The sequence below is a fragment of the Haloarcula sp. H-hyl6 genome, assembly GCF_056934455.1.
The window spans coordinates 280,767-389,711 of record NZ_JBRIIK010000001.1; the positions used below are offsets into that span (position 1 = coordinate 280,767).

At 66.9% G+C, this 108,945-nt stretch carries 118 protein-coding genes and 3 tRNA genes (2 of these 121 running past the window's edge); 56 read left to right on the forward strand and 65 right to left on the reverse strand.

Annotation, left to right across the window (positions count from 1 at the left end; genetic code table 11):
• Window positions 1-337, reverse strand: the 5' portion of a protein-coding gene (locus tag Hhyl6_RS01330; protein WP_483737420.1) for a metal-dependent hydrolase. Its footprint begins 164 nt before the window's first position; 337 of the gene's 501 nt are visible here — the first part of the coding sequence; it begins with the start codon at window positions 335-337; its stop codon lies beyond the left edge, outside the window.
• 85 nt (window positions 338-422) lie between these two features.
• Between Hhyl6_RS01330 and Hhyl6_RS01335 the strand changes: the two genes are divergently transcribed.
• The 8 genes from Hhyl6_RS01335 to Hhyl6_RS01370 all read left to right on the forward strand — a co-directional run bounded on the left by Hhyl6_RS01335 (window position 423) and on the right by Hhyl6_RS01370 (window position 7,152).
• Window positions 423-575: a hypothetical protein gene (locus Hhyl6_RS01335; protein ID WP_483737421.1), complete on the forward strand. Its 153-nt coding sequence runs from the start codon at window positions 423-425 to the stop codon at window positions 573-575.
• Between the two features lie 63 nt (window positions 576-638).
• On the forward strand, window positions 639-1,331 hold the full coding sequence (locus Hhyl6_RS01340; RefSeq protein WP_483737422.1) for a metal-dependent transcriptional regulator: 693 nt from the start codon (window positions 639-641) through the stop codon (window positions 1,329-1,331).
• Window positions 1,328-2,035: a TMEM165/GDT1 family protein gene (locus Hhyl6_RS01345; protein WP_483737423.1), complete on the forward strand. Its 708-nt coding sequence runs from the start codon at window positions 1,328-1,330 to the stop codon at window positions 2,033-2,035. Before Hhyl6_RS01340 ends, Hhyl6_RS01345 begins: the two co-directional genes overlap by 4 nt.
• A gap of 41 nt (window positions 2,036-2,076) precedes the next feature.
• A complete protein-coding gene (locus Hhyl6_RS01350) occupies window positions 2,077-2,667 on the forward strand; it encodes an AsnC family transcriptional regulator (RefSeq protein ID WP_483737424.1) in 591 nt (196 codons plus the stop codon).
• A gap of 44 nt (window positions 2,668-2,711) precedes the next feature.
• The gene (locus tag Hhyl6_RS01355) at window positions 2,712-4,454 is read left to right on the forward strand and encodes an ABC1 kinase family protein (RefSeq protein ID WP_483737425.1); all 1,743 of its coding nucleotides are present in this window, start codon (window positions 2,712-2,714) and stop codon (window positions 4,452-4,454) included.
• Window positions 4,455-4,723: 269 nt separating this feature from the next.
• Window positions 4,724-5,914 (forward strand): MBL fold metallo-hydrolase, encoded by a 1,191-nt coding sequence (locus tag Hhyl6_RS01360; protein WP_483737426.1) that lies wholly within the window; start codon window positions 4,724-4,726, stop codon window positions 5,912-5,914.
• 153 nt (window positions 5,915-6,067) lie between these two features.
• Window positions 6,068-6,451, forward strand: coding sequence for a helix-turn-helix domain-containing protein (locus tag Hhyl6_RS01365; protein WP_483737427.1), 384 nt, complete (start codon window positions 6,068-6,070; stop codon window positions 6,449-6,451).
• On the forward strand, window positions 6,448-7,152 hold the full coding sequence (locus Hhyl6_RS01370) for a DUF2270 domain-containing protein (protein ID WP_483737428.1): 705 nt from the start codon (window positions 6,448-6,450) through the stop codon (window positions 7,150-7,152). The genes Hhyl6_RS01365 and Hhyl6_RS01370 overlap by 4 nt, the downstream gene beginning before the upstream one ends.
• Here the strand turns inward: Hhyl6_RS01370 and Hhyl6_RS01375 are convergent, their stop codons facing one another.
• A complete protein-coding gene (locus Hhyl6_RS01375) occupies window positions 7,153-8,655 on the reverse strand; it encodes a cryptochrome/photolyase family protein (protein ID WP_483739656.1) in 1,503 nt (500 codons plus the stop codon).
• A gap of 261 nt (window positions 8,656-8,916) precedes the next feature.
• On the opposite strand from Hhyl6_RS01375, the gene Hhyl6_RS01380 reads away from it, so the two are divergent.
• Window positions 8,917-9,465, forward strand: a complete 549-nt coding sequence (locus tag Hhyl6_RS01380; protein ID WP_483737429.1) for a halocyanin domain-containing protein — start codon at window positions 8,917-8,919, stop codon at window positions 9,463-9,465.
• A gap of 22 nt (window positions 9,466-9,487) precedes the next feature.
• Here Hhyl6_RS01380 and Hhyl6_RS01385 read toward each other — a convergent pair whose 3' ends face one another.
• Together Hhyl6_RS01385 and Hhyl6_RS01390 are read right to left on the reverse strand one after the other, a co-directional pair.
• Window positions 9,488-9,790, reverse strand: a complete 303-nt coding sequence (locus Hhyl6_RS01385) for a DUF7521 family protein (protein ID WP_483737430.1) — start codon at window positions 9,788-9,790, stop codon at window positions 9,488-9,490.
• Window positions 9,787-10,149, reverse strand: coding sequence for a winged helix-turn-helix domain-containing protein (locus tag Hhyl6_RS01390; protein ID WP_483737431.1), 363 nt, complete (start codon window positions 10,147-10,149; stop codon window positions 9,787-9,789). The genes Hhyl6_RS01385 and Hhyl6_RS01390 overlap by 4 nt, the downstream gene beginning before the upstream one ends.
• A 234-nt stretch (window positions 10,150-10,383) precedes the next feature.
• Between Hhyl6_RS01390 and Hhyl6_RS01395 the strand changes: the two genes are divergently transcribed.
• On the forward strand, window positions 10,384-11,265 hold the full coding sequence (locus Hhyl6_RS01395; protein WP_483737432.1) for a halocyanin domain-containing protein: 882 nt from the start codon (window positions 10,384-10,386) through the stop codon (window positions 11,263-11,265).
• 286 nt (window positions 11,266-11,551) lie between these two features.
• On the opposite strand, the gene Hhyl6_RS01400 is transcribed toward Hhyl6_RS01395, so the two are convergent.
• The 3 genes from Hhyl6_RS01400 to Hhyl6_RS01410 all read right to left on the reverse strand — a co-directional run bounded on the left by Hhyl6_RS01400 (window position 11,552) and on the right by Hhyl6_RS01410 (window position 12,372).
• Window positions 11,552-11,625: transfer RNA gene (locus tag Hhyl6_RS01400), tRNA-Arg, on the reverse strand.
• 68 nt (window positions 11,626-11,693) lie between these two features.
• A complete protein-coding gene (locus tag Hhyl6_RS01405; protein ID WP_483739657.1) occupies window positions 11,694-11,954 on the reverse strand; it encodes a Sec-independent protein translocase subunit TatA/TatB in 261 nt (86 codons plus the stop codon).
• Window positions 11,955-12,135: 181 nt separating this feature from the next.
• On the reverse strand, window positions 12,136-12,372 hold the full coding sequence (locus Hhyl6_RS01410) for a hypothetical protein (RefSeq protein WP_483737433.1): 237 nt from the start codon (window positions 12,370-12,372) through the stop codon (window positions 12,136-12,138).
• Between the two features lie 137 nt (window positions 12,373-12,509).
• Between Hhyl6_RS01410 and Hhyl6_RS01415 the strand changes: the two genes are divergently transcribed.
• From Hhyl6_RS01415 to Hhyl6_RS01425, 3 genes are read left to right on the forward strand one after another with little or no spacing between them, the layout of a single operon-like run.
• Window positions 12,510-12,983 (forward strand): redoxin domain-containing protein, encoded by a 474-nt coding sequence (locus Hhyl6_RS01415; protein WP_483737434.1) that lies wholly within the window; start codon window positions 12,510-12,512, stop codon window positions 12,981-12,983.
• Between the two features lie 51 nt (window positions 12,984-13,034).
• Window positions 13,035-13,847, forward strand: a complete 813-nt coding sequence (locus Hhyl6_RS01420) for an HD domain-containing protein (protein ID WP_483737435.1) — start codon at window positions 13,035-13,037, stop codon at window positions 13,845-13,847.
• A gap of 57 nt (window positions 13,848-13,904) precedes the next feature.
• Window positions 13,905-14,318, forward strand: a complete 414-nt coding sequence (locus Hhyl6_RS01425) for a hypothetical protein (RefSeq protein WP_483737436.1) — start codon at window positions 13,905-13,907, stop codon at window positions 14,316-14,318.
• 88 nt (window positions 14,319-14,406) lie between these two features.
• On the opposite strand, the gene Hhyl6_RS01430 is transcribed toward Hhyl6_RS01425, so the two are convergent.
• From Hhyl6_RS01430 to Hhyl6_RS01450, 5 genes are all read right to left on the reverse strand, one after another.
• Window positions 14,407-14,922, reverse strand: coding sequence for an NUDIX hydrolase (locus Hhyl6_RS01430; RefSeq protein WP_483737437.1), 516 nt, complete (start codon window positions 14,920-14,922; stop codon window positions 14,407-14,409).
• Between the two features lie 381 nt (window positions 14,923-15,303).
• Window positions 15,304-15,374: transfer RNA gene (locus tag Hhyl6_RS01435), tRNA-Gly, on the reverse strand.
• Window positions 15,375-15,409: 35 nt separating this feature from the next.
• Window positions 15,410-16,066 carry a class I SAM-dependent methyltransferase gene (locus Hhyl6_RS01440; RefSeq protein ID WP_483737438.1) on the reverse strand — a complete coding sequence of 219 codons (657 nt, stop codon included), beginning with the start codon at window positions 16,064-16,066 and terminating at the stop codon, window positions 15,410-15,412.
• Between the two features lie 20 nt (window positions 16,067-16,086).
• Window positions 16,087-17,127, reverse strand: a complete 1,041-nt coding sequence (locus tag Hhyl6_RS01445) for a tyrosine--tRNA ligase (protein WP_483737439.1) — start codon at window positions 17,125-17,127, stop codon at window positions 16,087-16,089.
• 60 nt (window positions 17,128-17,187) lie between these two features.
• A complete protein-coding gene (locus Hhyl6_RS01450) occupies window positions 17,188-17,841 on the reverse strand; it encodes a DUF4013 domain-containing protein (protein WP_483737440.1) in 654 nt (217 codons plus the stop codon).
• Between the two features lie 97 nt (window positions 17,842-17,938).
• Between Hhyl6_RS01450 and Hhyl6_RS01455 the strand changes: the two genes are divergently transcribed.
• From Hhyl6_RS01455 to Hhyl6_RS01495, 9 genes are all read left to right on the forward strand, one after another.
• Complete coding sequence (locus tag Hhyl6_RS01455) at window positions 17,939-18,376, forward strand: DUF7960 family protein (RefSeq protein ID WP_483737441.1); 438 nt, start codon at window positions 17,939-17,941, stop codon at window positions 18,374-18,376.
• Window positions 18,377-18,445: 69 nt separating this feature from the next.
• On the forward strand, window positions 18,446-19,483 hold the full coding sequence (gene asd / locus Hhyl6_RS01460) for an aspartate-semialdehyde dehydrogenase (protein ID WP_483737442.1): 1,038 nt from the start codon (window positions 18,446-18,448) through the stop codon (window positions 19,481-19,483).
• 226 nt (window positions 19,484-19,709) lie between these two features.
• Entirely contained in the window at window positions 19,710-20,303 is a 594-nt protein-coding gene (locus Hhyl6_RS01465; protein ID WP_483737443.1) for a response regulator transcription factor, read from the forward strand.
• A 48-nt stretch (window positions 20,304-20,351) separates the two neighbouring features.
• Window positions 20,352-21,710, forward strand: coding sequence for an NAD(P)/FAD-dependent oxidoreductase (locus Hhyl6_RS01470; protein ID WP_483737444.1), 1,359 nt, complete (start codon window positions 20,352-20,354; stop codon window positions 21,708-21,710).
• 587 nt (window positions 21,711-22,297) lie between these two features.
• The gene (locus Hhyl6_RS01475; RefSeq protein ID WP_483737445.1) at window positions 22,298-22,837 is read left to right on the forward strand and encodes a hypothetical protein; all 540 of its coding nucleotides are present in this window, start codon (window positions 22,298-22,300) and stop codon (window positions 22,835-22,837) included.
• Window positions 22,834-23,523, forward strand: a complete 690-nt coding sequence (locus Hhyl6_RS01480) for an AzlC family ABC transporter permease (RefSeq protein ID WP_483737446.1) — start codon at window positions 22,834-22,836, stop codon at window positions 23,521-23,523. The genes Hhyl6_RS01475 and Hhyl6_RS01480 overlap by 4 nt, the downstream gene beginning before the upstream one ends.
• Window positions 23,520-23,858, forward strand: coding sequence for an AzlD domain-containing protein (locus tag Hhyl6_RS01485; RefSeq protein ID WP_483737447.1), 339 nt, complete (start codon window positions 23,520-23,522; stop codon window positions 23,856-23,858). The genes Hhyl6_RS01480 and Hhyl6_RS01485 overlap by 4 nt, the downstream gene beginning before the upstream one ends.
• Window positions 23,859-23,921: 63 nt before the next feature.
• Window positions 23,922-24,176, forward strand: coding sequence for a hypothetical protein (locus tag Hhyl6_RS01490; protein ID WP_483737448.1), 255 nt, complete (start codon window positions 23,922-23,924; stop codon window positions 24,174-24,176).
• Between the two features lie 48 nt (window positions 24,177-24,224).
• Window positions 24,225-24,527: a hypothetical protein gene (locus Hhyl6_RS01495; protein ID WP_483737449.1), complete on the forward strand. Its 303-nt coding sequence runs from the start codon at window positions 24,225-24,227 to the stop codon at window positions 24,525-24,527.
• A 13-nt stretch (window positions 24,528-24,540) separates the two neighbouring features.
• On the opposite strand, the gene Hhyl6_RS01500 is transcribed toward Hhyl6_RS01495, so the two are convergent.
• The 6 genes from Hhyl6_RS01500 to Hhyl6_RS01525 form a co-directional block, all read right to left on the reverse strand.
• Window positions 24,541-25,455, reverse strand: coding sequence for a TIGR03571 family LLM class oxidoreductase (locus Hhyl6_RS01500; RefSeq protein WP_483737450.1), 915 nt, complete (start codon window positions 25,453-25,455; stop codon window positions 24,541-24,543).
• Between the two features lie 3 nt (window positions 25,456-25,458).
• Window positions 25,459-26,292: a lysostaphin resistance A-like protein gene (locus Hhyl6_RS01505; RefSeq protein ID WP_483737451.1), complete on the reverse strand. Its 834-nt coding sequence runs from the start codon at window positions 26,290-26,292 to the stop codon at window positions 25,459-25,461.
• Window positions 26,293-26,347: 55 nt separating this feature from the next.
• On the reverse strand, window positions 26,348-26,887 hold the full coding sequence (locus tag Hhyl6_RS01510; protein ID WP_483737452.1) for a DUF1684 domain-containing protein: 540 nt from the start codon (window positions 26,885-26,887) through the stop codon (window positions 26,348-26,350).
• 40 nt (window positions 26,888-26,927) lie between these two features.
• The gene (locus Hhyl6_RS01515) at window positions 26,928-29,576 is read right to left on the reverse strand and encodes a PAS domain S-box protein (protein WP_483737453.1); all 2,649 of its coding nucleotides are present in this window, start codon (window positions 29,574-29,576) and stop codon (window positions 26,928-26,930) included.
• 88 nt (window positions 29,577-29,664) lie between these two features.
• Window positions 29,665-31,641 carry an AMP-dependent synthetase/ligase gene (locus Hhyl6_RS01520; protein ID WP_483737454.1) on the reverse strand — a complete coding sequence of 659 codons (1,977 nt, stop codon included), beginning with the start codon at window positions 31,639-31,641 and terminating at the stop codon, window positions 29,665-29,667.
• Window positions 31,642-31,759: 118 nt separating this feature from the next.
• Window positions 31,760-32,185, reverse strand: a complete 426-nt coding sequence (locus tag Hhyl6_RS01525; RefSeq protein ID WP_483737455.1) for an Hsp20/alpha crystallin family protein — start codon at window positions 32,183-32,185, stop codon at window positions 31,760-31,762.
• 164 nt (window positions 32,186-32,349) lie between these two features.
• On the opposite strand from Hhyl6_RS01525, the gene Hhyl6_RS01530 reads away from it, so the two are divergent.
• The 5 genes from Hhyl6_RS01530 to Hhyl6_RS01550 all read left to right on the forward strand — a co-directional run bounded on the left by Hhyl6_RS01530 (window position 32,350) and on the right by Hhyl6_RS01550 (window position 36,496).
• Window positions 32,350-33,186, forward strand: coding sequence for an NOP5/NOP56 family protein (locus Hhyl6_RS01530; protein WP_483737456.1), 837 nt, complete (start codon window positions 32,350-32,352; stop codon window positions 33,184-33,186).
• Window positions 33,183-33,815 carry a fibrillarin-like rRNA/tRNA 2'-O-methyltransferase gene (locus tag Hhyl6_RS01535; protein ID WP_483737457.1) on the forward strand — a complete coding sequence of 211 codons (633 nt, stop codon included), beginning with the start codon at window positions 33,183-33,185 and terminating at the stop codon, window positions 33,813-33,815. Before Hhyl6_RS01530 ends, Hhyl6_RS01535 begins: the two co-directional genes overlap by 4 nt.
• Window positions 33,816-33,871: 56 nt before the next feature.
• Entirely contained in the window at window positions 33,872-34,957 is a 1,086-nt protein-coding gene (locus tag Hhyl6_RS01540; protein ID WP_483737458.1) for a glutamate--cysteine ligase, read from the forward strand.
• A 472-nt stretch (window positions 34,958-35,429) separates the two neighbouring features.
• Window positions 35,430-35,921, forward strand: coding sequence for a helix-turn-helix domain-containing protein (locus tag Hhyl6_RS01545; RefSeq protein WP_483737459.1), 492 nt, complete (start codon window positions 35,430-35,432; stop codon window positions 35,919-35,921).
• Between the two features lie 86 nt (window positions 35,922-36,007).
• Window positions 36,008-36,496 carry a phosphopantetheine adenylyltransferase gene (locus Hhyl6_RS01550; protein ID WP_483737460.1) on the forward strand — a complete coding sequence of 163 codons (489 nt, stop codon included), beginning with the start codon at window positions 36,008-36,010 and terminating at the stop codon, window positions 36,494-36,496.
• Window position 36,497: 1 nt separating this feature from the next.
• Here the strand turns inward: Hhyl6_RS01550 and Hhyl6_RS01555 are convergent, their stop codons facing one another.
• Complete coding sequence (locus Hhyl6_RS01555) at window positions 36,498-36,806, reverse strand: cyclin family protein (RefSeq protein ID WP_483737461.1); 309 nt, start codon at window positions 36,804-36,806, stop codon at window positions 36,498-36,500.
• A gap of 86 nt (window positions 36,807-36,892) precedes the next feature.
• Between Hhyl6_RS01555 and Hhyl6_RS01560 the strand changes: the two genes are divergently transcribed.
• Window positions 36,893-36,976, forward strand: a tRNA-Leu gene (locus tag Hhyl6_RS01560).
• Window positions 36,977-37,026: 50 nt separating this feature from the next.
• The gene (locus Hhyl6_RS01565) at window positions 37,027-38,187 is read left to right on the forward strand and encodes a tyrosine-type recombinase/integrase (RefSeq protein ID WP_483737462.1); all 1,161 of its coding nucleotides are present in this window, start codon (window positions 37,027-37,029) and stop codon (window positions 38,185-38,187) included.
• 90 nt (window positions 38,188-38,277) lie between these two features.
• Here Hhyl6_RS01565 and Hhyl6_RS01570 read toward each other — a convergent pair whose 3' ends face one another.
• Window positions 38,278-38,577: a GIY-YIG nuclease family protein gene (locus tag Hhyl6_RS01570; protein ID WP_483737463.1), complete on the reverse strand. Its 300-nt coding sequence runs from the start codon at window positions 38,575-38,577 to the stop codon at window positions 38,278-38,280.
• Between the two features lie 34 nt (window positions 38,578-38,611).
• Window positions 38,612-38,755 carry a hypothetical protein gene (locus Hhyl6_RS01575; RefSeq protein ID WP_483737464.1) on the reverse strand — a complete coding sequence of 48 codons (144 nt, stop codon included), beginning with the start codon at window positions 38,753-38,755 and terminating at the stop codon, window positions 38,612-38,614.
• Window positions 38,756-40,473: 1,718 nt separating this feature from the next.
• Here Hhyl6_RS01575 and Hhyl6_RS01580 point away from each other — a divergent pair.
• Window positions 40,474-44,373, forward strand: coding sequence for an Eco57I restriction-modification methylase domain-containing protein (locus Hhyl6_RS01580; protein ID WP_483737465.1), 3,900 nt, complete (start codon window positions 40,474-40,476; stop codon window positions 44,371-44,373).
• A 328-nt stretch (window positions 44,374-44,701) separates the two neighbouring features.
• Here Hhyl6_RS01580 and Hhyl6_RS01585 read toward each other — a convergent pair whose 3' ends face one another.
• Window positions 44,702-44,926 (reverse strand): DUF7385 family protein, encoded by a 225-nt coding sequence (locus tag Hhyl6_RS01585; RefSeq protein ID WP_483737466.1) that lies wholly within the window; start codon window positions 44,924-44,926, stop codon window positions 44,702-44,704.
• Window positions 44,927-45,041: 115 nt separating this feature from the next.
• Between Hhyl6_RS01585 and Hhyl6_RS01590 the strand changes: the two genes are divergently transcribed.
• From Hhyl6_RS01590 to Hhyl6_RS01605, 4 genes are all read left to right on the forward strand, one after another.
• Entirely contained in the window at window positions 45,042-46,073 is a 1,032-nt protein-coding gene (locus Hhyl6_RS01590; protein ID WP_483737467.1) for a nicotinate-nucleotide--dimethylbenzimidazole phosphoribosyltransferase, read from the forward strand.
• Between the two features lie 16 nt (window positions 46,074-46,089).
• Window positions 46,090-47,382: a cobyrinic acid a,c-diamide synthase gene (locus Hhyl6_RS01595; RefSeq protein ID WP_483737468.1), complete on the forward strand. Its 1,293-nt coding sequence runs from the start codon at window positions 46,090-46,092 to the stop codon at window positions 47,380-47,382.
• A gap of 97 nt (window positions 47,383-47,479) precedes the next feature.
• Complete coding sequence (dacZ, locus tag Hhyl6_RS01600; protein WP_483737469.1) at window positions 47,480-48,289, forward strand: diadenylate cyclase DacZ; 810 nt, start codon at window positions 47,480-47,482, stop codon at window positions 48,287-48,289.
• Window positions 48,290-48,291: 2 nt separating this feature from the next.
• Entirely contained in the window at window positions 48,292-49,086 is a 795-nt protein-coding gene (locus tag Hhyl6_RS01605) for a mechanosensitive ion channel domain-containing protein (protein ID WP_483737470.1), read from the forward strand.
• Here the strand turns inward: Hhyl6_RS01605 and Hhyl6_RS01610 are convergent.
• The 7 genes from Hhyl6_RS01610 to Hhyl6_RS01640 all read right to left on the reverse strand — a co-directional run bounded on the left by Hhyl6_RS01610 (window position 49,083) and on the right by Hhyl6_RS01640 (window position 56,428).
• Window positions 49,083-49,583, reverse strand: a complete 501-nt coding sequence (locus tag Hhyl6_RS01610) for an acyltransferase (RefSeq protein ID WP_483737471.1) — start codon at window positions 49,581-49,583, stop codon at window positions 49,083-49,085. The two genes, Hhyl6_RS01605 and Hhyl6_RS01610, sit on opposite strands and share 4 nt — an antisense overlap.
• Before the next feature lie 39 nt (window positions 49,584-49,622).
• Window positions 49,623-51,122, reverse strand: coding sequence for a TrkH family potassium uptake protein (locus tag Hhyl6_RS01615; RefSeq protein ID WP_483737472.1), 1,500 nt, complete (start codon window positions 51,120-51,122; stop codon window positions 49,623-49,625).
• Window positions 51,123-51,230: 108 nt separating this feature from the next.
• Window positions 51,231-52,529: a phosphoribosylamine--glycine ligase gene (gene purD, locus Hhyl6_RS01620; RefSeq protein WP_483737473.1), complete on the reverse strand. Its 1,299-nt coding sequence runs from the start codon at window positions 52,527-52,529 to the stop codon at window positions 51,231-51,233.
• A gap of 71 nt (window positions 52,530-52,600) precedes the next feature.
• Complete coding sequence (locus Hhyl6_RS01625) at window positions 52,601-52,978, reverse strand: DUF7344 domain-containing protein (RefSeq protein ID WP_483737474.1); 378 nt, start codon at window positions 52,976-52,978, stop codon at window positions 52,601-52,603.
• Complete coding sequence (locus Hhyl6_RS01630; protein ID WP_483737475.1) at window positions 52,975-53,160, reverse strand: hypothetical protein; 186 nt, start codon at window positions 53,158-53,160, stop codon at window positions 52,975-52,977. Before Hhyl6_RS01630 ends, Hhyl6_RS01625 begins: the two co-directional genes overlap by 4 nt.
• Window positions 53,150-53,755 carry an HTH domain-containing protein gene (locus Hhyl6_RS01635; protein WP_483737476.1) on the reverse strand — a complete coding sequence of 202 codons (606 nt, stop codon included), beginning with the start codon at window positions 53,753-53,755 and terminating at the stop codon, window positions 53,150-53,152. The genes Hhyl6_RS01630 and Hhyl6_RS01635 overlap by 11 nt, the downstream gene beginning before the upstream one ends.
• Window positions 53,756-53,917: 162 nt before the next feature.
• Window positions 53,918-56,428 (reverse strand): bacterio-opsin activator domain-containing protein, encoded by a 2,511-nt coding sequence (locus Hhyl6_RS01640; protein ID WP_483737477.1) that lies wholly within the window; start codon window positions 56,426-56,428, stop codon window positions 53,918-53,920.
• 272 nt (window positions 56,429-56,700) lie between these two features.
• Between Hhyl6_RS01640 and Hhyl6_RS01645 the strand changes: the two genes are divergently transcribed.
• Window positions 56,701-58,839, forward strand: a complete 2,139-nt coding sequence (locus Hhyl6_RS01645) for a thioredoxin domain-containing protein (RefSeq protein WP_483737478.1) — start codon at window positions 56,701-56,703, stop codon at window positions 58,837-58,839.
• On the opposite strand, the gene Hhyl6_RS01650 is transcribed toward Hhyl6_RS01645, so the two are convergent.
• Both Hhyl6_RS01650 and Hhyl6_RS01655 read right to left on the reverse strand, forming a co-directional pair.
• Entirely contained in the window at window positions 58,840-59,235 is a 396-nt protein-coding gene (locus tag Hhyl6_RS01650; protein ID WP_483737479.1) for a thioredoxin family protein, read from the reverse strand.
• A 42-nt stretch (window positions 59,236-59,277) separates the two neighbouring features.
• Entirely contained in the window at window positions 59,278-59,712 is a 435-nt protein-coding gene (locus Hhyl6_RS01655) for a DUF488 domain-containing protein (protein WP_483737480.1), read from the reverse strand.
• Between the two features lie 108 nt (window positions 59,713-59,820).
• Here Hhyl6_RS01655 and Hhyl6_RS01660 point away from each other — a divergent pair, with 108 nt between their 5' ends.
• Window positions 59,821-60,744, forward strand: a complete 924-nt coding sequence (locus tag Hhyl6_RS01660; RefSeq protein WP_483737481.1) for a PLP-dependent cysteine synthase family protein — start codon at window positions 59,821-59,823, stop codon at window positions 60,742-60,744.
• On the opposite strand, the gene Hhyl6_RS01665 is transcribed toward Hhyl6_RS01660, so the two are convergent.
• From Hhyl6_RS01665 to cyaB, 6 genes are all read right to left on the reverse strand, one after another.
• A complete protein-coding gene (locus Hhyl6_RS01665) occupies window positions 60,741-61,505 on the reverse strand; it encodes a helix-turn-helix transcriptional regulator (protein ID WP_483737482.1) in 765 nt (254 codons plus the stop codon). The two genes, Hhyl6_RS01660 and Hhyl6_RS01665, sit on opposite strands and share 4 nt — an antisense overlap.
• A gap of 259 nt (window positions 61,506-61,764) precedes the next feature.
• Window positions 61,765-62,334, reverse strand: a complete 570-nt coding sequence (locus Hhyl6_RS01670; RefSeq protein ID WP_483737483.1) for a DUF5804 family protein — start codon at window positions 62,332-62,334, stop codon at window positions 61,765-61,767.
• A 27-nt stretch (window positions 62,335-62,361) separates the two neighbouring features.
• Window positions 62,362-63,549 (reverse strand): tRNA sulfurtransferase, encoded by a 1,188-nt coding sequence (locus tag Hhyl6_RS01675; protein WP_483737484.1) that lies wholly within the window; start codon window positions 63,547-63,549, stop codon window positions 62,362-62,364.
• Between the two features lie 47 nt (window positions 63,550-63,596).
• Window positions 63,597-64,001: a carboxymuconolactone decarboxylase family protein gene (locus Hhyl6_RS01680; RefSeq protein WP_483737485.1), complete on the reverse strand. Its 405-nt coding sequence runs from the start codon at window positions 63,999-64,001 to the stop codon at window positions 63,597-63,599.
• A 238-nt stretch (window positions 64,002-64,239) separates the two neighbouring features.
• On the reverse strand, window positions 64,240-65,442 hold the full coding sequence (locus tag Hhyl6_RS01685; RefSeq protein ID WP_483737486.1) for a methionine adenosyltransferase: 1,203 nt from the start codon (window positions 65,440-65,442) through the stop codon (window positions 64,240-64,242).
• 60 nt (window positions 65,443-65,502) lie between these two features.
• Complete coding sequence (gene cyaB, locus Hhyl6_RS01690) at window positions 65,503-66,048, reverse strand: class IV adenylate cyclase (RefSeq protein ID WP_483737487.1); 546 nt, start codon at window positions 66,046-66,048, stop codon at window positions 65,503-65,505.
• A 140-nt stretch (window positions 66,049-66,188) separates the two neighbouring features.
• Here cyaB and Hhyl6_RS01695 point away from each other — a divergent pair, with 140 nt between their 5' ends.
• Both Hhyl6_RS01695 and Hhyl6_RS01700 read left to right on the forward strand, forming a co-directional pair.
• Window positions 66,189-67,223, forward strand: coding sequence for a threonine ammonia-lyase (locus Hhyl6_RS01695; protein WP_483737488.1), 1,035 nt, complete (start codon window positions 66,189-66,191; stop codon window positions 67,221-67,223).
• A 50-nt stretch (window positions 67,224-67,273) separates the two neighbouring features.
• Window positions 67,274-68,242: an FKBP-type peptidyl-prolyl cis-trans isomerase gene (locus tag Hhyl6_RS01700; protein WP_483737489.1), complete on the forward strand. Its 969-nt coding sequence runs from the start codon at window positions 67,274-67,276 to the stop codon at window positions 68,240-68,242.
• Between the two features lie 45 nt (window positions 68,243-68,287).
• On the opposite strand, the gene Hhyl6_RS01705 is transcribed toward Hhyl6_RS01700, so the two are convergent.
• The 3 genes from Hhyl6_RS01705 to Hhyl6_RS01715 form a co-directional block, all read right to left on the reverse strand.
• The gene (locus tag Hhyl6_RS01705; protein ID WP_483737490.1) at window positions 68,288-68,428 is read right to left on the reverse strand and encodes a rubrerythrin-like domain-containing protein; all 141 of its coding nucleotides are present in this window, start codon (window positions 68,426-68,428) and stop codon (window positions 68,288-68,290) included.
• A 130-nt stretch (window positions 68,429-68,558) separates the two neighbouring features.
• Window positions 68,559-69,188: an RAD55 family ATPase gene (locus Hhyl6_RS01710; RefSeq protein ID WP_483737491.1), complete on the reverse strand. Its 630-nt coding sequence runs from the start codon at window positions 69,186-69,188 to the stop codon at window positions 68,559-68,561.
• A 29-nt stretch (window positions 69,189-69,217) separates the two neighbouring features.
• Window positions 69,218-69,847, reverse strand: coding sequence for a MinD/ParA family ATP-binding protein (locus Hhyl6_RS01715; RefSeq protein ID WP_483737492.1), 630 nt, complete (start codon window positions 69,845-69,847; stop codon window positions 69,218-69,220).
• Window positions 69,848-69,934: 87 nt separating this feature from the next.
• Between Hhyl6_RS01715 and pyrB the strand changes: the two genes are divergently transcribed.
• Window positions 69,935-70,852 (forward strand): aspartate carbamoyltransferase, encoded by a 918-nt coding sequence (gene pyrB, locus Hhyl6_RS01720; RefSeq protein ID WP_483737493.1) that lies wholly within the window; start codon window positions 69,935-69,937, stop codon window positions 70,850-70,852.
• Complete coding sequence (gene pyrI, locus Hhyl6_RS01725) at window positions 70,849-71,316, forward strand: aspartate carbamoyltransferase regulatory subunit (RefSeq protein ID WP_483737494.1); 468 nt, start codon at window positions 70,849-70,851, stop codon at window positions 71,314-71,316. The genes pyrB and pyrI overlap by 4 nt, the downstream gene beginning before the upstream one ends.
• A gap of 25 nt (window positions 71,317-71,341) precedes the next feature.
• On the opposite strand, the gene Hhyl6_RS01730 is transcribed toward pyrI, so the two are convergent.
• Genes Hhyl6_RS01730 through Hhyl6_RS01780 form a run of 11 tightly spaced genes read right to left on the reverse strand, consistent with a single transcriptional unit; the run spans window position 71,342 to window position 82,680 of the window.
• Window positions 71,342-72,583 carry a P-loop NTPase gene (locus tag Hhyl6_RS01730; protein ID WP_483737495.1) on the reverse strand — a complete coding sequence of 414 codons (1,242 nt, stop codon included), beginning with the start codon at window positions 72,581-72,583 and terminating at the stop codon, window positions 71,342-71,344.
• Between the two features lie 16 nt (window positions 72,584-72,599).
• Complete coding sequence (locus tag Hhyl6_RS01735) at window positions 72,600-73,475, reverse strand: HEAT repeat domain-containing protein (protein ID WP_483737496.1); 876 nt, start codon at window positions 73,473-73,475, stop codon at window positions 72,600-72,602.
• Complete coding sequence (locus Hhyl6_RS01740; protein WP_483737497.1) at window positions 73,472-74,305, reverse strand: DUF8068 family protein; 834 nt, start codon at window positions 74,303-74,305, stop codon at window positions 73,472-73,474. The genes Hhyl6_RS01735 and Hhyl6_RS01740 overlap by 4 nt, the downstream gene beginning before the upstream one ends.
• Entirely contained in the window at window positions 74,302-74,979 is a 678-nt protein-coding gene (locus Hhyl6_RS01745) for a molecular chaperone TorD family protein (RefSeq protein WP_483737498.1), read from the reverse strand. The genes Hhyl6_RS01740 and Hhyl6_RS01745 overlap by 4 nt, the downstream gene beginning before the upstream one ends.
• Window positions 74,979-75,824: an ethylbenzene dehydrogenase-related protein gene (locus tag Hhyl6_RS01750; protein WP_483737499.1), complete on the reverse strand. Its 846-nt coding sequence runs from the start codon at window positions 75,822-75,824 to the stop codon at window positions 74,979-74,981. Before Hhyl6_RS01750 ends, Hhyl6_RS01745 begins: the two co-directional genes overlap by 1 nt.
• Before the next feature lie 53 nt (window positions 75,825-75,877).
• A complete protein-coding gene (gene narH, locus Hhyl6_RS01755; RefSeq protein WP_483737500.1) occupies window positions 75,878-76,954 on the reverse strand; it encodes a nitrate reductase subunit beta in 1,077 nt (358 codons plus the stop codon).
• Window positions 76,947-79,865 (reverse strand): nitrate reductase subunit alpha, encoded by a 2,919-nt coding sequence (gene narG / locus Hhyl6_RS01760; protein ID WP_483737501.1) that lies wholly within the window; start codon window positions 79,863-79,865, stop codon window positions 76,947-76,949. Before narG ends, narH begins: the two co-directional genes overlap by 8 nt.
• The gene (locus Hhyl6_RS01765) at window positions 79,858-80,040 is read right to left on the reverse strand and encodes a DUF8120 family protein (protein ID WP_483737502.1); all 183 of its coding nucleotides are present in this window, start codon (window positions 80,038-80,040) and stop codon (window positions 79,858-79,860) included. Before Hhyl6_RS01765 ends, narG begins: the two co-directional genes overlap by 8 nt.
• Window positions 80,033-81,445 carry a cytochrome b gene (locus Hhyl6_RS01770; protein WP_483737503.1) on the reverse strand — a complete coding sequence of 471 codons (1,413 nt, stop codon included), beginning with the start codon at window positions 81,443-81,445 and terminating at the stop codon, window positions 80,033-80,035. The genes Hhyl6_RS01765 and Hhyl6_RS01770 overlap by 8 nt, the downstream gene beginning before the upstream one ends.
• Window positions 81,446-82,090 (reverse strand): QcrA and Rieske domain-containing protein, encoded by a 645-nt coding sequence (locus tag Hhyl6_RS01775; protein ID WP_483737504.1) that lies wholly within the window; start codon window positions 82,088-82,090, stop codon window positions 81,446-81,448. It abuts the gene before it with no gap.
• 2 nt (window positions 82,091-82,092) lie between these two features.
• Window positions 82,093-82,680, reverse strand: coding sequence for a hypothetical protein (locus Hhyl6_RS01780; RefSeq protein ID WP_483737505.1), 588 nt, complete (start codon window positions 82,678-82,680; stop codon window positions 82,093-82,095).
• 175 nt (window positions 82,681-82,855) lie between these two features.
• On the opposite strand from Hhyl6_RS01780, the gene Hhyl6_RS01785 reads away from it, so the two are divergent.
• The 4 genes from Hhyl6_RS01785 to Hhyl6_RS01800 are packed head-to-tail and all read left to right on the forward strand — an operon-like array spanning window position 82,856 to window position 85,539.
• On the forward strand, window positions 82,856-83,515 hold the full coding sequence (locus Hhyl6_RS01785) for a helix-turn-helix domain-containing protein (protein WP_483737506.1): 660 nt from the start codon (window positions 82,856-82,858) through the stop codon (window positions 83,513-83,515).
• 39 nt (window positions 83,516-83,554) lie between these two features.
• Window positions 83,555-84,133, forward strand: a complete 579-nt coding sequence (locus Hhyl6_RS01790) for a MogA/MoaB family molybdenum cofactor biosynthesis protein (RefSeq protein WP_483737507.1) — start codon at window positions 83,555-83,557, stop codon at window positions 84,131-84,133.
• Window positions 84,134-84,182: 49 nt separating this feature from the next.
• Window positions 84,183-84,680, forward strand: coding sequence for a cyclic pyranopterin monophosphate synthase MoaC (moaC, locus tag Hhyl6_RS01795; protein ID WP_483737508.1), 498 nt, complete (start codon window positions 84,183-84,185; stop codon window positions 84,678-84,680).
• A gap of 25 nt (window positions 84,681-84,705) precedes the next feature.
• Window positions 84,706-85,539: a molybdopterin synthase gene (locus Hhyl6_RS01800; RefSeq protein WP_483737509.1), complete on the forward strand. Its 834-nt coding sequence runs from the start codon at window positions 84,706-84,708 to the stop codon at window positions 85,537-85,539.
• Here Hhyl6_RS01800 and Hhyl6_RS01805 read toward each other — a convergent pair.
• Together Hhyl6_RS01805 and Hhyl6_RS01810 are read right to left on the reverse strand one after the other, a co-directional pair.
• Window positions 85,536-86,336, reverse strand: a complete 801-nt coding sequence (locus tag Hhyl6_RS01805) for a molybdate ABC transporter permease subunit (protein ID WP_483737510.1) — start codon at window positions 86,334-86,336, stop codon at window positions 85,536-85,538. The genes Hhyl6_RS01800 and Hhyl6_RS01805 overlap by 4 nt on opposite strands.
• Window positions 86,311-87,195 carry an extracellular solute-binding protein gene (locus Hhyl6_RS01810; RefSeq protein WP_483737511.1) on the reverse strand — a complete coding sequence of 295 codons (885 nt, stop codon included), beginning with the start codon at window positions 87,193-87,195 and terminating at the stop codon, window positions 86,311-86,313. Before Hhyl6_RS01810 ends, Hhyl6_RS01805 begins: the two co-directional genes overlap by 26 nt.
• Before the next feature lie 109 nt (window positions 87,196-87,304).
• Here Hhyl6_RS01810 and thiC point away from each other — a divergent pair, with 109 nt between their 5' ends.
• The 3 genes from thiC (at window position 87,305) to Hhyl6_RS01825 (ending at window position 90,041) form a co-directional block, all read left to right on the forward strand.
• Window positions 87,305-88,726, forward strand: coding sequence for a phosphomethylpyrimidine synthase ThiC (thiC, locus tag Hhyl6_RS01815; protein ID WP_483737512.1), 1,422 nt, complete (start codon window positions 87,305-87,307; stop codon window positions 88,724-88,726).
• A gap of 192 nt (window positions 88,727-88,918) precedes the next feature.
• Entirely contained in the window at window positions 88,919-89,743 is an 825-nt protein-coding gene (locus Hhyl6_RS01820; RefSeq protein WP_483737513.1) for an alpha-amylase family protein, read from the forward strand.
• Between the two features lie 52 nt (window positions 89,744-89,795).
• Window positions 89,796-90,041, forward strand: a complete 246-nt coding sequence (locus Hhyl6_RS01825; protein WP_483737514.1) for a hypothetical protein — start codon at window positions 89,796-89,798, stop codon at window positions 90,039-90,041.
• 42 nt (window positions 90,042-90,083) lie between these two features.
• On the opposite strand, the gene Hhyl6_RS01830 is transcribed toward Hhyl6_RS01825, so the two are convergent.
• Window positions 90,084-90,644, reverse strand: coding sequence for an NUDIX hydrolase (locus tag Hhyl6_RS01830; protein ID WP_483737515.1), 561 nt, complete (start codon window positions 90,642-90,644; stop codon window positions 90,084-90,086).
• Between the two features lie 210 nt (window positions 90,645-90,854).
• Here Hhyl6_RS01830 and Hhyl6_RS01835 point away from each other — a divergent pair, with 210 nt between their 5' ends.
• The 7 genes from Hhyl6_RS01835 to Hhyl6_RS01865 all read left to right on the forward strand — a co-directional run bounded on the left by Hhyl6_RS01835 (window position 90,855) and on the right by Hhyl6_RS01865 (window position 94,815).
• On the forward strand, window positions 90,855-91,037 hold the full coding sequence (locus Hhyl6_RS01835) for a DUF1918 domain-containing protein (protein ID WP_483737516.1): 183 nt from the start codon (window positions 90,855-90,857) through the stop codon (window positions 91,035-91,037).
• 6 nt (window positions 91,038-91,043) lie between these two features.
• Window positions 91,044-91,469 (forward strand): RNA-binding protein, encoded by a 426-nt coding sequence (locus Hhyl6_RS01840; RefSeq protein ID WP_483737517.1) that lies wholly within the window; start codon window positions 91,044-91,046, stop codon window positions 91,467-91,469.
• A complete protein-coding gene (locus tag Hhyl6_RS01845; protein WP_483737518.1) occupies window positions 91,469-92,167 on the forward strand; it encodes an RNase P subunit p30 family protein in 699 nt (232 codons plus the stop codon). The genes Hhyl6_RS01840 and Hhyl6_RS01845 overlap by 1 nt, the downstream gene beginning before the upstream one ends.
• 60 nt (window positions 92,168-92,227) lie before the next feature.
• A complete protein-coding gene (locus Hhyl6_RS01850) occupies window positions 92,228-92,647 on the forward strand; it encodes a hypothetical protein (protein WP_483737519.1) in 420 nt (139 codons plus the stop codon).
• An 80-nt stretch (window positions 92,648-92,727) separates the two neighbouring features.
• Complete coding sequence (locus tag Hhyl6_RS01855; protein ID WP_483737520.1) at window positions 92,728-93,207, forward strand: Rpp14/Pop5 family protein; 480 nt, start codon at window positions 92,728-92,730, stop codon at window positions 93,205-93,207.
• A gap of 2 nt (window positions 93,208-93,209) precedes the next feature.
• On the forward strand, window positions 93,210-93,983 hold the full coding sequence (gene psmA / locus Hhyl6_RS01860; protein ID WP_483737521.1) for an archaeal proteasome endopeptidase complex subunit alpha: 774 nt from the start codon (window positions 93,210-93,212) through the stop codon (window positions 93,981-93,983).
• 103 nt (window positions 93,984-94,086) lie between these two features.
• Entirely contained in the window at window positions 94,087-94,815 is a 729-nt protein-coding gene (locus Hhyl6_RS01865) for a ribosome assembly factor SBDS (protein WP_483737522.1), read from the forward strand.
• 34 nt (window positions 94,816-94,849) lie between these two features.
• Here Hhyl6_RS01865 and Hhyl6_RS01870 read toward each other — a convergent pair whose 3' ends face one another.
• Window positions 94,850-95,197: an FUN14 domain-containing protein gene (locus Hhyl6_RS01870; protein ID WP_483737523.1), complete on the reverse strand. Its 348-nt coding sequence runs from the start codon at window positions 95,195-95,197 to the stop codon at window positions 94,850-94,852.
• 113 nt (window positions 95,198-95,310) lie between these two features.
• Here Hhyl6_RS01870 and hflX point away from each other — a divergent pair, with 113 nt between their 5' ends.
• Entirely contained in the window at window positions 95,311-96,621 is a 1,311-nt protein-coding gene (gene hflX / locus Hhyl6_RS01875) for a GTPase HflX (RefSeq protein WP_483737524.1), read from the forward strand.
• On the opposite strand, the gene Hhyl6_RS01880 is transcribed toward hflX, so the two are convergent.
• The 10 genes from Hhyl6_RS01880 to Hhyl6_RS01925 all read right to left on the reverse strand — a co-directional run bounded on the left by Hhyl6_RS01880 (window position 96,613) and on the right by Hhyl6_RS01925 (window position 107,808).
• Window positions 96,613-97,584 carry a dienelactone hydrolase family protein gene (locus Hhyl6_RS01880; protein WP_483737525.1) on the reverse strand — a complete coding sequence of 324 codons (972 nt, stop codon included), beginning with the start codon at window positions 97,582-97,584 and terminating at the stop codon, window positions 96,613-96,615. The two genes, hflX and Hhyl6_RS01880, sit on opposite strands and share 9 nt — an antisense overlap.
• A 122-nt stretch (window positions 97,585-97,706) precedes the next feature.
• Entirely contained in the window at window positions 97,707-99,149 is a 1,443-nt protein-coding gene (locus Hhyl6_RS01885) for an NAD(P)H-hydrate dehydratase (RefSeq protein WP_483737526.1), read from the reverse strand.
• Between the two features lie 141 nt (window positions 99,150-99,290).
• Window positions 99,291-99,566: an acylphosphatase gene (locus Hhyl6_RS01890; RefSeq protein WP_483737527.1), complete on the reverse strand. Its 276-nt coding sequence runs from the start codon at window positions 99,564-99,566 to the stop codon at window positions 99,291-99,293.
• Window positions 99,567-99,686: 120 nt separating this feature from the next.
• Window positions 99,687-100,589 carry a DNA-3-methyladenine glycosylase family protein gene (locus Hhyl6_RS01895; protein ID WP_483737528.1) on the reverse strand — a complete coding sequence of 301 codons (903 nt, stop codon included), beginning with the start codon at window positions 100,587-100,589 and terminating at the stop codon, window positions 99,687-99,689.
• A gap of 71 nt (window positions 100,590-100,660) precedes the next feature.
• Window positions 100,661-102,061: a sodium-dependent transporter gene (locus tag Hhyl6_RS01900; RefSeq protein ID WP_483737529.1), complete on the reverse strand. Its 1,401-nt coding sequence runs from the start codon at window positions 102,059-102,061 to the stop codon at window positions 100,661-100,663.
• A 54-nt stretch (window positions 102,062-102,115) separates the two neighbouring features.
• Window positions 102,116-103,459, reverse strand: a complete 1,344-nt coding sequence (locus tag Hhyl6_RS01905) for a sodium-dependent transporter (RefSeq protein WP_483737530.1) — start codon at window positions 103,457-103,459, stop codon at window positions 102,116-102,118.
• A 492-nt stretch (window positions 103,460-103,951) separates the two neighbouring features.
• A complete protein-coding gene (locus tag Hhyl6_RS01910; RefSeq protein ID WP_483737531.1) occupies window positions 103,952-104,662 on the reverse strand; it encodes an SDR family oxidoreductase in 711 nt (236 codons plus the stop codon).
• Between the two features lie 33 nt (window positions 104,663-104,695).
• A complete protein-coding gene (locus Hhyl6_RS01915) occupies window positions 104,696-105,652 on the reverse strand; it encodes an NADPH:quinone reductase (RefSeq protein WP_483737532.1) in 957 nt (318 codons plus the stop codon).
• A 37-nt stretch (window positions 105,653-105,689) separates the two neighbouring features.
• Window positions 105,690-106,418, reverse strand: coding sequence for a hypothetical protein (locus tag Hhyl6_RS01920; RefSeq protein WP_483737533.1), 729 nt, complete (start codon window positions 106,416-106,418; stop codon window positions 105,690-105,692).
• The gene (locus Hhyl6_RS01925) at window positions 106,408-107,808 is read right to left on the reverse strand and encodes a protein kinase domain-containing protein (protein WP_483737534.1); all 1,401 of its coding nucleotides are present in this window, start codon (window positions 107,806-107,808) and stop codon (window positions 106,408-106,410) included. The genes Hhyl6_RS01920 and Hhyl6_RS01925 overlap by 11 nt, the downstream gene beginning before the upstream one ends.
• Before the next feature lie 137 nt (window positions 107,809-107,945).
• Between Hhyl6_RS01925 and Hhyl6_RS01930 the strand changes: the two genes are divergently transcribed.
• A protein-coding gene (locus Hhyl6_RS01930; protein WP_483737535.1) for a methyl-accepting chemotaxis protein crosses the window boundary here: on the forward strand, window positions 107,946-108,945 show its start. 1,322 nt of this gene lie beyond the right edge of the window; the window shows 1,000 of its 2,322 coding nt (coding positions 1-1,000); the start codon lies at window positions 107,946-107,948; its stop codon lies off the right edge, out of view.

The following is a 108,945-nucleotide window of genomic DNA, read 5'->3' on the forward strand; positions in this document are numbered from 1 at the left end:
TGACCACGTCCGCGAGGAGGTGGGCGAGGACCGCGGTCACCCCGACGACGCCGCCGAATGCCGCCAGTCGAACGCCCGTGTCTGGGCCGTTCCCCGTCCCGAGTAGCCACCCCACCCCGGCGAGCGCGACGCCCACTGCGGTGGCGAACAGGAGCGTGTGGGTCACCCCGCGGTGGCTGACGAACGGAATCCGCTGGTCGTAGTCGGGCACGGGTGCGAGCCCGAGCGACACCGCACCGCCGACCACCGCGAGGCCCGGCGCGTCGAGTGCGAGTAGTGCGAGGCCGATGGGTGCGTACACGAGCAGTGCCGCCCCGTAGTGACCGGTCCGATACATACCGTCGAGTGACGGCGCCAGCGGCTTGTAACTGGCGTGTGTCGCTTTCCTTGCAGTTTATGTGGGGCGCTTCCAAAGGCCCACTATGTTCCAGACGCCGGGGTTGGACCTCCTCGTCGAGACGTTCGGACCCTTCCTCATCCCGGCGACGCTGTTCGCCCTCGGCGCCGTCAGCTATCTCTTGTTGTGGCTGTTGACGCGTTCTCGCCGGGAGACGTACACGGCCGACGAGGAGTGAAAACCGCCGAGCCGCCTGTTTTACACCGCCACGCTTTTCCATTAGACACGTCTAATTCGCCGCATGCTGAGCGCGAAGATGGAGGACTACCTCAAGGCGATTTACCGGCTCGAACGGGAGGGCGAGCCGCCGGTCGCCACCTCGACCATCGCCGAGACGCTCGACGTCACGCCGCCGACAGCGACGAGCATGGTCGAGAAACTCGAAGAGCGCGACCTCGTCGAACGGGAGAAGTACAAGGGCGTCACGCTCACGCCGGAGGGGGAGACTGTCGCGCTCGAGGTCATCCGCCATCACCGCCTGTTGGAGACGTTCCTCACCGAGGAACTGGGCTACGACTGGTCGGAGGTCCACGAGGAGGCAGAGATACTGGAACACCACATCAGCGAGGAGTTCGAGCGCCGCGTGGCCGCCGCGCTGGACGAACCGGCCGTCGACCCGCACGGCGACCCGATACCCAACGACGCACTCGAACCCATCGACGACCGGATGGGGTCGGCCCTCTCGGACCACGGTGAGGGCGCGACCCTCGAAGTCGCTCGCGTCCGCGACCGCAACCCGGAGGAACTCACGTACCTCGACGAGGCCGGCATCGTCCCCGGGACGACGCTGGTCGTGGAGGAAGTCGCGCCCATCGGCATGGTGACGGTGCGCCTCGACAGCGGCGAGAGCGTCTCCCTGCCGGACCACATCGCCGACGCCATCCAAGTCCACAACCCCGAGGACGCCGTCGCGGACGGGGTGAGCGAGGTGTGAGCGAGGTCACGTGGCTCACCGTCGTCTTCGTCGCCGCCGGGGCGCAGTTGGCCGTCCTCCCCGGCGAGAAGGTGCAGTTCATCATCGCGGGCCTCTCGACGCGCTTCAACCCATATCTGGTCGTCGCGGCCGCCGGAGCGGCCTTCGCCGGGTGGACCGCGGTCGAGATTTGGCTCGGGCGGACGGTGACGACCATGCTCCCCGGCGTCTACCTCGACGCGATGACCGCCGTGCTGTTCCTCGTCTTCGCGGTCCTGCTGGTCAAGACGGCACCCACCGCCGACGCGCCCGAACGCGAACCGGCCAGCGGCGTCCTGACCGACGGCGGGGAACTGGACGTCCGCGTCCCCGGCACCGACTGGCGAGTCCCGAACAAGATGGGCGGGTTCCTCCCCATCTTCGCCATGATGGCCTTCGGCGAGTTCGGCGACAAGACCCAACTCATCACCATCTCGCTGGCGGCCCAGTACGCCGCGTTCCCGACGGCCATCTGGACCGGCGAGATGCTCGCCATCATCCCGGTCAGCATGGTCAACGCGCTGTTCTTCTATCGGTTCTCCCACGCCTTCGACGTGCGCAAGGCCCACTTCGCCGGCGCGGCGTTGTTCCTCTTTTTCGCCGCCGACTTCGCGGTGAGCGTGGTGTTCGGGTTCTCCGTGTGGGAGACCATCGTCACGACACTCGCCGGACACCTCCCCGTCTGAGCGACGGGAGACTCATTAATCGGGGGCGCGGACTGAGGGGTATGCGCGGACTCGACGACATCGACCGCGAGATAGTCACGCTCTTGCTCGACGACTCGCGCCGTCCGTTCAGCGACATCGCAGACGAGGTCGGTCTCTCGGCCCCGGCCGTGTCCGACCGGGTGGACCGCTTACAGGAGATGGGTATCGTCCGCGGATTCACGCTCGACGTCGACCGCTCGCTTCTCAGGTCGGGAGTCCCCGTCCTCGTCGAGATAGCAGCCGAACCGGGACGTGCGGCGGCCGTCCGGGAGGGTCTCTCCGCGGCCGACGCCGTCGAACACGTCTTCCGGACGGCAGACGGCCGGGTGACGGCGACGGCGACGGTGCCACACGGAGAGGTGGTCGAGATGCTGGACGCGCACCTCGACCTCGACGACGTCGACAGCTACGAGGTGCGTCTCGTCGCCGACAGCGAGTGGCAACCCGGCCTCGGAACCGCGGAGTTCGCCCCGGAGTGCGCCGAGTGCGGGAACACCGTGGACGAGGAAGGCAAGCGAACCGTCCTCGACGGGGACACCTACTACTTCTGCTGTGGGTCCTGCGAGTCGCGGTTCGTGGAGCAGTACGAATCGCTGAAAGAAGGCGTGTAACGTTCCTGCGGCCCGGTGCGAGGGTTCCAGTACACTCATTTGGCGTGAGCCCCGAGGAGACGGTAGTGAGCGATTCGCAGGGACCGGCCTCGACGGCGGACACCAAACCGACGGGACTGAGGGTCCGCCTGCGGGCCCTCTGGCGCGCGCTGGTCGTCGCGTGGCAGTTCGTCCCCTTCGTCCTCGCGTGGGGCCGCGACCGGAAGCGGTTCCTGCTGTTCGGCCGGTCACGGTCCGTGACGAGCGACGACCGTACCCGGCGGGCGCGGCGACTGAAGCAGACGTTTCTGGACCTCGGGCCGGCGTTCATCAAACTCGGGCAGATGCTCTCGACGCGGCCCGACGCGCTCCCGGCGGAGTACGTCGAGGTGCTCTCGGAACTGCAGGACAAAGTGCCGCCGGACCCGTGGGCCGACATCGAACCCCTGCTCGAATCGGAACTCGGCGGTCCCGTCGCGGAGCGCTTCGAGGAGTTCGACACGTCGCCCATCAGCGGCGCGTCGCTCGGACAGGTGTACGAGGCCGAACTGGACGGCCGACGGGTCGCGGTGAAGGTCCTGCGGCCCGGCATCAGGGAACGCGTCGAGTCGGACCTGCGCGTGCTGGCGGCGCTGACGCCGATTCTCGTCTCGGGAGCGGACCCGGGGCAGGCGTTCACGCTGGAGAACCTCACCGAGGAGTTCTCGGCGACGATTCGCCGGGAGATGGACTACGCCCACGAGGCCCGGATGCTTCGGGAGATAGGCGGGAGTTTCGCCGACGACGAGCGAGTGGCGATTCCGGACGTCGTCGAGAGCCACTCCACCGACCGCGTGGTGACGATGACGTACGTCGACGGGGTGAAAATCGACGACGTGGCGCGCCTCGACGAGATGAACGTCGACCGCGAGGCACTGGTCCGCCGCCTCGAAGAAGTCTACATCCAGATGATAGTCGAGGACGGACGCTTCCACGCCGACCCGCACCCCGGGAATCTGGCGGTCCAGCCCGACGGAACGCTCGTCTTCTACGACTTCGGGATGACCGGGCGACTCGGAGCGCGGACGCGCGAGCAGTTGATGGAGTTCTACGTCGGACTGGCGACGGACGACGTGGACCGGGTGATGGACGCCTTCGTCGCGATGGGGGCGCTGGACCCGATGGCCGACCGCGAGGTGATGCGCGAGGCGTTCGAAATCGTCATCGAGCAGTTCCGCGGCGAGGACATCAGCGAGTACCGCGTCGAGCAGTTGGTCGGCCAGTTCGAGAGCCAGTTGTACGAGTTCCCCATGCGACTGCCCCAGGACCTCGCGCTGGTCGTCCGCGTGACCACCGTGCTGGAGGGCGTCTGTCGCACGCTCGACCCCGACTTCGACTTCATCGAGATAATCACGGAGTACGTGATGGAACGGGGCGCGGCCGACGCCGGGGCGGCCGTCCGCGAGGAGGTGCAGGAGACGGTGACCCGGACCGCTCGCTCGGTCGTGACGACGGCCCCGAAAGCGGAAGCGGCGCTCGACACGGCCGTACGGGGCGAGTTAGTGCTGGAGACGGTGCTCCGAGACAGCGGCGGCATCGCTCGCCGCATGGCGTGGCGGCTGCTCCTCGGGTTCCTCGCCGCCGCCGGCATCCCCGTGGCGGCGTTCTTCTACGTCGACGCGACCCTGCCGTCGACCGCACTGGCACTGGGCGGGACGGCCCTCACACTCGGGGCGTTGGCGTGGTCGTTCCGCAGACAGCGCCGTCTCGCGCTCTCGACGCCGCAGTTCACCCGGTACGAGATGCGGCGGCGTGAAGAGGACGGCTAGTCGGCACAGCGGTCGCACGGTCGGTGTCGCGTCGTACGGCCTCGCCACGGGCCGACTCGCCTCACCGAGGCAGGCGGCGTCGGCTCATATTTCGTCGGACCTGCAACATAATTCTGGCTCTTGTTTGCGAACGGTCCGCTTAGCCCCCTCTCTCGCGCAGTTCTGTTCGATGCTATGCGCTACCGTATCTGAATCCGGTGGCAGTAGTTACTGTATTGCACAAAACACACAACACTTTTGTACGGACGACCGACTACGATGGGCACACGATGAGCGACAAACCGTTCACCATCCCCGACGACGTCTCGACGATAGCCCCGAGCGACCTGTACGACCGACTCGCCGCCGGCGAGTCTGTCGGCGTCCTCGACACGCGAGCGCCGGCGGACGTGGACGACTGGCGCATCGACGGCGACAGCGTCGAGTTCGGGAACGTGCCGTACTACGAGTTCCTGGACGACGTGCCCGAGAGCGCACTCGAAGACGTTCCGGACGCCCGGCCTGTCTACACCGTCTGTTCGGAGGGGAAATCGAGCAAGTTCGTCGCCGACGTACTGGACGACGCGGGCGTCGACGACGTGGCCGCCGTCGAAGACGGGATGGAGGGGTGGGAGACCGTCCTCGACGCGACGGAACTCTCCGTAGCGACGGACGCCACCGTCGTCCAGTTCTACCGCCCTTCCTCGGGGTGTCTCTCCTACCTCGTCGCGGACGGCGACGAGGCGCTGGTCGTGGACCCCCTCCACGCCTTCGCCGACCAGTACGCAGAGACGGCCGCAGAGTACGGTGTTGACCTCGTCGCCGCCGCGGACACGCACGTCCACGCCGACCACGTCAGCGGCGTCCGCAAACTGGCGCGGGACCACGACGTGCAGGCCCTCGTCCCCGCGCCGGCCGACGAACGCGGCGTCGACTACGAGCAGTCCTACGAGACGGTCGCAGACGGCGAGACCCTGACGGTCGGCGACGTCGCCGTCGAGGCCGTCCACACGCCGGGCCACACCAGCGGGATGACCTCCTACCTCGTCGACGACGCCGTCATCCTCACGGGCGACGGGTTGTTCGTCGAGAGCGTCGCCCGCCCGGACCTCGAAGACGGCGCCGACGGCGCACCCGAGGCCGCCCGCCAGTTGTACGAGACGCTCCACGAGCGGATTCTCCCGCTCCCGGACGACACCCTCGTCGCGCCGGGGCACGCGAGCGACGCCGCGGACAAGGCCGAGGACGGGACGTACACGGACACGCTCGGAGACATCGCCGACGCGATGGCGGCGCTGGACTACGACAGGGAAGCGTTCGTAGAGTTCGTCCTCTCCGACATGCCACCGCGACCGGACAACTACGAGGACATCATCGCCACGAACCTCGGCGACCGGACCGTCGACGCGGAGACGGCGGCCGAACTCGAACGCGGGCCGAACAACTGCGCGGCGACGACCGACGCGATGACCGAGGACTGAGATGGTCGCGAAGGCGCTGTTTCCCAACCGGTGGCACCACTATGCTCGGCGCATCCGCGCAGGGGTTCGTCCAGCCGAACGTCCCCGCGGTGGACCAACCGACGGCGGACCCGTCACCGGCGGGGCCATCCACGGCACGGTGAGGTGTCGATAATGCCCGAGGCAATCCGCGGGATGCTGGAATCCGACGTGCACTGTGAGTTCGTACTGGACTGTTTCCACGGACTGGCCCCCCTCGACCGACGATGTTTCACCGTCCTCGTCGAGGCCGATGGACCACTGACCGTCGACGAACTGGCAGGGCGAGTCGACCGGGACCGGACGACTGCGTACCGCTCGCTCCAGCGCCTGCTAGACGCCGACCTCGTCTCGCAGGACCAAGAGAGCGGTGAGGAGAGTAGCTACTACCACGTGTACGAACCACGAGGCCCCGACGAAATCGCCGACCGGATGCACCGGGAACTGAACGACTACTACGCGATGCTGGGACGCCTCATCGCGGAGTTCCGCGAACAATACGGTGAGCAAACGAGATGAACAGAGACGACTTCGACCCGAGCGGTGAACGCGAACGCGGCATCGGTGCCGGCCTGTTCGAGCGAGACATGGGCCCGAGTTCCTCGATGGCCCACCTCTACCGTGGCGAGGTCCACCGGATGACCCGGTGGCGCGAGCGACTGGACCGGACGACGAACTGGGCGGTCACCGTCATCGCCGCCATCCTGACGTGGGCGTTCTCGGACCCGTCGAACCCCCACTACCTCGTCCTCGTCGGACTGGTCACGCTCGCCGTCTTCCTCGGCATCGAGGCCCACCGCTACCGCGGGTTCGACGTCTGGCGCTCGCGGGTCCGACTCATCCAGCAGAACGTCTGGTCGCACGGACTGGACCCGACGACGGACGTAGACGACGACGCGTGGCGTCGCAAGTTGAGCGAGGACTACGACAATCCCACCCTGAAAGTCCCCTTCGAGGAGGCGCTCGCCCACCGCCTCCGGCGCGTGTACATCGCGCTGTTCAGCGTCGTCACCGGCGCGTGGCTCATCCGCGTCACCGCCTTCGCACAGGAAGGGAACTGGCCCGAGAGCGCCGCCATCGGCATGGTTCCGGGCGTCGTCGTCACGGGTATCGTCGCACTCGCCTACCTCGCCGCCGTCGGCGTGGCCGTCCGTCCGCGGTGCTGGCACTCCCGGTCGGAGCTCCGCCAGTGCGAAGTCGACGAGTGGCGTGAGACTTGATTAGAGGTCGCCGCTCCGGGCCATCGCCCGTATCTCGTCGGCCCGTGCCCGTATCTCGGCCCACTCATCGTCGTCCTTCTCGTCGACGTGACCGTACATCAGTCCCATCCGGTGGTTCGAGCGTAACTGCTCCTCGTTGCGGTCCAGAAAGTCCCAGTACAGTGCGTTGAACGGACAGGCCCCTTCGCCGGTCGTCTTGGTCTTGTAGTACGGACACCCCGCGCAGTAGTCGCTCATCTTGTCCACGTAGTTCGCCGAGGACGCGTACGGCTTCGTGGCGAAGACGCCAGCGCCGTACAGGCCCATCTCGACGACGTTCGGCGTCGTCACCCAGTGGAAGGCGTCGACGTAGCCCGCGTGGAACCAGCGGTTCAACTGGGCGGGTTCGACGCCGTATATCAGCCCGAAGTTCGAGAGTACCATCAGGCGCTCGATGTGGTGGGAGTACCCCCGCTTTCGGACGCCGTCGACGACGTCCGAGAGACAGGCCATGTCCGTCTCCCCCGTCCAGTAGAGGTCGGGTAACTCCTCGTCGGCACCGAGTTGGTTCGCGTCGGCGAGGGCGGGCATCTCGCGGCGGTAGACGTGTCGGAGGAACTCCCGCCACCCCAGCACCTGCCGGACGAACCCCTCGACGCTGTTGAGCGGCGCGTCGCCGTCCTCGTATGCGGCGATGGCTCGCTCGACGACTTCCTCGGGTAGCAGGAGACCGAGGTTCAACGACGTCGAGAGGAGACTGTGACTCATCGCCCACTCGTCGCGCCGCATCGCGTCCTGATACGGGCCGAAGTCGGCGAGGCGGTGGGTGACGAAGTGGTCGAGCGCCCGCACCGCCTGCCGGCGAGTCACCGGCCAGTCGAACGGTCCGGGGTCGGCCCAGTCCCCGCCGTCGAACGTCTCTCGAACCCACTCCGAGACGGCCTCGGTCGTCTCGTCGTGGTCGAACGTCGGGGGGTCCGCTGGCTCCCAGTCTTCGGGCGGCGTCTCCCGGTTCTGGTCGTCGTAGTTCCACTCGCCGCCGACCGGTTCGCCGTCGTCCATCAGATACCCCGTCTCGCGGCGCACGAACCGATAGAACTCCTCGTGGCGGTAGCGGCCGTCGGTCGCCCACTCGTCGAACTGTTCGGGCGAACAGAGAAACCGTTCGTCGGGGACGAACTCGACGTCACCGCCCGCCTCGGCGACGATACTCTCGATTCGGTCCCGGGAACCGTCGGCCTGCGGACGCGTCGTCACCAGCGTCTCCTCCGGATGCTCGTCGAGGTGGGCGGCGATGCCGTCCGCGAACCTATCGACCCGCCGGTAGTCGACGGTCCGACCGTCCGCGCGGAGTTCGTCCCGGAAGTGTCGCAACGCGGCGAACACCAGCGTCAGTTTGTGCGGGTGGTACGGGCGTTTTCGCGCGAACGACGTCGCCTCGACGAGGAGCACTCGTTCGTCCGGACGTCGGGTCAGTGGTCCCCGCCCTCGCACGAGATGGTCGGCCCTGAGCCACACCGTCACGACGGACACCTCTGTCGCATGGTTCTTCCGAGACCCGCTAGGGGGATGAACCCCCGTCCTAACTACGTGGGTATCCCGTACTTAGGTCGCCAGAAACGAGGGGGTTCGAAGTGACACGCTTCTGCTACGAACGTGTTCGGACACCCAGTTATACAGGTGTTCGAAAGTGCGGAATTCGGCCTCCTCAGACCCGAATGATTGATTATGCTCGCCGTCGGAGAAGCGACTACCTTTAGTGTCTGCGTGGCGAAACTCGACTGCATGACAGACCACCTCAATCGACGGACGTTCATCCGTAGCACCGCGGCCGTGACGGGCGTCGGACTGCTCGCTGGCTGCGGTGGCTCCGACGGCGGCAGCGGTAGCGACGGCGGCGACGGAGGGTCCGGCGGCGACAGCGGTGGGTCGGAGGACACCGAGACGGAGAGCGGCGGTAGCGGCGGTAGCGGCGGCGACGTCCCCTCGGAAGTGAGCGAGTACCTCTCGAACGTCGGCAACTTCGACGGGTCCGTCGCGGACCAGACCGGTTCCGGGACCGTCGAGGTGACGGTCGGTGCCGAGGGCAACGGCGGTGCCTTCGCCTTCGCCCCACCGGCCGTCCGCGTCGACGCCGGTACGACCGTCAACTGGTCCTGGACCGGCGAGGGTGGCTCCCACAACGTCGTCCACGAGGAGGGCGACTTCGAGAGCGACCTCGTCTCCGAGTCGGGCAGCACCTTCGAGCACACCTTCGAGGAGGCCGGGACCTACCTCTACTACTGTGAACCGCACAAGGGCGTCGGCATGAAGGGCGCCGTCATCGTCGAGTAACGTCGCGGCACCCGTTTTGCAGTCAGCGACCGGCCAACGACGAGCGACTCGCGACGTACAGCGAGTACGCGACGACGGCGAATCCGACTGCCGTCAGGCCGTTCTCGAACACGAGCGCCGTCTGTGTGTCGAACCCGAGCAGTTGGTCGGCGACGCCCGCGAGCAGCGACCCCGACGTGACTGCCCCGAACCCGACGGCGAGGTAGGTCAGGCCCCTCGACCGCGTCTTCGCGGCGGCCTTCGCGGCGAAGTAGGTGATGAGACCGCCGAGAAGAAGCGTGACCGTCTTGAGTCCGATGACGACGAGCGACACGTCTCCGTTCATAGTTCCTCGCTGACGCGGGACCAGAGGCGCGCTAGCCGCTCGTCCGGCGTCTCCCGGTCCCGCAGGACGTCGACGCCGAAAGAGTCCTCCCCGTCGAGAGCGACGAAGACGCCGGTGCAGTCCCGGACGTACGTCGTCGCGTGGTGGCCGTCCGACCGTACCTCCGTCTCCTCGGTGACGAGTGCTGCATCGCTCAACTGTTCCAGTTTACGGTAGGTACTCGTCAGCGGCAACTCGCAGACGTCGGCGACGCGCTTTGCCGACATCGGGTCGTCAAGCGTCGCGAGGATGTCGCGACAGTCCGGGTCTGCGAGCGCCTCGAAGACTGCTTGTCGGTCCGACGGTTCTTCTCCTGACACGGGGAGGGACCTCCAGTGGGTCGCGGAGAGTGGGTAGGGCACTACCGATGCTGTGGCGGCAATCGTCGTGGTGCCTCACACGGCGCGGCTCGTACCGTCCCGGTCGGGCCGGACAGCGGAACGACCTCGTATCCTCACAAAAAACCCCGCGTAATAAAGGTAGTCCGTTGATTCCCAGTATCTGGAAACCACACCCCCGTTTTTGCATCCGTCCGGGAAAACCTACAGGCTGCAATGCAACGGCCCTCCACCCGCAGACAGTTCCTCGCGAGCACAGCCCTGACCGGACTCGTCGCCACCGCTGGCTGTCTCTCCACCGGAGAGACGGCGCAGTCCGTCGGGAGTGCGAGCGACAGCAACACCACGGCGTCCACGGGGACGCCAGAACTGACCCCGCCCGACTCGCTGGACGACTGGCTCGCCGACGCGAACGGCTACGACGGCGACCCCACGCGCGTCGGCGCGGGTGCCCAGCCGACGGTTGCGGTCGGCGAACCACTCGACGACGGCCTCGCGTTCGACCCGCCGGTCATCGAGGTGGTCCCCATGACCAACGTCCACTGGGACTGGACGGGCCACGGCGGCCAGCACAACGTCGTCGCGCTGGACGGCACGTTCGACAGCGGCCGGACCAACGCCCAGTCCGGGACTGGCTACCACTACATATTCGACGAACCCGGAACGTACCCGTACGTGTCCGAACCCCACCGCGAGGCGGGGATGAAGGGCGCGGTCATCGTCCGCGAACCACCGACGACTGGCTACGAGGCGGTGGACGACTGGCTGTCCGGCACCGGGAACTTCGACGGGACCGTGGCCGACCGCACCGGCGGTGACACCGAATCCGTCACGGTCGGTGCCGAGGGCAACGGCGGCGCGTTCGCGTTCGACCCGCCCGTGGTCAAAATCGACACCGGGCAGACCGTCCGCTGGGAGTGGACGGGCGACGGCGGCGGCCACAACGTCGCGTTCGAGAACGCCGACGTCAGTTCCGGCGACGTCGCGAGCGAACCGAGTACCACCTTCGAGTACACCTTCGAGGCGTCCGGACAGTACCTCTACTCCTGTCTGCCCCACCGAGCACTCGGTATGAAGGGTGCCGTCGTCGTGGTGTGACTGCGACGGGCGTCGGCACTCGGACTCCGACCCGTCGGTCCGCACGGTAGAGCCGGGTCGGGCGATAGCGAGGCACGAGACGGGCGCGGCGGGAGTGAGCAAAGCCGGAGGCTTTGCGAACTACGCCGCGTCCGTCGAGTGAGTGACACGAACGAGACGGGCGCGGCGGGATTCGAACCACGGTCACTCCCGTTCGCTCGCGACGCTCGTTCACCTCTCGTTCCCTGATTAGAATCCCGCCATGCCGGTTCAGTCACCGATTCGCTTCGCTCATCGGTTCCCTGCACGGGCGCGGCGGGATTCGAACCCGCGCTCTAGGGGTTAGGAACCCCTCGCCCTCGTCCACTAGGCCACACGCCCTGCGCGGAGGGTAGCGGGACTACTGGAAAACGATTTCGTTCGGTCGAGAGAGCGGAGAAGGGGAGTCGTCAGTTGCTCGATTCGGTCGCCGTCTCCTCGCTGGTCGAGGAGTCCGTGGAGGTCGAGGACTCCGTGGCGGTCGACTCCTCGGTGCTGGAGTCGGTGCCACCTTGCTTCATCTCTTCGAGTTCTTGCTCGACTTCGGTCCGCCCCTTCTGGAACTCACCCATGGCTTCACCGGTGGAGCGAGCGAGTTTCGGAATCTTGTTCGCCCCGAACAGGAGGACGGCGATGAGGAGGATGACCATCATCTCCGTCGTGCCCGGCATCCCCGGGAACAGTGGTACGAATGTCCCTGACATTGTAGTCGGAGTTTACGTGGTTGCTATTATAGTCTTTTTGCTCACCGTCGGCGCGTGACGCCGCGTTATGGGCTTTTTCACGCGTCCTACACGGTGTCTGCCGTGAACTGGGATGTGAGTGGGTAGCACGCGTAACCGAATCGGCCGCTCACTGCCGAGCTAACCGGGCCGTAACGTCGTCTAGCCACTCCGGGACGTCGACGTCGGCGAGGGTTCCGTCCCGCCACGTCGTCACGACCTCCGACGCACCGTCGCGAGTGAGGTCGATTCGCCACTTGCGACCGTCCTCGGCCGTGATGTCGAACCGCGCGCCGCCGTTGGGGAGCGAGTCGACGTGTTCGACGGTCACTTCGATGCCGGTGTACACTTCCATCGTGTCTGGCATAGTCGAGACGAGGGGCGAACAGGGATTAAAAGGGTCGCTTACCGGGTGTGAAGTCGCCGTGAGAACCGGAGTCACGGGCGTCGACACGCCCCGAAACGGTCACAAGGGATTTCACCGACGAGACGAAACGGCCGTCCATGCTCACAGCCGGCGACGACGCGCCCGAGTTCACCGCACCGCTCGCCAACGGCCGCGTGGAGGAGGTCACGCTCTCGGACGCGGTCGGCGACGGGCCAGTCGTGCTGGCGTTCTTCCCGGGTGCGTTCACGAGCGTCTGCGGTGACGAGCTAGCGGCGTTCGACGAGCGACTCGACGAACTGGCCGACGCGGACGCGACGGTGTACGGCGTCAGCATCGACACGCCGTTCGCACAGAACGCCTTCCGCGACCAACTCGGACTCGGGTTCGACCTCGTCAGCGACAACGACCGAGAGATAATCGACGCCTACGACGTCTCGATGGACTTCGAGGCGCTCGGCGTCCACGACCTCGCCAAGCGAGCGGTGTTCGTCGTCGACGACGAGGGCACCGTCACGTACGCGTGGGCAAGCGACGACCCCGGGGTCGAACCGAACTACGGGGAGGTTCTCGACGCCGTCCGCGCGGCCTGAGACACGAGCGCCGGGGAGAACTTTTTCTCGCTGGCCACACTCGTAGAGAGCATGAGCGAGAGAGTCACCGACGAGGGCGGTCGAATCTACGACCCCGAGGCGAGCCACGAGTTCCCGGACGAACGGGTCAACGCCGTCCTCGATGTGTTGGCGACCGACGAAGAGGTGCAAGCGTACCTCGGGGCCCAGAACGTCAACCCCGTCACGCGGAAGCGCTACAACGACCACGGGAAGAAACACATCGACATCGTCCGCAACCGGGCGCTGTGTCTCTATGACCTCCTCAAACAGGGCGGTGTCGAGTTCAACGGGGCCGACGACCACGACCTAGACGAGGCCGACGAAGCCGTCATCATCGCTCTCGCCGCGACGCTCCACGACATCGGCCACGTCGTCCACCGTGACGAACACCCCTACTACTCCATCCCGCTCGCGGCGGACCTGCTCGACAGACTACTCGAGGACTTCTACGACGTGAACGAACGGGTCCGAGTGAAAGGCGAGGTGCTCCACGCGATTCTCTGTCACCACACGGAAGAGATTCCACTCACGCTCGAAGCGGGCGTCGTCAGAGTGGCCGACGCGCTGGACATGGAGCGGGGTCGCTCACGCATCCCCTACGAGCGCGGCGGTCGGGGCATCAACACCGTCTCCAGTCAGGCCATCGAGACGGTGACGCTCAGCAGCGGCGACGACTACCCCGTGCTGGTCGAAATCGAGATGAACAACGCGGCAGGCGTCTATCAGGTCGACAACCTCCTGAAGGCGAAGTTGAACGACTCCGGCCTCGAAGAACACATCCGCATCGTCGCGCTGAACTCACGTGACGGCGGCAACCAAATCGTCGAGCGCATCGAACTCTGAGCCGTGGAAACTGTGAGTGACACAACCGTTTTGTAGCCCGCCTCCCTACCCCTGAGTATGAGTCTCACACCCATGGACGAGCAGCGGGGAGACTCCGCCGACGTGCGAGCGGAAGTCCGGGACGCCCCCGGCCTCGTCCAGCGGTTTCGCGACCGTGTGGGGGCGCTGGTCAGGCGACTTCCGGGCGCCGACCGTCTGTTCAGTGGACGCGACGACCGCGGTCGCGACCGCCCCAAGTCTCGCGTCCACACCGATGGCTTCTCCGACAGCACCGTCTCGCCACCCGACTGTCCCCGTATCGACGACCTCCCGGAGCGAAACCGGCCGTTTACGTACCCGACGCGAAACCACGACGAGTCGAACCCGGTCGACCTCGTCTGCGTCGAGACGGGAGACTCGTTGACCGTCTCCCTCCCGGACAACCCCGACGCCACCCTCACGTCGGATACGTGGGAACGCGTCGAACCCTGAGCGAACCGGTTTCTACTCGGCGGGGACTCGGTACCCAAGGTCTATCGGGCCGCCGACGGTGGCAAGCGCGACCGGAGTTCGTCGGCCGTCACTCGAAGAACAGGTCCGTTCCCGGGACGGCGACCGCGTCCTCCGGGAACGCATCGAACCATCCAGTCCCTACTGCATCACCGCCGCCGATGTCCGACTCCTCCCCCACGGGGGACCCGCGGAGGACGACGAAGTACCGCTCTGCCGTTCGGTCGCCGTCCGCCAGGCGCGCCTCGAACCGCCACACGCCCTCGACGGCGTCGACGGTGACGTCGAGCCGCGCGTTCGTCTTGACCCACCGCCGAGCGGTGGCACCGAACGCCTCGTCCGGCCCGACGCTCGCCGACGGTATCTTCCAGTCACACGTCTCGGTGACCTGCATCACCAGCGTCTCACCCGCGTCGTTCGTGACACCGATGGGCGCCATGTCGTCCATCTCGTCGAGACGGTCCAGCGTCTCGGCGTCGACCGTATCGGTGTCCTCGTGGAACGGGACGTCGTCCCGGTCGCGCAGCGATTCTGGGTCGACAATCGAGTCGGGGCCGGCAGTCGCGTCTGTGTCGTGTCCAGTCATGTGTCGTATCGGGCGTCACGTCTCACCTGTCCCGGTCGCGACAGAGGGCGACAGCAGACGGAGGGAGGGACCGAGACGGCGCTGTAACACCCGCTACTGTCGACACGACGAACTGGTAGAAGAGTCTGGCGATTTAATTTCCACTCTTCAGCTTACGTAATAATACGTAGGATGGGGTCATAAATCTTCTCCCGGTCGCGGCATCCACGGAGCGAGTGCACCGGATTCGCCGACGCCGTGAACCGGGTCTGGGCAGTCGCGTCGCTCTCTGGGTGTACTGCGGCCGGGCTTCGAACCGACCGTAATCCCCGGTGGCGCAGTGGTCACCGTGGGTCGAGTCTCCCGATTCAGCAGTGGCTGTTCGGAGAGTCCTCAAGGGGATGCGGCGGCCGGGATTTGAACCCGGGCCATGAGCTTGGAAGGCTCAGGTCCTACCACTAGACCACCGCCGCTCCAACGAACGTACACAGTGATAGAGGGAAGGTGATTAAGGACCTTTCCCTTCCGGTCCGACGACGGCGTAGCAGTTCCCGCTGGAGAGTTCCATCGAGTGCAGGGTCAGTCCGCTCACGTCGATAGCGCGCTCGAACTCCGCCGGCGCGTAGATGTGGTAGAACCGCGCGACAGTCTCGCCGCCGGGGAGCGTCCAGTCGACGGTCGTGTCGAACCCGCGTTCGGCGTCGGCGGGCGCGTCGAACCGGTCGTGGGCCGTGCTCCACGCGCTGACCAGCGCCCGTCCGTCGGGTCGGAGGACCCGGGCGAGTTCGTCCAGACTGGCCCGCCTGTCGTCGGCCGTCGGCAGGTGGTGGAGCGTCGCCACGTACACGGCGAGGTCAACGCAGTCGTCTCTGAGTGGGAGTCGAGCGGCGTCGCCCTGCAGCAACGAGACCCGGTCGCCCACGCGGTCGTCCGCCGCCGAGAGGAGCGCCCTGCTCGCGTCGAGGCCGAGGGTCCGGTCGGCGACGCCGGCCAACAGTTCTGCGTGCCGGCCGTTCCCACACCCGACGTCGAGTGCCGTCCCGACTCGGTCGGCGTCGGCGACGAACTCCTCGACCTCGGGCCACGCGTACTCGCGGGTCTTCGAGAAGTGGTCGCCGATGCGCTCGTACGTGCGGCGGACCGCCTCTCGTGACCGTTCGTCCATCGTCTATCGGGGCCTGCTGATTACTCCTCGCCGTACGTCTCGGGGTACGCCTCGGCCAGCAGTTCCGGGCGGTCGGTCAGGCGCTCCCGGACGGGGTCGATGACCTCGGAGATGGCCTCGCCGACGGCGGGCTTGAGGTCGGCCGGGTGGAGTTCACCGCTGAGGAAGTCCGCTTCGACGGCGTCGTAGCTCTCGTAGGTCAGGTCGCCGCCGTACTCCTCGGGCCGTTCGACGACGAACGGTTCGTCCTCGACCTCCAGAATCGGGAAGACGAGGTGGTCGAGGTACTCCAGCACGCCGTTGTCCTCCACCTCGCCGGCCGGGCAGTACGCCTGTCCGATTTTCTCCGCAACTTCGTCGGGGGAGTCGGTGAGGTTGACCTTCGAGGCGGCGTCGGAGGCGCTCATCTTGCCGCCCGAGAGGCCGGAGAGGAGCGGCGCGAAGATACAGACCGGCGAGTGGCCGCCGTGGTCCGGGAGAATCTCCCGGGAGAGCATGTAGATGCCGCGCTGGTCGACGCCGCCGTAGGCGATGTCGGCGTCTAAGGCCTTCACGTCGAGGCTCTGCATCAGTGGGTAGATGAGGCCGCCGAGGTTCGGGCTCTCGGACTCGCGGACGACTTCGCTGGCCGCGCGCTGGGTGCGCGCGATGGTCGTCTCCGCGGCCATGCGGTACATCTCCAGCGTGTAGTCCTCGTCGAGTTGGAAGTCGGTGCCGCGCACGAACTCCACGTCCGCGGGGTCCGCGCCCGCGGCGTCTATCATCGCCTCGATGGCGACGCGGTAGTACTCCGAGCGGGCGTCCAAGAGGTCGAACGGGCTCTTGTTGTCGTCGAGATGGGCGTGCAGGTCGGCGATGAGCACCGTCACGTCGACGTCGGCCCGCAGGAAGTCCGCGAGCTTTCGCATCGTCGTGAAGTGGCCGATGTGCATCTCGCCGGTCGGCGCGTAGCCGATGTACGCCGAGGGGGTGCCGTCCTCGAACAGTGCCTCCAGTTCCTCGTCCGTGACGACCTCCTGTGTGTGCCTGCTCACGAGGTCGAGTCGTGCGGCGGTATCCATACGCTCCGGTCCCCGCTCCGGCGAGTAAAACGTTCCTGTGTGGGGCCGCCGACGCGACGCTCACTCGGCGGCGGCCTGTCCGCGGCCCATCGGGTCCCGTCCGTCGCCCACAGCGCCCGCGTAGCCGCGTGCGAAGAGGTGGTAGCCGACGACCTGTCCGTAGAAGGCGAACACCGCCCCGACGAGGATGAGGACGAGGACGCCACCGAGGCCCGCGACGACGAGGAGCGCGACGTACCCCTCGACCACGGCGACGACGTAGACGGGACGGCGGGCGGCGTCCGCGACGGCCCGCACGTCGAACGCCGCCGCGAGGCGGTCTGTCGTCGCCAACCGACCCAGCGCGCCCGGCACGAGGTAGGCCACCGCGACGCCGACCACCGCGCCCGCGACCAGCAGGCCGCTCCCGAGGAGCGAAGCGCCCGACGCCTGCGCGAGCACGCCCCCCAGAACGACGAGCACCGGAACGAAGGCGTACGCGACCTGTACGGCGATGACGCGCGCGCCGTCGACGAACAGGTCGCCCCAGTCCTCGAACTTCGGGGGGTTGGGGCGACCCTCGGCCGTCGAACGAACGACGCGAAGGAGGTAGCCGGAGACGGGAATCAGCGGCACGAACAGCACCGTCCCGACCAGCGTCAACAGACTCCCGACGACGACGGTCCAGAGCCATCCCGGCCCGCGCTGTGGGTAGAAGAGCGCGTCGCGCAGCATTGCCGACAACTCCCCCGGCCCAATACTTATACCCCACCACTGCGGCCAGGCCGGGGGGTACCCGAGTACACAAGCCCGTCCGACCCAAGATGGAGACATGTACACCGGGAAGACGGAGAAGGCGTGTTGCCTGTGCGGGAACCCGGACACGAAGACGCGGCTGGACCTCCCCCCGCGGGCGGTGCCCCTGCTGAAACACGCCGAGGCAATCGCGTGGCGGGACATCGTCGGCGAGGTGTCCATCTACTTCTGTCGTTCGGACTGGGAGACGGTGCGTGACCTCGTGCTGGAGACGGGGATGAGTCCGCTGTCGCGCTGTAACGTCGCCCGCGCGTCGTTCGACCTGCGGGAGGACTTCGAGGCCCTGCTCAACGACGTCCGAGAGGAACCCGACCACTCCGACCTCGAAGCGGAGATGCTCGCCGACGCCGAGGGCGTGCTCGAGAACCCCGAGGACCCCTACGTCGAAGAGCGTGACGTGGTCGAAGCCCGCGTCGTGACGTGGGCGCTGGAAGATACGGAAGCCGAGGTGTGACCGCCGGAGGGCGGGCGACACTGCGGCGTATCCAAACTGTTTTGAACACCCACGGCCCTGTGTCAACCGATGACTGTACGCGTAGGCGTGCTCGGCGCCACCGGCGCGGTCGGACAGCGACTCATTCAGCTACTCGACCCCCACCCCGAGTTCGAAATCGCCGCACTGACAGCCAGCGAATCGAGTGCCGGAAAGAGCTACCGCGAGGCCGCCAAGTGGCGCGTCGAGGCTCCCATCCCCGAGGACGTGGCCGACATCACCGTCGGCGCGACCACGCCCGAGGACGTGCCGGACGACGTCGACCTCATCTTCTCCTCGCTCCCCTCCAGCGTCGGCGCGGAGGTCGAACCGGAGTTCTGCGAGGCGGGCTACGTCGTCTCCTCGAACTCCTCGAACGGCCGCATGGACGAGGACGTGCCGCTGACGATTCCCGAGGTCAACGCCGACCACGTCGACCTCATCGAGGTCCAGCGCGACGAACGCGGCTGGGACGGCGCGCTGCTGAAGAACCCCAACTGCTCGACCATCACGATGGTCCCGCCGCTGGCCGCGCTCGACGAGGCCTTCGACGTGACCGACGTGCGCGTCTCGACCCTGCAAGCGGTGTCGGGCGCTGGCTACTCCGGCGTCTCCTCGATGGAGATTATCGACAACGCCATCCCGCACATCGGCGGCGAGGAGCAGAAGATGGAGACCGAGTCCCGGAAACTGCTCGGCACCTTCGACGGCGCCGAAGTCGAACTCAACGACATGGACGTCGCCGCGTCCTGTAACCGCATCGCCACGCTCGACGGCCACTTGGAGAACGTCTGGGCCGACACGGCCGACGACGTCACCGTCGCGGAGGCAGAAGACGCGATGGAAGCGGTCACCGGCGTCGACCTGCCGTCCTCGCCCGAGCGCCTCATCAAAGTGTTCGAGGAACCGGACCGACCCCAGCCACGACTCGACCGGAACGTCGAGGGCGGCATGGGCGTCGCAGTCGGCGGGTTCCGCGAGACCACCGACGGCATCCAGTTCAACTGCCTCGCGCACAACACGATGCGCGGTGCCGCCGGCGCCAGCGTCCTCAACGGCGAACTCCTCCAACAGCGCGGCTACCTCTGAGGTCCGGCCGCGGTCCCGGTTCCCGCAGTTGTCTCGACGGCCGAACCGACGTTCTCGGCGACCTGTGAGCTATACTAGCAGTGCGTCGTGCGGTAGCTAAAGCGGCACCAGAGTGTCTGAAACGCACTATCCGCGGTTATCGGCGCTGATTCCACCGTTGAACGGTCCTGAACGGTCAGAACGGTACGGCCGATATATGGGTCGAGAGTGGCTGGGTAGAGACAGAATGGTGGGGACCGTAGAGACGGTGTTAGTCGTGGACGACGACGAGGACTGTCGGACGCTCTATCGGCTCTGTTTGGAGGGCGAATACGACGTCCGGACCGCCGAGGACGGCGCGGAGGCGCTGGACCGACTCGACGAGGACACCGACGCCGTGATTCTGGACAGAGAGATGCCGCGCAAGCACGGCGACGCCGTGGCGGCGGCCATCGATGCCGGCGACCACGACCCGTTCGTGGTGATGGTCAGCGGCGTCGAACCGGGCACGGACCTGCTGGGAGTTCCGGTGGACGACTACCTGCGGAAACCGGTGGCGGGCGAAACCGTCCGTGCGGCCCTCGAACGGGGTCGCGCCCTCTCGACGTGCCGACCACGGGTCCGGCGGTTCTTCGCGCTCGCGGCCCGGACGGAGACGGTCGAAACCCACGCGCACCCGACGGAACTGGCCGACGACGACTATCGACGCGCGGTCGCGCGCCTCCAACGGGACTGGACGACCGTCGAAGGGCCGCACGACGCCGTCGGGGTGTCACTCGTCCCCGACGTACTGACTGCCTCGGACCGGTCCGACCGGCCCCAAGTGCCGGAGTCCTCCTAGCGCGACGAGACAATAGGTTTTAGCCGTCGGGGTGGCACGGTAGCGCGTATGGAATACGTAGACGTGGCAATCGTCGGCGGCGGCCCGGCCGGGTCGTCCGCCGCCGAGGCTGCTGCCGCCCGCGGCGCCGACGCCGTCGTCTTGGAGAAGGGGGTTCCCCGGGCCGACCGGGAGGGGACGGGCCCGGATTCGACGGACGCTGCCGGACTTTTGGACTACTGGCTCGACATCATGGGCATCCCTTTCGAGGAGTTCCCCGAGGACGTCGTCCTGAGCGAACTGGACGGTGCGAAGTTCTACGGCCCGAACACCGAACTCGCGATGACGGAGACGGGCATCGACGCGAACTACGACGGGTTCGGGTTCACGATGCACCGCGCGAGGTTCGACGACTGGCTACGCGAGCGAGCGACCGAGGCCGGCGCGGACTACCGCGTCGGCGTCAGCGTCACCGGCGTCGAGACGGACCTCGCGTCGAGTCCGCGCCACACCCTCCACCTCGCCAACGGCGAGGACGTCGAGACGGACAACCTCGTGCTCGCCGACGGCCCCCAGCGTACCGTCACGGGCGGGACCCTCGACCAGTTCCTCCCCGACGGGCGGACCATGGGCGAGATTATGCCCTCCAATAGGGTCAATCACATCGCCTATCAGGAACACCGGCGGATGCCCGAGGACCTGTTCGACCCCGACTTCATCGAGTTCTGGTGGGGCATCATGCCGGGTCACACGGCCTACCCGTGGATTTTCCCGAACGACCGACCGGTGGCCCGCATCGGCCTGACGATGCCCATCGGACTGGACATCGCCGACTACGACGTGGCCGAGTGGGAACTCCTCCGCGACGACGACGAGAGCATCCCGCGCGGGAACGAGTACATCCGTCGCCTGCTGAACCGGCAGTTCCCCGAGTACGACGTCGAGGACTTCCCCTTGGTCGAGGACCGCGGGAAATCGAAGGGGACGGAGACGTACCCCATCTCCTCGACGCGACCCATCGAGTCGCCCGTCGGCGCGGGCGTCGCCGTCACCGGCGGCGCGATGGGCGCTACCTCCGCGTTCCACGAGGGCGGCGACCACGTGGCGGTCCGCACAGGGAAGATAGCCGGCCGCCTCGCCGCCGAGGGCTCTCTCGAACGCTACAACGACGAGTGGCACGCCGCAATCGGCGACGAGATTCTGCGGAACGTCACGTTCGCGGACATGGTGCGCGACTGGCGGCCGAAGGACTGGGACCGCGCGTTCACGACGGCCAAGGACCTCATGGACGCCCGCGGCATCAAGGCCGACGCGGCGCTGAAGGGCGGCCTCCACGGCATCGAACTGGTCGTCAAGTACAAGTGGGGCAAGTTCGGCTACCGCAACGGCAAGTACGTCCAGTTGCGCGAGGACGAGTACGCGGTCTGAACGCCACCCTTAGGTACGGGACCCTCCAAGAGCGTGTGCGTGCCTTCAATCCCCGGCCGAGGCCCGTCACAGGGACGATGACGGTCCGGAGAACCCGGGCACGGTACACATCGACGGCTACGCCGTCCGACTGGCGGTCGCAAACCGCCCGGCTCGCGGTCGTAAACCGCCCGCCGAACCGGTCGACGCCGCTTCGGCACCCGTTGCCCTATCGGGCAACCGCCCGGCACGAGGGTTTGCCGGCTGACGTGGCGCGCCGCCGAGGATGACGCCGGTCGTTAGTGTTCCGGGCGCACATTTCGACGTCCGACAGTCGTGTGCGAACTGCTTTCAGCGTGCGACCAGCGCCCGCCTATCCAGGTATAGCTGTGGCTGTGGCACCGATACGCCTGGGGGGCCCCACACTAGCCGGACTCTCACACGAAGGTCGCGAAGCCGAGGAACGCATCTGCTCGGTGGACCTCCTCGGCGTGTAACGGTCGGGCCTAGACGGACCCGTCAGGCCGCGAGGCGGGATAGCGGGTCACAGAGGCGACAACACCTCGTTATTGACTAACATAATGTCGACGGGCACCGTGGGTCCGTTCATGAGCGACGTTCCCGCCGGGAAATCGCCCGTACAGGACTCGTGGCCGGAACTGGCCTGTTACGGCTGTGGGCCCGCGAACGAAACGGGGTTGCAGTTGAAGAGCTTTCTCGACGCGACCGGCGAGACGCTCGTCGCGCACGTCGTCCCGGAGGCCGTGTTCACTTCGGGCGCGCCGAACGTCATGTACGGCGGTCACGTCGCGTCGCTAGTGGACTGTCACTCCATCTGGACGGCGATGACGTTCGCGTACGGTGCGGCTGGTCGACCCCTCGGGAGCGCCCCTCGCATCGTCTACGTGACGGGCCGACTCTGCGTGGATTACCGGGCGCCGACGCCGCTCGACGAACCCGTCACTCTGCGGGCGTGGCCGGACGGAGAGGTCGGGCGGCGGACGAAGATTCGGAGTGAACTCGGTCCGCCGGGAGAGACCACGGCGACGGGCGAGGTGGAGGCAGTCAGGGTCGACCCGTCGCGCTTCGAGGCCCACCATCAGGCCACCGACCGGACGCCGACCGAGGGAGGCGACGCCGACGGATGACGTTCGAAACGGGCTTTCGAGAAGGCGTCGAGGCGATACTGCCGCTCGTTCCAGCGACGGCTACCGTCGGACTCGCGGCCGGCGTGGCGGCGCCGCCCGCGGGGCTGACACCGCTCCAGTCCGTCGGGATGTCCGTCGCGTTCTACTTCCCGTCGGTGATGCTGGCGACGCTGGAACTACTCGGAGCGGGCATTCCGCTTCCAATCGTCGTCTTCACCGCCCTCGTCGTCGGCGTCCGGGTCGTGATACTCAGCCTCTCCATCGCGCCGTACTTCCGGCGCTTCTCGACCGGGTGGAAACTCCTGCTCGCGTACTTCCTCTGGACGCCCGTGTACGCGCTCACCGTCGAGCGGTTCGCCGAGGACCCGACTGCTGACCCGCGTGGGTACTACCTCGGCTTGGCGGTCCCGCTGTGGGTGACCGTACAGAGCGCTGTGGTCGTCGGCGTCGCGTTCAGCGCGACGGTCCCCAGTGGTCTCCAGTTGGGGTTCGTCGTCCCGTTGGCGTTCATCGCACTGCTGGTGCGGTTCGTGACCGACAGGGCCACGGCGACCACCGCGCTCGTCGGTGTGGTCGTCGCCGTTCCGTTGGCCGGCGTTCCGCTGGGTCTCGGCGTCGTCCTCGCTACCGTACTCGCAACCGGCACCGGCGCGGCCGTGGACAGACGGGAGGCTGGGTCGATATGATGCAGACGGCTCCGCCCGTGGGCGACGTGTGGTTCCTCGTGGCCGTCGTCGGCCTCGGGACGTTCGCACTCAGGGTCTCGTTCATCGGACTGTACGCGTGGCTGGACGAGTTCCCGTCCGCGCTCGAACGGACGCTCCGCTTCGTCCCGGTAGCCGTGCTGGCGGCCCTCGTCGGACCCGCCGTCGTGACGGGCGACGGGGCGGCGCTGGCACTCGACGGCCGAGTGCTCGCGGCGGTGACCGCTGCAGTCGTCGCGTGGCGCACCGACAGTATGTCCGCGACCATCGCCGGCGGGATGGCCGTCCTCTGGTCCGTCGGGGTGCTGTTCGGGTGAGCGCCCCGACACCTAACAGAGTAGGTAGTACTGCTTCCCCATCTCCCGTCGTCGTCCGAATCGATGACAGGGAAGCTCCAGATTGCGTGTAAGCGTGGGGACGTTCAGAGCGAACTCAGGCGGGCCACCGACGGCATCCCCGGGGTGGAGATATCGGGCGTGGGGAGCGCAGCGGTGACCATCAGCGGCCCGGAGGACCGCCTCTCGTTGCTGGCCCGAGAGCTCTGGGTGCGGGAGATTTCGGCCCGGGAGTACGGGCAGGACGAACTGGCGGCGGCCGACCGGACGGCGCGCACGAGCGTCCAGAACGCGGTGTGACCGCACCGTCTGGCCACCTTTTTCACCGCCTGCCACCACGTCGGCGATATGACCGACGACGCCGACCCGGAGGCGAACCTCGAACAGTGGAAGAACGCGATGCAGGCCGAACACGCCGAGGCCATCGCCAACCCGGACCCGAGCGAGGACCACCGCATCGAGGGCGTCACGCAGGTCAGCTACCGCGTCACCTTCGAGTACGACGCCGAGGCAGACGCGCTCGAACGTGCGTCCCGCGAACAGGTCGACGAACTCGCGGACCCGGAACTGCTCTCCTGTGCCTGCGGCGTCCGCGGGATGACGCCCGAAGAGGCCCGGGAACACGTCCGGGCCGCCCGCGAGAGCGAGTGACGGCGCGGCCGCCTCAGACCTGCGCGAAGACGTCCTCGGCGAGGCGAGTGAGTTCGCGTTCGGGGTCTTCGCCCGGCGTCGAGACGACGACGTGGTCGACGCCCATCGTGTCCAACTCCTGGAAGTACTCGGCGAACCACTCGCTCCCGGCGCGGTAGCCCTGATGCACCGGGTCCGGGTCGGCCGTCGGGTCGTCCTCGAGGTGGGTCCGGACCACCATCGCGTAGGGTTTCGCACCCGCGGCGTCTCGCCAGTCCGCTAGGTACGACCCCAGCGTCTCCTCCGGGAGGTGGTAGAACAGCCACCCGTCGCCGTGCTCGGCTATCCACTCGACGGACTGACGAGCGTTACCCGTCGGGAGGAGCGGTATCGTCTCGCCCGTCGGTTTCGGCACGACGTCGAGGGCACCGTCGAGCGACCCCCACTCACCGTCGATAGCGGGGAACTCCTCGCGCCAGACCGTGCGAAGCGTGTCCACGGCCTCGCGGAATCTCGCACCACGGCCCTCCGCGTCGACGTCGAACGCCGGGTACTCCGGGTCCCGGTCGCCGGTGGCGACGCCCATCACGAGTCGGCCGTCGGAGAGTCGGTCGACCGTCGCGGCGCTCTTGGCGACGTGGAGCGGGTGTCTGAGTGGCAGGACGACGCTGGCCGTTCCGAGGGCCACCTCGTCGGTGTTCGCGGCGGCGTGACTGAGCCACGGCCACGTGTCGAACGTCTGGCCCGCGTCGCCGAAGCGGGGCCAGTACAGGGGCACGTCCCGCGCCCAGAGCGCGTCGAACCCCAGCGACTCGGCGTGGGCCGCCAGTCGCATCTCCGCCTCGGCGTCCGGGCGGGACTCGCTGGCGTCGGTCAGCGGGAAGCCGACGCCGACCGTGAGGTCGTCGCTCCCGAACAGGCGGTCGTAGCCGGCGTTGAACCGCCCCATGGGTCAGGCGAAGGAGACCAGTAGCGCCTGCTGGGGCAACTGGTCGCTGTAGACGATGGTGGCGTACAGCGCGGTGAACAGCGTCGCGTTGTAGACGCCGTGGATGAGCGCCGGGACCACGATGTTGTCCGTGTACTCGTAGCTGACGCCGAAGACGAGGGCGGGGACTACCAGAACGCCCAGCGCCGCGAGGTTGCCCAGCGGCGACCCGCCGCTGAGTGCGAACCAGTGGAGACCCGCGAACACGACGCTCGGGATGAGGACGCCGGGCACCGGACTGAACACCTCGCGGATGCGGCCCTGCACGACGCCGCGGAACAGCAGTTCCTCGCCGGGGCCGATGAGGAGGACGGACGCCGGAATCAGGAGAAGCAGGGTCCCGGGGTTCTGGAGGCCGATTTCGGCGGCCTGATTCGTCCCGGTGTCGACCTGCAACTGCGAGAGGATGACGGACCCGACGACGGCCCCGCCGAGTGCGGTGACGTACCCGAGGCCGATGGTCAGGGCGTCACGCAGGTCCGGTACCGACGCCGGAATGTCGAACACCCGGGACTGCCCGGAGAGTCCGAGGAGCGAGCGGACGCGAGGGGCGACGCTCGGACGCAGTTTGAGGTAGGTGAAGGCGACGCCCGCACAGCCGATTCCCTGGACGAACACCAGACCGAGGACGATACTCAGGGTGGGCGAAATCTCGAGCCCGACGCCGACGACGAGGAGGCCGCCCACCAGCAAGGTGAGGACGAACCCGAGGAGGAGTCCGCCGGCGCCGAGGCCGAGGGCGGCGACTATCGCGAGGGCCGACTGGAGGATCGGCCGTTCGCGGGTCACTGTTGCCATGCGGGGACGTAGCGTCGACAGCCTGAAAACAGTTCGCTCCGCGGGCACCGACGCGTCAGCGCGCCCGTTCACCGGCCTCGACGGTCGTCTCGAGCCAGTTCTCCTCCGGTGGGAGCGGACAGGAGAAGGTGTCGCTGTACGCGCAGAAGGGCGCGTACGCGAGGTTGAAATCGAGCGTGACGGTGTCGCCGTCGGTCAGTTCGCCGTCGACTTCGAGTTCCATGTAGCGGCCGCGCTCGTAGGTCTGCTGGCCGCTGGTCTTGTCCCGGAACGGGACGAACAGCGCCTCCGGGTCGTCGCCGGCCTGTCTGTACCCCGCGAGTTCGTAGGTCTCCCCGTCCAACTCGAAGGCGAAGGTGACGACTCGGAGGTACCGCACAGTCCGGCCGTCGGTGGTATCCATCTCGACGGGGTCGGGGTCGTCGTGTGGCGTCACCGTCGCCGCCACGCGGTAGTCCGGGTCCGGGTCGAAGTACGCCAGTCCGTCGAAGTCGTCCCGCTCTTCCGGCGGGATAGGTGACTGCGGGTGCTCGGCGAAGAAGTCGTCTTTCTCGGCCCGGTTCTGACGGAGGCGTGCGGCCCAGTCGTCGGTCATACGTCCAGTACCGGGTCGAGCAGTTTGAGTCCGGCGGTCCTCACGACTCCACGCCGGTAATCTCGAACCGCGCGCCGCCCGCCTCGCTCTCGGTCACCCGAATCTCCCAGCCGTGGGCCTCGACTATCTGCTCGACGATTGCCAGACCGAACCCGTTGCCGTCCTCCGAGTGGGTGTACCCGGAGGTGAACACCTCGTCGCGCTCGTCTTCGGGGATGCCCGGGCCGTCGTCGGCGACGTAGATTCCCGACCGGTCCTCGAGGTCACCGACGGCGACGCTCGGTCGGTCGCCCGCGTGCGAGAGGGCGTTGCCGAGGAGGTTCGCGAACACGCGCCGGAGACGGTCACGGTCGGCCTCGACCGTCCGGTCGGTGGTCACGGTGATGTCCGCGCCGTCGTGCTGTAACTCCATCCAGCACTCGGAGACGAGGGTCGGTAGCGACACGGGCGTCGTCTCCTCGACGGTCACGCCTTCTCGCGCCCACGTGAGGACGTCGCTCACGAGGTCGGACATTCGCTCGTGGGCGGCCGAGACGCGGTCCAGATGGGCCTCGTCCACCGGACCGTCTCCCTCCCTCGCCAGTTCGAGGTGGACCGCCGCGAGGTCGAGCGGCGTCCTGAGGTCGTGCGAGACGATGGAGGCGAACTCGTCCAACCGCTCGTTCTGGCGAGCGAGCGCCTGCTCGCGCTCTCGGAGCGTCTGCTCGCGTTCGACCTGCTTGAGCGCCGACTGGATGTTCGCCGCGAGGACGCTCCCCAGCGAGACGTCCGCGTCGTCGAACTCGTCGACCGACGTGGAGGCCGGGAGCAGGATGCCCCGGTCCCCGAGGGGCAACACCATCTCCGACCGGATTGGAGTCTCCTCGTTCAGGACGTTCGGGTCCTCACGGACGTCCGCGTTGACGATTGGTTCGCCCCGCTCGAACGCCTGCCACGCGATGCCGTCGCCCTCGGTGAACGTCGGGACCGCCTCGAACAGTTCGTCGGTGCACTCCGTGGTCGCGGCGGGGACGAGGCCGCCGCTCTCCTCGTCGTAGAGGTGGATGGCGTTGATGTCGTGCCCGAGGATGTCGCGGGCCGCCGACAGTCCGATGTCCAGCACCTCGTCGGTGGACTCGGCGGTCATCAACCGTCGAGCCGTCTCGTGGAGCGCCGTCAACCGTTCCTCGTAGGTCGTCCGCTCGGTGATGTCCGTGTAGACGCCGTAGGCGAGCATCTCGCCGTCCGCGTGTTCGATTGGGACGTTCCGGAACAGGAAGTCCCGGTGGTCCCCGTCGGCCGTCTCGCGCCGGACTTCCCGGGAGACGCGCTCCCCGTTCAGGACCGCCCGGTCGATTTCGGCCGCACCGTCCGCCCGGTCCGCCGGGACGAGGAGGTCGTTGACAGATTGCCCGACGGCCTCCTCGGCGTCGTAGCCGAACACCGCCTCGAAGGCGGCGTTGGCCCGTCGAATGCGGGGTTCGCCGTCCTCGAAGTCGGTGACGACGGTGGGGTCCGGGAGGTTGTCGAACAGCGCACGGTACCGGTCGACGGCGCGGCGGCAGTCGCTGACGTCGCGGACGACGCCGACGTACACCGGTTCCTGTCCGGGTACGGCGCGGAGTCGTCCCTCGACCGGTACACTACCGTCCTCGGCGAGCAACCGCTTCTCGTAGGAGAGGGGGTCGTTCCCGTCGGTTTCGACGAACCGGGCGAACGCGTCGCAGGCGTCGTCGGCGTCCGTGGGTGCTGTCAGGTCCGAGAAGTGACGGCCGACGATGTCCGCGGCGTCGCTCCCGGTCAGTTCGCACAGTCCCTCGTTGACGAAGACGAACTCGCCGTCATCGTCGACGGCGAACACCGGGTCGGCGACGGCCTGTAACAGTCCGTCCGCCGAGAACCGCTCGGACGCGTAGCCGGTGCCGCCCGTCTGTCCCCCGTCGGTGACCGGCGTGTCGTCGTCCAGCCGCCGCAGGATACCCACGGACCCGCGGAACGACTCGCCCTCGTACGGCAAGACGCCCATATGGTCGCGGCACTCGACCACCCCCCCGTCCGCCGTCTCTATCGTGGCGCGGAACCGCGTCGTCTCCGGGCCTTCGCTCGACAGCAGGCGGCCGAGTTCCGCCTCCGCGCGCTCGACGGTAGACTCGGGTTTGACGAACGAGGTTGGCCGACCCATAATCTCTTCCCGTTCGTACCCGGTCATCCGGGCGAACGGTTCGTTGACGAAGCGGAAGGTCCCCGTCTCGTCGACGACGTACACCGGGTAGGCGAGCGCGTCGATGACCGTCTCGTAGCGGTCGGCTTTCACCTGTGCGTGGTACTGCTTGGTCGCGTTTCGGATGCGATTGGCGAGCAGGTCGTACTGCTCGGGACCGCCCTTCTGGAGGTAGCCGGTGACGCCGGCGTTGAGCGCGTCGGCCGCGACGGACTCGCTGCCGCGACCGGTAAAGAGGATGAACGGGAAGTCGGCGTGGTCGAACTGCGGGGACAGGCGGTCGTACAGTTCCAACCCGTCGACCCGCGGCATCTCGTAGTCGCTGACGACGCAGTCGAACTCGTCGGCGTCGAACCGGTCGAGGGCGGCCTCCGGGTCGTTGGTCGCCGAGACGCGGATTCCGTCCTCGCGTTCCAGCATCGTCGCGGCGAGGTCGGTGATGGCCGGGTCGTCGTCGACGTGGAGAACGTGGATATCACCGGCGGGCATTGGGATATATTCGCCGACCAACCACTTCAACGCGAGGGGCCCGTTATCAAATCGGAAAGCCACGGGCCGCGGCCTCGCACAGCGCCCCTCAGTTCTTCGGGTTGTAGTCGTCGCCGTAGATGTCGCGGAGTTTCTGTTCGAACTCCCCGCGGATGTTGCGCCGCTTTTTCTTCATCGACGGGGTGAGCAGGTCGTTCTCTGCCGTCCACTCCTTGGGGACGAGTTCGAACTGCTTGATTCGCTCAATCTTCTCCAGTTCCTCGTTCGTCTCGTCGACGGCCGCCTGCATCCACTCGCGGACCCGGTCGTCTGCACACCGGGCGTAGTCGTCGTCGGGGAGGTCGACCCCTTCCCTGTCGGCCCACCGCTCCAGTTCCTCGAAGTTGGGGACGATGAGTGCGCCGACGAACTTCTGGTCGTCGCCGACCGCCATTATCTGTTCGACCCGGTCGCTGGTCGAGAACAGGTCCTCTATCGGCTGTGGTGCGACGTTCTTCCCGGTCGAGAGCACCAGCAGTTCCTTCAGGCGGTCGTGATAGACGAGGAAGTCGTCGGGGGTCTGTTCGACGATGTCGCCGGTTCGGAACCACCGCTTGCCGTCGACTTCGGTGAACGACCGCTCGGTGGCACCGGGTTCCTCCCAGTACCCGTCGGTGACGTTCGGCCCGACCACGAGGAGTTCGCCGAGGGGGCCGGTCACGTCGTCGAACTCCTCGTCGTCCACCACGTCCGTATCGAGGCGGACGTCGACCTCGTGGACGGGCACGCCGAGCGTCCCCGGGCGGACGTCTTCCGGTGGGTTGACCGTGATGACCGGCGACGTCTCGGTGAGGCCGTACCCCTCGACGATGGTCAGCCCCATGCCGAGGAACGTCTCGCAGAGTTCCTTCGAGAGGCTCCCGCCGCCGCTCACCATGAACTCGACGTTGCCGCCCAGTTTCTCCTTGACGGTGCTGTAGACGAGGCGGTCTGCCAGTCCGTGTTTGAGTTCGAGGACCGTCCCGGGGTCGTCGGCTCGCGCGTAGTCGCGGGCGACGTCGATGGCCCACTCGAAGATGCGGTTCTTCGCCGCCGATTCGCTGGCCTGTTCCCGCATGTTGGCGAAGATGCGCTCGTAGACCCGGGGGACGCTCGCACCCGTGTTCGGTCGAATCTGCTGTATGTCGTCGGCCAGCGTATCCGGGTGTTCGACGTAGCCGACGGCCGCGCCGGACCCGAACATGAAGAAGTGGCCGGCCAGTCGCTCGAAGACGTGCGCCAGCGGCAGGAACGCGATAGAGGTCGTCTCGGGCGTGACGACGGGCAGGTCGGGATGCTTGTCGGGCCGGGGCGCGAGGCGCTTCCGCGTCTGGTTGACGTTGGCCCGGAAGTTCCGGTGTGTCAGTCGGACGCCCTTCGGTTGGCCCGTGGTCCCCGACGTGTAGATGAGGCTGGCGAGGTCGTTCGGGTCGCGGTCGGCCAGCCACGAGCGGTAGGTCTCCTCGTCGAACGCCGCCTCGCCGCGTCGGTGGACCTCGTCGAGCGAGTAGACGTTCTCACGCTCCACGTCGTGGTCGTCGACGACCACGATGAACTCGAGCGAGAGGTCGTCCTCGACTTCGAGTACCCGCTGGAGCAGTTCCTCGTTCTCGACGACGACGGCCTCTGCACCGGGGTCGTCGAGCAGGTAGCGGACCTGCTTGGGCGAAGACTCGGTGTACACCGTCGTGACGACGCCCCCGGCAGAGAGGAGCGCGAAGTCTGTGAGTGCCCACTCCATGCGGGTGTTCGAGAACAGGCCCACCCGCGTGTCGTCGTCGACGCCGAGGTCGCGGAACCCCGCCGCGAGGTGTTTCACGAGGTCGTGCATCTCCCGGTAGGTGATGCTCGCGTACTCCCCGGGGGGCGCCGCGGGTAACGCGTCGTCCGTCAACGACCGGTCGTAGACCCCGCCCTTGTACAGTTGCGCCGTGGTGTCGGCGTTGCGCTCTGCGCTCGCGGCGAACAGTTCCCCCAGCGTATCGTCGCCAATCACCTCGTCGGTGTAGGATGCCTCTGCGTCACGCCAACTCGGTGTCCCTGCCATGGCCCTCCGTTCGGAAGGCGTGGACAAATATATCAGGGAAGTTCACAGGTGACCTGTTTGCAAAAGTTTTCCCAGCAAGGACCACCGCACCCGACGCAACCAGATTCGGCGGGACGAATCACTCGATGTGGATGTCGGACCCGGTGACGTCCTCGTCCTCGTCGACGGTGAACCGGACTTCGAGGACGCCGTTGCGGTACGTCGCGGTGGCGTCTTCGGGGTCCACGTGGGCCGGGAGGGTGATGGACTCGGTCACGGTCCGGCTCCGGTAGCCCATGCCGTCGCCCACCTCGTGTTCGCCGCTGAGGTGGAGTTCGTCGTCGCGGAGGCGGAGCGAGAGTTCGTCGCGCTCGAACCCGGGGAGGTCGGCGAGGACCACGAAGCCGTCGTCCGTCTCCTCGATGGAGATGCCGGCGTCCCAGCCGCGTTCGTCGCCGAACGAGACGTCACCGAACGAGGTGTCGCGCCACGGTGTCGTCATCTCGCTTCGCATCTGGTCGAACAGTCGTTCCATGCTGTCGAAGGGGTATCGTCGTCCTCTCATAACACCTCCTTATACGCCGAGCGAGATGATAAAGGAGTATGGACACGTGATAGCAGACGGCCAGTAGCGCTCCTGTACGGTCACGTATCGGCGCATCTGACGTCGACCCGTCGGCTGGCTCCCCAACCGCGGGGCTTTTTCGCGTCGGGTGCGCACCGGGGAGTATGACAGACGGGTGGTTCGTCGGACTCGACCCCGAAGACGAGTCGGCCGCGGCCGACCGCATCAGGACCGGCCGGGCCGACGCGCCCGAGGCGTGGCCTCAGCAGGCCGTCGATGCCGGGTTCGCGGCCGACGAGGAGGAGTACTACGACCGGTTGCACGCGGCGACGGTGGCTGCGACGCGGGCCGCCGTCCACGAGCGAGAGACGGCCGACGACCAACAACTCGTCCACGCGATTCGGGCGATGGCCGACTGCGAGCGGACCGCCAACGAACTCGCCGAGCGGGTCGCGGAGTGGGCGGGAAGCCGATACGGCGAGAGCGGGACCGGCGTCGAGTTCGCCCGCGAACTGGCAGCGCGCGACGCGACGGACGAGGGCGACGCCGCCCTCCGGTCGCTCGCCGAGCGAACCGCCGGACTCGCCGACGAGGCCGAGGACCTGCGGGCGTACGTAGAGCGGACCGCGCCCGCCGTCGCACCGAACCTCTCGGCGCTCGCGGGCCCGGTGCTCGCGGCCCGACTCGTCTCGCTGGCCGGAGGCCTCGAAGCCCTCGCGAAGCAACCCAGCGGCACCGTGCAAGTGCTCGGCGCGGAGGACGCCTTGTTCGCGCACCTGCGCGGCGGCGCGCCCTCGCCCAAGCACGGCATCATCTTCACCCACGAGTACGTCAGCGGGACGCGTCGGGAGGAGCGCGGGTCTGCCGCCCGGGCGCTGGCCGGGAAGTTGAGCATCGCCGCGCGGGTGGACCACTACAGCGGCGACCTGCGGCCGGACCTGGAACGCGAACTGGACGAGCGCATCGAGCGCATCCGCTCGCGCGGGGGTGACGAGGAGTGACCGTCCCCGACGGCGTCGAGCGTCACGACTTCGACGGGACGACGAGCATCGCCACGCGGGGCCACCCGGAGTACGGCGAACGGACCGACGGCGAGTGGCGTCGCTGGGACCCTCATCGCTCGAAACTCGGCGCGATGCTCGAACTCGGCATGGACACCGGCCTCTCCGCCGACCAGACCACGCTGTACCTCGGGGCCGCCGCGGGGACGACGGTGAGCCACGTCGCCGACTTCGGCGGTCCGACCTACGCCGTCGAGTTCGCCCCGCGCCCAGCGCGAGACTTGCTCGACGTAGCCGAACGGCGGCCCAACCTCTTTCCCCTCCTGAAGGACGCCCGGAAACCCGAGACGTACGCGCACGTCGTCGAACCGGTCGACGTGGTCGTGCAGGACGTGGCGACCCGCGGACAGGGACGCGTCGCAGACCTCAACGGGCGGTTCCTCCGCGACGACGGCTATCTCCTGGCCGCCATCAAGGCCCGGAGCGAGGACGTGACCGCCGACCCAGACGACGTCTTCGAGGACGTCCTCGGGGACATCGAGTCGGCCTACGAGGTGTTGGAGACCCAACGGCTCGAACCGTACCACGACGACCACCTCGGCGTGGTTGCTCGACCCCGGCGGAAGTGAGTGGTCACCGTCCCCGGACAGAAGGCTTTAGCACATCGGTTGCCATGCACCAGTCGATGGATGAAACGGGGTCTCACGAGAACTTCACCCGGATGGGTACGTTGGGTATCGAAGAGGAGTTCTACGTCGTCGACGAGTACGGTCGCCCCACGTCCGGGACGGACGAACTCGTCTACGGGGCAGACCCCCCGGAACTGCTGGACGGACGCCTCGACCACGAACTGTTCAAGTGCGTCATCGAGACGCAGACGCCGCTCATAACGGACCCGAGCGCCGCCCGAGAGCAACTGCTCGCCGTGCGGTCCGCGCTCGCCGACCACGCGGAGCGACACGGGTTCGGAATCGCCGCCGCCGGCCTGCACCCGCTGGCGAAGTGGCGGGAACTCGAACACGCCGAGAAGCCGCGCTACCGTGCCCAACTCGACCGCATTCAGTATCCACAGCACCGGAACACGACGGCGGGCTTCCACGTCCACGTCGGGGTCGACGACCCCGATAAGGCCGTCTGGGTGGCGAACGAACTCCGCTGGTACATGCCTCTCCTGCTGGCGCTGTCGGCGAACTCCCCGTACTGGAACGGGTTCGACACCGGCCTCCAGTCGGCGCGCGCGAAGATTTTCGAGGCGCTACCCAACACGGGCATGCCGACGGCGTTCGAGGACTACGCGGCGTTCGACCGCTACGAGCGACGGATGGTCGAGAGCGGGAGCATCGACGACAGGGGTGAACTCTGGTTCGACGTCCGTCCACACTCCGGACACGGGACCGTCGAGGTCCGCGCGCCGGACGGGCAGGCCGACCCCGACGTCGTGCTCGCGTTCGTGGAGTACGTCCACGCCCTCGTTGACGACCTCGCCGCCCGCTACGAGGACGGCGAGTCCGGGACCGGTCTCCGGCGCGAGTTACTCGACGAGAACAAGTGGCGAGCCATCCGGCACGGACGGTCGACGGAACTGCTCAGCCGCGACGCCAGCGAGACGGTCCCGGTCGAGGACATCGTCGTCCGCGAGTGCGACAGACTGGGCGTCGACGGTCTCCTGACGCTGTTCGACCGGGAGAGCGGTGCGGAACGGCAGCGACGGATTCGGCGGGAAGAGGGCGTCCAAGCGCTCTGCGAGTCGCTGTCGCTCGATTACGCCTGAAACGAGTACCGATACCCGGAGGGCATCGGTGCGAAACGGCTCTGGATACCACCAGAACCCCCGGTGTCCCCACACCGATCTGACATCCCGTCCCCGGGAAAGGGTCGTGTCTCAGTCCCACAGCAGTAACGCCCGGCGGCCCCCACCGGGCCCCGGAACATCCTTCGCCGTCCACCGTCAGTAACGGTTACTCGGTCGTGCCGTGCGACGATGTACCCTATTGATTACTGTAGTAAAATAGTAGTGGGTCGGTCTCAGTGACGATAGCAGGAACCGGATTTCGGAGTCGTTTAAGTTCTACCGGCCAATATCGGCAGAAACGCTCACTGGTCATGCACGTTTCAGTTGGCTAGTGTTTTCTAGTGAATTGGTCGGTGGACATCCCCGGACGGTCCCGACGGCCGAACCCGCTCTGACCCCCCGAGCCAACCTTTTTATCCGGCAATCACTTTCGTCCTCACAGAGACAACGCATGTCTGCAGACGACCCACACGACGACGCGGAAGAGACCGGGGACGTGCGCGAACGAATCGAACAGGAGGCCGACCGTGCGGTCGAACAGTTCGACGAGGGCATCGTGGACCTGCTGGCGTGGCTGCTGGACACGGAGACGCGCGCCCGCATCTACGTCAGCCTGCGACAGAACCCCGAGAGCACGAGCGACGAAATTTCGGAGGCGACCGGACTCTACCCGAGCACGGTCCGGGAGGCGCTCGCGGCGCTCCACGAGGAGGGGACGGTCACGCGCTCGAAGCGCGAGAGCGACGGCGCCGGGAACAACCCCTACGAGTACAGCGCCATCCCGCCGAGCGAACTCGTCAATACCGTCGTCGGCGACATCCAGTCAGAGCTCAACACCGTGTTCAACTTGGACGCCCACCTCGGTGAGACGGGCGACGCGTCGTCGGACGACGAACCGGTCACCATCTCCGTCGAGGACGCCGACGACGAGACCGAAGAGTAGCGAGCGACTGTGCGTGGGGGTGTGACGCTCTCTCGAAGGGTGCTGAAGACGACACCACTAAATCAGGTGGTGCCGTTGCCCGGGATATGAAGGTCGCACTGGGCGGGACGTTCGACCCCATCCACGACGGACACCGCGCGCTGTTCGAGCGCGCGTTCGAACTCGGCGACGTGACGGTCGGACTCACCAGTGACGACCTCGCACCGAAGACTCGGCACGACCAGCGACACGTTCGCTCGTTCGCAGACCGGCGGGCCGACCTCGCGGACGAACTCTCGTCGCTGGCGACGCAGTACGACCGTGAGTGGGAGATCCGGAAACTCTCGGAACCGACCGGCATCGCCACCGAAGCGCAGTTCGACGTCCTCGTCGTCTCACCCGAGACGGAGACGGGCGGTAAGCGAATCAACGAGATTCGGCGGGAGCGCGGCCACGACCCCCTCGAAATCGAAGTCGTCCCGCACGTCCACGCCGACGACGGCGACATCATCTCCTCGACGCGCATCGTCAAGGGCGAAATCGACGAACACGGCAATCTGACGCCGGAGCGCGACGGCCGCGGGCAACCGACGTAGCCTACCAGTCGGGGGCTTCCAGTCCCGCGCTCTCAAGCAGGTCCTTCCACCGCTGTTGGACTGTCAACCGAGAGACGTCGGTGGCGTCGGCGACGGCCGTCTGTGACCGCTCCTCGCCCGCGACCAGCGCGCCGACGTAGACGCTCGCCGCCATCGTCGCTCGCTTCGAGCGGTCCTCGTCCGGGAGCGTCGAGAGGAACAGGTCGACGGCGTGGGACCGCGCCTGCGTCCCGAGGTCCAGCGTCTCCGCGGCCGTCTCTATCTCCGACAGCCACTCGTTCTGTTCGACCCGGTCGCTGGCGCGATACATGGACCGTGGTTGCGCCCGAACCCACCTAAATCTTCGTCGCCGGCAAGCGAAGGGTTCTTGATTACCTCGCAGAAACGAACGACTGCGCGCGGGTTGCCGAGCCAGGAAAAGGCGTAGCGCTTAGGACGCTATCCCGTAGGGGTCCGCCGGTTCAAATCCGGTCCCGCGCACTCTCAACCCCACGCCGTACCCCGATTTTCGCTTCGGCAGGAAACCAACAATGGAAGACCTGCCAATCATGCTCTCGCGCTATCCCTCTTTCACCAACGGGGAAATCGACACCGAGAGAGCCATACCAGTAGTACCGAAATCGCACGACGGCGAGCTAACTGAGAAACAACTCGTAGACTACAAAGACGGTCGAGTGAAATTCCTGTCATGGCTAATTAAAATCGGGAAGAATCCGGAAAAGGCCGAGGGGTACTCGCCGTACACGGTTTTCTCCACAGCGTATCGAACCGCGAGGTTCGACCTGTGGCTTTGGCAACAGAAAGGAGAGTACAAATATCCGCCCGAATCCGAGGACGCCGCCGCATACATGGACTACCTCGCTATCTCCGACAAAAGCCAAACCGCGAAGGGCAAAGCTCAGGAAGGACTCCAGCACTTCTCGAAGTGGCTCCATCACGAGCGAGGTCGAGACCTCTGGGAGTTCGAGTATTCATTTGATGGGTCCGGCGGCAACCACCAACCACAGGACTTTCTGACGCGCGAGGAGCGCCACGCTATCCGACAAGCAGCACTCAACGAGGGGAACATCCCAGCCTACGACTCTCTCACCGCGAACGAGCGAAGGGGGTGGAAGCTCTACATCTCGAATGCGCTGGGGAAGAAGTACGAAGACGTGACGCGAGGTGACTGGGACGAAGTAAACGGATGGGAAATCACCTCGCTCGTATGGACCAGCCTCGACGCTGGACTAAGGCCCAACGAAGTCCGAAACGCAAGGGTGGACTGGGTAGACACCAAAAACGGCATCCTCAGAATCCCCAAAGACGAATCCTCGAAGAACGAGGGCAACTGGACTGTCAGCCTGACCGACCGAACGGCCTCGGCTCTCTCTCGATGGTTGGAGGAGAGGGAACACTACGAACGCTACGATGGGTCCGATAGCCTCTGGTTGACGAGCCACGGGAACCCCTACGGTTCAAAGAGCCTCCGCCGACTCCTTCATCGGCTTTGTGACCGAGCCGGTATCGAGACTGCCAATCGAAAGATGAGCTGGTACACTATTCGTCACTCCGTCGGGACCTACATGACCAAAGAGCGAGACCTTGCCGCCGCGAAGGCTCAACTCCGCCACAAGAATCCGATGACGACTATGAAATACGACCAAGTGCCCGTCGAAGACAGACGAGACGCACTCGATAAGATGGGATAACCGAGGAGGCCACCACAGACTACATCTTGAATATCGAAAAATCAACATTTTGTGCCGCGAGTAGCTGTAACCCCCGCCCCAAACGCTGTGTTAGGCAGAGGCTCGTCGGAGCGGTCTCGGCTTAGAGAGCTTCCGCTGAGTCCACCCACCTCCCCTCACTCGTTGCCAGCCGACCTGCTTCATCAGGTGGAGCGTCCGATACCTCTCGAACTTCTTGCGTTTCTCGGGGTCGTTGACTTCCATTTTTTCGACCACTTCAACCGGGGGGTGAAGCTTGGTCCAAGCACTTCCCCTCCCGTTCATGTGAGATGAGATTCGCCGCTTGATGTCCCCCGAACTGCCGACGTAGTAGTTGTCATCGGCAAGCTTCAGGACGTAGATTCCTCTCATGGTTTTGTCAGTATTGTCATATCTCTGGAATGAACTACGACAGATTGCTGTCGATGCGCTGAGCGCCTTGTAGGAGGAGACCCCTCCAAGTGAGTCCGTGCTGTTGCTTGATTCGCTGGAGTTCTCGGTACTGTTCGCCGTCCGGTACGTCGATGAATATCTGGTGTTCGTTAGTCATGGGTCGAAATCCGGGGAGGCCGCCGATGTGAACGCGGTAGAACGTGCTTCTTCGCGCTTGTCACAGCGCGGGTAGGTTCTGCGCAATGAGAACGAACGCGCAGACGACCGCGATGTCCACCATGCGGGCCTCCCCGGGTCTGAACTCGGTGGGAATTCTTCGATTCACTCTCGGTACTTCCGGGTTGCTACTGGGGTGTACCCCGAGGGGTACATCTGGACTCTCCCCTCAACAGTAGGGGTATCGTCCTCGGTTGCTTGCGCGTTGCCTCGGGCTGTGTCCAAAGGGCTGTCTGTCCCGCGTTGGAAACCAGCGTAGAGTACGCCAGCGTCGCTTGCACGTCGTTGAGCGCCCTGAGGTGCGACTCAGATTGCTCTCCGTGCAAGGCCGCCCACCACCCCACGGCAGAGGCGCTTGAGTCGCACCCAGTAGACACGACTCACCTGCAAACGGACGATTGGCCTTAGCCCCCTGTTCCTCCGGCCAAGGCCGGAGCGGTCGGAAGCTAACCAAATCTCAGCCCGAGCTTTTGACCCGAGCGCCGTCCTAAGGTTACGACCCTCCTCGAAGCAAGACCAATGAATCTTACCTGTCGGAGAGCCGCCCCTTCGTCATCACCTACGTCCTCGTCCTCACTACTATGAAAGGTAAATGGTTTATATAGGGGTGGGGGAGGGGTTCCCCTCAATGAATACAGGCTGCATCTAACGGCTGACCCCACTCCGCGAATCAGCTTCTGTGCATCGTCCACACGGTCGGGATTACTATTCCCCGTAGTCGCCATCATCGGGGGAGCGACTTACCCCAAAATCTGGGAAAATTCGGCCAATAAACGGAGTCGGACTTACCATAACGCGGGCCAATGGGCCCCGATGGTGTGCCAACCCCACCCGCCCAAGATATGTAAGATTTATTTGTATCTCACAGAAACACCAGTCTTGAATAATACTTTCATCCACTACGGTCGAATCTCGCTTGTTGCTCGCTCTTTATATATGGTTCATTCTCCGCCCCGGTGCCGCTCCCTACGGCCTTCCGGGTGTCAAAACGACCAATCCCATTCACCCCCTCACCGGAACGGCACAGCGCCCCTTCTGGTGCCTGTGAGAGGAACGTGGCAGGTCGGCAGTTCCCCCAGTCTGCTCGGTCTCGTTAGAAACCCTAAGAGTGTCCCCTCAGAACGGTGGTTACACGTTCACTCTACCGTGCTGTAGCTCGTTATAACCCGTGGACCCCCCGAAGACTGCTACGCGTAGTCTTCCGAGAGCTACAACACGGGGTCCACAGCTCAACTGTACGAGTCTGAGTGGGAGTCCTCCTCGGGTTGATACCCATCGAGTAGTTACCACGTAGTGTTACACCCCCCTATAGTCCCCCATTGGCTTCCGGCCGCGACACCCTCTGCACCCTCCTGAGAGAAACGACTGTCAGCACCTCGCATGGTACACAGTAAATGCCGGCGACTTGGCCAAATATAACAAAACTCAAAGTATTATTCTTTTCAGATAGTTCAGCGGAAGCCATGGACATCGGCCCCAACCAGATGTAGGGTTCACAGACAAAGCGGGAACTCGCCCGAGAGCCGTATGGAATCCAAGGTAGCTTCGGGACCCCCGCGGCGACCTCCTCGGATAGAGACTCGATGATGAAAGTGGCATTCGTGGCAAAAGCAGTCCGTTTAGTCAACGTTTATCAATCGGTAGTAAAGAAGCAGATACATGCCGAGTCCGACTGAGTTCTTCGACTCTCTCGATTCCATCGGGACACGGACCGATGGGGAAATGAGTGAGCGAGATGTCGAAAATTTGTTCCTCGAAACAGGATTCTATACTGCTCTGGGGTACGAGGGGACCGGGACAGACATTCGAAGTGAGTTCACCCTTCCCGACGACCGCCGTCCGGACTATATCACGCTGGACACCAACGAAGCCGTCACGGCGGTCTACGAGTTCAAGACGACCGACCGCGACCTCCCGCCCAACGAGGACCAGTTGTTCCACTACATGGACAACCTCCGGGCGGAGTACGGAGTACTGACGAACGGCGAGGAACTCCGCTTGTACAGTCAGAGCCAGTCAAGGCCCATACTCGTCGTTTCGCTCGGTTCCGTTTCCGACAGCGACGCGCGAGACCTGTTTAGCGCTCTCCAGAAACGCGAGTTCGACCTCACCGACCCCGAGGACGTGAATCAGTTCCTCGGAAGCCTCGACCCCATCCCGCTCGACCAGCAGGCCGAACTTGGGCAGGAACACTTCTTCGACACCTTCCGACTCGAAGAAGACAGCCCGTTCGCCGACCTCGTCACCGGGATGATGGACCTGCTCCACGAACTGCGCGACGACCGGGAGGCCAAGTTTGTAAAGGGAGCATACGACTTCTGGGAAGCGACGTACGCCGACGAGCCGGACGAGGTTCCCGACTCGTGGGAGCCGTTCATCGACGGCAATCAGTCGCTCCGGGACTTTATGTTCTGTCTGGAGAGCGGCCACGCACTCCTTGCCCGGCTCCTGCTGGCGAAGGCAACCGAAGACCACGACTTCTTCGCGGGAACGGGCTACAACGGGATGGACGACTACTTCCGAGGACTTCAGGGCTTCAACCAGACCATCAATCTCGACGCCTTCCCCGTCGCCGCCGACAACCTCATCGACGACATGCAGGACCAGTTGGTTGAGGGCCTGTTCCAAGACGACATCTTCGTGTGGTGGACTGACGGCTACGCGGAGCAACTGGCCCGAGGGCACGAAACCGGAGCGAGCCAGTTCAGAGAAGTCGCCGAAGGTACGGGGTCCGTTGAGCGCATTAGTGAAGCCACCCGTGACCGATTCAGCCGCGCCGTCGCCGAGGTCTTCTTCAATGTCCTTCGATTCGACTTCTCGGACGTTCAGGGTGACCTGCTCGGCGACCTCTACCAACGGTACTTCGACCCGGAGACCCGCAAAGCGCTCGGGGAGTTCTACACGCCACAGCCGGTCATCGACTACATCATGGACGGCGTCGGCTACGAGCGCGGCGTCTCGAACCAACGGCTCATCGACCCCGCATGCGGCTCTGGGACGTTTCTCGTCGAGGCCGTCCGGCGGTACATCGGCGACGTGGAACGCTACGAAGACAGTCCCGACTGGGAGGACCACCTTCGAGACCTCTGTACCCGCCCGCGTGTTGTCGGCCTCGACATCCACCCTTTCGCCGTACTGATGGCGCAAATCCGCTTTGTGGTGGCGATTCTCCCCGCGTACCGGAAGGCGAAGGAGATGAATCCGGGTTTCACGATTCGCCGCCTTCCCATCTACCGCACCGACACCCTACGCAACGAGCGTGAACTCACCGGGGCGGACATCGGCGAGGATGGTAGTCGGCAGATGACCTTCGACGCGATGACCGAGGACGAGCAGGACGTTCGGATTCCCGTTCCGCTCCCAGTCGAAGTAGACGAGGATGAAGTTCCGGAGGCGGAGGACGGGTTCCTCGTTCGCCGCGTCCGGATGCCGCTGTTTGACACGATTCAGTTGGAGACAGGGGTGAGCAATTTCGGCGAATACTTCGCGGCACTACAGGGCGTGCTGGACACGGTCAAAGACCACATGGCCTACGCCGAGGAAGTCGGTGGGGCCTTCGACTGGACGTACCAGAGCGGGCTTGAGGAGAACATCAACAACTATACCGACCAAGACTACTCCGGCGTCGAAGAGTTCTTCACGCCCTACGTGGACGACATGCTGGAGAACGTCCGCTACTTGAAGGATGAACACAATGACGGGCGGCTGTTCAAAATGTTCGAGGACACGGTGTTGGCTCTCGTTGTCAAGAATTACATGGAGTACGATTACGTCGTCGGAAATCCGCCGTATGTGAGCAGCCAGAACATCCCTGACGAGCAAAAGGAGATGTTGGACACGTTGTATCCTGACTCTACTACGGACCAGTATGACCTGTACTGTCCCTTCTTCGACCGTGGCTTAGAGTGGCTTGGTGAGGGAGACCGGTTAGGATTCATCACTCCGAATCAGTTCATGGTCGCCAACTACGGTGAAGGCGTTCGTAAACTGATTCAAGAAAATACGGTTGTTGAGCAGATTCAAGACTTCCGAGATTCGGGGGTTTTCAAAGATGCGACGAACTATCCAGTAATTACCGTTCTCCAAACCGAGGACGACGAAGAAGCCCGTTCCAGTAATACTGTGCGATGTGGACGGGTGAAATCAAACATAGATGAAGATAGCGGCAGGGAACTGGATGAACAAATCGTTGAGACAATCCGGACAGAATACGACAACCCCGGATACACCGATGAATATGTAGACATCTTTGACTATCCTCAGTCACGACTATCCACGGATAGATGGCCAGTCATGCCCGAATCTGAGTGGGAGGTGTTCAAGAAGATTGAATCGGAGTCCGACCACATAGTAGATGACGTGACTGAAGCGGTGTTTCAGGGCATCATGACTGGGAAAAAGGGAGTCTACATCGTAGACGTACTTGATGCTGAGATGGTGGCTGCCAGCGACTCTGGTGATACTGTTACTATCTTGCCTACTGGTAGTGAGCAAGAGTACGAAATTGAAACAGATGTACTTAGACCCTTTATTGATGGTAAGGAGGTAGAGCGCTGGCAAGTAACATGGGGTGGACTCCACATTGTCCATCCCTACCGTATGGAGGGAACGGAGGACGGGGAACTAAATGCCGAACCCATCGAGGAGGACACACTATCTGCCGAACTTCCACTTACGATGAACTACTTTGACGCTCATCGAGAGGAACTTAGTACCCGTTCAAGTCTGGGCAACAAGAAATGGTATGAATACAGCCGACCGCAGAATTTAGAAAGGTTTGAAAGGCCAAAATTAATTCTGTCAAAGATTGCTGACAAGGCAACTTACATGTCCGATACCGAGGGCACGTGGTATTTCACTACGCCTTATTCTGTTCTTCTCGACGATGAGCGGGCCGACTTGGCTAAGGAAATGACGGCTCAACTCAACTCAAATGTGTTGGATTTCTACTTCAAGCACATCTCGGCAGTCAAAGCGGGCGGATTCTACGAGTATCTCAATCAGTATCTCACCCCAGTTCCGTGTATGGTTGGTGGAAGTGATGGGGAGTTTGCGCGGATAGAAGATTCCGTAGATACGATTCTTTCGACCTTACAAACAGAAAACAGGGCTGACCGATTCCCCGAGGCATATCTCGGCGACTACGATGGCGAACTCGATTATATCACCTACGAGTGGCAGACCCGTCGCTATCCGGTGAGTGCCGAAGTGCAAGGCGACGTTGAGGGAGATTTCACCGTGCAAGCCGGACGTTCGGACACCATCAGCGACGCCGCGATGTACTCCGACGACCGAGAGGCACGGAAAGCCCGAGCAGATTACGTGCGGGTGGCTGTGGACGGTCGAAACGTCAAGAGCGGTGAGGAGACGACTATCCCAATTCCTCGAAGTGACGACGGTGTTGAAGAACTGCTTGCCCGACGTGACGAGGACCGCGAGCAGGTAGAGCAGGTGGACATCGAAGAACTTGAAGCCGATATTGACGATGCAGTCTACGACCTGTTCAACCTCACCGGGCAGGAGCAGGAAGTCATTGAGGAGTATTTAGAAGTCTTCTGACTCCTCCCGGCCTCCCCGGATGAATGTTCAAGGTGAGGTCCGGTCAGGAAGGTATCGCCTGCTACAACGGATGGGTTGGCAAGCGAGTGATAAAGTAGTGTGTTTGGAAACAGCGACTGGCGCTACCCCGTAGAAGTGCTTATATTGATTGCCGTTTAATCGGGTGTTGTCGAAGTGGAAATTGGTGGTAGCGGCCCGAGACGCGGCGTAGCCGCGTCTGGTGCTTAGGACGCTATCCCGTAGGGGTCCGCCGGTTCAAATCCGGTCCCGCGCACTTCTCCGCGACCGACTCGTGAGAAGTGTCTGCGTAGTCAGTCCGAGTCCGACCTTACTTGTGCGTGAACAGCACCACGCGACCGTCGTCGATGGTCGTACAGAGGTCCATCTCGAAGTCGAGGTTGAGCGACGTGAACTCCTGTTTGCAGACGACCATGTCGTCGAACGGCTTCTCACAGGCCGGGCAGGCGACGGCCGTCGTGTTCTGGTACGACTTGATGGCTTCGTTGTCCTCGCGGGGCGTCAGCGACGAAATGAGTTCGTCGAAGTCCTCCATACCCCGAGTGACGGCCCCCGTCGCTTAAATCATGCGCCCAGACGAAGGCCGTCCGAGCGAGTGCGCACAGACCGCACCGGAGGGATAAAGTGGGCTTGCACAACTCCAAGCGAGTATGGAACGCTCGCCCGACGGAACTCGGTTCGTCCTCGTCGCGGGGACGACGGCGACGGCGGAGAGAGACGGTATCAGCGCGGCCGGAGCGGACCCGGACCTGATGACGACGACGCCGGCGGCCGACGCGGAACTGCTCACCTACGGCCGGCCCGTGCGGACGGAAACGGTCCCCGTGAGCCCCAGTGGGTGTCCGACCCCGGCGTTGGTCACCCGCGCGGTGCGCGAGGTACTGGGATTCGACGTGGCCGTCGTCGACGGGGGTTTGGCAGAGCCGACGGCCGCACCGACGGTGACCGTCGGCGCCGGAGCGGGTCGGGACATCGCCGAACAGGACCCGGTGCCGACGGCACACGGCGCTTTCGAGGCGGCCCGGCAGTTCGGGCGGAAACTCCCGGCCGACGAACTGTGGCTGGCGGAGACGGTTCCCGGCGGCACGACGACGGCGTTGGGTGTGTTGCGGGCGCTGGGCGAGGACGCGATGGTCTCCTCGTCGCTCCCCGAGAACCCAATCGAGCAGAAAGAGCGGGCCGTCGAAGCGGGCTTGGCGGCGAGTTCGCTGGACCCCGGCGACGCCGCCGACCAACCCAAGCGGGCCGTCCGGCGGATGGGCGACCCGGTGCTGGCGACGGTTGCGGGGCTGGCGGCCGGGGCCGTGGAGTCCGATACGGCGGTGACGCTGGCCGGCGGGACACAGCAACTCGCCGCCGCGGCGCTGGTCCGTCACGGCGGCTACGAGGGGCGACTGGGACTGGCGACGACGGCCTACGTCGACGACGACGAGACGGCGAACCTCCGGGAGAGCGCGGTCCGACTTGACCTCGACCTGACCGTGACCGACCCCGGGTTCGCGTCGGCCGACCACGTGGCGATGGAGCGGTTCGTCGCGGGCGAGGCCAAGGAGGGCGTCGGGATGGGCGGGGCGCTGGCGCTGGCGGACCGGGCCGGCGTTCCCATGGCCGACGTGCGCGAGCGGTTCGCCGCCGTCTACGACGACTTGGTGGACGAAGCCGCCGTCGGAGGCGCGCCGTGAGTTCGGAGGTGGAGCCGTGAAGGGCGTCGTCCTCGCAGGAACGGCCTCGAACGTGGGGAAGACGGTGGCGACGCTGGCGACGCTCTCGGCGCTGGAGTCAGCGGGCTACGACCCCCAACCCGCGAAGGCCGGCCCGGACTTCATCGACCCGAGCCACCACGAGGCGCTCGTCGGCAAGCCCTCGCGCTCGCTGGACCCGTGGCTGGCCGGCGAGGACGGGACGCTGCGGACCTACTGGCGGGGCGAGGGCGACGTCTGCGTCGTCGAGGGGATGATGGGTCTCTACGACGGGACGAAGGCCTCGACGGCCAGCGTCGCCGAGGCGCTCGACCTGCCCGTCGTCCTCGTGGTGGACGCCGAGGCCGGGATGGAGAGCGTCGGTGCGACGGCGCTCGGGTTCCAGCAGTACGCACAGCGCGTGGGCCGCGACATCGACGTGGTCGGCGTCCTCGCGCAACGCGCCCACGGCGGGCGCCACGCGGAGGGCATCCGCGACGCGATACCCGAAGAACTGCGGTATCTCGGTCGGGTTCCGCCGACGCCGGACCTCGAAATCCCGGACCGTCACCTCGGCCTCCAGATGGGGGACGAGGCCGCACTGGACGACACCGCGCTGGCGGCCGCCGCGGAGTCCATCGACGCCGACGGACTGGCGGACGTCGCACGGGAACCGCCGCGCGTCGCCCCTACCGACGTGAACGAGACGGACGCCACCGTGGCCGTGGCACGGGACGCCGCGTTCTGTTTCGTCTACCCGAGCACCGTCGAGCGATTGCGTGAGCGGGGGACGGTGACGACGTTCTCGCCGCTGGCGGCTGACGCCGTCCCCGACGCCGACGCGGTGTACCTGCCCGGCGGCTACCCGGAACTCCACGCGGCGGCCCTCGCCGACTCGGAGACGCTCGACGGACTGGCGGCGCGGGCGGCCGACGGCCTGCCGGTCTACGGCGAGTGCGGCGGCCTGATGGCCCTCTCGGAGTCGCTGACGACCGCCGATGGCGACACCCACGAGATGGCGGGCGTGTTGCCGGCGACGGTCGAGATGCGTGACCGGTATCAGGCGCTGGACCACGTCGAACTGACGGCTTCGCGGGACTCGACGGTCGCGGCGGCGGGAACCCGCCGGAGGGGCCACGAGTTTCACTACTCCTCGGCCACCGTCGATTCCGACGCCCGGTTCGCTTTCGACGTGGTCCGGGGCGACGGCATCGACGGCGACCACGACGGCCTCACAGAGTACCGGACCGTCGTGACGTACTGTCACGCACACGCCGCGAGCGGGGCGTTCGACCGGCTACTATCAAGTTGAGTAGGTTTCGGTGGGGTTGCGAACCCGTCTGCCGAGCGGCGGACGAACGGCTGACTGCCCACAAACTTTTTTCCTGTCTACAATAGTGATACGTACAATGAACGAGTTGCGCGACCTACTGGAAGATGTGGTCGCAGACGCCGACGCGGTGTTCCTCTTCTCTCCGAGTACGGCGGACTTCGAGCGGTTCACAGACACCGAGGAGACGGTGGTCGTCGTCGGCCCGGAGAACGCCGTCGAGGCGGAGACCTTCGTCGAACTCCCCATCGACTTCACGGACTTAGAGGGGCGTATCCGCTTCGGCATCGAGGGCGCCCTCGACAGGGAGTTTGTCGAGGAGGGCGACGAAGTCGTCTGTGTGAGCGGCTTCATGGGCGGAACGGCCAACACCATCGCCCGCATCGAGACCGCCGACTTCTCGCCGTCGGGCGTCTACGACCTGTTCGTCAACTCTCGCGCCGAACCCGGCGTCGTCCGCGACGTCTTCGAGGTGGCCGTCGAACTCGGGAAGAAAGGCCAGAAGGGCAAACCCGTCGGCGCACTGTTCGTCGTCGGCGACGCCGGCAAGGTGATGAACAAGTCCCGGCCGCTCTCGTACAACCCCTTCGAGAAGTCCCACGTCCACGTCGGCGACCCCATCGTCAACGTGATGCTGAAGGAGTTCTCGCGGCTGGACGGCGCGTTCGTCATCTCCGACGCCGGGAAGATAGTCTCGGCGTACCGCTATCTGGAACCGTCCGCCGAGGGCGTGGACATCCCGAAGGGCCTCGGGGCCCGGCACATGGCCGGCGGGGCCATCACCCGTGACACGAACGCGACGGCCATCGTCCTCTCGGAGAGCGACGGACTCGTTCGCGCGTTCAAAGGCGGGGAACTCGTCCTCGAAATCGACCCAGAGGAGTACTGACGATGCAGTTCGGATTCGAGTGGCCGGACCTCATCCGGACGCTGTTCTCGCCGGAGGGAACCTTCGTCGTCTCCCTGTTGGTGCTCGGACTCGGCGTACTGGTCGGCTTCCTCGTCTGGCGGGCCTCCAGAGAGTTCATGCGCGAACTGGGCGTCCCGGAGACGGTTGAGGGGACGCCGTTCGAGCGCACCGCCCGGAGTCTGGGCACCTCGACGGTGGGCATCGTCTCGAACCTCGCGGCGCTGTTCGTCTACGTCATCGCCATCACGGTGGCGCTGAACATCGCTCAACTCGTCAACCCCGAGGCGTACTGGACGCGCTTCACCGCGTTCCTGCCCGACCTGTTCATCGCCGTCTTCGCCATCATCATCGGCCTCATCGCCGGCGACAAGGCGCGACTCGTCGTCTCCGAGCGGTTGCGGAGCGTGAAACTCCCCGAGGCGACGGTCCTGCCGGAACTCGTCAAGTACAGCATCTTCTATCTGGCCATCCTCATCGCGCTGGGCCAGTTGAGCGTCGACACGATGGCGCTGCTCATCTTGCTCGCGGCGTACGCCTTCGGAGTGGTCTTCCTCGCCGGGTTGGCGCTGAAAGACCTCCTCGCGTCCAGTGCGGCCGGTCTCTACCTGCTCCTGACGGAACCGTACAGCATCGGCGACGAGGTCATCATCGGCGACCAACGCGGCATCGTCCAAGAGGTGGACATGTTCGTCACGCACGTCGAGAGCGAGGGCAAAGAGCACATCATCCCGAACCAGCAGGTCATGCAGTCCGGAATCGTCCGGGTCAGGGACTAGTCCTCCGAAGCCATCGGTTCGGCGGGGACGCCGGCGACGGTGGTCCCCGCCGGCACGTCTTCTGTGACCAGCGAGTTCGCCGCCACCTGCGCGTCCGCGCCGATTTCGACGCCCGGGAGGACGATTGCGCCCGCGCCAATCATCGCTCGCTCGCCGACGACCACTTCGCCCGTCCGGTACTCGTCCTGTAGGAACTCGTGACACAGCAGGGTCGCGTCGTAGCCGACGATGGCGTCGTCCCCGACCGTGATGAGTTCGGGCCAGAACACGTCCGGCGTGGCTTCCAGTCCCCACGCGACGCCGGTACCGACCGTCGTGCCGAGGCGGCGCAACAGCCAGTTCTTCAGCCGCAGGCTGGGAGAGACTCTACATATCCAGACGACGGCGTAGTTGAGCGCCACCCGCAGGGGGTGTTTCGCGCTCGGCCACGAGAACAGGGAGTTTCGGGGACCGGGCGTCGGATGGCGGTCGAGGTCGTCGTGTCGTGGGCCGCTCACGCCCGTCGGTTACGTCCGGGTGGTAATCAAACCACGCGGTCAGGTCCGCCGCCAGAACGTCGGCGTCAGGAGCACCATCACGGGGATAATCTCGATGCGGCCGACCCACATCAGCAGGACCATCAGGAGTTTGCTCGACCGGGCGAACCCGTCGTACGTGCCGTAGGGGCCGGCCTGCCCGAACGCCGGCCCGATGTTGAAGAACATCGACGCCGCGGCGCTGAGCGCCTCGAACTCGGTGATAGGGTCGCCCACGCGTTCGGCGTCGGCGACGAGCAGAACGGTCCCGACGATGAAGATGACCAGCGCGACCAACGTGTAGGCGTACACGTCCCGGATGGTGTCCTCGCTGACGACGTCTCGCCCGACTCTGACGGGGCGGACGCTCCGGGGCTGGGCCGAGACGTTCAGGTCCCGCCAGAACGACTTCGTGACGATGAGCCACCGGAGCGTCTTGATGGAACAGGTCGTAGAGCCGGCCATCCCGCCGCTGAACATCGCCACGAACAGGACGTTCTTCGCGGCCGCCGACCACGTGTTGAAGTCCGTCGAGGCGTAGCCCGTCGTCGTCACGATGGAGGCGACCTGAAACGTCGCGTGCCGGAGCGTCGTCTCGGGGTCGGCCGTGAACCGAGGGTCGACGACCAGCAGCCCTCCGACGAGTAGCGTCCCCGCTCCGAGGACACCGAGGTAGAAGCGGAACTCCTCGCTCCGCCGGAGTCTGCCGGTGTTACCGCCGACGAGCGCGTACAGCAACACGAAGTTGGTCGCACCGACTATCATGAACAGGGTGACGGCCCACTGGACCGCCGGCGAGAACGCGCCGACGCTCTCGGCCCGCGGCGAGAACCCGGCGGTGGCGATGGCCGTCAGCGCGTGGGCGACGGCGTCGAAGACGGTCATCTCGGGGGCGAGACCGACGGCGTTCAGCCCGATGAGGACGAGCGACGCCGCCGCGGTCAACAGGAGGTAGACGAGCGCCAGTATCTTCGCCGTGTCCTCGATGCCGGGCGTGAGTTTCGTGACGTCCTTCGTCCGCGTCTCGGTCTCCATCAACTGCGCGCCCGCGACCGAGAGCCGCGACAGCACCGCCGTCGCCAGCAGGAGCACCCCGAGACCGCCGAGCCACTGGAGTACCTGCCGCCACATCAGGAGGGCCTGTGAGTGGGCGTCGAAGTCCCTGATGACCGTCGCCCCCGTCGTCGTGATACCGCTCATCCCCTCGAACAGCGCGTTGACCGGGCTGGCGAACACGCCGGTTCCCTCGACGTACAGGGGGACGGCGCCGACGACGGCGATGCCCAGCCACGCCAGCGAGACGGTGAGGAACGCCTCGCGGTCGTGGATGCGGTGCCGTTCGAACTGCTTGAGCAGCGTGCCGACCACGAGCGTCGCGCCGATGGCGACGAGGTAGGGGACCGGCGACTCGCCGTAGACGAGTGCGACGAGCGCCGGCACCGCCAGCGGGACGACCAGCCACTGGAGAATCCGCCCGAGGACGTTCATCGAGGACCGAACGTCGACGCTCGTCAGCGCCACCTCGGGTCACGCTCCCTCTGGGTGACAGTCTCGACACACACAGGGCCACAGACAGCGGGGACTGGCTTCAATCCTGTGCGGCCAACCGGAGAAATCGGCTCGCGGGCCTCAGTCGGCCCCGCCGCGAATCTCGTTCATGTGGTCGATGCGCTGTTGTACGAGGTCGGCCGTTCCGATGTCGTGGCGGACGCGCAGGCCCTCGGTGCCGGCCCGTTCCAGGGCGCCCTCGGCTATCTCCTCGGCCTCGCCGATGGTGTCCGCGACGCCGACGACGGCGTACGACCGGGAGGTGGTCGTGTAGATACCGTCGTCTCGCTGGTCGACGCTGGCGTAGTAGAGGATGGCATCGCCCGCGTTGTCCTCGTCGATGGTGACCTTCGCGCCGGCCTCGGGTTCGGTCGGGTAGCCGTCGGGGACGGCGTACTTACAGACGGTGGCCTTCGGTCGGAAGGACAGTTGCGGGAGCGAGATGTCGTCGCGGGCCGCGGTCAGCACGTCGAGGAAGTCCGTGTTCAGCACCGGGAGCGTGTTCATCGCTTCGGGGTCGCCGAAGCGGGCGTTGAACTCGACGACGCGCGGCCCCGTCTCGGTCAGCATGAACTGGCCGTAGAGGACGCCCTTGTAGCCCTCCAGCGCGCCCACGGTCGCGCGGAGCACCTCGACGGCGTCGCTGTAGTCGTCCTCGGTCATGAACGGGAGGTGGAGGTCGGCGTCGGAGTAACTCCCCATCCCGCCGGTGTTCGGCCCCTCGTCGCCCTCGTAGGCGCGCTTGTGGTCCTGCACGGCCGGGGTCACGCGCAGTTCCCCGTCGGCGACGAAGGCCTGAACGGTGAACTCCTCGCCGACCAGTCGCTCTTCGAGGACGACGCGGTCGTAGTCGGAGTCGCGGAGGTAGTCTTTGGCCTCCTCGGCGGTACACTGGTCGCCGATGACGCGGACGCCCTTGCCGCCGGTGAGGCCCGCGGGCTTGACCGCGAGGTCGCCGTCGTACTCGTCGATGTACTCGCAGGCGGCCTCCATGTCCTCGAACGTCTCGAAGTCCGGGCAGCCGGGGATGTCGTGTTCCCGCATGAAGCGGCGCTGGAACGCCTTGTCCGTCTCGATGCGGGCCTCCTCGGCCCGCGGACCGAAGGCGTAGATGCCGGCGTCGTCGAGTGCGTCGGCGACGCCCGCCGCGAGCGGTGCCTCGGGGCCGACGACGGCCAGCGTCGCGTCCACTTCGCGTGCGTACGTGGTCACGGCTTGGGGGTTCGTCGTGTCGAGCGTCTCGAACCCGTCGGCCAGCGCGACGATGCCCGGGTTCCGGTTGCCCGCACAGGCGTACAGGTCGGCGTCCGAGTCGGCGAGCGCACGAGCGACGGCGTGTTCGCGGCCGCCGCCGCCCACCAGCAGCACTGTCTCTGTCATACCCGAACGCCGGATTGGGGCGGACGTAAGTATTGCCCTTCCGCGTCCGGACACCGTGAGGTGTGGCGCTCTCAACGGTCGGGAGGCCACACCGGTCCGTCGTCGAACTCCGCTTCCAACGTCCGTCTGAGACGGGACGCCAACTGGGCGAAACGGGGGCCGTCCGCCACCGTGTCGGACGACTGGTCGTAGGTCACGAGGTCCGCCGAACGGAGCGTCGGGACGTGTTCGTGGTACAGACTCAGGTACACCTCCAACCGGACCTTCGGGACGGCCTCTGCCGGACGTCCTCGTTCCATCTCGGTCACTGTGTCCGCGACGCTCGCCAGCGAGACGGGGGTCGTATAGAGCAGGAGGCTGTATAGTGCGTACCGCCGTCGGTCAGCAGAGAGCAGTTCGGAGACGCTCGCCGCCGACGGCCTCTCTCGTCGATTCCCCGACGCCGTCATCTCGCCGGCCGGTTCGATTGCGTTCGAGATGCCGCTTCGAGGACTCGTTCGACGTCGGCACGGATTTCGGCGACGTCGGTCGCCTCGCTCTCGCCAGCCGCATCGAGGCGGTCGTGTGCCGCCTCCAGGTGGACCAGCGCCTCGACGAGCCGCGTTCGTGCGGAGATGCAGTCACCGCCCATCCGTCTCACCTCCGGTCGCGCTGTCGGCGGCCCTCGACGTCGACGTCTCGCGGTACCAGTCGAAGAAATCCTCGACGGTGTAGACGCGGCCGCCGGCACAGTGCGGGAACGCGGCCGCGAGCGTCGAGGCCGCGGCCACCGTCAGACACGTGACCGGCAGCGTGACTTCGACTCGGCGGTCACCCGAAAGCGGTGACCGAACCACGCGACGGTCAAACGCGGGTGCGAGGGTCCGGTGCTCGTCGCTGGCCCAGTCCGCTATCTGCGAGACGGTGCGGTGGACCGGGCCGAACCCCCCGCCGTCCTCGTCCGACCGCCGGAAGAGACGTTTCGGCCACGTCCGGACCGAGACGTCCCGTACGTGTGGCGTCTCCCCGAGTCCGACGGCCCGTTCGCGAGTCCGCTCCTGTAGGTCACGAACGCTGTGTGAGGCCCCCTGCCGTAGCCAGAGCGTCACGTCGAGCGGTTGCTCCAAGTCCTCGCGTGTGAGCCCGATACCGTCCGTCCCGTCGATTTCGTCGCCGTTCGACGACGTCGCTGTGCTCGCCGCGCCCTGTCCGCGATAGTGGTCTATCGACCGTATCCCTTCTCTCATTGTAGTCGTCTCTGCTCACGGCCAGTGGGGACTGCTGTGCCGGCCAGTAGATTCGCCCCCGACTCCGCGAGCGTTCGACTGAGTGGAGTGTGTCGATGGGTAGAAAGATTCGGTTAAAGTGACTAGACCGGCCGAATCCATCGCTCGGTTCTCCGACCGAAATCACGCGGAGTGGACCTGCTCCTCGAAGAACGTCTCCAGAAGCGCCCGGAGTGCGTTCCGGAGGTGAAAGTGGACCGTCGCGGAGGTGACGTCGTACGTCGACGCCAGTTCCTCCGCGGTGCTGTCGCGTGGCCACTCGAAGTACCCGGACAGGAACGCGCTCCGGAGGACGTCCAACTGACGGTCGGTCAACCGCCCTTCGAGTGAGGCGCGGAACTGCTGGACGGTGACGACCGGCCGGTCCAGTTCCCGTTTCCTGACGAGTTCCGTGGCCGGACAGACGCTCTGTAAGTTCGAGACGAGCGTCCGGAGGTCGGCGTTAGAGGCCACTTCGGTGACGACGTGAGCGACTCCGTCTTCGGCCTCCGCGTACCGAATGGTGGCACCGTGTGCCGAGAGGACGTGGATGGCCGTCTGCCCGGTGACGCGGAGTTCGAACAGTCCACCGGCCGCCGTCTCTGTAATCGTCCGTTCGAACTCGACGGTCGCCGATTGCTCCGTTCGGTCGGCGAGTTCCTCGGCGGAAAGCCCGTCGACGGTGACGTAGTAGACGAGGTCGTCGTCGCCCGCTGGCACGAGGCCTTCGAGTTCGAACTGGCAGTCGAACTCCTCGGTGACGTCGAGGAAGAACACGTCCGAACCGACGACCTCGAACTCCAGTTCCATCGCCGTCTCGGTCATGAGCGTCTTTCGCGTCTCGGCGGCCCGAATCGCCTGTCCGATGGTCTGTCCGAGTTCTCGAAGGACCGCGAGCATCTCGTCGTCGAACGCCGACCGGTCCTCGCTGAACAGCACCAGCGCTCCGTAGTGGCCCTCCCCGGAGAGCAGTGGGACCGTCGCCACGCGCCCGCACCGCGACCAGTCGAGGCGGTCGGACCGGTGTTCGAGTGCCGGAAGGTCGTCGACGACCTGTACGTCGCCCGTCTCGATGGCCGCTTCTGTCTGGTCTTCGAAGGGTGTGCAGACGTCGGCCGCTATCTCGACGGCCTCCCCGTCCGACTGCGCCCCCGAGTCGACCCACAGACGCTGGCTGTCGGTCGCCGTCTGTCGGCAGACGGTCGCGCCGAGAATGCCCGCCCCGTCGACGAACCGCTCGCAGACGCCGGACTCGATAGCGTCACGGGTCGTCGCGACAGCGACTTCCGCGTTGATGTCACGGATGACCCTGTTGCGACGTGAGAGTTCCGAGAGTTGGTCGTTACGCTGTTCGAGCGCGCCCTCGCGTTCGGTCCGTCCGAGCGTCGCTTCGGTGGTCGCCGCCAGCAGTTCCGCGAGTTCCGCGACCGGTTCGTCGAGGCCGTCCATCCGGTTCCCGAGCGCCAAGGCCCCGTACTCTCCCAAGGAGAGGACGCGGCCGGAGTCGATGCCGTCGGGAAACAGGTCTCGGCTGGTCGCCCGGCCGCCGAACGTCCACGTCCGGTCGTTTGCGAAGGACTCGCGAACCCGGGCGTCGAGAGCGGTTGCGGAGATGTCATCGCTCACGACAGCATCGCCGGATGCGTGGGCGACCGGGTGGAGTTCGGTTCCGTCGTCGGCGTAGACGCACGCGAAGTCGACGTCGAGCAACTCGACGGCGGTCCCCGCCACCACCTCGGCGACGCCCTCGCTGGTGTCTGCACACAGCGCCTCCCGAACGCCCTCGTGCAGTCTCACTCGACGGCGCTCGCGCCGCTTGCGGTCGGTCACGTCCTCGGCGATGCCGGCCACCCGGTACACCGACCCGTCGTCGTCCGTGATTGGCACGGCCCTGTCGTGTATCCAGCGTACCGACCCGTCCGGCCGCGTTATCCGGTACTCCTCGTCGTACTCGCCCACGGCCTGTCGGTCGAGCGACGAGCGGACGCGGTCCCGGTCTTCGGGGTGAATCGCGTCGAGAAACGCGAGCGGTTCCTCGTACAGACGGTCCCGCGGCCGTCCCCAGACGCCCTCGTAGGCCGGATTGACGTACAGTATCTCGTCTTTGTTCGGGTCGGAGAGCCAGACGACCTCGTCGAGATTCTCCACGATTTGCTGGAACGGCCGGTCGGTCGCCGACTGGGGTGACGGGTCACTCCCCTGCCCGTCGTCGGCCGTGTCCGGGTCGGCGACCCAGTCGAGTCGCGGAGAGAGGTCGCAGGCCCGACAGTCGGCGGCGAAGTCGCGGACGGCCTCCCGGTCGGGACCGCGGAGTCGGAACCACCACTCGTCGTCCTCGGCACCGCCGTCCTCGACGACGAGGCCGTGGTCGGTGACGAGCGAGAAGACGTCGACCTCGGAGAGGTCCCACTCGATGCGGTAGAGGGTCCGCCCGTGTCGCCGCTCGTGGCGGTCCGCTCGTTCGACGAACGGGTCCGAACGCAGTGCGGCCTCGAACGCGTCGAAATCGTCCGTCTCGACCCAGACGTACGGAGCGAACGCTGCCTCGGTGACGACGGCCGGGGTGAGTTCGAGACGGGTGGACTCGCCAGTCGCCAGGGCGTCGGCGCACCCGACGTCGGCCGCCGGGAGTGCGACGTCGACGACCACGCTCATCTATCGACCGGGGTCAGTGAGCGACGCGCCGATGCCGGCGAGTCGGTCGTCGGAGCGCGGCCGTGACTGGCCGACGGGACACACGGGACGGTGCGGGCGGACGTCGGCCGAACCGGAGACGAGAGCGGGAGATAGTTCTCGACGGTGCCCGATTCCGGCACAGCCCACAGAAACCGAGATGACATTGGAAGTGAGGGTCGTAAATAGTCAGCCAATATGAATCTTTACATCGGGTCCACGTCCTTTTCAGCCCGGCCCACCGAGAGTGAACCATGAGCGACAGTTCGGACCCCACGACGCGGAACCGCCTCGACGGGGAGGAGAGCCCCTATCTCCGCCAACACGCCGACAATCCCGTGAACTGGCAGCCGTGGGACGAGGCGGCCCTCGAGGCCGCGAAGGAGCGGGACGTCCCCATCTTCCTCTCCATCGGCTACGCGGCCTGTCACTGGTGTCACGTCATGGAGGAGGAGAGCTTTCAGGACGAGGAGATAGCCGAGACGCTGAACGAGAACTTCGTCCCGGTGAAGGTCGACCGCGAGGAGCGCCCGGACCTCGACTCGGTGTACATGAGCATCTGTCAGCAGGTCACCGGCGGCGGCGGATGGCCGCTGTCGGCGTGGCTCACGCCCGAGGGCAAGCCGTTCTACGTCGGGACGTACTTTCCGCCCGAGGAGAAGCGCGGCCAACCGGGCTTTCACGACCTGCTCCAGCAACTGTCGAACTCGTGGTCGGACCCCGAACAGCGCGCGGAGATGGAGAACCGCGCCCAGCAGTGGACCGACGCCATCGAGAGCGACCTGGAGGCGACGACCGGCGACCCGAGCGACCCGGACGAGAACATCGTCCAGACGGCGGCGACCATCGCCCACCGCGGCGCAGACCGGGACGACGGCGGGTGGGGGTCGGGCGGGCCGAAGTTCCCACAGACGGGACGCCTCCACGCGTTGCTCCGCGCACACGCCGACGGCGGCGGGGAGGACTACCTGAACGTCGTCGAGGAGACGCTGAACGCGATGGCCGACCGCGGCCTGTACGACCACGTCGGCGGCGGGTTCCACCGCTACTCGACGGACCCGCAGTGGGCAGTCCCCCACTTCGAGAAGATGCTGTACGACAACGCCGAGATTCCGCGGGCGTTCCTCGCCGGCTATCAGGCGCTCGGCAACGAGCGCTACGCCGCCGTCGTCCGGGAGACGTTCGAGTTCGTCCAGCGGGAACTCCAGCACGAGGACGGCGGCTTCTTCAGCACGCTCGACGCCGTGAGCGCGCCACCCGCGAACCCCGACGGCGAGACGGAGGAGGGCGCCTTCTACGTCTGGACGCCCGAGCAGGTCCACGACGCCGTCTCGGACGAGACGGCCGCGGACGTCTTCTGTGAGTACTACGGCGTCACCGAACGGGGCAACTTCGAGGGAGCGACCGTACTGGCGGTTCGCAAACCCATCCCCGTCCTCGCCGAGGAGTACGACCTGACCGAGGACGAACTCACCGAGAAGCTTCGGCAGGCACTGAACGAGACGTTCGCGGCCCGCGAGGACCGCCCACGACCGGCCCGCGACGAGAAGGTGTTGGCCGGGTGGAACGGCCTGATGATTTCGGCGCTCGCCGAGGGCGCCGTCGTCCTCGACGACGACTACGCCGACGTGGCCGTCGACGCGCTGGGGTTCGTCCGCGAGCACCTCTGGGACGAGGACGCGGGGCGCCTCCACCGGCGGTACAAGGACGGCGACGTGGCCATCGACGGGTATCTGGAGGACTACGCGTTCCTCGCCCGCGGCGCGTTCGACCTGTTCGGCGCGACGGGCGACGTCGAACACCTCGACTTCGCGCTGGCCCTCGCCGAGGCCATCACCGAGGCGTTCTGGGACGACGAAGCCGAGACGCTGTACTTCACCCCCACCGGCGGCGAGGCGCTGGTCGCCCGGCCGCAGGAACTCACCGACCAGTCGACCCCCTCCAGCACGGGCGTCGCCGTCGAACTCCTGCTGGAACTGACGCACTTCCGGGCCGACGACCGGTTCGGCGACGTGGCCGAGAAGGTGCTGCGGACGCACGCCGACCGCGTCTCCTCGAACCCGCTCCAGCACGCCTCCCTGACGCTGGCGGCCGACACCTACGAGCAGGGGTCGCTGGAACTGACTCTCGTGTGTGACCCGGCAGACCCGCCCGCCGCGTGGACTGAGACGCTGGCCGAGACGTACGTCCCCCGCCGGTTGGTGGCGTGGCGGCCCGACGACGCGACGACGTTCGACGCGTGGCTCGACACGCTGGGTCTAGCGGACGCGCCACCTATCTGGGCCGGTCGGGACGCGGCCGACGGCGACCCGACGGTGTACGCCTGTCGGAACTTCGCTTGCTCGCCGCCCAAACACGACCTCTCGGCGGCCCTGTCGTGGGGCCAGAACTAGTTATTCGAGTTTCGCTTCGATTTCGTTCGCGAGGTAGACGGCGATGGGGACCGGTTCCTCCTCGACGAAGCGGGCCACTTCCTCGCCGTCCCGTTCGACGACGACGGTGGGGATGTACTCGACGCCGTACTCGTCGACTTTCGGGCCGGTCTTCGAGCCGTCGTCTTCCTTCTCGGTCGGGTAGTGGTGAATCCGGGAGGTCGGTATCTCGGCGGCCTCCAGCGCCGCCCCGAAGTCCGGGAGTTGCGCGCGACAGTCCTTACACCAGTCGCCGCCCCAGACGAGGTACTCTAGCTCGTTGGCGTGCCCGGCGAGGACGTCCACAGTGTCGGTGTATGCGTCTTTCACCCAGACCGGATTCGGTTCCATCGTTTCGAGCGTTCCACTCTCACTCATAGCCGTTGCTTTCGTGGCGAGTGGCTTGAACCTCCCGACTGTTCAGGACCGTTCGAGGCGTGAACGGAGGCGTTCGCGGAGGATGGTGCGGTGACAGCGCTTGCTCTCGCCCTCGAAACAGACGAGAACGACCGTCTCACCATCCCGGACCCGCTCACAGAGGTCGGCGACGGCCCGCCGTGCCGCTTCGCTCTCCGCTAGATGCGACCGATAGCGGTCCGCGAAGTCCGTCTCGTCCCACGCCGCGTTGTGCGCGCCCTCCTCACAGAGCCCCTGCATCTTCAGGTCCTCGGCTCGCTGTTTCGTCTCCGCGAGGAGGTCCGGCGGCGGCCCCAGTTCGGGGACGTTTTCGTCGACGGCGGCGTGGAACCACCCGGTCGGTTCGCGGACGACGCCGACTAGCGTCTCGTCGCCCGAGAGGTCGGCGAGGTCGTGTTGAATCGCCGCGACGTAGGTGTCGCTGACAGCCCCGCTCATACCCGTATGTGGCACAGACGGCGGAAAAGCCTGCCGGGAGCGCGCACCACCCACAGTAATCGGGGGCTCCACTAGGGGTTTTAAGCGGGGCTGGCGTACGCGACGCCAATGCACGAGACGCTACACGAGTCTATCACCGAAGCCATCGGGTCCCCGCTGGTGTCGGTTCGCGCCCCGGAGGGGGCGACAGTCGCCGCGAAGGTGGAGTCGTTCAACCCCGGCGGGTCCGCGAAGGACCGGCCGGCGAAGTTCATGATAGAGGCCGCCGAGCGGGACGGCGACCTCGAACCCGGCGACACGCTGGTCGAACCGACCAGCGGCAACACCGGCATCGGCATGGCGATGGTCGGCGCGGCGAAAGGGTACGACGTCGTCCTCGTGATGCCGTCCTCGAAGTCCCCCGAGCGCCGCGAGATCATGCGGGCCTACGGCGCCGACATCGAACTCGTCGAGGGCGACATCTCCGACGCGAAGGACCGCGCGGACGAACTGACCGACCAGAGCGGCTACGTCCAGTTGCGCCAGTTCGAGAACCCGGCGAACCCGCAGGCCCACTACGAGACGACGGGGCCGGAGATTATCGAACAGGTCGGCGACCGGACCGTCGACGCACTGGTGGCCGGCATCGGCACCGGCGGCACCGTCACGGGCACCGGCCGCCGCCTCCGCGAAGCGTTCCCCGACGTCGACGTCGTCGGCGTCGAACCGGCCGACAACGCCGTCCTCTCGGGGATGGAACCCGGCGAGGGAGAGGACAGTTTCCAGGGGATGGGGCCCGGGTTCGTCAGCGAGAACCTCGACGTGGACCTGCTGGACGACGTCTGCACCGTCGAACTCGACGACGCCGAAGAGGAATGTCGCCGCCTCGCCCGCGAGGAGGGCATCCTCGTCGGTCAGTCCTCCGGCGCGTCGAACCTCGCGGCACGCGAGGTGGCCGGAGAACTGGTCGAGGCGGGCGTCGACGACCCTCTCGTCGTCACCGTCTACTGGGACAGCGGCGAGCGATACATGTCCACGGGGATGTTCGACTAGCCCAGGCGCTGGGCGTCAGTCTTGAACTGCTCGTACTGACTCTGCGCCCACTCGTTCATCGCGTCGGTGTCGTTGTTGACGACGCCGACGATGCCGGTGTCGTCGTACACCACGATGCCGCTGACCGTCGCGTTCGGCTTCTCGGCCGTCCAGACGGCGTAGGGCATCTGGTGGTCGGTGACGTAGATAGCGATGTCGTCGGCCCCGCTGAGCGTCGCCAGACCGTCGGGGTACACGTCAGAGAGCGCCTCGACGACTTCCTCGGTGAGGACGAGTTCGGTCTCCGTGCCTCCCTCCTCGACGAGCGACGTGACCACGTCGATGTACCGCGGGACGACTGCGGGGCCGGTGCCGCGGAACGAAGTCGCCCCGCGTACCCGTTCGACGTTGGCCTCGACCGGACGCTCGGGGGCGGCGGCCGTCGACTCGACCACTTGTGCGCCGTCAAGGACTGCCGGGTCGATGTCGACCGTCGGGGGCAGTGCAGAAAGCACCGGTTGGGCGCGACCGAGGGCGTCGAGTCGGTCGAGGAACCCCTCGTACGCCGCGAGGCTCTCACGCCCCGCGTACGTGGTCACGTATCGGCTCTCTCGCCGCTCGACGAGCGAGTGGTCGGTCAGTGCGTCGATTGCCCTGTCGACGGTCGAACGCGACGCCGGCAGTTCCTCGACGAGTTCGGGTTTCGTCGTGGGCGTCGAGAGCGCTTCGAGTACGTCACGTCGTTTCGCAACCACGTCGGCGTTGTCCGGCACGCTGGCCATGACGAGTCGTATACAGTTCCTGACACATGCCTCTTCCGGTCACCCCTTCTCTGTCGGGCGATTGTCCGGGCGTGTTCAGGGTGCGGTAATTCTCCCGGACGGTCGGTATAAGTCACCACCACCTATTACTGTAGGTGCGGACTCGCCGTTACCAGACGGCGAGTCCCCAACGGAGTGTCCGTCCGGTCGCGACGACCACGCCTCTGACAACCAGTCGACCCGACCGTGCCTCTGACATCGGGACACTCCCCCATGCCTTTCAGGCGCCGAACTCCGACTCAGTGACACGCACGACCAGCGTGTCGTCCACCTCGCGGAGGTCGTACTCGGGAATCGTCTCGCCGGTCCGCGTCAGCAACATCGGTTCCACGAGGCGGGGCGGCCGCTCCTGTACCGCCTCTGTGGCCGCGTCGCCACCCGTCTCAGCGGCCGTCGTCTCGACCGTACTGTCGCCCTCTGTCGACCGGTCGCCGCCGTCTCCGTCCTCACCTGTCCCGTCGACGACGCCGTACACTTTCAGGAACCGCCCCGTCTCGTCCGGCGGCACCTCGTCGTCTCTGACGGCGGCGGCGAGGTCTCGCGAGAGCCACTCCGTCTCGCTAATCGACGGTTCCCTGACGAAGGCGGTGTCCACGAACCGGACGAGGTACCAGTTGAGGTCGTTCAGAAGTGCGACGGCGGCCCCGAGGCTCACCGTCTCTAGCCTGAGCGCGTTCTCGAACGGTTCCCGGAGGTCGTAGGTCGCCAGCGCGTTCCGGGCGGTCTCTCGGGAGAGCAGTTCGTACTGGAGGTTCACGTCCTCGCTCCCGACGAGACAGACCTGCGTCATGGCTCGTCCGTGGCCCGCCCCGGAGATTTAGCTTTCGATAGACGCGACGGTCCTCGCCCGTGCGCACGCTCTCGCACGGTCGAACAGGTCGTCCGGTTCGGCCGCCCGAACCGACGCCAGCGACGCGTTCGTCTCCGGGAGTTCGGGGGCGACGCGGTTACATCCCGTGTCGACCGTCGAATCCTCGAAGGTGCCGATGTCACGCGCCAGCGCGGTTATCTCGGTCTTGTCCAGCGTCAGGTTCGGCCGGTGGACCGGTAGGTCCGTCGCCGGGTCGGTGACCGCGACGTTGGCGCTGGTCTGACTCGACTTCTGTCCGATGGCCTCCCCGGTGACGACGCCGACGGCACCCACATCTTCGGCGACTGCCTCGCCCACCGCGAGCATGAACCGACGGAGAGCGAGCATCCGCAGGTCCCCGAGTGCCGCGGTGAGGTCGGCGACCACCTCGCCGGCGTCGACGACGTGCATCGCCATCGACTCGTTGGGGGCGTACGCCGCCAGCGTCTCCACGGTGGCCTCTGCCCGCGCCCGGTGGTCCGGGCCGCCGTACTCCCCCAAGTCGACGTACACCGGGACGACCGGACAGCCACGGCGCATCACCTTCCACGCCGCCACGGGCGAGTCGATGCCGCCGCTGACGAGTGCGACGACTGGCCGCTGGGTGCCGAGAGGCATCCCGCCGGGTCCGGACCGTTTCTCCAGAAAGACGTAGGCTCGGTCCGGTCGACACTCGACGAACAGGCGGAACTCCGGGTCCTCCAGGTCGACGTTCGGGTCCCAGCCGAGCGACTCGATGGCGTCCCACACCGCCGCCCCGCCCTCGGACTCGATGTCGGTGCTGGCGAACGTGTGGGCGTCGCTCGGTCCGGCGCGGCGAGCGTCGACGGCGAAGGAGCCACCGTCGTAGCACGCCTCGGTGGCCCGCCCGAGGGCGTCACGGATGGCGTCGAGCGTCGGGTCGACGGTCACCGCGGCGGAGGCGGAGACGACGCCGAACGTGTCGGTCGCCGCGTCGGTGACCGCCTCCGGGCGGTCGGTGTGGACGAACAGGCGGTTCCGGCGGCGTTCGACGTCGGCGGCGACCCCCCGTGCGTCGAACATCGCGTCGAGGTTGGCGGCGAGTCGGTCCTCCATCTTCCGGCGGACCTGTTCGCTCTTGACGCCCACCTCGCCGTGGCGGACGAGGACGACGTCGGCGTCGGGCGGGTGCATACCCCTGCTTGCCGAATCGCGGATAAATGGGTGTCGGCTTCGCGGACTCAGTCGTCCGCGGCCTGCTCCTCTAGGTACTCGGCCATCTCTGCCGTCTCCGCTTTGAACTCGTCGAGGTCGTACTCCAGCGCGTGTAACATAGCGCTGTACCGCGAGGTGAGACTCGACAGCGAGACGGCCTCTTCGAGTTCCGCGTCCGTCGCCCCGTGCATCCCCGCCGCCTTGCGGTGGAAGTGGATGCAGTACGGACACTTGATGTTAGCCGCGACGGCCAACCCCATCAGTTCCCGATACTTCGGCGGAATCTCGGACTCGCCGACGGTGTACTTGTGGAAGAAGTGCCACTCGCCCGCCATGTCGTCCTCGGGAATCTCGTCCAGTGGTGCCGGTATCTGTCCGAACGTCTCCGTAATCTCTGCCTCTACGTCTGCCGGTTGCTCCTGTGTAGCCATAATCGTGGTGCGTGCGCTGGTCGCCGTTCGATACCACAGTTCGGCGGGTGTCCCGCCCGTACGTATCGGCGTCGCGGCGGGTTAGTTATGCGTTCACACGACACACGCAGTCCTCAGTTGGACCGCCGTACACGACCAGAAGTACCGTGCCGCCATCACGTCTCTCGCGTCCGTGGCGTCGTCGCAGACGGGTAGAAAGGCCGCCGAGTCGGTCGGTACGGTCAGCTAACCGACCCGTTCAGAACGTCGAGACGTCGCCTTCGATGACCTGTCGAGTCACGTCGGTGACGCTCGCCAGTTCCGCGTCGACCGCCTCGCGGACGTCGTCTTCGATGTCGCCGATTGCGACGTCCTCCTCGGTGACGAGCATGGCGTCCGCGACGTGGGGCTGGTCGATGGGTGACCCGATTTGCGAGAGGAGGCGGAGCTGGAGCTGTCGAATGCCGTCCACCTCGTCTACGACGGACTCGGCTATCTCCGTCGAGAGGAGGTTGTATATCTTCCCGATGTGATTGACCGGGTTCTTCCCGGAGGTGGCCTCCATGCTCATCGGGCGGTTCGGGGTGATGAGGCCGTTGGCGCGGTTGCCGCGGCCGACGGAGCCGTCGTCGCCCTGTTCGGCGCTGGTCCCGGTCGTCGTGAGGTAGATGGACTCCTCGTCGTAGTCGTCGGCGGTGTTGACGTGGACGGTCACGTCGCGGTCCGTGTACTCCGTCGCCAACGTCTCGACGTACTCGCGGACGTCCTCGACGGCCTCCTTGTACGCCAACAGGTCCGAGACGTACTCGTCGACCATCGCCACGGCGACGGTGACGTCGATGTGGTCGCCCTCGCGCTTGCCCATCACCTTCACGTCCTGTCCAACGACGGGGTTGTCCGCGGCGTACTCGCCGGTGAGTTTCCGCTCGGTGTTGTAGACGATTTCCTCCGTCTCCGAGAGGGGCGCGTGGCCGACGCCGTAGCTCGTGTCGTTGGCCATCGGGACGGTCCCTTCCTCGCCGAAGACGGTCTGGAGGTCGCCGGACCCCTCGCCCAGTTCTACGTCGACGATGATGTCCGAACCGAGGTCGAGGTGCGGGAAGTGGTCGGCGAGGTACTCGCGGGCGGCCCGGAGCGCGATGCTCTCGGCGGGGATGCGCTGGCCCTCGTACTCCTTGGTCGCGCGGCCGACGATGAGGAGGTAGATGGGTTCGAGCACTTCGCCGCCGCCGTAGGCCGGAGCGGCCGTGCCGGCGACGAGTTGGCTCTCGTCGGTGTTGTAGTGGAGGACTTTGCCCACGCGGTCGAGGTACGCCTGTGCCAGCGCCCGGGAGACGCTCTCCGCGACCCCGTCACAGATGGAGTCGGGATGGCCGATGCCCTTTCGCTCGACGATTTCGACGTTCTGGTCCTCGACGGCCAGCCCGCTCTCTGGCTGGACGTGGATGTTCCGGTCTGTCATTGCTCCGACCTTCGCCGCGCCTGCTTCTATAACTTACGGGAACCGCTCGGCGAAGAAAGATTACTGCTCTGCATCAGCGAGGAGCAAGCCGAGGTACGACGTGCGGGTCTGGTCGTTCGGGTCGAGGTCGAGGTCACGGAGGACGTCGAAGGCCCCTTCGCGGGCCGCCTCGACGCCGCTCTCGTCCGTCTCCGTCTCGACCTCCACGAACTCGCCGACGTCCTCGACGTCGTCCAACGTGACGGTGTAGCCGTCGTAGCGGTAGAAGCGGCGGTCCTTCCGCACGGTCGCGGCGGGTTCGAACCCCAACTGCGTGAAGATGGCGTCGGCCTTCTCCCCGTCGTGGACGCCCGTCTCGACCTCCTCGCGGGTCTTGGACTCGGCCTCGACCAACGGTCCCTTGTAGGTGATTCGAGTCGTGGTCTCTCCGTCGCTCGTCTCCCGTCGGACGCGGAGCGCCTCGTCCGTCTCGGCGAAGTCCCGGTGCGGTGCGTCGTAGTAGGTGTCGACTTGCACGACGGCCCCCGTCCGTTCGGCACCCAGTTCGTCCAATCGGTCGGCGACGGCCGCGAGGTCGGCGGCGACCTTGACTTCGACTTCGTACATGGCTGTGTCGTTCGGTGGGACGGCCAAAAGCAATTGCATCCCGCGTCGCGGCCGGTCGGTAGCCCCCCGCCGACAGTCCTCGGTAATCACCGGCTACCGCGGACCGCGAGTTTTAGTGTCCCCGACCACCCGGTAGGTGTATGGACGGTCGATACGACCCCGTCGAGTCCCCCGACGAGACGACCGTCTTCCCGTATCACGACCTGACGCCGCCGACGACGGCCGACGTGGTCCGCGCGCGGAAGGTCGTTCGACAGCACCTCCCGACGACGCCGCTCGTCAGGAGCGAGACGCTGTCGGCCGACCTCGACGCGGAGGTCTACCTCAAGCGGGAAGACACGCTCCCCACCGGCGCGTTCAAGGTCCGTGGCGGCGTGAACCTCGTCTCCTCGCTCTCCGACGAGTTCCGCGACGCGGGCCTCATCACCGCGAGTTCGGGCAACCACGGTCAGTCCATAGCGTGGGCCGGCCGCGAGTTCGGCGTTCCCGTCACCATCGGCGTGCCCGCGGAGGCCAACGCTGGGAAGGTGGCCGCGATGGAGCGCCTCGGCGCGGAGGTCATCAGACACGGCCCCGACTACGACGCCGCCCGCGAACGCATCGAGCAGTTGGCCGTCGAACGAGGCGCCCGGTACGTCCACTCCGGCAACGAACCGAAACTGGTCGCGGGCGTCGGCACCGCGGGGCTGGAAGTCGTCGACGAACTGCCCGACGTGGACCGCGTGTTCTGTCCCGTGGGCGGGGGCACATCCGCCGCTGGCTACTGTCTCACCGTCGGCGAACTGACCGACGCCGACGTCGTCGGCGTCCAGTCCGAGGCCGCCCCGGCGATGCACCGCGCGTGGAGCGACGGGACGCTCGAACCCCACGACCGGATGGAGACGACGGCCGAGGGTGTGGCGACGCGGGTCCCGTTCGCGCTCACGATGGGGCTCCTCGGCGACCGACTCGCGGACTTCCGACTCGTGAGCGAGGACGCCATCCGCGACGGCGTGGCCCGCCTGTTCGAGCACGAACGCATCGTCATGGAAGGCGCGTGTGCGACTGCCGTCGCCGCCGCGCTCGACGCACGCGAGGAAATCGCCGGCGAAACCGTCGTCATTCCCGTCTCCGGCCGCAACATCGACCGTCGGAAACTCGACCGGATGCTCGAAGAGAGCGATTACTCCGCGTGAGCGCCGACGGGAAACGTTGTTCTTAAGAGTGCCACGGCTGACGAAACGGTATGAGCAACGACGAGGCCGACACCGAAGACGTAGCGGAAGAAGTCGAAGAAGAGACGGCCGAAGACGAGACCGAGAGCGGCCTGCAGGAGGGCGACGTCATCAAACTCGCCTACACCGCTCGCACCGTCGAGGACGGGCAACTCGTGGACACGACGGACGAAGAGGTCGCCGAAGACGAGGGCATCGACACCGAACAGCAGGAGTTCGGTCCCCGCACCATCGTCCTCGGCGAGAACCACATCTTCCCCGACGTCGAGGAAGACATCTACGGCAAGGAGGTCGGCGACGAGGGGAGCGTCAGCATCGCCGCCGCCGACGCCTTCGGCGAGTACGACGAGAGTCAGGTCCGCACCGTCTCGAAGGACAAGATTCCGGAGGACGACCGCTACCCCGGCGCGCACGTCGACGTCGACGGCGAGCACGGCCACGTCGAGACCATCATCGGCGGCCGCGCCCGCGTCGACTTCAACCACCCGCTGGCCGGTGACGACGTCGAGTACGACTACGAAATCGTCGCGGAAGTCACCGACCGCGAGGAGAAGGCGCAGGGCATCATCGAGATGATGCTCGACATGAAGCTCGACCTCTGGTTCGAGACGGACACCGTCGAGGAGGAGCAACTCGTCGAGTCCGACGACGAAGACGAGGACGAGGACGAGGAGAGCGAACCCGAGTACGAGACCGTCGAGGTCGAGAAGGAGACGCTCTACATCGAGGCCACGCCCCAGCTGACCATGAACCAGCAGTGGATGATGGGCAAACAGCAGATTGCCCAGCAGCTCACCCAGCTTCTGGACGTCGACCGAATCATCGTCCAGGAAGAACTCGGCGGCGGCATGGGCATGGGTATGGGCGGCATGATGGGCGGTATGGGCGGCGCTGGCGGTGCCGACATCGAGGAAGCCCTCGAAGACGCCGACGTCGACGCCGAGGAAATCGTCGACGAGATAGAAGGCGCCGAAGAGTAACTCGACCGCCTACTTTCTCCGTTCTTTCGACCCCTGTAGCGACGCTTAGCGGGGGATTGCCCTATCGGTCATTCGGCCGCCACACTTCGGACAGCTGAGGCCCCGGCTGGGCGCAGTCGTCCGGAACGAACAGCTCTCGCACTCGAACTGTTTTTGCTCCTTGGCGAGCGGGTCTCGACCACTCATGTAGCCTATTTAACACCCGGCGTATGTTAAGAGTTGGCAATGAACTATCAGGGTGTCGGAAGCGAAGCGCTGCGGGCACCGGTCGGCGAGAACGCGAGTCGTCCGAGCGGGAGTCTCTGTATGGCCGTCCTCAAGCGATGTCCCGGCTCGTGTCGATGCTGACCTCCTCGACGAGGTCCAGTTTGATGACGTCGTTGGGCGCGCGGCCGCCCCGGAACTTCGGGATGGCCAGTCGGTTCTCCACCTCGTCTGTGTTGGTCTTCGTCTCGAGTTGGAACACCACGTCGGCGAAGTGCTCGGTGGTGTCCCGGAGCGGCGGAACGTCCCGGCCGTCCAGACAGTGGAGGATGGCCAGACTGCCGGTGTTGACGATGTGGTTCTGCAGGTCGTTCATGAACGCGCGGAATCGTGAGTGGGGCTCTTGGGCTTCGAGGACGTCCAGCGGGTCCACGATGAGGTTCGACGTCTCCGGGAGCGCCGAGACGAGTTTGCCCGCGTTGTCCAGCGGTGCCTCCCCGGAGATGTGCCGGACCGTCGGGTCGCCGGTGTTGGCCGGCGTCTGCTCAATGCTGGCGACCACGGACTGGGCGGTCCGGTCGAGCGAGAGCCACAGCGTCCCGCGCGTGGCGGTGAGTTCGTAGAGGAACAGCTCCGCTTGGCTGGCCGGCTGGGCGGTGAGCGCGACGATACTCCCCGCTGGAATCCCCCCGTCGAGTTTCCTGTCGAGGACGTCGATGCCCGTTCGCAGCCGGTTCACCATGCCTCTTTGAGACAAGCATAGCCACCCGATTAAATATTCCGCTTGGTAAGGGTTTTCGCACACTTCAGGTGCCGAGACGCCGATTCCTCGGTTTCGAGTGGAGGTTTCGGCAGTTCGGGCAGGTGAACGACCCGCTGACACTCGACGAGGGGCGACGGGTCCGCCGTGCCGTCGCTCCCGACGAGGACCACGCTCGCAGGCGGGGCGTCGAGGTGGCGGGCCATCGCCGCCGTCTTGGCACCGTCTCGGAGGCTCCGCGGGTCCGGCGTCGAGACGAGTACAGTCCGGTCGGCGGCGCGGAGCGGCGCGACGGCGTCGGGGCCGGCCCCCGCCGGGCAGTCGAGGAAGACCGGCCGGTCACACCGGGTGAGGCGAGCGAACGCCGAGGCGGCGGTCGGCGGGTCTGCGCCGCGACAGGTGAGGACGTCGACGCCGGCGAATCGCGGCGAGCGCTGTGCGACGGCGGACGGTCGTCGTCCCTGGGCGACGGCAGTCACGCCGCCCGTTCTGTCAGTCTCGGCCCGGTGGTGGAGGTCTGGCATGTCGAGGTCGGCGTCCACGACGAGCGGTCGGGAACCGAGCGTGGCGAACGCGCGGGCGAGGCCCAGCGCCGTCGTCGTCTTTCCACAGCCACCTTTCCCGCCGGCGATAGCGAGCATGCCGGGTGTGGTCCGGTCTCCGGATTTGAACCTTCGCCTCCCCGTGTCGGGAGATTCAAGAGCGTCGGGGGCGCGGTACCGAGTAAGATGCGGCACGACCACATCATCAGCGCGAAACAGCTTTCGCGGGCCGACATCGAGGAGGTCCTCGACCACGCGGCCGCCATCGCGGAGGACCCGGGTGCCTACGCGGACCGGCACGCCGACACCTTGCTGGGGATGCTCTTCTTCGAGCCGAGCACGCGGACGAAGATGAGTTTCACGACGGCGATGAAGCGCCTCGGTGGCGACATCGTCGACATGGGGTCGGTCGAATCGTCCAGCGTCAAGAAGGGGGAGTCGCTGGCCGACACCGTTCGCGTCGTCGAGGGGTACGCCGACGCACTCGTGCTCCGGCACCCGATGGAGGGGTCGGCGAAGATGGCCAGCGAGTTCGTCGACGTACCACTCGTGAACGCCGGCGACGGGGCCGGTCAGCATCCGACGCAGACCCTGCTGGACCTCTACACCATCCGGGAGAACGCCGGGTTCGAGGACCTGACCATCGGCATCATGGGCGACCTGAAGTACGGCCGCACCGTCCACTCGCTGGCCCACGCGCTGACCAACGTCGACGCGCGCCAGCACTTCGTCAGCCCCGAGTCCCTGAAGCTTCCCCGCTCGGTCCGCTACGACCTGCATCAGGAGGGCGCAGAGGTCAGAGAGCACACGGACTTAGACGAGATTCTGCCAGAACTGGACGTGCTCTACGTCACGCGCATCCAGCGCGAGCGGTTCCCCGACGAGAGCGAGTACCGCGAAGTCGCCGGCCAGTACCAGATAGACAGCGACACGCTGGAGACTGCGAAGGACGACCTGACGGTGATGCATCCGCTCCCGCGGGTGGACGAAATCGCCCACGATGTCGACGACACCGACCACGCCGAGTACTTCCAGCAAGCGCACAACGGCGTCCCGGTGCGGATGGCGTTGCTGGACCTGATGCTCGGGGGGGACTCACAATGAGCGAAGACGAACAACAACTCCGCGTCTCGAAGATTCGCAACGGCACCGTCATCGACCACATCACCGGCGGACAGGCGCTGAACGTCCTCGCCATCCTCGGTATCGACGGGACCACCGGAGACTCCGTCTCCGTGGCGATGAACGTGCCCTCCGACCGCTTGGGCAAGAAGGACATCGTGAAAGTCGAGGGCCGAGAGCTCTCACAGGACGAAGTCGACGTGCTCTCGCTCATCGCACCCGCCGCCTCCATCAACATCGTCCGGGACTACGAAGTGGTCGAGAAACACCGCGTCGAGCGTCCCTCCGTGGTCGTGGGCGTCTTGGAGTGTCCGAACCACAACTGCATCACGACCGAGGACGAACCCGTCGACTCCCGGTTCGCCGTCGTCGACGACGGCGTCCGCTGTGAGTACTGCGACACCATCATCCGCGACGACCTGCCGGCGCACATCCTCGCGGACTGAGGCTCTTAGCCGTCCCGCGCCGTTCTCAGGGCTTCACGGTCTCGAGCACCCAGTCGTCCGGCGTCGCCCGTCGCACCTCGAACGGGTCGAAGGCTTCGCGCGGGGCCTCGGCGAGACGACCGAGGAAGGGGCCCACCGGGGTCGGGTCCCGGTCGCTCACGAGGACGAACTCCTCGCCACCGTCGAGTGACGTGAACGCGTCTCGGACCCGGTCTTTGCGCTCCTCGGGCGACAGGCCGCGGATGTCGACGGCGTGGTCCGGCACCTCGACTTCTCCGGCCGTCTCGGCGGCCTCGGAAACGGCGTCGCCGAGGGCCACCATCGCCTCGGGCACCGCGCCGGGCGCGGGCGTGCCCTGCAACTCGTGGGTGAACGGGAGTTCCGCCAGCACGGGCGCGTCGAGGTCACCGAGGGCGTCGTCCTCGAAGAGGTCGTTCGGTTCGCCACAGCAGTCACAGACGTACTCGGCCATGTTGACGACCGTTCCGAGGACGGGCACGCCGTTGTCCCGGAACAGTTCGACGGTCCGACTGGTGTCGCTGACGCTGGCGTGGAACGGCGTCGTCACGACGACCACGCCGTCTACGGGCACCTCCTGCAGAGTCGTCAGTACGATGTCGCCGGTTCCCGGCGGGAGGTCGACGACCAATACGTCGTCGTTGCGCCACGCGGTGTTGGTAAAGAGGTCGTCCAGCGCGTCGTGGGCCATCGCGCCACGCCACGCCAGCGGTGCGCCGTCCTCCATCAGGCCGACGCTCATCACGTCCATCCCGTCGGTCCGAATCGGCAGGGGGTCGCCCTCCTCACTGGAGTGGACCGGGCCGGAGATGTCCAGCAGTCCCGGCACGTTCGGGCCGTGGATGTCGGCGTCGAACAGGGCCACGTCGTGGTCGGCCGCCAGCGCACACGCGAGGTGCGTAGCGGTCGTGGACTTCCCGACGCCGCCCTTCGCGCTGGCGACGGCGATTACGTGGTCGAACGACGCGACGCTCGACCGGTCGTCGCTGGACGGCGTCGCGCTCTCGATGTGGACGCTCTCGACGCCGTCGACGTCGTCGACGGCCCGTAACATGGCCTCTACCACCTGACTGCTGGTGTCGCCGTCGAGCGAGGTGAGGTCTGTCTCGACGGTCACCTCGCCGTCCTCGGCGACGACGTTCTCGACGAACCCCGCCTCGAAGACGGAGAGGTCGGCCTTCGGGTCGCGAACCTTGCGTAACTGTGCCTCGACGCGGTCGGTCAGGGTCGTTCGGGCGTTCTCGGTCATGGTCGTGGGGTGGGAGTCATAGGTCGGGCATCCTGTTCAGGCGGTCCTCGCCGGGGAGGAGGCGAGCGTCTGCCTCCAACGCACCGCCGAACTGGCGGCGGAAGCGACCGGGGTCGGCCTCCAGCGAGCGTTCGGCGGTCTGCCGCACGACGGTCGCCGGGTCCTCGGTCAGTTCTCGGAGTCGCTCGCGGGCGGTCTCGCTGTCCACACCGGCGAGCATGTGGGCCGCCCACTCGCGGAGGCGTTCGCTTTCGTCGCGGCTCAGGTCCAGTAGCGTGTCGGCCATCGCCTCCCCGCGGAGTTTGAACAGCGAGATGGCCGCGTTCCGGCGGACCGCGTGGTGGTCGTCGTCGGCGAGCGTCTCGGCGACGTCGTCCTCGTGGGCCTCGCGAGCGAGGTTGTCGAGGGCGACGACTGCCTCCGCGCGGACCCACGGGTCCGGGTCGTCCAGTAGTTCGACGGCGACGGCCGCGGCCCGTTCGTCGCCGTGGGCGGTCAGCGCCTCGACGGCGAACTGCCGCACGTCGCTGTCCTCGTCGGCGGTCGCCGCCTGTGCGAGACCGGCGACCACCGCGTCCTCGGTCGGGACGTCCTGCAACGCGAGGGCGGCACGTCGCCGGTCGACGTGGCTCCCGTCAGAGAGGTCCGCGAGCAGGTCGGCGGCGTCCGAACCCTCGACCGGTTCCGTGTCGGCGGCCGCCAGTTCCTCCGGCGTGGCCTCGCCGATGGTCACGTCCTCGCGACTCACCTCGATGTCTTCCAGCGCGTCGATGTCGGTGTGCATCCCCGGACTTCGCCCGGGGTCGAGTTGCGGGTCCGGGTCCTCCCGGAGGTGTTTCTCGAACTCCTCGTCGCCACAGCCACCGTCGCCACAGCCACAGTCGTCGCTCATCGCGCCACCTCCAGCGAGACCAGCGCCGCGACGCCGAGGGCGAAGGGGACCGCTCGGGCAAGCGTCACTGGAACGCCGGCGAAGGCCAACAGCGCGATGGCGGCCAGTAGCGGCCAGCGTCTCTCCCGTCCGGCCGCGCTGGCCGTCGTGACTGCGCCACCGGCCGCGAGAGCGACGACGGGCAAGGAGGTGCCGACGGCACCCGTCCCGACGAGCGTCACCGCACCGGCGACGAACGGCATCGAGAGACCGACGGCGACGACAGCGCCGAACGCGAGACACCCGCGGACGAGCGAGGCGGAGTCCGTCGCCGCGACGACGGGAGTGACGCCGATACCGGCCAGCGCGAGCGTCGACGCGAGCGGACGGAGCGAGGCGACGCCGCCGATACCGCTCGCGAGGCCGACGGCGAGGGCGAGAACCAACAACCCTGCGACCGCGCCCGTCCCGGCGTTTAACTGGTCGCGGTGGGCGACGCCGAGGACGGCGGTGCCGGCCACCACGGCGACGGCGGCGGGCGTGGCGGCCGCCGGAGAGAGGAGCGAGAGCAGGCCGAACACGCCGACGAACAGGAGGCCGACGCCGGCGACGGGGGTGCGCTCGGTGAGACCGACCACGAGTGCGGCCAGCCCGGCCAGCGCCGTCGCAGTGGGCGTGAGGACGCCGACGGGTGCCGTCGCGGGCGCAGTCGGGACGTTGACGGTGAGCGCCGCGAGGAACCGTCCGGCGAGCGCCGCGGCCGCGAGCGCGGTCAGCGCGAGGGCGGTCCGGCGGTGGTCGAGGCCGGCCACCGCCGGCAGGACCGAACGGAGCGCCGTTCGAGTGCTCATCGCTGGCCCTCCAGTCGGTCCGCGAGGTCGTTCCTGTCGGCCCGGACGAACCCCTCCAGCAAGTCGCCGAGGGCCCCGTACACGTCGGTTCCCGGTTCGTCCGCCAGCCGTTCGGCGACGCCGGCGGCGGCGTGGCCCAGATGCCGGTCGTGGAAGTCCAGGCGGGCTATCGCGGCGTCGCTCTCGACGGCCGCTTCCCGCCGGCAGAGGTAGCCCGCGAACTCCAGTTCGTAAGCCAGCGCGTCGTGGTTGTCCCGCTCACTCTGGTCGATTTCGAGGCCGTAGTGGCGGTACGCGCGAGCCAAGTCGAGGTTCACGTCGTTCCACGACTGGTCGGGCCGGTACTTGGACTCGTACAGCGGGACCGGCGGTCCCTCGGCGTCCAGCGACCCGTCGGTCCGGTCGGTGTACTCGCTGTACCCGAGTTCGAAGACGTCGTTGTACCGGGCCGCGAGCGTCTCGTAGTCGTCGTCGGTGGCAAGTTCGGGCACGGTCACCTCCAGCGGGGTCCGGTCGATACACGCTCGCACGTCCGCATCCAGCGACCCCTCGGCTGCCGCGGCGTGGAACTCCTCGTCGGGGTACCGGAACGCCTGTGCCAACACTCGGTAGACCGTCCCGCGGGCGGCCGCGTCGGGGTCGACGTCGTCGACGCCCTCGCTCGCGGCGGCCATCAACGCATCCCCCCTCTGGCGCGGTGGACGCCGAACGCCGTCACCGCGACGACGCCGACGATGGCGATGCCGGCGACGGCCCACAGCAGCGTCTCGTAGGGTGGCCCCTCTGGCCCCGGACCGAAGGGGAAGTAGTGCCACTCGCTGACGGCCTTCCGACCGGCCCGCTCGCTGTTGGAGCCGTTCCAGACGGCGAAGGCCACGTCCACGTCGCCGTCGTCGACGATGGTGGTCCGGTTCGCGCCGGGCGCGTCCACGTCACGGCTGTAGACGACCGTCCACGTCGCGTTCTCCCCGCTCCCGCGGTGGACGCCGCTCGCGTTCACGGTCGGGTTCTGGAACTGGGTCGTAGAGCCTGCCCCGCCGGCCAGCAGTTCCTCCGTCCCGGTCGCACCGCTCCAGTACCAGACGTTGACGCGGTTGTCCGGCCCGCCCATCGCTATCGGCGGGCGGGAACTGGTGTTGACCGGGAACTGGACGGCGACGGAGTCCGCGAAGCGCCGCGTCTCGTTGGCCGCCACGTCGCGGGTCGCGTCCCGCCACTGGAGCCGAAGGTACAGTCGTCCGTCGCCGCGGGCCGCCTGCACGTGGACGCGTTCGACGCTCGTCTGGTCGGCGTTGGGGACGCTACTCGGCGCACTCGCCAGCGCCACCGTCGCCGCGGGCACGTCCTCCCAGCCGTCGCCCGTCGGACTGTCGAGGTCCCCGGTGGCCGGTGCGACCGGTATCTCGTGTGCTGGTCGTGCGCTGGCCAGCGGCGCCGCCACCGCCGAGAGGGTGACGAGGACGGCGACGACGGCCGCCGCGAGCAGGGTTCGCCGTCGTCTGGTGGTGGTGTCAGGCATCGTCGAACACCTCCAGAGCGAAGCTCTGCCGAGCTCGACGCTGCGTCACGTCGTTACGCATCGTCGAACACCTCCAATCGGTACTGTTTCGCGGGGTTCTTGTGCTGGAGCAGTTCCATCAGTTCGCTCTCGCCGCCCTGCCGGACGCGCTGGCGCTCCCGTTCGATGGTGTCCAGCGCGTCGTGGACGCGCTCGCCGAACAGCTCTTCGAGGTACTGGCGGGGGATGCGCTCGACGTCGACCGTCTCACCCTCGTCGGTGTGCTGTGGCGGCGCGTAGGGCGGGATGTAGTAGACGTTCGGCTGAGTCTGGAACTCCGGATGCAGCGGCAGGGCCACCTCGTACTCCTCGACGAGTTTGTAGATGGGGCCCGCCTCGTCGTCGAGGAAGCCGACCAGTCGAAGTTGGGGCGGGCACTCCTCGGCACAGGCCGGCGCGTACGTCTCGCCGTCCGGCCCCTCGCCCTCCAACCGGGGGTAACAGAAGATGCACTTCTCGGAGTTCTTCGAGACGGTGTTGTAGTACACCTTCTTGTAGGGACACCCCTCGACGCAGTAGCGGTAACCCCGACATCTGTCTTGGTCGACCAGTACGATGCCGTCCTCGGCCCGTTTGTAGATGGCCGAGCGCGGACAGGCCTCGACACACGAGGGGTGCGTACAGTGGTTGCAGATGCGCGGGAGGTAGAAGTAGTAGCTGTTGGGGTACTCCCCGGCCCCCCGGTCCTCGTCCCAGTTGGGGCCCCACTCCGCGCCCTCGCGTGGGCGCAGGGGTTCGTCGCTCCCCTCGTACATGATTTCGGAGTGGTTGAACTCCCACGGGCGGCCGTAGTCCTCCTCGGAGGGAATCTCGCCGGTCTTCCGTTCCTTGTGCTCGCCGGACTCCCACCCGCCGCCGGAGTCCTCCCAGCCACGGGGGTACCCCTCGCCGGGTTTGGTCTCGACGTTGTTCCAGTACATGTACTCGCGGCCGCCGCCCTCCGTCCAGAGGGACTTACAGGCGATGGTGCAGGTCTGACAGCCGATGCACTTGTTGAGGTCCATCACCATCGCGACCTGATGGTCGACGCCGTCGGCGACGTTGACGTGCGTGTCCTCGCTGCCAGTCTGCTGGTCGTTCTGACTACTCATCGGAGTCACCTCCCGCTGGGCGCACACCGGCAGACTCGCGCTGCTCGTCTCCCGAGCCCGACTGCCCGTCGGCCAGTCGGACGTCCACGTTCACGTCGCTGTTGACGCCGGTCGGTCCCCAGTAGTTCGGGAAGAAGTGCAGGTGCTCGCCCGTGTCTTCCGGGTACTGCACCAACTGGGTCGGCTTCATGTACATCGGGACGAGCGTGTTGAAGTTGTCGTCGTCCGGGTACTGGAACTTCTCCCAGGCGAAGTACTGCCGGGCCGTCCCGGGTTCGCCGGACGGGTAGATTTTGGCCTGCACCTCCACGCTCCCGAGGTCGTTGAACACCTCGACGGTGTCGCCGTCCTCGATGCCCCGTTCCTCGGCGTCGTCGGGGTTGAGATAGACGACGGGTTCGCCCCGCTGGAGGCGGAGCATCTTCTCGCTGTCGCGCCACGTCGAGTGGATGGACCACCGGCCGTGGGGCGTGTTGTACGACAGCGGGTAGTCACCGCCGGTGTTCTCCGGTCCCTGCTTGTGGGTCGGTAGTTCCTCGCCGAGTTCGAGGAACCAGTCGTGGTCCACGTAGTACTGCTGGCGACCGGTGAAGGTGGGCCACGGTTCCTTGTCGCGGACGTAGCTCTGCCACGGGACGTACGCCTCGCCGTCCTCGATGTCGGAGGTCCAGTGGTCGCCGGCGGCGAGCAACCGCTGGGGCTGTTCCTCGGTGTCGGCGAAGGTAATCTGCTCGTCGCTGTCGCTGGGGTTGGACTCCTCGGAGTGTTCGAGGATGAACTCGGAGGCCGCACGGCCCTCCTCTAGGGCACCCTCCTCGCCGGTCTCCCAGTCGCGGACGTAGTCGTCGTAGATGGTGGTGAGGTCGATGGTGCGGTCGAACTTGCGGTCCTCGACCGGGTCGACGCCGCGTTCTCTGGCGCGCTCCTGTATCTTCTGAGCGAGCAGGCGGAATATCTCCCAGTCGGTCTTGGCCTCGCCCAGCGGTTCGACGGCGGGCGTGAACGGGTGCACGTAGGTGTGCATGTCCGTCATGTTCAGGTCGTACTTCTCGTAGTGGCTCGCGGCCGGGAGGACGATGTCCGAGTACATCGCCGTCGAGTCCATCCGGAAGTTGACGTCGACGACGAGGTCGAGTTTGGGCCACAACTGCTCCTCGACGGCGACGTTGCCCTTGGCCTGATTGAAGTAGTTGCCCCGCCAGACGAACATCGTCGAGGGGTCGGGCCGACTGCCGTCGTCGCGTTCCGAGGGGTACAGCGGCATCCACCCCTCGTCGATGGACTGCTGTATCTTCTCGGCGGTGTCGGGGTCGGTGTTCTCCAGAATCCCCGCGTGGTAGTAGGTCCACAGCGTCGTCGGCACGCCGCGGACGCTCCCCGTCGGGAACGAGAGGACCTTCCAGCCGTGGAACGTCCATATCTTCTCCTGACCGACGTAGTGGTCCAGTCCGGTGCCCGGTTCGCCGAGGTTGCCCGTCAGCGTCACGAGCAACTGGATGGCGCGGTTGCCGAGGTCGTTGTGGTACCAGTCGTTGACGCCCTTGCCGTGGATTATCTTGGCGGCGTCGGCCTCGGCGAACTCGCGGGCGACCCGCTGGTACGTCGACCGGCCGACGCCGGTCTCCTCGTGGACGAACTCGGGCGTGTACTGGGCGAGTTCGTCCCGCAGGTTCTCCCAGACCGAGCGGACCCGCACTTCGCCGTCGGCCGTGGAGACGGTCCGTTCGACCGAGAGTCGCGGGTCGAAGTCGAGTTCGATGCTCGCCGAGGGGTCGTGCTGGCCGTCGCGTTCGCCCAACGACCCCGGCGCCCGACGCAGGGTGCCGTCGGCGTCGACCATCACGAACACCTTCTCGGGGTCGTCGGCGTCCCCGGCGAGGCCGACATCGCTGGCCCGCAGGAACTTCCCGGTGTCCTCGCGGACGAGCAGGGGCATGTCGGTCTGCTCCTTCAGATGGGCCTCGTCGTACAGCCCTTCGTCGACGATGGCCTGAGCCATCCCCAGCGCGAGGGCGGTGTCGCTCCCGCCGTGGGGCGAGAGCCACTCGTCGGTGTGGATGGCTGTCTGGGAGTAGTCGGTGAAGATACCGACGCGTTTGGTGCCGTCGTAGCCCGCGTCGAGGAAGTACTTCGCGTCGGGGATGCGCGTGACGTTGATGTTCGACCCCCACGCGATGATGTAGTCGGCGTTGTGCCAGTCGGCGGACTCGGCGTTGTCCGTCTGTGTGCCCCACGTGATAGGTTGGCCCGGCGGCAGGTCGGAGTACCAGTCGTAGAAGGAGTGGGAGACGCCGCCGAGCAGGTTGACGAGGCGACTGCCGGAGGCGAAACTCACCGGCGACATCGCCGGAATCGGCGTGAACCCGGAGATGGCGTCGTACCGGCCGGCCTGCACCTCGTCGATGACGTGGTCGGCTATCTCGGTCAGCGCCTCGTCCCAACTGATGCGTTCCCACTGGCCCTCGCCGCGTTCGCCGGTGCGGCGCAGGGGGTGCAGGACGCGCTGGTCCGCGTTGACGTAGTCGGTGTAGCAGGCCCCCTTCTGACAGCCACGCGGGTTCGGGTCTGGCAGGCTCTCGTCGAAGGTCGGGTAGTCGCCGGCCTGCTCCTCGCGCCAGACCTGTCCGTCCTTGACGAAGACGTTCCACGAGCAGGACCCGGTGCAGTTGACGCTGTGGGTCGACCGAGCGATGGAGTCCCAGTCCCACTCCTCGCGGTAGAAGTCCTCCCAGTCGCGGTAGGGGTAGTTGCCGATGGGGTCGTCGACGGCCTCCAGTCCCTGCATGCCGTCGTCGGCGAAGGAGAGGCCGGTCGCCCCCAGCAGCGAGGCGGCACCGAGGCCGCGCACGAAGTCGCGTCTACTGATTCCGGAACTGTCCGTCGCGTCGTCGGTGGGGTCGTGTCTACTCATGGGTCAGGAATACGGTCGAAGTCGCACAGGCGACGCCGGCGAGAGCGAGGGCGAGACCGGTCGGAGTCGACCCGCCGGCCTCCAGTCCGCCGGCGACGAGTGCGACGCCGAGCAGTTTGCTTGTCGCGTCCAGCAGGCGATACTGGCGGGCTGAGAGGGTCGCGAGGTCAGTCATCGGAGTCACCTCTATCGGTCTCTGCGGGCGGGTCGTCGGACGGGCCGCCGTCGGTGGCGACGCCCTCGCCTTGCTCGTCGGCCGGTGACTCCCCGTCGTCGTCCCGGAGCAGGAGGTACGTCAGGCCGCCGAACAGCGGCGGGACCAGCAACAGCGCGGCCTGCAAGACGGGGTTGACGACGCCGGTGGTCGTCCCCAGCACTTGGTCGGCGAGGATGTTGTTCATGCCCGCGATGGAGGCTATCATGACGAAGGCGACGGCGGCGACGCCGACACCGGTCTGCCACGGCCGCCGAAGCGGGTCGGCGGTGAAGTGGGTGGGTTCCGGCGTCCGGTCGATGAACGGCCAGACGGCGAGGACGGCGAACACCAGTCCGGGCAGGACGATGCCGCCGATGAACTCGCCGCTGACGTGGACGGGCCCGACGGTGAAACTCGCCCACGTCGGGAGCAGTTTCAGGAACCCGTACACCCACATCAGGAACCAGTCGGGCATGATGAGTTCCGGCGTGCTCGCCGGGTCGTTCGGGCCGTAGTGGGCGATGTTGTGGACCGGGAGCAGGCCAGCGAGCGCCGACAGCGTCGCCGCCGTCAGGAAGAAGACGACGGCGGAGACGGCGGCCTGGTTCGGGAAGGCGGGTAGGCCGACGATGACGCTGTCGTCGTCCTTGTCCACCGTCTCCCCGCCCATCGTCAGGTCGTCGTCCCGCGGGGCCTCGGTGTGTTTCTGGCGTATCAGGATGGCCATGTGGACGGCCAGACCGACGGCGATGGCCGCGGGGATGACCAGCACGTGCAGGAAGTACAGGCGCGGGATTGTCGCGCTACTCGGGAACTCGCCGCCGAATATCACCTGCCCGAAGAAGTCCCCGACCACCGGCACCGAGATGGTGAGGTTGTAGCCGATGCTGGTCGCGGTGGCGGCGAACTCGTCGAACGGGAGCGCGTACCCCGTGTACGCCGCCCCCATCGCTAGCGCCGCCAGTCCCGTCCCGACTATCCAGTTGGGTTCCCGCGGGTTTCGGTAGGCCCCGGTGAAGAACACCCGCAACATGTGCAACCCGATGGAGGCGACGAACAGGTGGGCCGCCCAGTGGTGGAGGCGGCGGATGAACATCCCGAAGGGGACGTCGTAGGTGATGTGCAGCACCGAGACGAACGCCTCGGGCATCTCCTCCCCTTGGAACTTCTGGACGCTGCCGTCGTACTCCACGTCGGAGGTGGAGGGTTCGAAGAAGAACCCGAGGAAGACGCCCGAGAGGACCAGCAGGAGGAAACAGAACAGTGCCACCTCCCCGAGCAGGAACGAATCCTCGGCCGGGAACGCCTTCCCGAGGAACGTCTGGGCGTTCTCGACGTCGAGTCGCGTGTCGAACCAGTCGTAGAGCCGTTTCGCGCGGGACATTCAGTCGCCTCCCGGGCCGACTGGGCCCTCGAAGTCGCCCGTCGCGACGAGGTAGCCGTCGCTCGTGACGGTGATGGGCAGTTGCGGGAGCGGCCGTCCCGGCGGGCCGTCGGTCACCGCGGCACCCCGGAGCGGGTCGAACTTCCCGTAGTGACACGGGCAGACGAGCAGGTTCCCGTCCTCGTTGGCGACCATGCACCCGGCGTGGGTACACACCTTCGAGAACGCGGCGTAGCCGCTGACGGTGAACCCCATCTCGATGCCGCCGCCGTACTCGGACTCGGGGTGGCGCACGAGTAGCGTCGGCGCGTCCTCGATGCCGGGCCGTGGCTCGGGGAAGACGGTCATCCGCTCGCCTTCGGAGAGTCTGTTCTCGCGGATGCGCTCGCCTTCGCCGTCGACGAGGAACACGCCGTCCGAGTAGACGGGGCCTTCGTAGCTCCGCTCGAAAACCTTCGTAGTGCTCGCCAGCGGTGCCGTGAGGCTTGCGACGGCGGTCAATCCGCCGACGGTTGCGAGGAACTTCGCGAAGTCCCGCCGTCGCAGTTCCGCCCGAGCGTCCCCGTACAGGGTGGGTGATACGTTCGGGGAGTCGCTACACGAACAGTCGTCGTCACTCTCGTCGTCCGGTTTCGGGTAGTCCATGGTCAGTGCCCCCTGATTTCTGCGACTTCGATGTGCGGCATGAACCACGCGTAGTAGGCGACAGTCGAGAGCGCCAGCGAGAGGAACATCCCCGTCGCGTACAGGCCGAAGTACTGAGTGCGGGCCAGCGTGAGGTACTCGCCCGTGAACAGCGTCGCGAAGACGATGGCCAGCACCGTCAGGCCGCCCATCGCCACGAGGCCCTCAATGGCGTCCGACGCGTCGTGGTACTCCACGACCCAGCGCGTCTCGGTGTCGAGCCACGGGAGCGAGACGCTCCCGGCGCGGGCCGTCCCGCCGTCGGTGGCCGCGTCGGCGTGTTCCGGCGGCCGGACGGCCCTGTTCATGAACTGGTGGACGGCCGCCAACACGCCGACGAGGGCGAACAGGGCCACCCAGACGATGACGCCCACCTGACTGGGCGAGAGTTTGTTGGGCGTGTCGACGAACCCTTCGAGGGGACGCTGTTCGGTGACGCTCTCGTCGATAGCTATCTCCTCGGACGGTGGCTCGCCGTGTATCGCGACGTACCACATCGGGAGCAGTACCGCCGCAATCAGCAGGCCGATGAGTATCGTGTTGCGTCTCATGGTTGCGGTCCACGCCCGTCCGGCGTCGGGCCGAACGGGCGGCGCGCGTGTTCGGGCTTTCAGCGACCACCTCCCTCAACCACCAGCCAGACATCTTAGGTGCTTTATTACGCGACTTAAAGAGCGAACATATTCGGGGCCAGCTATAACATGTGTATCGAGCGAACTGTCCCCCATGGCCGACCGCGTGCTCGCCGAAGTCGAGGTGTTCGCTCCGCGGTCGTGTTCCGTCGCTCCCAACGCCGACAACGAGTGGACGGTCTCGGACGTGTCCCGCAGCGCCATCGGCGGCGAGGACGGCGAGGTAGTCGAGGAGTTCACCCTCTCGGGGAGCGACGACGCCCCGCCCCCGGCGGCAGACGCGAGCGACCACGTCGAGAAGGTGTTCGCCTACGACCACGAACAGGTCTATCGGTTCTCCCGGCCCGCGAATCAGGGGTGTGTCTGCGAGCGCATCGAGCGTGCGGGCTGTGTCGTCCAAAGTCTCAGCGCGGACGCGGAGTCGCTCGTCGTGACGTTCCTCGTCGAGGACATCGAGACGCTACGGGGCGTCGTTGCGGACCTCCGAGAGACGGGCGACAGCATCAACCTCCGGCGACTGGTCGAGAGCGCCGGGAGCGACCCCGGCGGACGCCCCGCAATACTCGACCGGAACGCCCTTACCGACCGGCAGAACGAAGTGCTTGAACGGGCCTACGAGATGGGCTACTTCGAGCACCCGCGGGACGCCACCGCCGGGGAGGTGGCGACGGACCTCGACATCGCCACGACGACGTTCACCGAACATCTGGCCGCCGCCCAGCGGAAACTGCTCGACGACCTGCTCGGTGCATGACCCCCGACCGTTTACTGCCGGCGGCCGCGTGGTACGGGTATGGACCACGACGACCACTCTCACGGCGGGGAGGGCCACGACCATCACCACGACCACGGCGACGAAACCGACCACTCGCACGACCACGACGACCACCACGCACACGACGCAGAGACCGTCGCTATCGCGGTGGTGACCGTCTCCTCGTCGCGGACGCTGGAGGACGACCCGGGCGGCGACGCCATCGAGTCGGCGTGCGAGTCCGCCGGTCACGACGTCGTCGCGCGGTCGCTCGTCGCCGACGACGCGGCGGCCATCGCGGACGTCGTCGCCGCGGCGCTGGACGACGGGGCCGACGTAGTGGTGACGACGGGGGGCACCGGCCTCACGGACGACGACGTGACCGTCGCGGCCGTGAGTGCGCTGTTCGACCGCGATATTCCGGGGTTCGGGGAACTGTTCCGCTGGCTGTCGTACGAGGAAGTCGGGGCGATGGCGATGGCCTCGCGGGCGACGGCCGGCGTCGTGGACGACCGTCTCGTCTTCTGTCTGCCGGGGAGCGAGAACGCCGCCCGGATGGGGAGCGAGGAGTTACTCGCACCCGCTGTGGGTCACCTCCTCGGACTCGTCCGGCGCTGACCCGACCCGGACCCGCACGGTTTTGAAGGCCGTGCCGTTACCCTCTGGCATGACCGAGGAGTTCACGCACGTCGACGAGGACGGGGACGCACAGATGGTCGACGTCGGCGAGAAGGCCGACAGCCGACGCCGTGCGGTCGCCCGCGGTGAGATTCGACTCTCCGCGGACACCCTAGACGCCATCGCCGCCGACGAAGTGGAGAAGGGCGACGTACTGACGACGGCCCGCATCGGCGCGGTTCAGGCCGTCAAGCACACGTGGGAGACGATTCCCATGTGTCACCAGATTCCCATCACGAACGTAGAGACGGGGTTCGAGGTAGGCGACGAGGCGGTGGAACTCACCGTCGCCGTCGAGACGGTGGGCAAGACCGGCTGTGAGATGGAGGCGCTGGAGGGCGTGACCACGGGGCTCAACGTCGTCTGGGACATGGTGAAGGCCAACGAAAAAGACGCGGACGGCGAGTACCCGACGGCCGCCATCGACGACGTGCGCGTCGTCGAGAAGTCGGTCGAACGCGGGAGCGACAGCAGCGGAAACACATAGGTACCCGCCCTCACAACGTGGAGCCATGTACGTCCTCGGTATCTCGGGACACTCGGACACGGGGAAGACGACGCTCGTCGAGCGGTTGGTCGAGCGCTGTGCCGACTCCGGGCGAGTCGCCACGGTCAAGCACTGCACGCACTCGCCGGACGTGGACACGGCCGGCAAGGACACACGCCGCCACCGGACGGCGGGCGCGGGCGAGACGGTGGCGCTGACCGACGACGGCGAGTGGTTCGCCACCGGCGAGTCACGGACGCTGACGGAGACGCTCGACGCCCTCGCACCGGACTACGACTACGCCTTCGTAGAGGGGTACAGCGACGCGTCGATTCCGAAAGTCGTCCTCGGCGACCGTGAGGCGGCTGACCCGGTCGTCAACCGCGTTGAGAGCGGCGAGAGCGCCGACGTGGATGGCGTCCTCGACGCCCTCCACGAACGCGACCCGTACGTCACGCTCGAAACGCTCGTCGAGGAGGTCAAGCGCTCGCCCGACGAGGACCGCGCCGGCGCTATCGCCACGTTCACGGGCCGCGTCCGTGCGAAGGAGAGTCCCGACGACCGCCCGACAGAGTATCTCGAGTTCGAGCGGTACGACGAAGTGGCGGCCGAGCGGATGGCCGAGTTACGGGCCGACCTCGAAGCCCGCGACGGCGTCCACGCGGTTCGCCTCCACCACAAGACCGGAGTGGTCGACGCCGGCGAGGACATCGTCTTCGTGGTGATTCTCGCGGGCCACCGCGGCGAGGCCTTCCGCACCGTCGAGGACGGCATCAACCGCCTCAAGGAGGAGGTACCGCTGTTCAAGAAGGAAGTGACCGTGGACGACGAGTTCTGGGCGCACGAGCGGGACAGTTAGCGCCACGGCGTCGCCCGCAGGCCATGGACCACGAGCAGGGTGCCCAGCGCGACGCTCAGGAGGACGACGGCCACCGGCAGCGCCGCGTCCAGCCCTCGGGAGATGAACGACGTCCAAATCTGGACCGGGAGCGTCCGGGGGTAGTACGCGAGCATCATCGTCGCGCCGAACTCGCCCATCGCCCGGGCGAAGGTGAGGACGAGGCCCGCGAGGATGCCGGGCTTGGCGAGCGGAATCGTCACCGACCGCATCGTCTCGGGCCAACTGCGACCCAGCGAGCGGGCGGCCTCCTCGAAGTGGCTGTCGACGCCGTCGAACGCCGCCTTCACCGTGACGACGAAGAACGGCGCGGCGACGAACGTCTGGGCCGCGACGACGCCGAACAGCGACCGGGTCAGGCGGAGGTCGGTCAGACCGCCCAGTCCCTCCGGGCCGACCACGGTGAGCAGGAGCATCCCGCTGACCACCGGGGGCAGCACGAGTGGGAGGACGACCACGCCGAGCGCCACCGTCGCGAGCACGTGGTCGCTGCGCGAGAGCCAGTAGGCCAGCGGGAGGCCGAAGACGAACGCGAGCGAGGTGCTCGAAAGCGCCGCGAGCAGGGAGGTAGTCGCCGCGTCGACGACGTAGCCGGCGGTGAGGTCCGCGAGCGCCGTCGGCGAGTACGTCACCACGAGGACGGCGACGGGAACGACGAAGTACAGCAACAGCACGGCGCCGAGGACGGGGACGAGGGGGCGCAGCGCTACTGACTCGCCCCGAGTCGCCGCCTCAGCCTCCGACGCCGTTCGGGACATCGCCCTCCATGCGGGGATACTGCTCGCGGACGACAAAGCCGTGTTCGCTCAGCCAGTCGCCCGCGAGGAGCGTCTCGAACACTCGACTCGTCGCGTCGCCGTCGGCCCGGCACGTGGCGGCGTACTCTATCGGAGCGCCCCGGGCGACGGTGCCGGCGGGGAGTTCGTACTGGACGGTCGCGTAGGTGTCGGCGTAGGCCGGGTGGCCGAGGTTGACCGCGGGTGGCAGTTCTCGAAACGGGTAGTCTCGCTCGACGGCCATGCTCCGGTAGACGACGGCGGCGTCGACGCCGCCCGTCTCGAACTGCGCCAGGAGTTGGGTCTCGGGGTAGCGTTGGTCCGCCGACACCACCCGCTCCGCGAGTGTGGGGTCGTCGCGTCGACGGGCCGCCAGTTCCAGCGCGAAGAGCGTCCGGTAGCCGAGGGGGTCGAGGTCCGGGTCTGTCCGGCCCAGCGAGACGTCGTCTCTCGTCAGCGGCGCAGTCCACGTCTCGGCCGCGGCGACCCGGCGGCCGCCGGTCGTGTCGGGGTTGTACGCCACGACGAGTTCGTTGCTCGCCACGACGGCGTACCACGGCGCGGTCAGGAGTCGCTCGAACAGCGCCGGGTCCGCCAGCGCGAGGACGTGCGGGTCGCGCTTGCCGTCGGCGACCAGCCGGGCCGCGTGGACAGAGCCGTGTGCCTCGACGGCGAGTTCCGGTCCCGTCGCCCGCTGTAACGTCCCGCTCGCCGCGGCTTGCAGACTCCCGGCGACGAGCGTTCGCACGCGCGTCCGCCCGACGGCCCCGCATCCGGCCAGCGCGGTGGCGGCGGCGCTCCCGGAGACGCGGAGGAAGCGTCGGCGACGCCAGAGGGTCATCGTTCGCTGGTTTAGCGTTCGCCCACTTGCCTGTTCGGGTGGACACCAACAATTGGCGGTGATTTATCCGACGGCAGTTTTATAATCTATTGATATAACTAGGTTATCGATGACGCAACTGGCGTCCGCACGACAGGGAATCGTCACGCCGGCGATGGACCGCGTCGCCGAGCGAGAGAACTGCGACCCAGAGTTCGTCCGACAGCAGGTGGCCGACGGGCAGGCCGTGATTCCGGCCAACGTCGGTCACGACTCACTCGACCCGACGATTATCGGCCGCGAGTTCGGGACGAAGGTCAACGCCAACATCGGCAACAGCGAGGAGACGAGCGACCTGCGAGGGGAACTGGAGAAACTCCACACCGCGGTCCACTACGGCGCGGACACCGTGATGGACCTCTCGACCGGGGCCGACCTCGACGCGATTCGCGAGGCGAACGTCGAGCACTCCCCGGTCCCTATCGGCACCGTCCCCATCTACGAGGCCGTCAAGCGCGCGGGCGACGCGACGGACGTCACGCACGAACTGCTCTTGAACGTCGTCGAGAAGCAGGCCGAACAGGGCGTCGACTACATGACCATCCACGCCGGCGTTCTGATGGAGCACCTGCCGCTGACCGACGGCCGGAAGACGGGCATCGTCTCCCGCGGCGGGTCCATCCTCGCGCAGTGGATGAAGGACAACGGGATGCAGAACCCGCTCTACGCGAAGTTCGAGGAGATTTGCGAGGTTTTCCGCGAACACGACGTGACGTTCAGCCTCGGCGACGGCCTCCGCCCGGGGTGTCTGGCCGACGCCGGCGACGACGCGCAGTTCGCGGAACTGGACACGCTCGGGGAACTCACGCGGACGGCGTGGGACCACGACGTGCAGGTGATGGTCGAAGGCCCGGGTCACGTCCCGATGGACCAGATTGCCGGACAGGTCGAGCGCCAACAGGAGGTCTGTGACGGCGCGCCGTTCTACGTGCTGGGACCGCTGGTGACGGACGTCGCGCCGGGCTACGACCACATCACGAGCTCCATCGGGGCCACCGAGGCGGCCCGGGCCGGCGCGGCGATGCTGTGTTACGTCACGCCCAAGGAGCATCTGGGCCTCCCCGAGCGCGAGGACGTGCGCGAGGGACTCGCGGCCTACCGCATCGCCGCCCACGCCGCCGACGTGGCGAACGGGCGGGAGGGGGCCCGGGACTGGGACGACGCCCTCTCGGAGGCGCGCTACGCCTTCGACTGGCGCGAGCAGTTCGAACTGGCCCTCGACCCCGACCGGGCCCGCGAGTACCACGACCAGACGCTCCCCGGCGACAACTACAAGGACGCCCGATTCTGCTCGATGTGCGGCGTCGACTTCTGTTCGATGCGCATCGACCGAGACGCCAGAGCGGAGGGCGCGATGGAGACCATCGAGGCCGACGAGGGGTCCCGGACCGACGTGTCAGCGGCCCTCGCCGCCGAGGTGAATCGACCGCCGGTCGGGACCCACGAGGGGGCACCGGTCGACGTGGCCGAGACCCTCGCTGACGACGACTGACCGGAGGCGTCGATAGTTCTTTATGAGCCTGCTACGTACCACGTAACGATGTCGAAGAAGGTACTCGCCGTCGTCGCAATCGTCGCCCTCGCACTGGTCTACTTCGCCAAGAAGTAAGCCGGGGCCCCAGCGGTACAGCCCACAACCACCCTTTTCAGAACCCTTACCCGGCCTACCGACCTACGGCCGCGCATGTACGGCGTCGTCACGCGCAACGAGGAGGAGACCCGGTGGTCGGAGTTCGACCGGGCGTTCTACGAAGTCAAGGACGTCACCGGTCGGGCCGTCGAACCAATCGCCGACGCGGTGAACATGGTGTCGTGTTTCGGCGACAACGCCGTCGAGAGCGAGGAAGAGCTACTGGCGTTCGACGAGGAGGGCACCGCCGCCACCCGCAACGAACCGTACTTCGACTGGACGTACGTCTGCCCGACCCACGAGCGCTACCGGGAGGGGCTACTGGACATCATCGAGGAAGCCGCCGGCGTCAACGAGGACGTGCGTCTGGACGACGTGGGGTTCCCCCGCGACGAGTACTGCCACTGCGACCGCTGTGAAACGAAGTTCGCCGAGAGCGAGTACGAGGACTGGGCGGCGTGGCGGACCGACGTCATCACCTCCTTCGTCGCCGACGCGCGCGAACGGGTCCCCGGGGACCTCTACCTCACGCTCTACCCCGACCCCTATCCCGGGCACCTCGAGTCCCGCACCGGCGTCGACGTGGACGCCGTCGACGAGTTCGTCGACGAGTTCGTCGTCCCCATCTACGACATGGCCTACTCGACGACCTACTGGCTGGAGATTCTCGCCAAGGGGTTCGCGGACCGACTCGACACCCGGTTCAGCGTCGAACTGTACGCCGTCGACGTCGACATCGACGACCTCTCGAAGGCCGTCGAAGTGGCCGCCGAGTACGGCCACTCGGTGCTGTTCGGCTACGACGCGAGCAACGCCCGCGCGACGGTCCGTCGTCTCGACGCCGACGCCCGCGAGGGGCAGTCGTTCGGTCCCGAATGACCGACGGTAGGCGGCGGATGCTTTTTTCCGTCCGACGCGCGTCGGGTCAGGTATGAAAGCCAGACTCAAACGGGCCGTCAGTCGCGCAAAGTACGCCGCCATCGGCGGCGCAGTCGGCGGCGCAGTCGGCGGATTACTCAGTCGGAGCGCCGCGAGTACGGCCGCGGGCATCGGTGCCTTCGCCGGCGCTGTCGTCGGCGAGAAGTGGGCGACGGCCGCCCCGATGGTCGAGAAGGCGAAGTCGAGAGTCCCCCAGAAGCGGAAGTCCGGCGCGGCCGAGGACCAGGCCGAGGCGTAACTCCGGCCCGCCGACGGTCGGTTTCTTCTGTCTGCCGACTCGTCAGTCGAATCGCCGCTCGCGCCAGCGCAGAATCTCCTCGCGGTCCCGCGTGTCCTCGGGTAACTCCCGGAACCACCGGGCCGCGCTTATCTCGTGGTCCGGGTCCTCGACGGAGGGCGTCGTGGTCTCGGCCCGGGCCTCGTACACCGGGAGCAGACCCCACGTGCTGTTGCCGTCGCAGTAGAACTCGACGCGGCCCAACATCCCGAGGCCCCCGAGGGTGGCCTCGATGCCGCCCTCCTCGCCGAGTTCGCGGAGCGCCGCCTCGCGGAAGGACTCGTCGCCGTCGAGTTCGCCGCCCGGGAGGACCCACTTGTCGACGCCCTCGTGACGGACCAACAGGAGTTCGCCCGACGGGCGGTAGGCGAGGGTGTGCGCCCCGAAGGGGGCCCCGTGGTCTCGGGCGTCCTCGGCGACGCTCCGGAACCGCGGGCGTGGAACGCGCCGCCGGCGGGTGAACTCCACGAACCCGTCGTGTCGCTCGGTCAGGTCGTGGTAGGTCTGCTCGGCCTGTTGGCTGGCGACGTCGGCGAGATACCACAGGTCGTCGACGGTGGTCATCTGTGGCGTCCGGGCGGGTCGTGGCTACCGCGCGCCGACAGCGACTGGAGAGGCGAAGACGAACCGGTCATGCCGACGGGTACGCGTGAGAATCACTATAAGTCTTCGACACCCGAGCGAGCGGGGTCGGTCACCGGCGGCGTTCCGGGCGGACGACGTGCCTCGGGTCGAATCAGTCCCTTTTTGAGCGGTCATCGAGTACCGCCGGGCATGGCATTCGAAGAAGACGACAGCGTCATTCTCCACGACGAGCACAGCGACTACGACGGGCAAGAGGGGACCATCACGCAGGTGGTCGAGACGATGTTCGGCGACGCCAACTACACCGTCTCCTTCGAGGACGGGCAGGAACAGGGCGTCCCCGAGGACAACCTCGAAGCCGTCGAGGAGTAGGCCCGGATGTCGTCGGTGCCGTTCCACTACGTCGACCTCCGGACGTTCTGTTACGCCACGGAGGACGAGAAACGCGTCGAGCAAGCCCTGCGGACGTTCCTCCCTGACGACTGGGAGATAGAGCGTGCGGAGAGCGAGGGGCACTACGGCGACCGCATCGTCGTCCTCTCTGCGCGCGTCGAGAACGCCGACGACGTGCGCCACGTCCTCTCGCAGGTGGCGACGCTCGACGACATCGACGCGGTGCGTGCGGAACTCGACGACAGGGTCGACGACAACTGCTCGTTCTTCCTCACGTTCGACAAGCAGGTCGCCTTCGGCGGTGACGTCCGTCGGGGCGACGGCATCACGTTGCGGGCGAAAGTGGAGGCCTACCCCGCAAAGCGGGAGAAGGCGGTCGCGAACGCCCGCGAACTGCTGGACGAACTCTGATGTACGAGGCCGTCCACGCGCACCCCGACGGCGACAGCACCGTCGCCAGACACGCGCTGACGGCCGCCGAGTACGGCTTCGACGGCGTCGTCGTCCGCAACCACGGCGACCGGCCCGCCGACTACGACGCCGACGCCGTCGCCGAGGAGTACGGCGTCGACGTGGTGGACGGGGTGGAAGTGCGCGCCGACGCCCCCTCGCAGGCCAGCGGCCTCGTCGGGAACCACCGCTCGAAGCGGACGCTAGTGGTCGTCCACGGCGGCGACCACGCTATCAACCGGTTCGCCGTCGAGAACCCGGCGGTGGACGTCCTCGCACACCCGATGCGGAGCGACGGGGACTTCAACCACGTCCTCGCCAACGCCGCCGCCGACAACGGCGTCCGCGTCGAGTTCTCGTTCCGGTCGGTCCTGCGAGACACCGGGGGGAGTCGCGTCAGAGCGGTGCAGGACCTCCGGAAACTCCGGGAACTCGTCGCGGACGCTGGCACCCCCTACGTCGTCTCCGCGGACCCCCGGAATCACCTCGAACTCCGCGCCCCCCGCGAACTCGTCGCGGTGGGCGAGACGGTCGGCTTCAGTGCCGAGCAGATACGGGACGGACTGGCCGAGTGGGGCGCTCTCGCCGAGCGAAACCGGCGGCTGACCGACGATTCCTTCGTCGAGCCCGGCGTCCGCCTCGACGACGAGGACGAGTGACGCCGTCGGTTGATTGAACCGTCTGGTGGATTTATTTACAGGTCGGTAGAGGCTGGTGACATGACCGAGACGCGTCCGAAGTTCGGGGCACTGGTACTCGCGTCGCTCGCGGGCGTCGTCGGCACGGAATACCTGCTCGGGGGTGCGCTGGCGGTGATAGCGACGTCGGTGAACAGTTCGATGCTCGTCGCCGGGTCCGTCCCCCTGTCGGCGGCGTGTGGCACCTTGCTGGCCGTCGTCGCCGGCGGGTTCGTGGACGGGGCCGTCTGGGCGCGGTACGCCGCGCTCGTCGTGTTCGTCGTCCTCGCCGGCCTCAGCGTCCCCGCGGTGCTCGCACCCGACCCGATAGTCGCCGCCGAGACGGTCGGAGTGGTTCTTGCGAGCGGGTATCTGGCCGTCCGGAACCCTGTCGAACGGGTCGAAGAACCGGACGTCGAATCGGTAGACAGCGCCAGTCGGTTCGGGTCGACGCTCCGCTGAGGGGCGTCCGGACACCGGACCGTTCTTCACCCGGCCACGCCAACGGTCGGTATGGGCCAGTCTCTGACGGAGGGGGTTCGATGAAACACCTCCCCAAGCATCTCCAGCCGCGGTGGCGCTATCTCGCGGTAGCCATCGAGACGTGGCCGGACGCGACCTTCGACCGGCGTGGCTTCCAGCGCGACGTGTGGTACGCCACGCAGAACCTGCTCGGCGACACCGGGAGCGCCGACGCCGACGCGACGGTCCTCCGGTTCCACCACGAGGACGGGCAGGGTCACGCGGTCGTCCGAGTGCGACGGGGCCACACCGACGCGGCGCGGGCCGCGCTGGCCTGTATCGACGACGTCGACGGCCACCCCGTCGGCCTGCGCGTGACGGGCACGAGCGGGACCGTGCGTGCCTGTGAAGAAAAATATATACGCCGCCCGGCGGAACCATCCGAACAGAGACACGTCGTGTTCCAGAACGCCGACAGGCGCGCCGTCGCCCGCGACCAGCGAGTCGACGTGCGCACCGACGATTCGTTCGTGGGCGCGACAGACCTCGATTTCCGATAACTATGCAGGGACAAAACCAACAGCAGGCGTACGACCGCGGGATTACTATCTTCTCTCCGGACGGACGTCTCTATCAGGTAGAGTACGCCCGCGAAGCGGTCAAGCGGGGGACGGCAAGCATCGGCATCCGAACGAAGGACGGCGTGGTCCTCGCCGTCGACAAGCGCATCCGCTCGCCGCTGATGGAGCGGTCCTCGGTCGAGAAGATTCACAAAGCCGACGACCACATCGGCATCGCCTCGGCCGGCCACGTCGCCGACGCGCGACAGCTCATAGACTTCGCCCGCCGGCAGGCGCAGGTCAACCAGCTACGGTACGGCGAGCCAGTAGGCGTCGAGACGCTCACGAAGGAGATTACGGACTACATCCAGCAGTACACGCAGGTCGGCGGGGCCCGACCGTTCGGCGTCGCCCTCATCATCGCCGGTATCGCCGACGGCGAACCCCGCCTGTACGAGACCGACCCCTCGGGGACGCCCTACGAGTGGAAGGCGCTGGCCGTCGGCGCCGACCGAGGCGACATCCGGGACTACCTCGAATCACACTACGACGAGGAGATGGACCTGGACGCCGGCGTCGACCTCGCGCTGGCCGCGCTCGCGTCGGTCAACGACGACGAACTCGCCCCGGAGGGCATCGGCATCGCCGTCATCGACGTCGAAACCGAGCAGTTCCGCGAACTCTCCGACGAGGAGAAAGCCGAACATCTCGCCGAGGCAGACCTGCTCGCAGACGAGGAGGAGGCGTCTGACGACGAACCCGAAGACGAGGAGTGACGCGCCGACCAGACGCGCTTTCTGGCCGCCTGCCGTAGCGTCGGCCGCTCTGTGAGCGCCCCACGCAGTAAGGCCTTTAACCGACCCACCGCTACCGACAGGTATGATATCGCTTGACGAGGCGGTGACGGCGCGCCTCGAGACCCACGGACAGCGGTTCGAGGTACTGGTCGACCCCGACGCCGCTCTCGCCATCAAACGCGGCGAGTTCGACGGCGAGTTAGAGGACGTCATCGCCGCCGAGGACGTCTTCGAGGACGCCTCACGCGGCGACCGGCCGCCGGAGGAGAGTCTGAAAGAGGTGTTCGACACCACCGACCCGATGGAGATTATCCCGGAGGTCATCGAGCGCGGTGAGATACAGATTACGGCCGAGCAGCGCCGGGAGATGCAGGAACAGAAACACAAGCAACTCGTCCAGCGCATCACCCGGAACGCGGTCAACCCACAGATGGACGACGCGCCGCACCCGCCCGAGCGCATCGAGTCGGCGCTGGAGGAGACTGACTTCCGCGTCGACCCGATGGAACCCGTCGAGACGCAGGTCGACGACGCACTCGACGCCCTGCGACCGGTCATCCCTATCCGGTTCGACGAGGTGACCGTCGCCGTGCAGGTGCCCGCCGAGTACGCGGGGAGCGCACAGGCGAAGATTCGGCAGTTCGGCGACCTCGAACGCGAGGAGTGGCAGGCCGACGGGTCGTGGGTCGGGGTCCTTACGTTCCCGGCCGGGATGCAGAACGACTTCTACGACCTCGTCAACGAGAACACCAGCGGCGAGGCAGAGACGCGAATCATCAAGGACGAAGACGACATCAACACCCGCGGGTAGCGGGCGTCGTCTCCGGGAACGGCCCGTTTTCGAGTTATCCCTTCTTGAAGCCGACGAGGAAGCCGCCGGTGAATCCAGCGCTGACCGGGAGGGCGGCCAGTATCGACATCAGCCACGACGGGGGCTGACCCGCCGCCGCTTCGGTAGCGCCACTGGTCGCGTTCTGTGCGGCCCCGCCGATGGCCTGCCAGTTGACCTCCAGAATCCCCCTCGTCTCGAGGAACTTGAACAGCGCCAGTTCGAGGCCGACGATGACCGCGATGAGTTTCGCGACCTTCTTCGCGGCGAACCCGATGATGCCGCCGATGAGGCCGCCGGCCCCGAACTCCAGTCCCATCTGCTGGAGGCCGAAACCGTCCATCTGCAGTGCAAACTCTACCATACAGCATACCTGACTGTCGTATTTTATATCCTTTGTGCTAACGGCGGCGCCGTCTGCCACTACTGCGTAGCCACCCCGCAGATTAAATAATCGGACGGCGTAGTATCCGCCGAGTGACGGCGACACACACGACGGACCGAGCAGTTGTCGCGAAACGAGTCGACAGCGGCACGGCCGATACCGAGGAGATTCGTGACCTCGCGCGGTCGGCGGGCTACGCCGTCGTCGGCGAGATAACCCAGACGCGGACCGAAGACCCCGCCTACCACCTCGGTGAGGGGAAGGTGACGCGACTGGCCAACACCGTCGCCCGCGAGGGGGCGACGGCGGTCATCTTCGACAACCAGTTGGGTCCGTACCAGACGTACAACATCGGGAACGAACTCCCGGAAGGCGTAAAGGTCATCGACCGGTTCCGCCTCATTCTGGAGATATTCGGCCAGCGTGCCCAGACACGCAAGGCGCAGTTACAGGTCGAACTCGCCGAACTGCGCTACGAACTGCCGCGGGCCGAAGCCAAAGCCAGCCTCGCCAAGCGCGACGAGCGCCCCGGGTTCATGGGCCTCGGCGAGTACGACGAGAGCCGCGAGGAGGACATCAAAAAGCAGATTGCCAACATCCGGGACGAACTCGAGTCCATCGAGGAGACCGAGCAACACCGGCGCGAGCAGCGCCGGGAGTCCGGGTTCGACCTCGTGGCGCTGGCGGGCTACACGAACGCCGGTAAGTCGACCCTCCTCCGACGTATGGCCGACGACTTGGAGGTCGACGAGAACGACGACCTCCACCCGGACCTCGATACGACCGCCGAGAGCGAGGACCGCCTGTTCACGACGCTCGGGACCACGACACGGCGTGCCGCGGTGGGCAAGCGAGAGGTGCTGGTCACCGACACCGTCGGCTTCATCCAGAACCTCCCACACTGGCTGGTCGAGTCGTTCAAGTCCACGCTGGACTCGGTGTACCGCGCGGACCTCGTGTTGCTCGTCGTGGACGTCTCCGAGTCCGTCGAGGAGATACGCGAGAAACTCGTGACGAGTCACGACACCCTCTACGAGCGCAACGAAGCGCCCATCGTCACGGTGCTGAACAAGACCGACACCGTCCCCGACGAGGAGGTCGAGCGCAAGCGGGCGGCGCTCTCGAAACTCGCGCCCCATCCCGTGGCCGTCAGCGCGAAAGAGGGGCTGAACATCGACGACCTCGCGGCCCGCATCGACGAGGAACTCCCCGACTACGAACGCGAGCGCCTCGTCCTCCCCATGACGGAGGAGACGATGAGCGTCGTCTCGTGGATTCACGACCACGCCCACGTCGAAGACGTGGACTACGGCGACGAGGTGGTCATCGAGTTCGAGGCCCGGCCGGCAATCGTCGAGCAGTCGCGCGCCAAGGCCGGGGACCTCGTCGGCGCGTCAGCCTGACGTCGCGTTGCGGCCGTTCTCGCGGAGGTGCTCGTCGAGGAAGCGCAGCGTCTTCGACCACGCGTCTCTCGTCGCGTCGGGGTCGAAGCGCTCGCCGCTCGGGTTCGCAAAGGCGTGGTTCGCGCCCTCGTAGACGTAAATCTCCCGCTCGACGCCGAGGTCGGCCAGCGTTCGGTCGAACGCGCGGACGTTCTCGATGCCGACGACTCGGTCCTCGGACCCGAAGATGCCCAGCACCGGCCCGTCGATGCGCTGGAGCGTCGTCTCGTTCGTCGTGAGCGTCCCGTAGTAGATGACCGTCGCGTTCAGGTCCGCGTCGCTCAGACTCAGTTGCAGGCTCTGCCCGCCGCCGAAGCACCACCCGAGGCTGGCGACGCGGTCCGTCGTGTCGGAGCGGTTCCGGAGGCCGGTGGTAGCACGACTCATCTTCGCTACGGCCTCGTCTGGGTTGTCTCGCACTTCGCCAGACAGTTGGGCGGCGTACGAGGAGTTGGTCGCCACCCGACCGTCGTACAGGTCGACGGCGAAGACGACGTAGCCGTGGCCGGCGAGGATGTCGGCCATGTGCCTGATGTTCTCGTTGAGACCCCACCACTCGTGAATCATGACGACGGCGGGGTAGGTGCCGTTGTCGGCCGGTCGAGCCAGATACCCCGGCGTCCCGTCTATCGTCGTGTTCCGCGACGTGATGGCCGAGAGGTTCTCGGCGCCGAATATCTCGGCGTTCGACCCCGACGTGACCGCTCGACAGGTGCCGTTCTTCTCGATGGCACCCGGCTGACAGCCCACGTGTGGCGTCTGGGTGTAGGACGCCTCGGCAGTGGTCGTCCGTGGCGTCGGCGTGTCTGTCTCGGTGGGCGTTCCCGTCTCTGTCGGTGTCTGCCCACCACTCTGAGAGAGGCCGGCACAACCGCTCAGGACGACAAGCAGGGCGACCACTACCGCGAGCGAACTGGAGCGCATGGTCTACCCAGAAGGGGAGTTCGTGTAAATCGGTTGTTACTAGTTGTCTCGCAGATAGATTCGCGCCGCGAGACACAGGGGCGAGCGACCCTACACTGTTGGCCCAGGAATCGAAACTGCCGTCAGTCGTCGGCGTCGCCCGCCCACAGCGCCGGTGGCACCGCGTCGAGGAGGTCCGTCGCGACCAGACCGTACCCCTGGTCTTCGACGACCGCATCGCCAGCTCCGCCGACGGCGTAGGCCGCGATGCTCGCCGCGTGGCGCGGTTCCTGCACGCACGCCAGCGCGCCGGTGACCCCTGCCAGTACGTCGCCGGTACCGCCGACGGTCATCCCGGGGTTGCCGGTTCGGTTGACACGGGTTCGTTCGCCGTCGGAAATCACGTCGTAGGGACCCTTCACGAGGAGCGTGTGGCCAATATCGGCCGCGAACTCTTCGACGAGGTCGGCGCGCTCGCGCCAGTCGTCGCTCGTCTCGCCGCCCATCTTCCGGAGTTCGCCCTGATGGGGAGTACAGACGAGGTCGGCGTCGGTGTCGACGTCCGGGACCACCGAGAGGGCGTCCGCGTCGACGACGGCCGTGCCGTCGAACCGCTCGAGGAGGTCGCCGACGGCCGCCAGCGTCTCGTCGGCGTCGCCCAGTCCCGGCCCGAGGACGAGCGTATCGTGGCCGCTGGCGAGGTCGGTCAGCCAGTCGACGTGACCGGGGGCGAGTTGCTCGCCCTCGTACTCCCGGAGGATGAGGTTCTCGGAGTACCCCTGTATCTCGCGGGCGACAGACTCGGGGGCGGCGACCCGAACGAGGTCGGCGCCGCCCCGGAGCGCGGCCTGTGCCGACAGCGCGGGCGCGCCGGTGTAGGGACCGCCGCCGACGACGAGTACCTCCCCGTTGTCGCCCTTGTGGCTGGACGGGTCGCGCGTCAGTCGCGTCAGGTCGCCCCGTTCGACGAACAGTTCGGCCGCGTCGGGGATACCGATGTCCGCGACGGTGACCGTCGCGTCGAGGGCCGAGAGACCCGGTTTCGTGTCGTGGAACGTGACGACGTGGTCGGCCTCGACGGCGTTGTCGGCGAGGCTGCCGTCCTCGGCGTCGAGGCCCGAAGGCACGTCCACCGAGAGGACCGTCGCGTCGCTCCCGTTCGTCGCCGCCGCGGCGGTGGCTTCGGGTTCGCGGAGCGCCCCGCTGATTCCGGTCCCGAGCATCGCGTCCACCACGAGGGCCGGGTCGTCGAGGTCGAACTGCGAGGCGTCGCGAACCTGTTCGGTCGGGTACTCGGCGGACTGGAGGGCGTCCCAGTTCTCCCGCGAGATGTCGGTCGTGATGGTCTCGGGCCGACCGAGCAAGAGGACTCGGAGGTCGTAGTCGTCGAGGAAGCGGGCGGCGACGAGGGCGTCACCGCCGTTGTTCCCACGGCCAGCGACGATAGTGACGGCCGAACCGGGGTCGGCGTGCTCTCGTACCGCCCGCGCGACGGCGTTGCCCGAAGACTCCATCAACTGCTTGCGCGGCACGCCCAGCGCCGCCGCGTTCTCGTCGACGACGCCCATCTCTGAGCCAGTGAGCATGGGCGAGGGTTCGGCTCCCTCCGTGGTAACGCTACGGGTGAGATTCGAGGCGCGGCGGACGTGTGTGGAGGCGGCGAGTGCCGAAGCGCGCCCAGAGTCGACCGCCGACACGGCGATGTCGCGTCTGTCGGGTCGCGGCGGTCACCAGCGAACCTCGAACCCCTCCATCCCCTCCGGGTCCTCCTCGTGAACCTCGACGTCGGTGACGTTGGCGCGGGTACTCCCCTCGTGACAGTACTCGACCATGGCCTCGACGGCGTCCGGGTCCCCCTCGAAGACGGCCTCGACGCGCCCGTCGTCTAAGTTCTTCACCCAGCCGTCGACCCCCTTCTCACGGGCCGTATCGCGGGTCGTCGCCCTGTAGTAGACTCCCTGGACCCGGCCGGAGACGTACACGTGCACGCGTTCGCGAGCCATGGGCGGGGGTGCGTCGGCGACGACCAAAACTGTGTCCACCGAGTTCGACACCGCCCTCGTTCTCGGCGGACCGGCGACTACGAACTCGAATCGCGTGGGAGTAGCCCGCTTCGAGGCGTCTCACTCGCCGCCCGACCGGAGGTAGTGAAAGAGGTACGTCTGGGTGTAGCCGGCGTACTCGCCGCCCAGCGTCTCCCGAATCGCCCGCGAGGTGTCCGCGTAGTTGCCACGCTCGCACTCGGGGTAGTACTCCTCGATTGTCGTCCGAATCCACGTGTCGAGCGGCACGGCCTCCAGATACCCCAGCGAGAACAGCAGGATGCAGTCGGCCACCTTGTCGCCCACGCCGACGAACTCGGTCAGTTCGTCGCGGGCGTCCTCGTAGGGGAGGCCCGCCGCGTCCGTCGGGTCGGCCTCACCGTCGGCGACCATCTCCGCCGAGCGCTTGACGTAGGGCGCGCGATAGCCGAGGTTCAGGTCCCGCAACTCGGCCTCGCTCGCGGCGGCCAGCGCCGACGGCGTCGGGAAGGCGTGGTAGGTGCGCCCGTCGAACGTGACCGTCTCGCCGAACGCCCGCCGAAGGGACTGTTGCATCCCGTGGATGCGCCCGACCCGCATCTGGGCCGAGCAGATGAAGGAGACGAGCGTGGGGAAGGCGGGGTCGCGGACGATGCGCATCCCCCAATAGGCGTCGTAGGCGTCGTCGACGATGTCGTCGGCCGGGGCCGTCGCCCGAATCGCCGGGAGGTCGTCGTCCAACCCCAACAGGGTCCGGAGGCGCGACTCGGCGTCCATCGAGGACTCCCAGACGAGTTCCCCGTCGGTCTGGCGCACGCGGACGACTTCGGGGTCGCCGTCGACGCGGACCGTCGTCCAGTACCACGCGTCGCCGCCGCTCGCGGCCGCCCGCTCGTACATCGCCCCGTCCTCGCGGTCCCAGAGGTAGGACTGGCCGCTCTCGACGGTCGCTTGCAGGTCGATGCCCCCGGAGAGCGCGCCGACGTCGATGCGTCCGCATTCCATCGTCGTGTGGGACGGCACGGACGCCTTTCCGGGTTTCTATCCGCGCCGCGAAACACGCGAGTCCCCGTCGGTCAGGACGCAGGGGCGGTGCGGGTCCGCAAGAGCGCGACGACCGCACCGACGCCGACGATAGCGACGGCCGCCGCCTGCGGTGCGGTGACCGCCACGCCGAGAACCCCGCCGAGCCCCGAGACCAGCGTGAACGCGAGGAACAGGGGGAGGACGACGGCGACGGCGTAGTACCACGGCAGACCGGCCATCCGGGCGATGGTTCCCGCACCCTTCTCGTACTCGTCGAGGGCGGCTTTCCCGAGGACCCACCCGTCGAACAGCAGGAAGCCGAGCAGACCGGCGGTCAGGACGAGGTTGGCGACGGTGTTCGCCAGAAGCGCGAACAGGGAGGGAGAGACGGCGGTGGCGCTCCCGGTGACGAGGAAGAGGCCGCCGACGCCGGCCGTCGCCCGCGAGCGGGTGCTACCGTGTTCGTCCACGAGGTAGGCCACGAGCACCTCGAAGATGCTGATGGCCGAGGATAGCGCCGCCAACAGGACCACGCCGAAGAAGACGACGCCGACGACGCGACTGTACGGCAGGTCGGCGAACGCCCCGGCGAGGCCGACGAACAGCGCGCCCGGGCCGCCCTCGCCGGGCGAGACGCCCAGCGAGAACAGCAGAGGGAAGATGACCAATCCGGCGAGGACGCCGATGCCGGTGTTCAACACCGCGATGACCGTCCCGTCGGCGGCGAGCGAGCGGTCCTCGTCGACGTACGACGCGTAGGTGAGCATCGCGCCGGCCCCGACGGAGAGCGTGAACAGGGCCTGTCCGGCCGCGGCGACGAGGACGTCGAAGAAGTTCGCCCGGAGGTAGCCCACGTCCAGCGAGAGGTAGAACTCGTACCCGCCGGCGCTCCCCGGTAGGGTGGCGGCCCATACCGCGAGTGCACCGAAGAGGACGACGATACCGGGCACCATCACCGTCGTCGCCACTTCGATGCCTCGGTCGACGCCCGCGTAGACGACGGCCACCGTCGCGAGCAGGAACAGGACGTGAAAGCCGGCCGCGCCGAGGCCGTAGTCGATGGCGGCGAAGTACTGCTGGGGCGCCTGAAAGTACGCGCCCGTCGCGCTGGCGAGGGTGTAGCGAAGAATCCAGCCACCCACGACCGAGTAAAAGGAGAGGACGACGACGGAGGCGAACAACGCCACGCCGCCGAGCGCCCGCCAGCGCCGCCCGCCAAGCGCCCCGAACGCGCCGACGGGGTTCCGACGGCTCCGGCGACCGATGACCATCTCGCCGAGCAGTCCGGGGACGCCGACGAGCACGATTACGAGGACGTACAACAGGAGGAAGGCCGCGCCGCCGTTGGTCGCGGTCAGCCACGGGAACCGCCAGATGTTCCCGAGACCGACCGCGCTCCCGACGGCCGCGAGCAGGAAGCCGAGTCGCGTGCGCCACGTGGCTCTCGTCATCGTCTCAGGGTCCTCCCACGCACCGAAAAACGTGTCGAGAGCGGCCCGAACACGTCAGAACGGCTGGAAGAAATCGGCCTGCTCCACGAGGAACATCTCGTTGATTCCCAGCGCGAGGGTCCCGACGATTGCGACGACGACGACCACGCGGAGCGTCCAGAGCCACACCGGTCCGACCGGACCGAGGCTCTCGGTCCCGCGACTGAGTTCGTCGACGGCGTCGCGGCCGATGACCCACCCGACGAACAGGACCAACAGGAGGACGGAGAACGGGAGGAACACCTGATAGGCGAAGCGGTCGAACCACGTGAGCCACGCGGTGTCCCACGCCGAGGGGAGGCCCAGCAGGAACAGGCCCACGCCGGCCGCGGTGGCGAGGTAGGGCCGCGGAATTCCGTAGTTGTCGTTCGCGTAGGCGACGGTCACCTCCAGCAGACTGATGGCCGATGACAGCGCGGCGATGAGGACGACGCCGAAGAAGACGACGCCGAAGACGCGGCCGAACGGGACCGACCCGAACCCGGCGGCCGTGGCGACGAACAGCGCCCCCGCACCTCCGCTCTCGGAGGTGATTTCGGCACCGATGGTGAGCAGGATGGGGAAGACGACCAGTCCGGCGAGGATGCCGACCAGCGTGTTCGTGACGACGACCATCCCGCCGTCGAAGACGAGGTTGTCGTCGCTCCCGACGTACGAGGAGTACGTAATCATGATTGCCATCCCCAGCGAGAGCGTGAAGAACGCCTGTCCGACGGCGAACGGGATGATGCTCCCGGCGTTGGCGAGCATCGTGTCGACGTTCGGCGAGAGGAAGAACGCGTACCCGTCGGCGGCGCCGGGGAGCGTCGCGACCCACGCGGCGAGTGCGACCATCAGGACGACGATGCTCGGGACCATCACCTTCGTCGCCTTCTCGATGCCGTCCTCGATGCCGAGGGCGACGATGCCGACGACGATTGCGAGGAAGACGGCCTGCGCGAGGACGGCGTCGGGTCCGGAGGCGACGGCGCCGAAGTAGCCGCTGGGGTCGGCGAAGTACGCGCCGGTGACGCTCCCGACGATGTAGCGGATGACCCACCCGCCGACGACGTTGTAGTACGACAGAATCCAGAACCCGGTGAAGACGGCGAGGCCGCCGACGATGCGCCACTGTCGGTGGCCCAGTTCCCCGAACGCGTCGACGGCGTTGACGTTGGTCCGGCGGCCGACGACGAACTCGGCGAGCATCGCAGGGAACCCGACGAGAACGACGGCCGCGAGGTAGAAGACGACGAACGCGGCGCCGCCGTTGGTCGCGGTCTTGAACGGGAACTGCCAGAGGTTCCCGAGACCGACTGCGCTCCCGATGGCCGCGAGGATGAATCCGACTCGCGTGGCCCACGTCTCTCGCTCTGTCATGTCTAAGCACGGCCTAATCCACTCGCCCGCATAACCGCTGTGATTCGGGACCGATACCACGGGGTGGCCGGCGACGGCCCCGTATCAATCGGGCGATAGAGCCCTATATAGCGATAATATCAACGCACTAATGGCAGGATGATAGAGTTGTACCCGTCCACACTCGCTGCCAGCGACCCAACCAGAGACCCCCAACTCATTGTCATGGTGTCCCACCACACCACGTCTACCGCCAGTGTGGACAGTCGGTCGTGCTACCCGGCGGGGTCACTCCCGCCGTCGGGCACGCTTCGATGGCCCTCCAAGCCCGCTCCGCCGCCCGACACTGCTGCGCCCGGCAGCGGAGAGTTTCCCCGCCTCCCCTCGCTCTACGCCTCCCCGTAGACCGGCACGGCGGCGTTACTGGGCATCGGCGCCGCCTCCGCTCGCTCTACGCCTCTCCGTAGACCGGCACGGCGGCGTTACTGGGCATCGGCGCCGCCTCCGCTCGCTCTACGCCTCTCCGTAGACCGGCACGGCGGCGCCACTGGTCACCGACGCCGCGTCGGAACACAGGAACAACATCGTGGCGCCGATGTCGGCCGGGTCGACCCACTCGTCGAAGTCCGCGTCAGGCATCATCTCGCGGTTCATTGGCGTGTCGATGACGCTGGGCATCACGCTGTTGGCCCGCACCGTGCCGAGGTTCTCTTCGGCGATGGTCTCGGTCAGTAGACGGACGCCGGCCTTCGTCGCGCGGTAGATGCCGTCGCCCTCGCCGCCCTCCAGCGAGGAGCGAGCGGAGACGGAGACCATAGCCCCCTCCGTCTCCTGTAGGTGCGGGAGAGCGTGTTTCGAGGCGAGGAACATGGTCTTCAGGTTCACGTCGAACAGGAAGTCGAAGGTGTCGGCATCGGTCTCGTGAATCGGGTCGCCGCCGCGCCACGTGCCCGCGATGTTCAACAGGTAGTCGAGGCGTCCGTGTTCGTCGACGACGTCCTCGACGACGGCCGCCACGTCGTCCTCGTCGGTGAAGTCTCCCTGATGGAAGTCGATGCGGTCGGGGTCGGACAGCTGGAAGTCGTCGCTGTCGGGTTCGATCACGTCGGCCCCGCAGACGGTGGCCCCCGCTTCGAGGAACGCGTTCGCGACGGAACTCCCGAGTGCGCCGCCGACGCCGGTGACCAGTGCGACCTCCCCGTCGAAGTCGAAGGTGACGGACATACCGACAGAGAGGACCGGCGGGCGGGTAAAACTTCAGGGCGTGACGACCAGTTTGCCGAGGAAACTCTCCGAGAGGACGTCCTCCTGTGCGTCCGCAACCTCGCCGAGGTGGTAGGTCTCGGCTACCTCGGCAGTCAGGTCGCCGTCCTCCAGCAACGTGGCGAGTCGGGAGAGTACCGCGCCGAAGTCGGGCGTGTTGAACATCGAGACGTGGTGGACCGACACGGCCTTCGCACGGCACTGCGGGACGTTCTCGAAGGTGGCGTCGGGGTCCGAGTTCCCGATGGCGGCGACGCGAGCGCCCTGTGCGGCGACGTCGACGTCGAACGAGAGGTAGTCGTCGAGGCGATGGTCCAGAACCACGTCCGGCCGGCCCGCTTCGACGACGGCGTCCGCGAGGTCGTCGCGGTGGTAGTCCAGTACGTCGTCGGCCCCCAGTTCCGCCAGTCGGTCGTGGTACTCGGGGGAGGCCGTCGTCGTGACCCGCGCTCCGGTCGCCGCGGCCAACTGGACCGCCACGTGTCCGACGCCGCCGCTGCCGCCGTGAATCAGCGCCCGCTCGCCGGGTTCCAGCGAACAGGCGTCGACGAGCGTCTGCCACGCCGTGACGCCCACCAACGCAATCGCGGCCCCCGTCTCGAAGTCGACGTCCTCGGGCAGGTGCGCGAGGTGGGAGTCGGGGACGACGGCGTACTCGGCGCAGGTCCCCTGCAACCAGTTGCCCAGTCCCGTCGCGAAGACTCGGTCGCCCTCGGCGTAGTCCGCCACGTCGTCGCCGACCTCGGCGACGGTTCCGGCGCAGTCAGAGCCCGGAATCCACGGCAGTTCGCCGGGGTCGTACCCGCCCTCGCGGAAGTACGTGTCGACGGGGTTGACCCCGGCGGCCGCCACCTCGACCAGTACTTCGTCGGCCGCAGGGGTGGGCCGCGGTATCTCCTCGACTGTCAGCACTTCTGGTCCGCCGTGGTCGTGGAACCTGACTGCGCGCATGGGACACCAGTCGTCCGGGGCCAGCAAAAGGGTAGTGCTACAGGCTCGCGAGGTTCTGCCGGAGTTTGATGGTCGCCGTCATCAGCGTCGTGGCCGTCATGATGACGAACACGACCTGCACGTGGAGGACGACGACGCGGTCGAGGCCGGCCAACACCGCCAGTTCGGCGGCCGGCACCAGCGCGCCGAACAGGAGGACGGGGAGGAGGTGGCGCAACAGCGTGTCCACGACGGTCCCCTGCACGCGCGTCTCGGCGGCGCCGCGGCGGCCGAAGGAGACCCCGGCGACGGCGAACGCGAGGGCGCTCCCGCCGAGCGCCGCGAGCAAGGCCGGGTGGCGACCGACCAGCGCCAGTCCGACGAAGACGGCGACGACACCGAGGACGGCGGCCCGGGTGAGCACTCCACCGTCGGCCGTTCCGCCGTCCGTCGCGGCCGGGACGACGCTCCGGTAGAGCACCCGCATCGTCACCGCGAGCAGGAACACGTGTGCGAGGAGGAAGGCGCTCTTGAACGGCAGGACGTAGGTGGTGAGAATCTCGACGAGGCCGAGGACGGCGTACCCGACCGCGAGCAGACCGACCGAGGCGAGGTAATCCCACAGACGGTGTTCGGCCGCGATGTCGCTGGCCCGACGATTCCGGTAGGCGTAGAAACTGAACCGCAGGCCCAACACCACCAGTAGCGTCAGGCCGATGAAGAAGATGAACGTCAGGTTCGGGTTGTTCGGCGCGAACGGCAACCCGACGTCTACGCTACCGACCATCGTCCTCCCGTGGGTCGCTGAGACCACGTAGCTCTTGCGCTAGGTGGGCCGCCGTCTCGTAGCGTCTGAGCTTCTGTCTCGCCATCGCCTTGCCGACGACGTCGTCGACGGCCTCTGGGACGTCCGCGACGTCCGTGGGTTCGGGTGGGGGTGCCTCGAGGACCTGCTCGCGGACACGTTCGAAATCGCCGGTGTAGGGTGGCCGACCGGTGAACAGGCGGTAACAGACCGCCCCGAGTTGGTAGATGTCGGTCGCGTGGTCGACCTGCCCGAACCGCCGCTCGTAGTACTCGGGTGCGGCGTATCGGGGGTCGAGAAACTGCGCGGGGTCGGCGTACTGCCGGTAGACGTGGAGGAGGCCGACGGTGTCGAGCAACGGCGGTTGGCGCGCCCCCTCTCGGAGGACGTTGCCGTAGTAGACGACCGCCGTCGGGTCGATGCCCGCGTGGACGACGCCCCGTTCGTGCACGGTTGCGAGGGCGCTGGCGAGACGCTCGGCGTGCCACGCGGCCTCCTCCGGCGGGAGGCTGTCACGGTCCGCCAACCGTTCTTCGGTGTACTCCGTGGCCGTCCAGACGCGGGGGTCCTCGTGCCAGTCGTACAACGTCACGACGTTGTCCACGTCGTTTACCGCCGCCCACTCCGAGAGGAGGGACCGCAGCGCGGACCGGAACGCTGCGTCCCCCGCCTCGCCGCCGCGGAGCAATCGGAGAGCGACGGCGTACTCCTCGTCGTCGGCGACGCCGAGCGAGCGGTACGTGTCGCCGTACCGGTGACGAGTCCGTGGCGCCAGCACCGTGAGGCGGTCGAAGCGGCTCTCGTACTCGACCAGTGAGAGCCACTCGGCGTCGTTCGCCGCCGGTCGTCTGGCGATGCGTCCGCGCGCCTCACCTTCGTCCTCGCTCTCGGCCGACGCGTCCGCTTCCCTCTCGGTGTCCGTCTCGTCGTCGGTGTAGACGCGCCGAGGACCCGGCGTGCGTCCGACCCCGGCGACGCTCGTCCGTCCGAGGTCACGGTTCCCGAGGCCAGACCGGGTCGGGGACGACTTCTCCACGTCGTGACGGGACTCCTCCTCGCCGGTGAGTGCGTCCAGTTCTCGCTCGACCGTCCTCGGGTGTCGGGCACCGAGGTAGTCGAGGGCGAGCGTCGCCGCGAGGTCGCCGTCGCTCTCCACCCGGTCGTGCAGTCGGCCGGTGAGGTACGCGACCACGTCAGGATGTTCGTCGGCGACGACGCAGAGGGCCGTCGCGGCACCGAGACGGACCTGTCGGTCCCCCACGTCGAGCAACCGCAACAGCGTCGGGAGACGGTCCCTGTCGACCGAGGTGCCGGTCAGCACGTCGGCGACCACGGCGCTGGGCGCCTTTCCCCCACCTGACTCCGGTGCCATTGGCGCGATATCGACACATCGTTCGTGTGAACGTATCACTGTTTTGGTGGTTGTTCGCGAGCCGGGTCAGAATCGTCTTATCAGGTGTGAGAATCGCGGAGGAACGTTTTAACGGCCGTTTCGAGTACGTCTTCTGGATGCCAACTGACAGGGATTCGCCGCTCCCGAGCGTCGTCGGCGATAGCTACGCCGCGCGACTGGGAGTCGCACTCGCGTTCGCTATCGTCGTCATCGTCGCGTTCGGCGCCCTCATCAGCGTCCAGGCTTCGGCCACGCTGGAGGAGGACGTCGCCGCGGACATGACGGCGCTGTCGGACACACAGGCCGGGCAACTCGACGCTTGGCTCTCGACGGCGCGTCGGAGCGTGCGAACGACGTCACGGTTGCCCGTCTTCACCGACGGGTCGGAGGAAGCGATTCAGACCAGACTGGAGGGACTCGTGGAGAACGAGGAGGTCCCGCGCGACGTGGTGGCGGTCCACTACGTCGACACGGGCACGGGAGAGATAGTCGCCAGTTCGAACGAGCAGTTCGTCGGCGTCGACGCCGCCGAACAGGGTGCGCCGTTCGCCACGGACCCGCCCTCGTTCAGTGGCCCCGACGACACTCACGTCACCGACCCGTTCAGCGTCTCGGTCGTCGACCACCCCATCGTCGCCGTCGTCTCGCCCGTGCCGGGCGCGGAGAACCGGGCCATCGTCTACATGACCGACCTCGAATCGAAGGCGAGCGACATCTCGAATCAACGGTCCGGGTCCTACACGACCGTCGTCGACGGTGACGGTGAGTTCGTCTCCCACCCGAACACGTCGAAGATAGGGACGACGGCGCGTATCGCAGACCTCGACGGCGACCCGGTCGGGTCGCTCGAAGCGGGCAACAGCACGTTCGTCGAGACGTCGTCGATGCTGATGGGGCTCTCGCGGCTGGAGGGACACGACTGGGTGGTGATGGTCCACTCGAACCCCGAGTCCGCGTACGCACTCAGCGACCAGATTAACTCGGACCTCGTCGGCCTCATCTTGCTCGCAGTCGTCAACCTCGGACTGGTCGGGGTGACCATCGGCGGGAACACCATCGCGTCGCTCCGCCGCCTCTCCTCGAAGGCCGAGACGATGGCCGCCGGCGAGTTAGACG

Excerpts from the sequence above, each read along its gene's own strand:
- Hhyl6_RS01520 (WP_483737454.1), bottom strand. The coding sequence starts at position 31,641 with ATGGCAGGGACACCGAGTTGGCGTGACGCAGAGGCATCCTACACCGAC.
- Hhyl6_RS01920 (WP_483737533.1), bottom strand. The coding sequence starts at position 106,418 with ATGGTCGGTAGCGTAGACGTCGGGTTGCCGTTCGCGCCGAACAACCCG.
- Hhyl6_RS01585 (WP_483737466.1), bottom strand. The coding sequence starts at position 44,926 with ATGGAGGACTTCGACGAACTCATTTCGTCGCTGACGCCCCGCGAGGAC.
- Hhyl6_RS01410 (WP_483737433.1), bottom strand. The coding sequence starts at position 12,372 with ATGCCAGACACGATGGAAGTGTACACCGGCATCGAAGTGACCGTCGAA.
- Hhyl6_RS01575 (WP_483737464.1), bottom strand. The coding sequence starts at position 38,755 with ATGACTAACGAACACCAGATATTCATCGACGTACCGGACGGCGAACAG.
- Hhyl6_RS01680 (WP_483737485.1), bottom strand. The coding sequence starts at position 64,001 with ATGGCTACACAGGAGCAACCGGCAGACGTAGAGGCAGAGATTACGGAG.
- Hhyl6_RS01895 (WP_483737528.1), bottom strand. The coding sequence starts at position 100,589 with ATGGAATGCGGACGCATCGACGTCGGCGCGCTCTCCGGGGGCATCGAC.
- Hhyl6_RS01480 (WP_483737446.1), top strand. The coding sequence starts at position 22,834 with ATGACGTTCGAAACGGGCTTTCGAGAAGGCGTCGAGGCGATACTGCCG.
- Hhyl6_RS01405 (WP_483739657.1), bottom strand. The coding sequence starts at position 11,954 with ATGCCGGGCACGACGGAGATGATGGTCATCCTCCTCATCGCCGTCCTC.
- pyrI (WP_483737494.1), top strand. The coding sequence starts at position 70,849 with ATGAGCGAAGACGAACAACAACTCCGCGTCTCGAAGATTCGCAACGGC.
- Hhyl6_RS01605 (WP_483737470.1), top strand. The coding sequence starts at position 48,292 with ATGCAGTTCGGATTCGAGTGGCCGGACCTCATCCGGACGCTGTTCTCG.
- pyrB (WP_483737493.1), top strand. The coding sequence starts at position 69,935 with ATGCGGCACGACCACATCATCAGCGCGAAACAGCTTTCGCGGGCCGAC.
- thiC (WP_483737512.1), top strand. The coding sequence starts at position 87,305 with ATGACGCAACTGGCGTCCGCACGACAGGGAATCGTCACGCCGGCGATG.
- Hhyl6_RS01485 (WP_483737447.1), top strand. The coding sequence starts at position 23,520 with ATGATGCAGACGGCTCCGCCCGTGGGCGACGTGTGGTTCCTCGTGGCC.
- narH (WP_483737500.1), bottom strand. The coding sequence starts at position 76,954 with ATGAGTAGTCAGAACGACCAGCAGACTGGCAGCGAGGACACGCACGTC.
- Hhyl6_RS01830 (WP_483737515.1), bottom strand. The coding sequence starts at position 90,644 with ATGACCACCGTCGACGACCTGTGGTATCTCGCCGACGTCGCCAGCCAA.
- Hhyl6_RS01525 (WP_483737455.1), bottom strand. The coding sequence starts at position 32,185 with ATGAGAGGACGACGATACCCCTTCGACAGCATGGAACGACTGTTCGAC.
- Hhyl6_RS01565 (WP_483737462.1), top strand. The coding sequence starts at position 37,027 with ATGGAAGACCTGCCAATCATGCTCTCGCGCTATCCCTCTTTCACCAAC.
- Hhyl6_RS01700 (WP_483737489.1), top strand. The coding sequence starts at position 67,274 with ATGAGCAACGACGAGGCCGACACCGAAGACGTAGCGGAAGAAGTCGAA.
- Hhyl6_RS01885 (WP_483737526.1), bottom strand. The coding sequence starts at position 99,149 with ATGCTCACTGGCTCAGAGATGGGCGTCGTCGACGAGAACGCGGCGGCG.
- Hhyl6_RS01450 (WP_483737440.1), bottom strand. The coding sequence starts at position 17,841 with ATGCTGCGCGACGCGCTCTTCTACCCACAGCGCGGGCCGGGATGGCTC.
- Hhyl6_RS01730 (WP_483737495.1), bottom strand. The coding sequence starts at position 72,583 with ATGACCGAGAACGCCCGAACGACCCTGACCGACCGCGTCGAGGCACAG.
- Hhyl6_RS01555 (WP_483737461.1), bottom strand. The coding sequence starts at position 36,806 with ATGTATCGCGCCAGCGACCGGGTCGAACAGAACGAGTGGCTGTCGGAG.
- Hhyl6_RS01545 (WP_483737459.1), top strand. The coding sequence starts at position 35,430 with ATGTCTGCAGACGACCCACACGACGACGCGGAAGAGACCGGGGACGTG.
- Hhyl6_RS01670 (WP_483737483.1), bottom strand. The coding sequence starts at position 62,334 with ATGACGCAGGTCTGTCTCGTCGGGAGCGAGGACGTGAACCTCCAGTAC.
- Hhyl6_RS01880 (WP_483737525.1), bottom strand. The coding sequence starts at position 97,584 with ATGCGCTCCAGTTCGCTCGCGGTAGTGGTCGCCCTGCTTGTCGTCCTG.
- Hhyl6_RS01540 (WP_483737458.1), top strand. The coding sequence starts at position 33,872 with ATGGATGAAACGGGGTCTCACGAGAACTTCACCCGGATGGGTACGTTG.
- Hhyl6_RS01660 (WP_483737481.1), top strand. The coding sequence starts at position 59,821 with ATGCACGAGACGCTACACGAGTCTATCACCGAAGCCATCGGGTCCCCG.
- moaC (WP_483737508.1), top strand. The coding sequence starts at position 84,183 with ATGACCGAGGAGTTCACGCACGTCGACGAGGACGGGGACGCACAGATG.
- Hhyl6_RS01350 (WP_483737424.1), top strand. The coding sequence starts at position 2,077 with ATGCGCGGACTCGACGACATCGACCGCGAGATAGTCACGCTCTTGCTC.
- Hhyl6_RS01905 (WP_483737530.1), bottom strand. The coding sequence starts at position 103,459 with ATGACAGAGCGAGAGACGTGGGCCACGCGAGTCGGATTCATCCTCGCG.
- Hhyl6_RS01340 (WP_483737422.1), top strand. The coding sequence starts at position 639 with ATGCTGAGCGCGAAGATGGAGGACTACCTCAAGGCGATTTACCGGCTC.
- Hhyl6_RS01655 (WP_483737480.1), bottom strand. The coding sequence starts at position 59,712 with ATGAGCGGGGCTGTCAGCGACACCTACGTCGCGGCGATTCAACACGAC.
- asd (WP_483737442.1), top strand. The coding sequence starts at position 18,446 with ATGACTGTACGCGTAGGCGTGCTCGGCGCCACCGGCGCGGTCGGACAG.
- Hhyl6_RS01445 (WP_483737439.1), bottom strand. The coding sequence starts at position 17,127 with ATGGATACCGCCGCACGACTCGACCTCGTGAGCAGGCACACACAGGAG.
- Hhyl6_RS01470 (WP_483737444.1), top strand. The coding sequence starts at position 20,352 with ATGGAATACGTAGACGTGGCAATCGTCGGCGGCGGCCCGGCCGGGTCG.
- Hhyl6_RS01820 (WP_483737513.1), top strand. The coding sequence starts at position 88,919 with ATGTACGGCGTCGTCACGCGCAACGAGGAGGAGACCCGGTGGTCGGAG.
- Hhyl6_RS01800 (WP_483737509.1), top strand. The coding sequence starts at position 84,706 with ATGTACGTCCTCGGTATCTCGGGACACTCGGACACGGGGAAGACGACG.
- Hhyl6_RS01650 (WP_483737479.1), bottom strand. The coding sequence starts at position 59,235 with ATGAGTGAGAGTGGAACGCTCGAAACGATGGAACCGAATCCGGTCTGG.
- Hhyl6_RS01495 (WP_483737449.1), top strand. The coding sequence starts at position 24,225 with ATGACCGACGACGCCGACCCGGAGGCGAACCTCGAACAGTGGAAGAAC.
- Hhyl6_RS01710 (WP_483737491.1), bottom strand. The coding sequence starts at position 69,188 with ATGGTGAACCGGCTGCGAACGGGCATCGACGTCCTCGACAGGAAACTC.
- Hhyl6_RS01840 (WP_483737517.1), top strand. The coding sequence starts at position 91,044 with ATGTCGTCGGTGCCGTTCCACTACGTCGACCTCCGGACGTTCTGTTAC.
- Hhyl6_RS01385 (WP_483737430.1), bottom strand. The coding sequence starts at position 9,790 with ATGAACGGAGACGTGTCGCTCGTCGTCATCGGACTCAAGACGGTCACG.
- Hhyl6_RS01370 (WP_483737428.1), top strand. The coding sequence starts at position 6,448 with ATGAACAGAGACGACTTCGACCCGAGCGGTGAACGCGAACGCGGCATC.
- Hhyl6_RS01580 (WP_483737465.1), top strand. The coding sequence starts at position 40,474 with ATGCCGAGTCCGACTGAGTTCTTCGACTCTCTCGATTCCATCGGGACA.
- Hhyl6_RS01490 (WP_483737448.1), top strand. The coding sequence starts at position 23,922 with ATGACAGGGAAGCTCCAGATTGCGTGTAAGCGTGGGGACGTTCAGAGC.
- Hhyl6_RS01925 (WP_483737534.1), bottom strand. The coding sequence starts at position 107,808 with ATGGCACCGGAGTCAGGTGGGGGAAAGGCGCCCAGCGCCGTGGTCGCC.
- cyaB (WP_483737487.1), bottom strand. The coding sequence starts at position 66,048 with ATGTACGAAGTCGAAGTCAAGGTCGCCGCCGACCTCGCGGCCGTCGCC.
- Hhyl6_RS01530 (WP_483737456.1), top strand. The coding sequence starts at position 32,350 with ATGACAGACGGGTGGTTCGTCGGACTCGACCCCGAAGACGAGTCGGCC.
- Hhyl6_RS01475 (WP_483737445.1), top strand. The coding sequence starts at position 22,298 with ATGAGCGACGTTCCCGCCGGGAAATCGCCCGTACAGGACTCGTGGCCG.
- Hhyl6_RS01855 (WP_483737520.1), top strand. The coding sequence starts at position 92,728 with ATGAAACACCTCCCCAAGCATCTCCAGCCGCGGTGGCGCTATCTCGCG.
- Hhyl6_RS01705 (WP_483737490.1), bottom strand. The coding sequence starts at position 68,428 with ATGAGTGGTCGAGACCCGCTCGCCAAGGAGCAAAAACAGTTCGAGTGC.
- Hhyl6_RS01335 (WP_483737421.1), top strand. The coding sequence starts at position 423 with ATGTTCCAGACGCCGGGGTTGGACCTCCTCGTCGAGACGTTCGGACCC.
- Hhyl6_RS01630 (WP_483737475.1), bottom strand. The coding sequence starts at position 53,160 with ATGGGCGGTGACTGCATCTCCGCACGAACGCGGCTCGTCGAGGCGCTG.
- Hhyl6_RS01910 (WP_483737531.1), bottom strand. The coding sequence starts at position 104,662 with ATGTCCGTCACCTTCGACTTCGACGGGGAGGTCGCACTGGTCACCGGC.
- Hhyl6_RS01745 (WP_483737498.1), bottom strand. The coding sequence starts at position 74,979 with ATGGCCGCCGCGAGCGAGGGCGTCGACGACGTCGACCCCGACGCGGCC.
- Hhyl6_RS01380 (WP_483737429.1), top strand. The coding sequence starts at position 8,917 with ATGACAGACCACCTCAATCGACGGACGTTCATCCGTAGCACCGCGGCC.
- Hhyl6_RS01900 (WP_483737529.1), bottom strand. The coding sequence starts at position 102,061 with ATGACGAGAGCCACGTGGCGCACGCGACTCGGCTTCCTGCTCGCGGCC.
- Hhyl6_RS01645 (WP_483737478.1), top strand. The coding sequence starts at position 56,701 with ATGAGCGACAGTTCGGACCCCACGACGCGGAACCGCCTCGACGGGGAG.
- Hhyl6_RS01365 (WP_483737427.1), top strand. The coding sequence starts at position 6,068 with ATGCCCGAGGCAATCCGCGGGATGCTGGAATCCGACGTGCACTGTGAG.
- Hhyl6_RS01890 (WP_483737527.1), bottom strand. The coding sequence starts at position 99,566 with ATGGCTCGCGAACGCGTGCACGTGTACGTCTCCGGCCGGGTCCAGGGA.
- Hhyl6_RS01715 (WP_483737492.1), bottom strand. The coding sequence starts at position 69,847 with ATGCTCGCTATCGCCGGCGGGAAAGGTGGCTGTGGAAAGACGACGACG.
- Hhyl6_RS01765 (WP_483737502.1), bottom strand. The coding sequence starts at position 80,040 with ATGACTGACCTCGCGACCCTCTCAGCCCGCCAGTATCGCCTGCTGGAC.
- dacZ (WP_483737469.1), top strand. The coding sequence starts at position 47,480 with ATGAACGAGTTGCGCGACCTACTGGAAGATGTGGTCGCAGACGCCGAC.
- Hhyl6_RS01625 (WP_483737474.1), bottom strand. The coding sequence starts at position 52,978 with ATGACGGCGTCGGGGAATCGACGAGAGAGGCCGTCGGCGGCGAGCGTC.
- Hhyl6_RS01440 (WP_483737438.1), bottom strand. The coding sequence starts at position 16,066 with ATGGACGAACGGTCACGAGAGGCGGTCCGCCGCACGTACGAGCGCATC.
- Hhyl6_RS01430 (WP_483737437.1), bottom strand. The coding sequence starts at position 14,922 with ATGACTGGACACGACACAGACGCGACTGCCGGCCCCGACTCGATTGTC.
- Hhyl6_RS01550 (WP_483737460.1), top strand. The coding sequence starts at position 36,008 with ATGAAGGTCGCACTGGGCGGGACGTTCGACCCCATCCACGACGGACAC.
- Hhyl6_RS01785 (WP_483737506.1), top strand. The coding sequence starts at position 82,856 with ATGGCCGACCGCGTGCTCGCCGAAGTCGAGGTGTTCGCTCCGCGGTCG.
- purD (WP_483737473.1), bottom strand. The coding sequence starts at position 52,529 with ATGACAGAGACAGTGCTGCTGGTGGGCGGCGGCGGCCGCGAACACGCC.
- Hhyl6_RS01415 (WP_483737434.1), top strand. The coding sequence starts at position 12,510 with ATGCTCACAGCCGGCGACGACGCGCCCGAGTTCACCGCACCGCTCGCC.
- Hhyl6_RS01425 (WP_483737436.1), top strand. The coding sequence starts at position 13,905 with ATGAGTCTCACACCCATGGACGAGCAGCGGGGAGACTCCGCCGACGTG.
- Hhyl6_RS01685 (WP_483737486.1), bottom strand. The coding sequence starts at position 65,442 with ATGACAGACCGGAACATCCACGTCCAGCCAGAGAGCGGGCTGGCCGTC.
- Hhyl6_RS01850 (WP_483737519.1), top strand. The coding sequence starts at position 92,228 with ATGACCGAGACGCGTCCGAAGTTCGGGGCACTGGTACTCGCGTCGCTC.
- Hhyl6_RS01835 (WP_483737516.1), top strand. The coding sequence starts at position 90,855 with ATGGCATTCGAAGAAGACGACAGCGTCATTCTCCACGACGAGCACAGC.
- psmA (WP_483737521.1), top strand. The coding sequence starts at position 93,210 with ATGCAGGGACAAAACCAACAGCAGGCGTACGACCGCGGGATTACTATC.
- Hhyl6_RS01735 (WP_483737496.1), bottom strand. The coding sequence starts at position 73,475 with ATGAGCGACGACTGTGGCTGTGGCGACGGTGGCTGTGGCGACGAGGAG.
- Hhyl6_RS01675 (WP_483737484.1), bottom strand. The coding sequence starts at position 63,549 with ATGCACCCGCCCGACGCCGACGTCGTCCTCGTCCGCCACGGCGAGGTG.
- Hhyl6_RS01695 (WP_483737488.1), top strand. The coding sequence starts at position 66,189 with ATGGACGGTCGATACGACCCCGTCGAGTCCCCCGACGAGACGACCGTC.
- Hhyl6_RS01740 (WP_483737497.1), bottom strand. The coding sequence starts at position 74,305 with ATGAGCACTCGAACGGCGCTCCGTTCGGTCCTGCCGGCGGTGGCCGGC.
- Hhyl6_RS01640 (WP_483737477.1), bottom strand. The coding sequence starts at position 56,428 with ATGAGCGTGGTCGTCGACGTCGCACTCCCGGCGGCCGACGTCGGGTGC.
- Hhyl6_RS01395 (WP_483737432.1), top strand. The coding sequence starts at position 10,384 with ATGCAACGGCCCTCCACCCGCAGACAGTTCCTCGCGAGCACAGCCCTG.
- Hhyl6_RS01805 (WP_483737510.1), bottom strand. The coding sequence starts at position 86,336 with ATGTCCCGAACGGCGTCGGAGGCTGAGGCGGCGACTCGGGGCGAGTCA.
- Hhyl6_RS01825 (WP_483737514.1), top strand. The coding sequence starts at position 89,796 with ATGAAAGCCAGACTCAAACGGGCCGTCAGTCGCGCAAAGTACGCCGCC.
- Hhyl6_RS01360 (WP_483737426.1), top strand. The coding sequence starts at position 4,724 with ATGAGCGACAAACCGTTCACCATCCCCGACGACGTCTCGACGATAGCC.
- Hhyl6_RS01455 (WP_483737441.1), top strand. The coding sequence starts at position 17,939 with ATGTACACCGGGAAGACGGAGAAGGCGTGTTGCCTGTGCGGGAACCCG.
- Hhyl6_RS01780 (WP_483737505.1), bottom strand. The coding sequence starts at position 82,680 with ATGAGACGCAACACGATACTCATCGGCCTGCTGATTGCGGCGGTACTG.
- Hhyl6_RS01515 (WP_483737453.1), bottom strand. The coding sequence starts at position 29,576 with ATGCCCGCCGGTGATATCCACGTTCTCCACGTCGACGACGACCCGGCC.
- Hhyl6_RS01420 (WP_483737435.1), top strand. The coding sequence starts at position 13,035 with ATGAGCGAGAGAGTCACCGACGAGGGCGGTCGAATCTACGACCCCGAG.
- Hhyl6_RS01790 (WP_483737507.1), top strand. The coding sequence starts at position 83,555 with ATGGACCACGACGACCACTCTCACGGCGGGGAGGGCCACGACCATCAC.
- Hhyl6_RS01500 (WP_483737450.1), bottom strand. The coding sequence starts at position 25,455 with ATGGGGCGGTTCAACGCCGGCTACGACCGCCTGTTCGGGAGCGACGAC.
- Hhyl6_RS01465 (WP_483737443.1), top strand. The coding sequence starts at position 19,710 with ATGGTGGGGACCGTAGAGACGGTGTTAGTCGTGGACGACGACGAGGAC.
- Hhyl6_RS01775 (WP_483737504.1), bottom strand. The coding sequence starts at position 82,090 with ATGGACTACCCGAAACCGGACGACGAGAGTGACGACGACTGTTCGTGT.
- Hhyl6_RS01750 (WP_483737499.1), bottom strand. The coding sequence starts at position 75,824 with ATGCCTGACACCACCACCAGACGACGGCGAACCCTGCTCGCGGCGGCC.
- Hhyl6_RS01915 (WP_483737532.1), bottom strand. The coding sequence starts at position 105,652 with ATGCGCGCAGTCAGGTTCCACGACCACGGCGGACCAGAAGTGCTGACA.
- Hhyl6_RS01510 (WP_483737452.1), bottom strand. The coding sequence starts at position 26,887 with ATGACCGACGACTGGGCCGCACGCCTCCGTCAGAACCGGGCCGAGAAA.
- Hhyl6_RS01770 (WP_483737503.1), bottom strand. The coding sequence starts at position 81,445 with ATGTCCCGCGCGAAACGGCTCTACGACTGGTTCGACACGCGACTCGAC.
- Hhyl6_RS01810 (WP_483737511.1), bottom strand. The coding sequence starts at position 87,195 with ATGACCCTCTGGCGTCGCCGACGCTTCCTCCGCGTCTCCGGGAGCGCC.
- Hhyl6_RS01635 (WP_483737476.1), bottom strand. The coding sequence starts at position 53,755 with ATGAGAGAAGGGATACGGTCGATAGACCACTATCGCGGACAGGGCGCG.
- Hhyl6_RS01570 (WP_483737463.1), bottom strand. The coding sequence starts at position 38,577 with ATGAGAGGAATCTACGTCCTGAAGCTTGCCGATGACAACTACTACGTC.
- Hhyl6_RS01865 (WP_483737522.1), top strand. The coding sequence starts at position 94,087 with ATGATATCGCTTGACGAGGCGGTGACGGCGCGCCTCGAGACCCACGGA.
- Hhyl6_RS01665 (WP_483737482.1), bottom strand. The coding sequence starts at position 61,505 with ATGGCCAGCGTGCCGGACAACGCCGACGTGGTTGCGAAACGACGTGAC.
- Hhyl6_RS01870 (WP_483737523.1), bottom strand. The coding sequence starts at position 95,197 with ATGGTAGAGTTTGCACTGCAGATGGACGGTTTCGGCCTCCAGCAGATG.
- Hhyl6_RS01845 (WP_483737518.1), top strand. The coding sequence starts at position 91,469 with ATGTACGAGGCCGTCCACGCGCACCCCGACGGCGACAGCACCGTCGCC.
- narG (WP_483737501.1), bottom strand. The coding sequence starts at position 79,865 with ATGAGTAGACACGACCCCACCGACGACGCGACGGACAGTTCCGGAATC.
- Hhyl6_RS01590 (WP_483737467.1), top strand. The coding sequence starts at position 45,042 with ATGGAACGCTCGCCCGACGGAACTCGGTTCGTCCTCGTCGCGGGGACG.
- Hhyl6_RS01505 (WP_483737451.1), bottom strand. The coding sequence starts at position 26,292 with ATGGCAACAGTGACCCGCGAACGGCCGATCCTCCAGTCGGCCCTCGCG.